The following is a 115,343-nucleotide window of genomic DNA, read 5'->3' as shown; positions in this document are numbered from 1 at the left end:
TTGAATGTCTAGCTTTAGGTATTTTGGGTGCAGCGCTCTTATTATTAGTTTTTAGATGCTAGGGACACCAGTTTTTTAAAAATTTAAATCTACCCATTTCTAAAGGCTTTTCCATCTGATCCCTAAACAAACTCTTCGCCATTCCTCTTATATTTTGTGGTTTTATTCTATCTTTATGCAGGAATACATATATTTCATATAAAAGGTGCCATCTTGAATGATGAATTATTCGGTTGGAACCGGCCGCAATGGGCTCACATAGAATATTAAAAAGAAGCAGGAGGCATCAATTTGACAAAAATATACGTGTTAGATACGAATGTCTTATTGCAAGATCCGAATGCCGTATTCTCATTTGCGGATAATGAAATAGTCATTCCTGCAGTAGTGCTTGAAGAAGTAGATTCAAAAAAACGTTATATGAATGAAATCGGTCGAAATGCAAGGTATGTTTCTAAGCTAATCGATGGTTTTAGATTAACAGGAAAATTGCATGAAAAAATTCAATTAGATAATGGGGGAACACTTAGAATTGAATTAAACCATCGCTCTTTTCATCAGCTGCAAGAGATTTTCGTAGAAAAAACAAACGATAATCGGATATTGGCCGTAGCTAAAAATATTGCATTAGAAGAAGAAACGAAAACAAATGGTCGACCAGTAATTCTTGTTAGTAAAGATGCTTTACTAAGAGTAAAAGCTGATGCAATAGGCCTGTATGCGGAGGATTTTTTAAACGATCGAGTAGTTGAAATGGATCATTTGTATACAGGGCTGCAAGAGCTTTATGTGGATATTGATATGTTAAGAAGGTTTTATGAGAAGGGAGAAATTGAAAGTAAGGAGTATGTCAATCAAACATTGTATCCGAATCAATTTTTGATTATGAAAGATGAGCTTGGAAGTTCCGCGTCTGCCTTAGGAATGGTAGATCAATCAGGAACAATTATTAAAAAACTAGTCAATAAACATGATTCTGTATGGGGAGTAAAGCCTCGAAATGCTCAACAGTCAATGGCTGCAGAGTTACTATTTCGAAAAGATATCCAGCTAGTTACAATGACTGGAAAAGCTGGCACAGGAAAAACCTTATTAGCGCTTGCTGCAGGACTTATGCAAACAGAGGATTTACGTTTATATAAAAAGCTATTAGTTGCTAGACCAATTATTCCAGTTGGAAAAGATATTGGTTATCTACCAGGTGAAAAACAAGAAAAATTAAGGCCGTGGATGCAACCTGTCTATGATAACTTGGAATTTTTATTTAATACGAAAAAACCTGGAGAAATTGATGCGATATTAGCGGGGATGAGTTCTATTGAGGTAGAAGCACTTACTTATATTCGAGGGAGAAGTATACCTGAGCAGTTTATTATTATAGATGAAGCGCAAAATTTAACTAAGCATGAGGCAAAAACTATTCTTACAAGAGTGGGCGAAAGAAGTAAAATTGTTTTCATGGGGGATCCAGAGCAAATAGATCATCCTTATTTAGATGAATATAATAATGGTTTAAGCTATATTTTAGAAAAGTTTAAAGAAGAAGAAGTTGCTGGTCATATAAAACTTCTTAAAGGAGAACGTTCAGAACTTGCGCAATTAGCAGCAGATTTACTTTAGTACGTACAAAAAAGCAGACGGTGCACACCGTCTGCTTAATGGGCGGAAAAGAATATTAAGGCTTCGATAAGTGATTAATCAACCCTGAACGCTTTTACATTTTTAATCGGATTTTCCTGATTTGACCCGTCAGGAAAAAGGATATGTACAGGTCCATCTTCTCTGAGAGGTTTTCCGTCTTTAGAAAAAGCAAGGATCAATTGATAGGCTTCTGCTAAAGGCACCGAGTAGTCACCATCAGCCGTCTCAATAATAAGGGATAAGGCATCTTCAGTAGGTTCCGCATTTTTTAAAAACGGTTCCAATATTATGCCGAATGTTCCTGTTAGTATCTTCACCTTTTCAAACTGTCGTTCAGATTTAAGTGTAGGTGGAGCGGTTGCCCCTTCCTTAATTACACGATCCCAATGCTTGGAAACAACAGTAAATTCTTCTTCTTCAGTTTCTTCCTCTGAAGCATCTGTAAAATATGTATTTAGATCAATTCTGCGATCATCAAAAATCCATACGCCGGCATCAAGCGTGATTGGAAAATTGACTTTTCCTTTAAAAGGAATAATAGAATTCATTTTTAAAACTCCTTTCTCTTACATTAAAAGTATAACGCGAAAGAAAGGAAATTAAAAGTCAAGATACTATGATTCTAATAGAGTGATGTTCCACAAAGTTATTAACAATATTCTTTCAAACATTTCAATTCCGGCTTACCTCTTGCAATTTATACATAATAGCGGTAAAATTTATAGATAGTATTGTCTATTTGTTCGGAGACAGGGGGATTAGTGTGGTGTCTGAAATGATAATAGATCATCGAGAAAAGGCCTTTGCTCTTCTTAAGGCGGACGCTGAAAAAATCTTGCGTTTAATACAGGTACAAATGGACAATTTAACAATGCCTCAATGCCCTTTGTATGAGGAAGTGCTGGACACTCAAATGTTCGGTCTGTCCCGTGAGATAGACTTTGCTGTCCGTCTTGGATTAGTAGATGAAATAAGCGGGAAAGAACTAATGGATTCTTTAGAAAGACAGCTATCTGCATTACATGAAGCCTCTTTGAGAAAATAAGAATTCCTTATGCCAACATTACTTGAAACCATTTGTATCCGCATGATTTTCAGCGGTAATTTTATACTAAAACTCAAACAGTTCAACGAAATTGTTTGGGTTTTTTTATAGGACAAGAATTGGTTATATTCTTATCTGTTTACATAGGCGTTTGATTACTTGTGGAAATAATTCAAATCCAAACTCACAAAGATTGGAAGAGTTCGATGTTAAAAAAAATATTAAAATCATATGATTACTCCATTGTTATTGTATACATACTATTATGTCTGTTTGGGCTTGTAATGATCTATAGTTCTAGTATGGTAATGGCAGTCCAATATTATGGATATCCAGCCGATTTTTTTTATCAAAAACAAAAGATAAATTTAATCGTTGCGTTTCTCATCTTTATATTCTTTGCTGTATTTCCTTATAAAGCATTTCGTAATAAAAAGTTTCTTATGGTTATGACATTCCTTGCTGTATTAGGCCTTTTTGCCGTTTATTTCTTTGGACATGCGACAAATAATGCTCAAAGTTGGATTCAGGTTGGTGCGAGAAAAATTCAACCATCAGAGTTCGTTAAAATAAGTGTTATTATTTATTTATCCGCAGTCTATGCAAATAAACAGCGATATATTGACCAACTTAATAAAGGGGTTCTTCCACCGGTTATATATCTCGTATTTGTATGCTTTCTAATCAAAATAGAACCTGATAATGGGACAGCTTTAATTACCTTCTTAATTGGTATGATGATAATTATTTGCTCAGGCATGCGTTTTAAAACGATTTTTAAACTTGTCATGCTTGGCGTATTATTAATTAGTTTATTAGCCCCGTTTTTCATCCTGAAAATGGATAAAATATTTACATCTGGAAATATGAAAAGGATTGAAGGGTTTTTAGATCCGTTTGGAACAGTTGGAGACCAAGGTTTCCAACTTGTAAATTCCTATTTAGCGATTGGTTCTGGGGGAATAAAAGGATTAGGTTTAGGTCAAAGTGTTCAAAAATTAGGCTATCTTCCTGAAGCACATACAGATTTCATTATGGCAATCATAGCTGAAGAACTCGGTCTATTTGGAGTGGCTTTTGTTATATTAGGAATCGGCTATCTAGTGCTCCGCGGTATTTTTATTGGTATTAGTTGTCGTGATCCTTTTGGTAGTATGTTAGCCATTGGAATTGCGGGTATGCTCGGTCTTCAATCGTTTATCAATTTAGGTGGTGCTTCAGGGTTAATCCCCATCACTGGTGTTACTTTACCGTTTATTAGTTATGGCGGCTCCTCGATACTTGTTTTGTCTATATGCATGGGAATACTAACAAATGTTTCTATGTTTAAAAACTATGATAAAAAATATAAAACTGAAAAGGCTGCTCCTGATCCTCAGCTTGATACTTTACGAACGAAACATCAAGTCGGTAAAGCAATACAGCGTTGATCATTTATATACAAATGTATAGAGATCGCAAGAAGGGGAGAGAAGAATGAAGAAAATAAACAAGGTTTTGGTGGCGAATAGAGGGGAAATCGCGATTAGAGTATTCCGAGCTTGCACGGAGCTAGGAATACGAACAGTTGCCGTTTACTCGCGTGAAGATTCTGGTTCCTATCATCGTTATAAGGCGGATGAAGCCTATATTGTTGGAGTAGGTAAAAAGCCAATTGATGCCTATTTGGATATTGAAGGTATTCTTCAAATAGCAAGGAAATCAGGTGCAGACGCAATTCATCCTGGTTATGGCTTTCTTTCTGAGAATATTGAACTAGCAAGGAGGTGTGAGGAAGAAGGAATTATTTTTATTGGTCCATCCATTGAACAATTAGATATGTTTGGAGATAAAGTAAAAGCGAAAGAACAAGCTCTTCTTGCGGGCATTCCAGTGATTCCAGGTAGTGATGGTCCGGTAGCTAATCTAGAAGAAGCCATTGCCTTCAGTGAAGAAAGCGGCTTTCCACTTATGGTTAAAGCTTCACTTGGCGGTGGAGGACGAGGTATGAGAATTGTTCATAAGCCAGAAGAAATGAAAGAGTCATATGAGCGGGCCCAATCTGAAGCAAAAGCAGCATTTGGTAGTGACGAAATGTATGTGGAGAGATTTATTGAGAATCCGAAACATATTGAGGTTCAAATATTAGGGGATCACCAAGGGAATATTGTCCATTTATTTGAGCGAGATTGTTCTGTTCAAAGACGCCATCAAAAAGTAGTAGAAACAGCACCATCTGTCTCACTTTCAGAAGAATTAAGAATGAAGATCTGCAATGCAGCTGTAGACTTAATGAAAAAGGTTCAATATATTAATGCTGGTACAGTAGAGTTTTTAGTAGCAGGAGATGAGTTTTATTTTATTGAAGTCAACCCTCGTATTCAAGTCGAGCATACGATTACTGAAATGATTACTGGTATCGATATTGTTCATTCGCAAATCTTAATTGCTGAAGGCCATTCATTACATAGTGAAGAGGTACAAATTCCAGAACAAAATGAGCTGGAAATTAATGGTTTTGCTATTCAATCCCGAGTAACTACGGAAGATCCATTGAATCATTTCATGCCTGATACAGGGAGAATTATGGCATATCGTACTGGTGGTGGTTTTGGAGTTCGCCTTGATGCAGGCAATGGATTCCAAGGAGCTGAAATTACACCATATTATGATTCATTGCTCGTTAAGCTTTCAACGCATGCTATGACATTCAAACAAGCTGCAGCTAAAATGGTGAGAAACCTGAAAGAATTTCGGATTAGAGGAATTAAGACAAATATACCATTTCTAGTAAATGTCATCGAACATGAACAATTTATGACTGGTAAATATGATACTTCTTTTATAGATCAAACACCTGAACTATTTACATTCGCTAAAAGCAAGGATCGCGGCACGAAAATGCTTTCTTATATTGGTACTGTTACTGTGAATGGTTTTCCTGGGGTGGAGAAAAGAAAGAAACCGGTATTTCCTGAGCCGAGAATTCCTACACTAGCAGTTGATCACTCTGTAACTCCAGGTACGAAACAAATACTGGAGGAAAAGGGTGCAGCTGGACTTATAAAATGGATTGAGCAGCAAAATAAGGTATTGGTTACCGATACGACATTTAGGGATGCTCATCAATCTTTGTTAGCTACAAGAGTTAGAAGCTATGATTTATTACATATTTCAGCGCAAACGTCCAAAATGCTACCTGATTTATTTTCTTTAGAAATGTGGGGTGGAGCAACATTTGATGTTGCGTATCGCTTTTTAAAGGAAGATCCTTGGGAAAGGCTTACTTCTTTAAGGAGGAATATTCCGAATGTTCTTTTTCAAATGCTATTGAGAGCCTCCAATGCAGTGGGGTATAAAAACTATGCTGATAACGTGATTAGAGAGTTTGTACAGCAGTCAGCTGCAACTGGAGTTGATGTTTTCCGAATCTTCGATAGTCTTAACTGGGTTAAGGGAATGGAAGTTGCCATCGACACGGTCCGTGACTCGGGAAAAGTTGCAGAGGCAGCTATTTGTTATACAGGTGATATTAATGATCCATCTCGTGCGAAATATAATGTAGAGTATTATAAGCATTTAGCAAAAGAATTGGAAAATCTAGGAGCGCATATTCTTGGCATTAAAGATATGGCTGGCTTGTTAAAGCCGCAGGCTGCATATAGACTTATCTCAGAATTAAAAGAGTCAGTAAATATTCCTATTCATTTACATACGCATGATACAAGTGCGAATGGTATCTTCACTTATGCAAAAGCAATTGAAGCGGGGATAGATATCGTCGATACTGCGCTTGGGTCTATGAGGTCAAACATCTCAACCAAGCTTAAATTCACTGTTATATGCTTTAGAAGGAACAGGGAGAAAACCTACATTTGATATAGCAGCAGTCAACCAATTGACCAATTATTGGGAAGATGTACGTAAATACTATGAAGACTTTGAAAGTGGGATGGTAGCGCCTCACGCTGAAGTTTATCAACATGAAATGCCTGGTGGACAATATAGTAATTTACAACAGCAAGCAAAAGCAGTTGGATTAGGTAGCCGCTGGGATGAAGTGAAATCTATGTACAGTCGAGTAAATGACATGTTTGGTGATATCGTAAAAGTAACTCCTTCATCAAAAGTTGTTGGTGATATGGCATTATTCATGGTCCAAAACGATCTTACGGAGGAGGATATCCATAATAATGGGATGAAAATAGATTTCCCAGATTCGGTTATTGAATTGTTCGAAGGATATCTAGGCCAGCCACATGGTGGATTTCCAAAAGAATTACAAAAAGTAATTTTAAAAGATCGTAAGCCGATCACTGTGAGACCTGGTGAATTATTGAAAGAAATAGATTTACTTGGACTACGGGAAGAATTAAAGTCGGAAATGGGAACGGAACCGACAGAACACGATGTGATCACTTATGCATTGTATCCGAAAGTCTTTAAAGATTATGTTCAGATAATAAGTAAATTTGGTGATATATCTGTTCTCGATACACCAACTTTCCTTCACGGGATGAGACTTGGAGAAGAAATAGAAATAGAGATTGAAACGGGAAAAACACTGATCGTAAAATTGATTTCTATCGGACAACCTCAACCTGATGGAACTAGAATTGTTTACTTTGAATTAAATGGTCAGCCGAGGGAAGTAATAATTAAAGACGAAAGTGTGAAATCGACAGTACAATCAAAGCTGAAAGCTGATAGTAAAAATGAGGCCCATATTGGTGCAACAATGCCAGGAACTGTACTGAAAGTACTTGTAGAAAAGGGTAAGTCTGTGAGCAAAGGAGAACATCTGATGATCACAGAAGCAATGAAGATGGAAACAACGGTACAAGCACCATTTACAGGAACAATTAAGAATGTTTATGTGGAAAGTGGTGAAGCAATCCAAACTGGCGATTTATTAATTGAGATGGATAAATAATAAAAGGTAAGCTTGAAATGAGAGATTGAAAATTCACTTTAAGCTCTACCTCTTAAACAACATAAAAAAACATGGGTAGCTTGCTGCCCATGTTTTTTAATTTGATATCTTCTTTGATGCCTCTAATTTAGAGTTGGCCTCCGCTGCAATTTTATTACGAGTCAGCAACATAATGAAATAACTTAAAATAGCAAAAAGACAAGCAATGAAAAATGCATGTGCTAAAGCAACATAAATATTTAAACTCGTAAGAACTACTACCGCTCCAGCAGCTACTTGCATTGTAACGATAATAAAGGAGATGATCCATCCCCAATAGATTACTTTCTGATGTTTATAATGTTTAACTGCGAGAATTGTAATATAGGCAATCCATATAAAGATTAGACCAGCTGCTAATCTATGGCCCATTTGAATCCATTCATAAGGGTTGGAAGGTAATGTTAGTACGTTACTATTCACGCAAAATGGCCAATCTCGACAAACAAGACTCGCATCTGTATGCCTAACGAGCGCTCCAGTATATACAACCCCATAGCAATATATAGTAACACCGATAATATGGAATTTCATTCTTGTATCGATGATAAGTCTCTTTGTATCGAATTTTTGATCTACTTCAAAAATTAGTAAAGTTAATAAAAAGACTGTTGCAAATGAGATTAGAGATATTCCAAAATGTAGAGCTAATACAAAGTCTGATTGGGGCCACATCACTGCAGCAGCTCCAATTAGAGCTTGTAAAAGTAAGAAAGACACGGAAAGAATAGCTAATAATTTCGTTTCTCTCTTATGTCCAATCGCTTTCCATGCCCAGATTGAAAGGCCTAAAACCAATATTCCAGCGCTTCCCGAAACAAGCCGATGTGTCAATTCAATAATAAGTTCAGGCGTAATTTGAGTTGGAATCCACTCGCCATGGCATAGTGGCCAAGTTCTTCCGCATCCTAGCGAAGATCCAGTTTTCGTAACGAGTGCTCCCCCGATCAATACACCTGTCATTACCAATGTTGTCAATACGGCAAACCATTTTAATCCGCGGTGCAAATCTTCACCTTCTAACTATAAATTTATTTCTATTTTTGTCATGTGATATTCCAATATCGATACTACATAAATATATATAAAATAACAACCGACAAAATTGTTACAATGCAGAAAATCTTACTTACCCTTATAAATGTATGTCAACAAATAATATAATATGAAAGAAAAGGGAGATGTAAGTCTAGTATTCCGCTTTTATGTGCTATTGTGGTACAATGGATTGTGCGGTTTCTGGTACATAATATATAGACACTTGAAAAAAGAGGTAAATTAGTGAACAAATACTGAAATCTACAAGAAATGTGAGAAAACTTTTGATTAATGTATTATAGTATCTATATGTATGCAGTTGACTTTTAGAGGAAGGAGGAAATAAAATGGAAAACAGTCGTGTGGTAATGGTAGAAGAAGCTTCAAATCCTCCTGTTACATCTGCTTGGGGTAATTTTGCAGCATTAATAAAAATCGGTATTGTTAATTCAAATGCAATTACAACATTTACTGGTTTGTGGCTAGCATTTATGTTGACGGGTAAACATTTCTTACAGTCACTTGATATTGTTATATTCACGATGATAGGTTCTTCCTTTATTATTGCAGGGGCTTGTGCATTAAATAATTTTATCGATCGGGATATTGATCCAATTATGGAGCGCACAAAAGGAAGACCAACCGTCACAGGGAAAATTAGTGGAACAAAAGTGCTAGCAATCGGTTTAACATTTGTTATAATAGGGTTGCTAATGCTTTTCAAGATGAATATCACAACTGGAATTATAGGTATCATTGGCGTTTTTACATATGTGGTGCTGTATAGTATGTGGTCAAAAAGACTGTATGTGAGCAATACAATAATTGGCAGTATCTCTGGAGCTGTACCTCCATTAATTGGCTGGGCGGCAGTAGATCCTACATTACCTCCTATGGCTTGGATGCTGTTTTTAATTATGTTTATTTGGCAGCCACCTCACTTCTATGCACTTGCAATGAGAAGGGTAGAGGAGTATAGAGCAGCTGGTATCCCGATGTTACCTGTTGTTAAAGGGTTTGCTGTTACAAAATTACATATAGTAGTTTGGATTGCCTTTCTTTTACCAATTCCTTTTTTCATGACCTCCTTAGGCATACCATTTGTAATTCTAGCAACGATATTAAATATCGGTTGGCTTGTAGTAGGAATTATGGGGTATAAGAAGAAAGACGATATTAAATGGGCCACACAAATGTTTGTATATTCTTTAAACTATTTGACGATTCTGTTTACAGCGATGGTAATCTTATCTGTAATTTAAAGAAAAAACATGATGTTTTGGACAATCGGCGTTTTAAATAGGAGAGCGCCGAAGATAATATTAAGGCAAGGGAATTCTTTCTTTCTAAAGAAATCCATATACAGAAACAATCGGTCTTGTTACCGCAATGACAATTCAGAAAGAGGGGTTTGATTTCACTATGAAACAATGGCTGAAAAAGTGGCGGCTACTATCCGTTTTTGCGATGTTAGCGCTTGTACTTTCAGGCTGTGGCAAGCCGTTTTTATCTGCTTTAAAACCAGCAGGTGAAGTTGGCCAGCAGCAATATGATCTGATACTACTTAGTCTCGGCATCATGGCTTTGGTAATCGTAGTAGTGGTAGTAATATTTACTATTATTATGGTTCGTTTTCGCCGAAAAAAAGGTGACGAAAACAAAATTCCTAAACAAGTTGAGGGAAGTCACGTATTAGAAATCGTTTGGACTGTTATACCTATTATTTTGCTTTTAATTTTAGCAGTACCAACTGTAGCCGCGACATTTTATCAAGGAGATGTATCTGCAATGGGTAAAAAAGATGCAGATGGCAATCCAGAATCACTTGTCGTCAAGGTAACAGCTCATCAATATTGGTGGGAGTTTGAATATCCAGATCTTGGATTCGTAACGAGTCAAGACCTTGTTATTCCAACCGACGAAAAAGTTTATTTTGAGTTAGAATCTCCTAAAAATGGTGTAAAACACTCATTTTGGATTCCGCCTTTAGGTGGAAAGCTTGATACAAATCCTGACAATACAAATAAATTTTGGTTGAAAGTTGATCAAGAGAGAGCCAATGAAGCAGGAGATATTTTCTACGGAAAATGCGCAGAGCTTTGTGGTCCTTCACATGCTTATATGGATTTTAAAGTAAAACCATTACCAAAAGCTGACTTTGATCAATGGGTAGCGGATATGCAAAATGCGGAAGCTCCTCAAGCTACGACTGATCTTGCTCAACAAGGGGAAGATATCTTCAATCAAAGCTGTATTACTTGTCACGCTGTATCTACTGACAATGGGGCACCTAGTCTTGCACCAAACTTATCAAACTTTGGTGAGAGAGAGAAAATAGCAGGTATTTTGGATCATACGGAAGAAGATCTAAAAAAATGGCTTAAAGATCCGGAAGCAATTAAACCAGGAAATAAAATGACTGCTACTTATCCGGAATTAGATGATAATGAATTAGATGCTTTAGCGGAATACTTGATGGGACTTAAAGTCCAAGAAAAATAGTTTTTGTCGGAAGAGGAGGTTTAAATGTGAGTAGTGTTGCTCAAAAAAGAAGCATAGGCGCCTCAATATGGGACTATCTGACAACAGTAGACCATAAGAAAATTGCAATATTGTATATTGCAGCAGGTGGCTTCTTCTTTCTATTAGGCGGACTGGAAGCAATGTTTATTAGAATTCAGTTGGCGATTCCAGATAATAGCTTCGTTAGCGCTGGTACCTTTAATGAATTATTGACCATGCATGGTACAACAATGATTTTCTTTGCTGCGATGCCAATATTAATAGGATTTATGAACTTGATTATGCCTTTACAGATTGGTGCTCGTGACGTAGCGTTTCCATTTTTAAACTCACTGGGTTTTTGGTTATTTTTCTTTGGTGGGTTATTGTTAAACTTGTCTTGGTTCCTTGGTGGCGCACCTGATGCTGGGTGGACATCTTATGCTTCACTGGCATTACTTTCTGAGTCACACGGAATTGACTTTTATGCACTAGGAATACAGATATCTGGTTTTGGTACTTTAATGGGTGGAATTAACTTCCTAGTTACTGTCATAAACATGCGTGCGCCTGGAATGACATACATGCGTATGCCAATGTTTTCTTGGACAACATTTATTACATCAGCACTTATTTTATTTGCATTCCCACCACTAACAGTAGCATTATTTATGCTTACATTTGATAGAATGTTCGGTTCAAATTTCTTCAATGTAGTGGCAGGTGGAAATACGATTATCTGGGAGCACTTTTTCTGGATATTCGGACATCCGGAAGTGTATATATTAATTCTTCCAGCATTCGGTATTTTCTCTGAGATATTTTCAACCTTCTCAAGAAAACGACTGTTTGGATACTCTTCCATGGTGTTTGCAACAGTGTTGATTGGTTTTCTAGGTTTCATGGTTTGGGCTCACCATATGTTTACGGTTGGGCTTGGAAATATTGCGAACGCAATATTCGCTGTTGCAACAATGGCAATTGCAGTTCCAACAGGAATCAAAATATTCAACTGGCTGTTTACAATGTGGGGTGGAAGTATTAAATTTACTACTCCAATGCTTTATGCAGCAGCGTTCATCCCATCATTCGTTATGGGGGGAGTAACAGGCATTATGCAGGCTGCGGCGCCTGCTGACTATCAGTACCATGATACGTACTTTATTGTTGCTCACTTTCACTATGTAATTGTTGGGGGAACAGTTTTAGCAATCTTTGCAGCCACTCATTTCTATTGGCCAAAAATGTTTGGAACAATGTTAAATGAAACATTGGGTAAGATTACCTTTGTACTATTCCTTATAGGCTTCCATTTAACATTCTTTATTCAGCATTTCTTAGGTCTAATGGGAATGCCGCGTAGAATTGTAACTTTCTTAGATGGACAAGGCTTATCAACGGGTAACTTAATCAGTTCCATTGGAGCTGGTGTGATGGCCATTGCAGTCTTAATCATGCTTGTTAACATTGTCATCACTTCAGTGAAAAATGTTAAAGTTGGGAATGACCCGTGGGAAGATGGACGTACGCTTGAATGGTCTATACCTTCACCACCTCCATTTTATAACTTTAAGCAACTTCCACTAGTTCGTGGAATAGACGCGTTCTGGTTGGAGAAAATGGAAGGTAAGGATGAGATGACACCTGCAGAACCACTTGGTGATGTTCATATGCCTAATGGTTCGATCATCCCAGTGTTTATATCATTAGGGTTCTTTATTGCTTCATTTGGAGCGATCTACCGCCAAGAGCATGCTTGGGGAGATCCTGTATTGATTATTGGGTTGATTATTTCATTTGGGGCAATGTTAACGAGATCATTAAAAGATGATCATGGTTTCCATATTCCAAAATCTGAATTAGTTGATGATAATAAAGATAAGGGGGTAAAGGCATAATGCATGTTGAAGAGCAATTTACACCAAAAACATGGCCTGAAGCGCCCGAAAGAGCTACCCTTGAAGGAAAGAACAAGTTTTTGGGTTTCTGGTTCTTTCTTGGAGGAGAAACAGTATTGTTCGCTTCCCTCTTTGCTACATACCTTGCATTGAAGGATAGCGTTGCTACTCCTTCAGATGTTGTAGCAAAGGACATATTCGAGTTGCCGTTAGCATTTATTATGACAATGGTTCTTTTAACAAGTTCCATTACGAGTGTGTACGCAATTTACCATATGAAAAACTTGCACTTTAAAAAAATGCAAGCATGGCTTTTAGTAACTGTACTATTAGGTTTAACGTTTTTAGGTTTAGAAATTTATGAGTTTTATCATTACACAACAGAATTTGGTTTCGGATTTACTTCAAGCGCATTTAGTTCTGCATTTTATACGCTTGTTGGATTCCATGGAGCTCACGTTGTTTTCGGTCTTAGTTGGATGATTGCTCTTATGGTCCGAAATGCAAAAAGAGGATTAAGCCTATACAACGCACCAAAGTTTTACATTGCAAGTCTATACTGGCACTTTATTGACGTTGTTTGGGTGTTTATCTTTACTGTTGTATATTTAATGGGAATGGTGGGATAAAAGATGGAAAACCAACATTTGAATTCTGGCAATTCTCAAGTAGAATATGAATATCGTCGCAGAAGAAATGCAGAAGAAATGCGTTATCAGGTAATTTCTTTTGCGATCTCGATCTTCTTGACACTTGTTGCATTTGGAGCAGTATACGCAGGTTTTGATAAGTGGTTTGTCATTCCTGTCATTTTATTGCTAGCGGTAGTTCAAGTAATATTTCAATTATATTATTTCATGCATATGAGTCATAAAGGGCACGAGGCTCCTCAACTCTTTATGTATGGTGGTATGATTATTGGGTTTGTAACAATCGTTTGTTTTATGACAATTGTTTGGTGGTAATAATGAAGGGTCAGTCGGAAAACCGGCTGGCTTTTTTGTTACTCTTAAGTCTGAATGCGGATTTGAGCACTGAAAAGATTCGGCTATTCAATGAAATGGATAATGCATTAGGAATAACTGGGGAAAGAACATCAAATATGAATGTTGAATTCCGTTATAGGTGCTCGTTTTTCGTAGGCGGATTGTTTAACTAGTTACAGCGCTTAGCCCCGACAAGCATAAGTCGGCAGTAGGGGCAAGAGCTCACTACGCCTCGCTGCGCGTGTAACGACGAGGAAGCCCACCGTACGCCCCTGGGAAGCGCCATCCTGAAGTGGGAACCAACAATATTCTATAATAGAACTTTAGAATAAAATGTCTTTATTCAGTGCTTTCCAGATTGGCTTTATGTTTTTATTCCCTTATTACGTGTAAATATATGACGGTGCTTAAATCAATCGAAATAATAAATCTGCATAGTAAGAAGGAAAGTGTTTGATCTTAAACATTTTGTATATCCTTATTGTCATCAACTTGTCAATCGCTAACGTTGAACTAACCTGAATGGAAAAGTATAATGGAGGTAGGATCCAATCTAAAGAAGAGGTGAAGGTGTATGCCTTTAAGTATTTTCGGATTCCGAGCACTATGGAGTCCTTATTTTTTGCTTTTTGTTTTATTGTTAATTGTTGGATATTTTTATTTAACTGTTAAAAAGCGCCATAAATTTGAGAATAGCGAACCGCTAAAGAAAAGCCAAGCGATCCTATTTGTGATTTCAATGCTCTTACTTTATATTACAAAGGGCTCCCCAGTTGATCTAGTTGCACATATTATGTTTACCTTTCATATGGTGCAGATGGCTTTACTTTATTTGGTAATACCGCCAATTCTTATTGCTAGTATTCCGAATTGGGTATGGATAAAAATAATTGATTATCCACCAATTAAGAAAGTATTTGCCTTTTTTACAAAGCCATTAATTTCTTTGATTATATTTAATGGTGTTTTTTCAATTTATCATATTCCTTTAGTTATGGATGCTGTTAAAATGAATATAGTTGTTCACTTTCTTTATACCGTTCTTTTATTTATTTTAGCTATTTTCTTATGGTGGCCACTGTTAAATAAGTTAGAAGGTCAACATCGATTGCACGGATTGAAAAAGGTAGGATATATTATTGGTGATGGTGTTTTACTTACTCCTGCATGTGCTCTCATTATATTTGCTCCAACCGCAATGTATGCTACGTATACAGATGGAGAAATGTGGATGAAGGCAATGGAACTCTGTGTCCCTGGAACTACTCTATCCGGCTTATCTATTAGCGGACCAGAATTGTTTACAAATATGCCAGCACAAGAAGATCAGCAGCTAGGCGGCGTAGTGATGAAGCTTATTCAAGAAATCGTACTTGGGTTTATGCTTGCGAAAGTATTCTTTGAATGGTATCGGAAAGAGCAGGAAGAAGGAGAGCAGATTAACGAGGCTGCAAGGATTCGTCCAGAACCTCGGCATGCTGATTGAGAGGAAGGAATTATAGATTATGATGGTTCCAATAATGCCAACAATAAGCACCGTGTGTATTGTAATTAGTGCAATCCTTGTTGCGATTGGCTGGATAAAAATTAGAAAAGGCGACATACAGGCTCATAGAAAAATGATGACTTCAGCCGGGATTTTTGCGATTATTTTCTTCATTATTTATTCAAGCCGTACCATTTTTATTGGTAATACTTCTTTCGGTGGTCCTGAAAAATATAAAATGATTTATACTATTTTTCTGATTTTTCATATCACGTTAGCTACAATAGGTGCAGTGCTTGGAGTTATTTCTTTATGGACAGGTTATAAAAATAAACTCGTTCGACACCGTAAGTTAGGTCCATATACGAGTATCATTTGGCTGTTCACAGGTATCACAGGTGTCGTAGTATATTTGCTACTTTACATTATCTATCAAGGAGGGCAAACGACATCGCTCATTAAAGCTATTTTAGGATTATAATAAAAGAGGCCTATCCATTGGTAAGAATTGACGTTATTATAGCGGTTTAATTCTTCTATGGATAAGCCTCTTTTTATATTTTAAAGTTTAATTTGATCAGTTCAGCCTCTTTTGCTGATTTAAATAAGATTAATAATATTGGGCCTAATATTAACCCTAATATACCGAGTAATTTAAGTCCAATATACATGGATATTAGTGTCGCCAATGGAGATAGCCCCATATGGGAACCCATAACTTTCGGTTCAACAATACGTCTAATCAAAAGTAAGATCACTGCGAGTATTGCGAGCTTTGTGCCTAATATAATATCTCCAGTAAAATAGTGATATAGAGACCAAGGAGCAAGTATAACAATGGAACCGATGATTGGAATCAAATCTATAATCCAAATGACGAATGCCATAACAATGGCAACCTTTGGCTGGATGATTAATAAACCAATGAAAGCCGCTATAAAAATAATAATACTAACTAAAAATTGGGCTTTGAAAAAGCCTAATACAACGGAAGATAAGCGGGAGGTCATAAAGTTAACTTTAGCAGCAGTATTTTCACTTAAATAGTGGTAAAATCCCTTGCGAATTCGTGGTAAATCAATCATGAACATAAATAATGCAATTAAATAAACTAGAAAACTAACTAGATAATTTGGTATATAAGAAAGTAATGCACTAATGTTTTCAATATTAATATACTGCTTCAAACTAGTCACAGCAGCTTCAAAAAAGGCATTCACTTCTTCAGTCACTGCACTCACCATTTCTTCAGGGAAGTCTTGAGCAGCATTTTGAAAATAGACATCAATATTATTCCACATGACTGTAACATTATTAATATAGGTTGGAGATTCTTCGATCAATTTAATTCCTTCTCCAATAACTTTAGTAGCTAAAAAGAAACCGCTAATAACTAAAATCAGTGTAAATATCGCAAATACAATAATAACCGCAAGTTGGCGTTTGAGTTTAAATTTGCTCATTACCCAGGAAACAATCGTGTCTAACATTAAAGCTGTTATAATTGCTGCAATTAATGGGACTGATACTGGTAGAATATAAAATGCAATCATTGCCAAGATAATTACTGAAAAAAAGATAATTATGTGCTTTTTAGTAAGAAAAGACATCATAATCGGATCACCATCACTCTCCATAAAATATAAATTTATAATAAAATCTCGATTATATTAAAAAAGGGACACGGAAAACCGTGCCCTTTTTTATATCTTCATTCAGCGAATACTTCTACATCTTTCTTTATTTTCTCAAGCATTTGATTGCATTGTTTTACAAGATGTGATGGAAAATATTCGTCTTCACCATATTCAACACCATGCGGGTAGTAGTGTTTACCAAGGATAGGAGTCATCAATTGAAGAACCGCATCATGTGCACCAACGTCTCCTTCGAGTGCATAACTAGGAATCCGTAAATAGTATGTACCTTCTTTAATTTGAAATTTGTGATCGTATGTAGCGCGCTCATAATCCCATTGACCTGCACGAACCATACCGTTTTGTTCCATCACTTCATCAAGCCGGTTTAAATCTACCTTAAATGCTTCAAGACCACTATTATCAAATCTCATTATAAGTTCCCTCCTTATTAATCCAAACAATATCAATTTTAGTAGGTTCACATTAATATTTCTTCAAGTTTAATAATAGTCGAAAGTTCAAGATGTTGCAATGCTCTGGGTCTGAATTTGAGAGGTTATAGACAAGATAGATAATAATTGTGACAAAATGCAAAAAAAATATTTCGATATATGATTTTATCGATATTACAATATTTTAGTGAAGTACATTAATTGATGATATAATAAATAGAATAATTTCATTTGATAAATAATCTTAATTTTTCACATATAGTCAATGCTAATTAAGATGTGAAAGTCCAAGAAAGGAGTGGTATTACTGCGTATTTTATTTAGGGTGTTGTTCATATCTGCAATAATTTTTATTATTAGTATTTACTATTATTCAGAACCAGATAATAGTGAAGTTTTACAGGATTATAATTTTACCAACCCACCTAAAGTTGGAATAGATGACAATATCGACAATATTCATGACAATTCGAAAAGACCTGAAGAAGGGTTATCTATATATATCGGAAAGTCAATTAATTCTCTCGTAAAGGATTATGGGGAACCAGATCGGAAAGATCCCACTGCTTATGGATATGAATGGTGGGTTTTTAACGGCTTAGCAGATACGTATATGCAAGTAGGTGTACAAAATGATTTAGTCGTCACTGTATATGTAATTGGCGGTAGTTTGAATGTAGCACCATATAAAATTGGCCAAACAATTGAAGAAATATATCGTTCTACACTCTTAGATACAGAAATTACGATCGCTCTCGATAATGGAACATATCGTTTTGAATTGTCCGAAGAAGATCTAAATATTCGTCCACTTGTTCAATTAGGAGATATTTATGTGCAATTATCACTTGATAAATATACAGGAACTTTGTCAAGTGTTAGGTTTGTTGATAAAAAAACTCTCATTATTCAAAGCCCATACGAAATGCCTTTTCGAGGTGAGTTAGTAGAAAATTCAACACCGAGTGAAGAAGAATGGACAGAAATTGAACAGGTAACTGCTAGACAAATATTCGATATCACAAATGTCATTCGTAACAGGTTTGAATTAAATCAGTTATCTTGGGACGAGCAAGTGGCTGATGTTGCATATGAACATAGTAAGGATATGTTTGATAACGACTATTTCTCTCACACTTCTCCCGAGCACGGGGATCTATCTGCTAGATTGAATGCTAGTAATGTCGATTTTCAAACGGCAGGTGAGAATATAGCATTCGGTTATGTGGACGGTCCGGCAGTAGTAGAGGGGTGGCTTAATTCTGAAGGGCATAGAACCGCCATGTTAGAAGAAGATTTCACACATCTTGGTGTTGGAGTCTTCGAAAATTATTATACTCAAAATTTTATTACGGTGAAATAGTAAGTTTTTCAGGCTGTCGTGAACTCACGACAGTTTTTTTGCCTCTAAACTAATCCCAATACTTGTCTTATATAATAGAGAAGGCTAGTAAGAAAAGTTCAAGTAGGATAACTCTCTTCCTACGAGTTCAGAACGTCATTAATATTAAATATGCTTATTTGTAAGGCATTTGCACATTAAGAATAAATTTATCATAAACTGTTAAGAGGAAGTAAGTAGATGGTTGAGGTGATTATACGTTGGAGAATAATGAGTTACATCCATCAGTGCAAAAGTTTAAACAATTCGTTAAGAAATATCCTGAGATGGCGAATACAGTGAGGAATAACGAAAATACTTGGCAAGAGTTATATGAAGATTGGTATTTGCTTGGAGAAGAGGATCCTAAATGGAATGTATTCCAAGATGTGGGTGAGGCGAAGAAGGAATCAACTAAGTCAGGAAGTGAAGAAAAAGGTTGGGTCAATCATATCACTGGTATTCTTAAAAATATGGATACTAATCAAGTACAACATCACATCAGTAATCTTAGTGAAGCAATTGGAGCTATACAAGGAGTATTATTACAATTTCAAGGCGATAACGCAAAAAATACAGAAGAGAAGCCAGCTGAAAGACAACACCCATTTGCTTTCAGAAAGGATTGACAATAAAGGAGGGAAGTAAGTGAGACAAGATATTATGCAAAATATATATTCGGATAATGAGTTAAAGCAATTTCTTCGTGAGCAACCGTTTTGGTATCGTAAATTATCAAGGGACCCTGAATTATTTAGTAACTTTGAAATTGCTTCCCTTCATTATTTCCAGAAGACGATTCCACATAAAGTAGAGAAATTTTCAAACGGATTACAAATGGCATCCATGATGATGAATATGTTGCAGACTATGAATACATCATCATAATTTTTTGTATGATCCTCTTTTTTTAGTAAAGGCTAAAGAAGAGGAGTGATGTAAGTGAAAAAGATAGTAATGTGTGCTCTGCTCATTGTTTTATTAGTAGGGTGTGGAAAACAGATCCCAGAGCCTGAAGCAGTTCATGCCGAATCAATAAATAATAATATTGCCGGCTCAGAACTTAAGGTTCGTCACCAGCTACAAGGAAATAAGCTATTTGTAGAGTGTATTATACCGGGAATTTCTTTGAACAGAGAAGAAATGGCACACAATAAAGTGAAAATTAAATTATACGTAAATGATATGATGTACTCGGAGTATGATACAGCGGCATTCGTTGTTAAAAATCTTAAGCCGGGAAAACAAGATATTAAATTAGAGGTAGTTAATCCGAACAACGGGAAAATCAAGCTATATAATAAGTTTTCCATTATAATCAGTTAATTGTAGTCGCAAGAGCAAGTAAAACATGATAAAATAGCGATTGGAGGTGGGCTTTTTGCTTGCTACAATCGAAAGTATAAAATTAGTTGAAAAAGCTGAGATGATTGGTGAATCGATTATTGCATCAGATATCGCCAAGGATTATAGGCATTTTTATCATAAATTACAAAGCGATCCAGAGACGAGAAAGAAGATTGCTGAGTTTGTAAAAATGAAAGACCATTACGAGGACGTGCAAAGGTTTGGCCGATTTCATCCCGATTATAAACAAATTATGACAGATACACGTTTACGTAAAAGAGAGATGGATATGGATGAAAATGTTGCGAATTTCAGAAAGGCTGAAACAGAGTTGCAATCCCTTTTGGATGAGGTTAGTACTTTAATTGGTAGATCAGTATCGGAACATATTAAGGTACCTACTGGCAATCCATTCTTTGATAGTGGGTCGTCATGTAGTGGTGGATGTGGGACAGGCGGAGGGTGTGGATGCTCTGCTTAAAAGCTAGCATGTTGAAAAAGGGGAAATCATATGCTTAATATAAGGCAAGGTTTGATTGTATGGCTATTTAGTTTGAAAAATGCAAAATCTTTAAGACGTTTTGGAAATGTTCATTTTGTTTCTAAACGGATGAAATATGTGGTCTTATATTGTAATCAAGATGAAATAGAAGATTTATCCGAAAAGCTGGCTTCCATGCCATTCGTTAAAAAAGTAGAGGCCTCATATAAACCCTATTTAAAGACTGAATTTGAAAATTCCAAACCGGATAAAGCGAAGGAATATGATTACAGAATTGGAATATAATCGATATCTAGGCAGCCGAATATTCATCGGCTGTCTTTTTTAATGTAAGTTTATTGTCACAAATTTCGATGGAAATTAGCAAAAAGATACCGATAATAGCAGTAAGAATAATAACTTAATCTATAAAATTAGGCCTTATTATAATTAAATGTTGGCTTCTAACAGCTCCATTGTTTGAAGTGCAAATCAACAGTATTTTGTAAAAGAAGTTTTGCCAACGAGGAGAATGTAAACATGAAAAAACCTTTTTTTACTTTCATATTGATGTTGCTTATCTTGACGAGCAGTCTCATATTTTGGCAATGGAAGGGATACTCTTCATCTGAGGATAAAGTAGAGGAAAAACTAGACATTCAACAAACAATTAATATTAATCATCAAAAAGAAGGCTTGTTCGTAGAACAAATAATTTCAAATATAGAGGAAACATCTGTGAAGCTGTCCATTCCGTCACAAGTAATAGATATTACTTGTGGATTTGATCAAGCAAAGTGCGAATGGACAGACCAAAAGGAAATCCAACTTGCTGTTGATGAAGGTAGGTTAATCTTTCATTACTCTTTGCCAATCCCTCAATCAGCAGACAGTTTCTTATTAAATAACTGGACTGTTAAACTACATAATCAGTCAATTGCTTCAACTAAGATACAACTTAGTGAGACACAATGGCGTTCAGGTAGTTGGCAAGCAGACGCAAAACTGAATGGACTAAAAGAAATGAATTTAGTTGACTATTATGTATTTGAAAAGTTCGGTGAGGCACCTTTGTTATACTGGCAAAGAGAAAAGTTAATGAAAAAAAGGAAATTGGACAAATAGCAGTATATGCGGAGCAGGATTTTAATGTACAAATAAATGAAATTCCAGCTATCCATCAACTAAAAGATATCCAGGCTGAACAACCAATAAAGGTTATTATTACAAAACTTCATAAAGAAATAGACACGGAGACGTTGAAAATAATCAATTCAGAAAAGAAGCTTACGTCGATTCAAGAAGAAATGGTGTATCAACAACTTGTACAATTGTTTCAATTTCCAAAAAAAGAAAGATGGTTAGTAGGAGTGATTACATCAAGTGTCCTTAATAAACCTGTTGGAGAAGAGAAGGCACAAAAAATGTACTTGGAGCTAAAGGATACACTTGGGAAAGAACAACTTTCCACTTGGTTAGATAGAGTGTTTGAAGAAAAGGATAACAAAATAAATAGTAAGACATTGGATGATCTAATTGAGGCACCTTTGGGAATGAACGCAAAATTCTTTTCAGTAAATGCAGTAAATAAAGACTCAATCATGCCATTAACATTTATTGACGCACGCGATATATATGTTAATGAAAATAAATCAATAAATACAAATATAGTTACTCATGAGGGTAAAAAATATATTAACTTCCTTCCCATACTTGAGGAAAGTGGCTACCAGGTAACCAATAAAAAGAATGAAGGAATTCTAGTTGAAAAAGAGGCAGTGAAATACCAGTTTTATCCTGATAAGCGAATCTTTCTTTTGGGAGAAAAAAAATATGGGATGAAAGAAAGTCCTGTCGTATTGTTTCATAATACGGCCTATATCGAGCTAGGTTTATTAAACACCTTTTTCAATTGGACGATATTAGAAGAGGATAGCCAAATAAATATTTTCCAGAGTGTAGAATGAATAGATTTTTAATTAAAAAACCCTGCATATATTATGCAGGGTCCTTCTAATTTCTGCATAAAGCAGATAGAAGGCAAAGGGAGAGGAGAAACCGGAGGAAGAACTTATGGGGAAACGTAAGTCTTCTCCGTGTTTAACAACAACATTTTATAGATGCTGTTACTTTCATTGTCTCCAAAAAATAAAAATTTATACAATGTTATTCGTAAAAAAATAGCCTGCTAAATTAAAATATGGTAGGATGAAAAAGAAAATCTAAAGGTAAAATGGTGGAGATAATGAGAGTAATTTCAGGCACGTGTAAAGGAAGACCATTAAAAGCAGTTCCAGGAAACCAAACTAGACCAACGACAGATAAGGTGAAGGAAACGATTTTCAATGTGATCGGCCCCTACTTTACCGGTGGGTTAGGTCTTGATTTATTTGCTGGGAGTGGTGGTTTAGGAATCGAAGCGTTAAGCCGTGGATTAGATAAGGTTATATTTGTAGATCGAGATATGAAAGCAATTCAGACGATTAAAGGAAATCTTGCATTATGTCGCCTGGATGAAAGAAGTGAAGTTTTCCGTAATGACGCGGAACGTGCTTTGAAAGCGATTATTAAAAGAGAATTACAATTTACATATATTTTTCTTGATCCTCCATATAATAAGCAAAAGTTACATTTACTTTTACAAATAATTGAAGAAAATAAGTTGCTTTGCAAGGAAGGAATTATTATATGCGAGCACGGTGTGGATGTTAAGCTTCCAATTGAAATTGGAAGTCTATTACAAAGAAAATCAGATGATTTTGGAAGTATTGGTTTAACTATTTACACAAAATCAGATAGGAACTAAAGGAGAACTAGCAATGAAGAAAATCGCAGTGTGTCCTGGTAGCTTTGATCCAGTGACATTTGGCCATTTAGATATTATTCGCCGTGGTGCAAAAGTGTTTGATGAAATATATGTGGTAGTATTAAGTAATTCCGCTAAAAAGCCGTTATTTTCTGTTGAAGAAAGAACAGAATTGATTGAGGCGGTTACAATGGATATACCAAATGTTAAAGTAGATTCTTATAATGGTCTGCTCGTTGACTATGCCCACAGTGTAAATGCTCATGCCATTATAAGAGGTTTACGTGCTGTATCAGATTTCGAATATGAGATGCAAATAACATCCATGAATAGGGTATTAAACGAAGAAATTGAAACTTTTTTTATCATGACGAATAATCAATACTCTTTTTTAAGTTCCAGTATTGTAAAGGAAGTAGCTAAACATAATGGGGATATATCTGAACTCGTTCCAACGCAAATTGAACAAGCACTAAAGAAAAAGTTCGGTTAAAGTGTAGCCTCTTGGTCCATAGTAAATTGATAAAAGTCATGCTAGGGCGCCTACAATGATGTAGGTGCTCTAGCATTGGTAGCGCTAAAACTAACAAGTAAACCCTGTCCATATGTAAGGAAGGAAGGATATTATTTTTTCCTCATTCTGGACCAATAAATCAAAATATAAATAAGTAAAGAAATAATGGTAATTAAGGGACCAGCTTTTCCAATAAAATGAAAAACATTATCCCACCAAGTATCGTGAAGATGCATAATTGTCGGTACAGCCTGTTGCTCGGGTTTCAAATAAAAAAAATTTGAGAAGAATTTCCAAATGATGAAGGCGAAAAAGCCAGCTAAAAATCCATGTAGAATTCTGGCGAAAAAGAAAGGTTTAAATCTAATATCTGTTTGTGCCAAAATACTTGCGACTTGGGCTTGGACGCTAAAACCACTAAATCCAAGAATAAAACTTACAACAATCACTTGCGTCATCAAACCAGTGGTGTTTACTTGACTTGTCATTTGACTACCAAGTGTAATTTCAAATAGTCCCGCAATTAATGGGATACTTAAACTAGCAGGCAGTTGGAAAACAGCAAGAATAAATTCCATTACCTTTGCAAGAGCAAGTGTTATATTCAGATGAAATAATAATTTATTGATGACAGAAAATAAAATAATAAAGCCACCAATCATAAGTAAAGTATGGATAGAAGAGATGACAGCATCTCCAATCATCTTACCGAATGGTTTATTGTTTTTTAATCTAGTACGATGGAGAGCAGTTAAGGCTTGGATAATAAGTGAGCCTGATGATGGCTTTTTTTTAACTTTCTTTATGTCCCTAGTTCCGTAAAATCTCATTGAAATACCTACGAAAAAATTCCCTAAGTAGTGTGAAAGGGCGAGGAGAAAGCCCAGCCTTGGGTTATTAAAAAAACCAACAGATACTGCTCCGAAAATAAAAAGGGGACTAGAAGAATTGGTAAACGAAGCGAGCCTTTCAGCTTCTATCCTTGTTAATTGGCCTTCAGCACGAAGGCGAGAAGTTAATTTTGCTCCTGCAGGAAAACCAGTCGCCATGCCCATGGCCCAAACAAAACCTCCAACACCAGGTACTTTAAACAATGGCCTCATAAGTGGCTCCAGTAGCACTCCGACGAACCTAACAAGCCCAAATCCAATCAGCAATTCTGAAGTAACAAAAAAAGGAAATAAGGAAGGGAAAACAATTTCCCACCACATATTTAATCCTGAAATGGATGCTTCTAACGACTCTTTAGGTAGAAAGATCATGGAAAAAGCCATTATTGAAATACCAAATGCAAGAAGAAAAGTTTTTACTATAGAAAGATTCAATATGCCTACCCCCTGTCCAACATCCACTATTCAATATACTCATACGTTTTAATATTAGACCATAAAATAGAAGGAGGAGATGAGATGAATGGAGATTCCGAAAATAGGATTAGCATTAGGTTCAGGAGGAGCAAGGGGATTTGCTCATTTAGGTGTTTTAAAGGTGTTAAGAGAAAATGATATCCCAATTAATTTAATTGCTGGAAGTAGCATGGGGGCCCTTGTAGCGTGCTTCTATGCATTTGGCCACGATATTGATAGACTTATACAGTTGTCGATCGCTTTTAGAAAAAAGTATTATCTTGATTTAACTGTACCAAAAATGGGTTTTATAGTAGGGAATAGGGTGAAAAGCCTTATAAATCTTTTTGTACATGGAAAAAACATAGAAGATCTTCAAATTCCAGTTTGTGTAATTGCGACTGATTTACAGACAGGTAAAAAAGTTGAATTTATGAATGGCCCAATAGACAAGTCAGTCAGAGCTAGTATTTCTATTCCGGGTATATTCTCTCCGGAAAAAATAAATGGCAGATTACTAGTGGATGGCGGTGTTGTCGATCGCGTTCCAGTATCTACGGCGAAAAAAATGGGTGCAGATATCATTATTGGATCAGACGTTGCAAGGGTCAATAAAAGTGCAGAAATCTCAAATGTGTATGACGTAATTATGCAAAGTTTAGATATTTTACAGATGGAAATTGGTGCGACAAGAGAAAGCGAATCAGATATAATGATTCATCCTCCTGTGGAAATGTATAGTGGGCGAGCATTTAAAAATATTGCAGAAATTATAAAAGCAGGAGAGGAAGAAACGAAGAAAAAAATCCCAGCTATAAAAGCAGCAATAAAGGAATTTCAAAAGAAAAAACAATAAGGAAAAACAATAAGGAAAAACAATAAGGAAAAACAATAAGGAAAAACAATAAGGAAAAACAATAAGGAAAAACAATAATAATGTTATGTTAACTAAGAGATTTAAGAAAAATAGATAAGCCAAGACTAGTGTCTTATCTATTACTGATATGGTTAGAACGAAAATAAATGGGGGGTTGTTTAAATTCTAGGTTTAGAAATTCGGATTTTTTAGGTTCTGGTAATCCATGCGCATATACACTAGATGCTATTAGATCACGTTGTAGCATCTCACGAGGAAAAGCAGAAACTTTCGAAACAAGCGGTAATGGAAGCTCCTTTTTTACATGATTTAAATATAATCTTCCGAGTTCATTCATACCAAGCAGTCGAATATAGTTCGGATCTTTTCGTGTGTTTTTCATATCCACTTTCTTACAGTTATTTAAAATATGTGTGCATATTCTTTGAAGTCTTGTCCAAGTGTATCTTTTTGTTTTAATTAATTCCATAAAAGCCAAAAAACTATTAGCTTGACGTGCAGCTTTAAGGAGGCGATTTTCTAACCCTTCTTCCACTTCATAAATAGAGTGTAGCTCATCCGATTCCATCGTAAGTAATCGGAATTGTAAATATGGCCAATAATCTTCCCAATGATGAAATTGTCCAAAATTCTCCTTGTAATTGTTTAATTCCATCCATGTTGTATCAGGTATAAATGATTTAACTGCTTCTAAGCTTGAGTTTTGCTGCAATGATTTGCGAATTGCTGTAGCACTTGCAATTGTTGAATCTTTAAAATACTCATCATGATAATCAGCGCTTTTTCTTTTAATCGTCATAAACTTTATTTGTTTATTGATATGGTTGGCTGCATTTAGATAATGGAAACCAAGAATATTATTAGGTTTAGACAAATCAACTGCATCTTCTGTAGGATTTAGTTTTTGAAAAGCATTATTTAATGCTGAAGGGTAACTTAATCCTTTTTTCATGTAGGTGTTTATCCAATCATTATACTGTTCGGTGTATTGATGAAGAAAATGGTGTGTTTGAATGAACGGCAGTAGTTCTCCACGCTCACTCCCAAAACAAATACTACTACATTTGAGTGCATTTAACAGAAACACTGCTCCGTGTGCAAACGTTTCCGCTTTTTGAACTGCAAATGCATAAGGAAGTTCTATAACGATATCAACTCCAGCATGTAGAGCCATCTTTGTACGACTCCATTTCGAAACAAGTGCTGGTTCTCCTCTTTGTAAAAAGTTTCCACTCATAACAGCAATTAATACATCTGCTTGTGATTGCCGTCTTGTTTCTTGTATATGAAATTCATGCCCATTATGAAAAGGATTATATTCTACAATGATTCCTGCACTTTTCATTATTATCCCTCCATTCATATTTCTCATATTGTTTATCTTACTTGAATTCCAGTAAATAGAGCAACTTATAAAGAAAAGTGTTATTTTCTGTTCTATTTAATCATGCTATATATTTCAAGTGGATATTTATCTTTAACTACTCAAAAAATAGCTAATGTAAGTTAACGATTGTCCATATTTGCAAACTTCGTTTATTTGGATAGAATGAAGGCAAGAGTAAGTTTGATTAGAGATGAAATGAATGCTAATATGTAAAGATAATATGTTGACAAACGTTATATCGAAAGCTATAATTATTTTTGTTGCCTAGAGGTGATATCATTGAAATGGACTGTAATTGAACTTCAAAAACTTCGCGATAGTGAATTAAAAATGGACGAGATGATAGATGTGACAAAAGGGCTTCAACAAAAAGATCCTGAGATTAGAGACATGTCACTTGTACACGTAACTGGCAGGGTTGATGTTGACTCACAAAAAGCTACTTTTCACATTCGCTTATCTGGAACAATGACACTTCCGTGTTCTCGAACACTCGTGGATGTAGATTATCCAATTGACGTAAACTCTATTGAAACCTTTTTGTTAAACCCGCAAGTTAATGATCTTGGCGAAGCTGATCATTATTATGAAGCGGAAGCCGGTATAGTTGATTTGGTTCCAGTTATAGAAGAACTTCTTCTTTTAGAAATTCCGTTGCAGGTTCTTTGTGAAGATGCACTAAAAGCTGATTCACTTCCACAAGGGAATGGTTGGGAAGTTATGACTGAGGCTCAACTTAAAAACGAACAGGAGAACAAAGTAGATCCGCGTTTAGCTGGACTCGCTGACTTATTTAAAAGCGATAAAGAGTAATGAAACGTTAGAATGGATTGACAAGCAAATTTTTAAGGAGGTGGGAAGAATGGCAGTACCAAAAAGAAAAACATCTAAAACTGTAAAAAGACAACGTCGTACACACTTTAAACTTCAAGTGCCAGGAATGGTTGCATGCCCAAATTGTGGTGAAATGAAACTTGCACACCGAGTATGTAAAGAATGTGGAACATACAAGGGGAAAGAAGTTGCGGGTGAGTAATAATAATACAGGAAAACGTGAAGAGACCATGGCTCTTCACGTTTTTTTGTTTCCAAAATAGGTAATATCGCTATAGGTTATTCTATCACTCCTATTGATTACATATATATATAATAAAAAAATAGGAGTGAGAAAAATGGCTGCAATACGACAGGATGCTTGGACTTCCGATGAGGATGAACTGCTCGCTGAATTGGTGCTTTCATATATTAAGGCTGGTAGTACTCAATTGAAAGCTTTTGAAGAGGCTGGAGTACAACTGAAAAGAACTCCTGCTGCATGTGGTTTTCGTTGGAATTCCTTTGTCAGAAAACAATTTAGAGAAGGAATTGAAATAGCAAAGAGAGAAAGAAAAAATTTGCATTCTATATATCAGCATTCTCAAAAAAATCATATTATTTCTGATAATGATATGGTGAAAGATGTATTGGGAAATGAGGAGGTTTCAAACTTTTTTCAGAAATTAGATATGACTGTAATAACTTTAGCGAAAACTAAAATGGAAAATCAAAGATTACAAAATGAAATAGAAAATCTTAATAATATTGTTAGGGAGAATGCTAAAAAAATGGAAGCTTTCGATTATCTGCAAAGCGAGTATCAAACATTACTTGATATTCTTAATCATGCTAGAGAAAGAACAACCAGTAAAACTGTAAAGAAATAAAAAAGAGCCGATTATTCCGGCTCTTTCCTTCATTAAAAGTTTGTTGGTTCGATTGTTTCGGGAGGTGCTTTTCTAGCAAAACACATGATACCAGCGATTAAATATAGGAGTGCAGGCAAAAAGGCTGTACCTAAAGAAATAATCCCGACGAGAACAGCACCGACTAAAAACATGCTGCCTGCTAGTTTAGGACTTTTATTACCTTTAATACTGATTACGGCGATTATTCCAAATATAATTCCAATGATTGCTACTATTAATAGAGCCACTCCAATCCCTGTCATGCCAGCAAAAATTGACTCTATATCAAGGCCCTCCACATTAAGCATGCTTTCGATTTCTGGATCTTCAAGCAGCGTATTTTTGATTTCATTTGAATTGGCGGCCCACATGAAGAAAATACCTCCAATAATCGTTAAAGCACTAAGTATAATACCGATAATACCTAACACAAATTCACCTGTACGTTTCAAAAAAACAACATCCCTTCATTCGAAATTTCATCTAGCATATTTATTATTACGAACCAGACTTTGAAAGGTTTCAAAAATAATTAATGTTTTTGTTCAGATACACCTGAAGGATACCAGACGAGCGGATTTTCACCTTTATCGCGCTCCATATCATAAGTGACCGGCTCAAAACCCATTTTCTTGAAAAATAATTCAGAGTTCATCCGAGGATTTGTTTTAATTGGAAGTTCATAGCTTTTCGCATAATCGACAAGTAATTTACCGAAATTTTTATGTTGGTATTCTGGTAATACTTCTAGTTTCCATAATTCGAAATAGTCTTGTGGCGGATCAAAATATTGATCAAATTCCGCTTTTTGGCGGTAAAGGCTCATCCTAGCAACAAGTTTATCTCCGTAGTAAATACCATAAAATGGTGATTGTGAATCATCTTCTATCATATTGCTTTCAAGATCTTCCAACATAGAAAGCTCTTGTGCACCATATTCTTTAAACTTCTTAAATTCTTCCAGTGTTTTATAATTAATTTTTAGCTTAGTAACAGAGAATGGCATAAATAATCCCCCTTAAAATTTTAAAAGTGAATAATTATTATTATATAACAAAGATAAAAATATTTCAGATATAATAAAGAAAACTAAAGCAACTAATTTTCGTTAGGAGGAGAGAACATGAAACAAGTATTATCAACAATGGCCGGAATAGTATTAGATATTAAAGTAAGTAAGGGTGATCAAGTGAATACTGGGTTAACCGTGATAATGCTTGAATCGATGAAAATGGTGATCCCTATCGAATCATTAGACGCTGGAATAGTAGAGAAAATAAATGTAGCAATAGGAGATTTTGTAAATGAAGGCGATACACTTCTTATATTGAGGTAGCGAGATAAGGAGGGAAGTTAAGTGACGAAGAGAGAAAAAGGTCTTATCGACCTTAAAAATAGGCGGAAACTAATTGAGGCTGGTGGCCATTCAAAATATCATGAAAAGTTAAAGAAACAAAATAAACTTTTTGTAAGGGAAAGACTATCCCTTCTTTTTGATGGGGGGAAATATGAAGAAGACGGAATTTTCGCTAATTCATCAGCGGAAGAGCTTCCGGCAGATGGGGTAGTTACAGCAATTGGAAAGATAGATGGAAAAAGTGTGTGTGTGATGGCGAATGACGCCACGGTAAAAGCCGGTTCGTGGGGAGCTAAAACGGTAGAGAAAATAATAAGAATGCAAGAAACTGCAGAAAAGTTAATGATCCCTTTACTTTATTTAGTTGATTCTGCTGGAGCAAGAATTACAGATCAGCTAGATATGTTTCCAAATAGGCGGGGAGCAGGCAGAATATTTCACAATCAAGTGAAGTTGTCGGGAGTTATTCCTCAAATATGTATACTGTTCGGACCATCAGCAGCAGGCGGCGCGTATATTCCAGCTTTTTGCGATATTGTTATTATGGTGGAGAAAAATGCATCTATGTATTTAGGCTCTCCAAGAATGGCTGAAAAGGTAATTGGAGAAAAAGTGACATTAGAAGAAATGGGCGGAGCAAGAATGCATTGTACATTAAGTGGTTGTGGAGACCTACTGACGAATACAGAGGAAAAGGCAATTATAGCTGCTAAAAAGTACCTTTCCTATTTCCCATTGAATTATAAAGAAAAGCCAGAAGTTGCTAAAACCATAGCATCTAAAAACAAAAAGTCACTTGGAGAAGTTATACCGAAAAATCAAAATATCCCATTTGATATGTATGAAGGAATAGATGCGATCATTGATGGAGAGTCATTTTTTGAAATGAAGCAACTTTTTGCACCGGAGCTTATTACTGGGTTTGCAAGGATTGGTGGTAAAGTAATCGGTATTATTGCTAATCAACCAAAAGTAAAAGGTGGGGTTTTGTTTGTAGATTCAGCGGATAAAGGAGCAAAGTTTATTCAGCTTTGTGATGCTTTCCATATACCTTTATTATTTCTTGCAGACGTACCGGGATTCATGATTGGTACTAAAGTGGAACAGGCAGGTATTATTCGACATGGAGCAAAGTTTATTGCCGCGATGAGCTCGGCTACAGTACCAAAAATCTCCGTAATAGTTAGGAAAGCATATGGTGCAGGACTTTATGCTATGGCTGGTCCGGCATTTGAGCCCGATTGTAGCATCGCTTTACCAACGGCACAAATAGCAGTTATGGGTCCTGAGGCAGCAGTAAATGCAGTATATTCAAATAAAATTATGGAAATAGCAAATGTAAAAGAAAGAAGTGCATATATAGAATCGAAACAAGAAGTGTATAAGGAGACTATTGATATATATAAATTGGCATCAGAATTGATTGTCGATGATGTTGTTGAACCTGATGATCTTCGTGAAATTTTAATTACCAGATTTCATTACTATGATACAAAATCAGTCGATATTATAGCAAGGAAACATCCAGTGAATCCAGTTTAAATAATAATAAAAGCTGTCTTGGCTATTTAACTGGACAGCTCTTTTCAAATATTTGTTACAATAGTGAGGAAATGAAATATAAATGTAACAAGAAATTAGGTGAGCCTGTGAATATTGGCATTATTGGTGGGGGTGCGGTAGGGCTTTTATTTGCCGCATATTATGGGGAGCAACACAATGTAGTAGTATATTGTAAAAGAAAAGAACAAGCACAGAAGATTACTACAGAAGGAATTAAGTTGAAATACGAGGATAATTATCTTGTCGTTCCTGTATCTGGAAAAGGTACAATGGAAGATCTCAAATTACAGGAGCTTATCATTATTGCGGTTAAACAACATCAACTAGAATCATTGTTACCTCTTTTGCGAACATTACCTCGACATATACCATTGCTTTTTATCCAAAATGGAATGGGACATGTATCTATATTACAATCAATGCTACAAAAATCTATATTTGTAGGAACAATTGAACACGGTGCAGTTAGAATGGGGGATCGAGCTGTTAGTCATAATGGGATTGGTAAAACAAATATTGCTGTTTTTAAAGGGGGATCTACAGTAATCAACACATTTCCATTATTAGAAAATCCTTTATTTCCAGTTGTATTCAATCATGACTACTTGGAAATGTTAGAAGCAAAGTTAATTGCAAACGCTGTGATTAATCCATTAACAACTTTGTTTCGTGTGAAAAACGGTGAACTAATTACAAATCCAAGTTATTATGAAATATTTAAGCAATTGTACCACGAAATACTTAAATGCTTTCCGAAATGGGATAATCATTACATAGATGACATTATAAAAATTTGTGTGAATACGAGTAAGAATACTTCTTCCATGCTAAAAGATATGACAGAAGGAAGAAAGACAGAAATTGAAGCAATTCTAGGATATATAGTAGATAAAGGGAAAAAGGAAAGCGTGGATATTCCGGTGGCACGATTTGTATACCGTGCGATTATTGGTATGGAGATTGAAAGGGGTATTCGGGCAAAATGAAGATAATTTTTTCGATAGTAGCAGCTACATTTATTACTTTGCCAATTTTATTATATTTGGTTATTTTTATTGGGGTGAAGTATTGGACGAAAAATGGTAAAAGAGCCATGAATACTGCCATAAATTTTACTACGCCGATATTGATATTCTCCGTGCACATTTTATTTATGACGATCTGGTCCTATTCTTTTATAGGTTATATCATTATGTTTATGCTTCTTATAGCTGTTATTTTCACTTACATATATTGGAGAATGCGAGAGGAAATAATTTATCATAAGCTCTTTTTAGGGTATTGGCGCTTAATCTTTTTATTGTTTATGCTCATATATCTCGTTCTAGTGATTTATGGGGTATTATCCCGAGCAATCGAGGCAGTTATTTCTAGATAGTTACTTATCAAAACAAATTGATGTTATTTAAAGAATGAATTTGCTATACTCAACGGAGATAAAAACTGATAAAGGAAGGATGCTTAGCTTATGGAACTGGAAAGCGTCAATATTCCAGCAACAAATGACTTTGCTTCTCTTTATATAAAACAAAAAGAACCAGTAAAAGGTTTTTTTCATTATGATATAACGGAGAATGCTGTTTTCGAAAAAAGATATAAAGATGTTATGAATGCAAAATATAAAAGGCAAGAGTTAGCTAGTTGTATTGAGACATACATGAAAAGATTTCCTCATTCTGAGAAAACGGAAGAGTCTATTAGTAAACTGCGAGATGCATCGTCCACAGTTGTAATTGGCGGTCAACAAGCAGGCTTATTAATGGGTCCACTGTTTACGATTCATAAAATTATTTCGATCATTAAATTAGCTGAACAACAGGAAAATTTACTGGGAAAACCAGTAGTACCAGTGTTTTGGATAGCTGGAGAAGACCATGATTTTCTTGAGATCAATCATTTGTATACGGAATCGAATGATGGAATGAAGAAAACTAGCTTTTCTGGCATGAATGAGGAAAAAAGAATGGTGTCAGACATTCATTATGATCAAAATCAAATGTTAGAGTGGGTTAATCTAATTTTTGAGCAATTTGGAGAACGTAAACATACGAATGAAATGATTACTCTTATACATGAAGCAGTTCAATCATACGATACGTTTACAGACTTTTTTACCTATCTAGTTACATACTTATTTAAAGACTATGGCTTATTAGTCATCGATTCGGCTGACAAGCAATTGAGACAATTAGAAAAGCCTTATTTTTCTCGGTTAATTGAAAACAATACGGAAATTACATCTGCCGTTTTATCACAACAAGATATTATTGAGAATAATGGGTTTAATCTTGCGATGGAAGTGGAGAGTAGTTCGGCAAATTTATTTTACTATATAAATAATGAAAGAATTTTGCTTGAGTTTGATCGAACACGCCAGTTGTTTCTTTCGAAGAAGACCGATTTAGTATTTACAAAAGAAGAATTATTTGATTTGTTGGAGCAATATCCTGAAAGATTCAGCAATAATGTCGTTACAAGACCGATGATGCAAGAGTGGTTATTCCCAACACTTGCTTTTATTGCTGGTCCCGGTGAGATAGCCTATTGGGGAGAATTGAAACAAGCATTTGAATTGGTTAACAGTAAGATGCCCCCTATTATTCCGAGATTGAATATTTCATTTGTTGAATCAGCCATTGAACGGGATGTTGAAGAATTAAATTTATCTCTTCAAAATGTGATTGAAAATGGTATCAGCAATGAAAGGGAAGCGTTTATTCAGTCTGTATCAGATCAAGAGTTAACTGGAATTACGGAAAAAGTAAAAGACTTTTTAGTAGCCGGGTATAGCGGGATATATGAGAGAGTAAACACAATTGATGCTAGTTTATTGCCGTTAGCAGAAAAAAACCTTGCTTTTCATTTAAAACAATTTGATTTTCTACAAAATAAAGTAGACATATCGATACGTAGTCAACATAAAACGATCATCAATAAATACGATCGTATAGAACGTCATCTTTCTCCTGAGAAAAGCTTTCAAGAACGAATATGGAATATATTCTATTACCTAAATATTCGCGGGGAAATGTTTATTCATCATCTCATGGATTTAGAGTTTGAATTTGATGGAAAGCATAAAATAATTAAAATATAGTTTGTTAAGTCCTTCCAATTGGGAAGGGCTTTTTTTGTGTAATGAAATACAAAAAAGTTGTTAAAGCCTGCGATGAAGACTTTTGTGAGATTGTAACAATAAGCATTAAATTTGGATGTTTTTGTTCTCAGGGTTAGCTTTAGAAAAAAATAAGAAAAAATGTGGTGGAAAGTGGGGGGATGTGGTACATTAAATATAGAAAGTGGGGCATGTCTTATGTTCATGGGTGAATATCAACATAACATTGATGCAAAAGGCCGTTTGATCATCCCATCTAAATTCCGGGATCATCTTGGTGAAACCTTCGTGGTTACACGAGGACTCGATCAATGTTTATTTGGATATCCATTAGATGAATGGAGACAGCTAGAGGAAAAGTTAAAAGCCCTCCCACTAACAAAAAAAGACGCACGGGCTTTTACCAGATTTTTCTTCTCTGGTGCAACGGAGTGCGAATTAGACAAACAGGGTAGGATTAACCTGCCTACATCTTTGCTCGGGTATGCAAATCTAACAAAAGAATGTGTTATTTTAGGGGTATCGGGTCGATTTGAGATTTGGAGTAAAGAATTATGGGAAGACTATATGACAGAATCAGAAGAATCTTTTGCGGAAATCGCAGAGAATATGATTGGTTTTGATATTTAAGCTCAGCCTGATTAGGTGATTGGAAAGGTGATAGCCATTGTTTATACACAAAACTGTCTTATTGGACGAAACTGTTGACGGTTTGAATATTCGCCCAGATGGAATTTATGTGGACTGTACATTGGGTGGCGGAGGGCATTCTGAAAAAATCCTTTCGCAATTATCTGGTGAAGGTAAGTTAATTGCATTTGACCATGATGAAACTGCGCTCATGCATGCGAAAGAAAAACTAAAGCAATATAAAGAAAACCTAATATTAGTTAAAAGTAATTTTAAGTATATTCAAGACAAAATCTACGAACTAGATATACATAAGGTTGATGGTATTTTATATGACCTCGGAGTCTCTTCTCCACAGTTAGATACACCTGAACGGGGATTTAGTTATCATCATGATGCACCTCTAGATATGCGTATGGATCAGCAAGGCGAATTAAGCGCCTATGATGTCGTGAATACTTGGCCATATGAAGATCTTGTACGCATTTTTTTCCAATATGGTGAAGAAAAATTTTCTAAACAAATTGCAAGAAAGATTGAAGGGGCAAGACAAAAAGCACCAATACAATCTACGGGAGAACTTGTTGATTTGATAAAAGCGGGTATACCTGCACCAGCAAGAAGAAAAGGCGGTCATCCGGCAAAACGAATTTTTCAAGCGATTAGAATCGCAGTAAATGATGAGCTGGCCGTATTTGAAAGTTCATTGAAACAAGCCATCGAATTATTAAACCCTGGTGGACGAATTAGCGTTATTACATTTCATTCATTAGAAGATCGGATTTGTAAAAGTGTTTTTAAAGAAGCCAGTGAGGGGTTAGCATTACCTCCGGGCATGCCAGCTATACCTGCAGGTTATGAACCAATCATGAAATTAATTAATCGCAAGCCGATTGTCTCATCAGATCAGGAACTTGAAGAAAACAACCGTGCTAGGTCAGCTAAATTAAGGATTGCTGAGAAACTTTAAGAGAAGCTAAGTGTCCTGTTTATTGGAGCTACTATTAGAAATGAGTCGACAGGCGCTAAGGAGAGAGAATAAAGAGTAGAACAGGGGGAATTTAAAGTGAGTAATCTAGCACGAAAGAACAGCCAGCAAATGTATGAATCAACAGAACATGTGAAAATTCAAACTAAAAAAGTACAACGACATGCAAAAATTACTCCAGGTGAAAAAATATTAGCGGTTTTCTTGGTTGCCATGGTTGCTTTTATGGCGGTGAAAATTATTTCTGCTCAAGCGTCTATCTATGAAGTGAATAAAGAAATTGAAGATACAAAAACGGCCATTCATGAACAACAAAAGATCAATAGTGACTTAGAGGACCAAATTAGTGATCTAAGCAAATATGATCGTGTTAGAAAAATAGCACAAGAACAAGGCTTAGATTTAAAAGAGAACAATGTCAAGGTTGTTGAAAAGAAATGACTCATAGTAAAAAAAATAGAAACAAAGGAGCAGCCTTCTTATTTATCATATTTGGAGTGCTCTTTTTTGTCTTGATTGTTAGATTTATCACAATACAATATACAGGAGAGGCAGAGGGGAAAGTTCTAGCAGCGAAAGCGGCGCAAACTTACTTACGTAAGGACGTGATAAAATCAAAGCGTGGGACTATCTATGATCGTAAGGGTGAAGTCATAGCTGAGGATTCTGCCTCCTATACATTGGTTGCTATTTTAGATGAAAAATTGACGACTGATCCTGAACATCCAAATCATGTTGTTGACCTAGAGAAAACGGCAGCGGAACTTGCGAAGAATATTGAAATGGAAGAAAGTGAAATCTATTCCCGTTTAGCAAAGGAAGGTAGAAAACAAGTAGAATTTGGACGAGCAGGTAGAGATTTACCCCATAATATAAAAAAGAAGATAGAAGCATTAAAATTACCGGGAATTTCGTTTATGAAAGATTCTAAACGATTTTATCCAAATGGTATATTTGCTTCCCACTTAATCGGTTATGCCCAAAAAAATCAAGAGGATTCTGCGGTTACAGAAATAACAGGACAGACAGGACTTGAGAAAACCTATGATAAATTATTAAAAGGCAAAGATGGGTCTCTTCAATACGAAGGGGATATATGGAATTACATTTTGCCGAATTCAAAAAAACAAGTAGTTGAACCTGAAAATGGGAGCGATATTTATTTAACAATTGATAAAAAGATACAAACGTTCCTTGAGGAAGCGATGAATAAAGTGGATGAAGAATACAAACCTAAAAGAATTATGGCGATGGTTGCTGATCCGAAAACCGGTAAAATTCTAGCCATGGGGCAACGTCCAACATATCATCCAGCTACAAGAGAAGGAATCGATCAATCTTGGCATAATGAGATTATTGAAACATCATTTGAGCCGGGATCGACGATGAAAATATTCTCATTGGCTGCTGCGGTCGAAGAAAAGAAATTTAATCCGAATGAACAGTTTAAATCTGGTACTTATCAAGTAGATAAGAAAAGCCAGCCTATTAGGGACCATAATAGTGGGCGCGGGTGGGGGACTATTCCCTACTTGGAGGGTGTGCAACGCTCATCAAACGTCGCTTTCGCCTATCTTCTAGAAAAGATAGGTACTGAAAAGTGGCGAGAATATATGGATAACTTTAAATTTGGCACGAAAACTGGAATTGCTTTACCAAATGAAGTAGCGGGGAATATCTTATATGATTGGCCAATCGAGAAAGTGACGAGCGTTTATGGCCAGGGAACCACGGTTACAGCGGTCCAAATGGTACAAGCAATGTCGGCAATTGCAAATGATGGGAAAATGATGAAACCTTATGTAGTAGATAAAATCGTCAATCCTAATGATGGTACGATCAAAGAAAGTAAACCGGAGAAGGCAGGTCAACCCATTAGTAAAGAAACGGCGAAAGAAGTAAGAAAAATATTAGAAACCACACTATTACCTCCAGATGGAACAGCGCAAAACTTTCAACTAGAAGGATATCGTGTTGCAGGGAAAACAGGAACAGCGCAAATTCCGAATCCCAATGGTGGTGGTTATTTAGAAGGACAAAATAATTATATTTTCTCATTCCTTGGAACCGCACCTGCTGATGATCCGAAATTGGTTGTATATGTTGCAGTGGAACAGCCGCAATTAAAAATAAATGAAAATGGTGTCGAAAACGGTAGTGTTCCTGTTTCAAAGATTTTTAATCCTGTAATGAAAAATAGTTTGCAGTATTTAAACATCGAACCTGAGAAGATACCTGAAGCGAAAATCTTTTCTTTACCTGATTTTTCATCAATGAATAAGAAAGAAATGAATAAAGTATTGAAAGATAATGGGCTTGTACCAGTTATAGTTGGTAAAGGTGAAAAAATAATCGGTCAATCCCCTGCTAAAAGTACAGAAGTTTTTGCAGGAGAAAAAGTAATGATTAGATTCAATGGCGATAAGACAATCCCAAATATGGCGGGTTGGTCTAAGCGAGATGTGTTAAAAATAGCACAATTATTGGATGTTAAGGTGAATATGACTGGAGAAGGATTTGTTTTTAAACAAAATTTAAAACCAGGGTCGATAATGAAACAAGACGATCAACTCGTCGTAAGTTTTGAAACACCTACACAAAAACTAGAAAGAGAAAAGAAACAGAAGCTTGAAAATAATGAAAATCCACCTTTAGATTAGAACAAAGGGGCTGTCCGAGAAGTCGAAGTAACTGACTTTTGGATACCCCTCTTTTTTGTTATTAGGTATAACCTCGGCCATTGATTTCCACTGCAGGCGTTCGCTTTACGTTGACTCCTCTAATTCATCTTTCCGCGTTTCCTGTTAAAAAAAAGCTTGAAATGAAGTATTGCTTTTTTACAGAGCATTTAGAGCTCTATCAGACCCATCATATTTAAGTCTATATCAAACCTTCTTTTTGTAGATTTTCAGGATGATTTGCTCTATTGCTAATGCCACATATTGAACTTAGTCGATATCCTAGCCTGTGTATGTATATGACCGAGTCTTTGGGTCTTTTTTATGGTGAGTAAATAATTTCAGCGTCTAAACGATTAGTAAACTTAAAGAGGCATTGATTTCTATCAGTATTGAAATTCGTGAAGAAGTAAGACTCATCACTTCCGTCATCATTTATATTTGCCGTTATTGAAATCGCACTTAGCCGTTGCTCCTTATTTCTGTTCTACAAGAAAGGGACAAGACATATAGTTGAACGAGCCGAAAAAAAGGAGGTTCTTTTTGTGAAGCGAGTATCAACTGTTACAGTTAGAAAAAGGTTGCTTTATATTCTTGTTGCCGGAATTATCATATTTTTGATTATTGACATTCGGCTAGGCTATGTACAGTTTGCAATGGGGGATACCCTCACAGGCAAAGCAAGAGATTCTTGGAGTCGGGAAATTCCCTTTGAACCTGAACGTGGTGAAATAATAGACAGAAATGATGTACCGATTGCTTCAAATGAAAGTGCACCGACTATTTATGTTGTTCCTAGGCAGATTGAAAAACCAGCTGAAGCAGCAGAGCAATTGGCCGCACTTCTTAATGCGCCAAAAGATAAGATATATAAACAATTAGTAGAAAATGCAGTAAATGTAAGGATGAAAGAAGGTAGGAAGATTTCTTTCGAAAAAGCAAGGGAAGTTCAAGCTTTAGATTTAAAAGGTGTCTATATAGCTGAAGATTCAAAACGACACTATCCATTTGGCAAATATTTATCCCATGTTCTAGGTTTTACCGGGATTGATAACCAAGGACTAATGGGGTTGGAGCTTTACTATGACGAAGAGTTAAAAGGTAGTAAAGGTTCTGTTCAATTTTTTTCTGACGCAAAGGGAAAAAGAATGCCTGATATGTCTGATGATTTTACCGCTCCAGTTGATGGATATAAATTAAAACTCACAATTGATACAAAAATTCAATCGATATTAGAAAGAGAAATGGAGAATGCTGAGGCACTATATAATCCAGATGGTATAGTTAGCATAGCAATGAACCCGAATAATGGCGAAATTTTAGGTATGTCCAGTAGGCCATCTTTCAATCCAGCTGATTTCAGAGAAGTACCACAAGAAATTTATAATCGAAACTTGCCGATATGGAGCACGTACGAGCCAGGCTCCACTTTTAAAATAATTACATTAGCTGCTGCTTTAGAAGAAGGGAAAGTGGATTTGGAGGAAGAGCATTTTCACGATCCGGGATACGTGAAAGTGGGGGGTTCCACATTAAAATGTTGGAAAAGAGGGGGGCATGGGGATCAAACATTTTTAGAAGTTGTTGAAAACTCATGTAACCCAGGCTTTGTTGAGCTAGGGCAGAGACTAGGAAAAGAAAAGCTATTTCAATATATAAAAGACTTTGGATTTGGGCAGAAAACTGGGGTAGATTTAGCTGGTGAAGGAACAGGGATCCTATTTAAATTAGATCAGGTTGGACCTGTTGAGTTAGCGACCACCGCTTTTGGTCAAGGCGTTTCAGTAACACCGATACAACAAGTCGCTGCTGTCGCTGCAGCCGTAAATGGTGGTACATTGTATCAACCGTATATAGCGAAGGAATTAATTGATCCAATTACAGGTGAAGTTGTCATGCGCAAAACACCGATCGCAAAAAGAAAAGTCATTTCCGAAGCAACTTCGAAAGAAATACGTCATACATTAGAAAGTGTTGTTGCTCAAGGTACTGGAGGAAATGCTTTCGTTGATTCCTATCGGGTAGGGGGGAAAACGGGTACGGCACAAAAAGCAAAAGATGGCCGCTATCTCGAAAATAATCATGTTGTTTCATTTATTGGGTTTGCTCCTGCAGATGATCCACAAATTGTTGTTTATACAGCGGTCGATAATCCAAAAGGAATTATTCAATTTGGGGGTACCGTAGCGGCACCTATCGTTGGAAAAATTATTGAGGATTCTTTAAGAGCATTGGACGTAAAACCAAGAGAGAAACAAATTGAAAAAAAGAAAAAATGGGATGATCCAATCATGATCACGGTGCCTGATTTAAAGGGAATGACAAAAAAGGAAATACTTCAGCAACAAATATTTGACTTGAAGCTTGAAACGAATGGCGAAGGATCAACAGTTGCACAACAAGTACCAGAAGCAGGGGTGAAACTTGAAGCCGGTTCTGTCGTTCGTATATATATGAAATAAGCTTTGCAGCATGCGGCATGATTATTTCATTGCCGCTTCTTTATGCAATCTTAAAGAAAAAATATTAGCAGCATGATAGCTTCATAAGCTATAATTTTGTAGAATAGATAATACGGTCTAAAATGAAATCATAACATGAAGACTTTGGTTGTGTTTCTGTGTTAAAGAAACGAAAGGAAGGACAAAATGAAACTACATACACTTTTACAGACAATTCCATTTATATCGAAACCTATTGAAAATCCCGAAATTAAAAGTATAGTTAATGATCATAGAGAGGTTGAACCAGGATGTATGTTTGTTTGTGTGAGAGGCCATGTTGTTGACGGTCATCAATTTGCTAAGGAAGCAGAATCAGCAGGTGCAGTTGCCATTTTAGCGGAAGAAAACCTTGATGTGGATATTCCGGTTATTCAAGTGGACAATACTAAACGTATGATGGCGATTATAGCTGATGCATTTTATGACAGACCTACACATAAGTTGCATATGATCGGCATTACTGGGACAAATGGAAAAACAACGACCAGTCATTTGATCGATAAAATCTTCCGTGATGAGGGCAGGAAAACTGGATTAATAGGCACCATCCATATGAAAGTAGCAGATCGCGTAATCGAAACAAAAAATACAACGCCTGACAGTATTATGCTACAATCAGTTTTTGGGCAGATGGTTCAAGAAAAAGTGGATACATCTATCATGGAAGTCTCTTCGCATGCACTTGTTCAAGGAAGGGTCAATGGATGTGATTATGATATTGCAGTATTTACAAATTTAAGCCAAGACCATTTAGATTATCATGGAACAATGGAAGAATATAAACAGGCAAAAGGTTTACTATTCTCGCGGCTTGGCAATACGTATGATGCTAGTAAGCCTAAATTTGCTGTTTTGAATAACGATGATGAAGCGACAGAACAGTTTTTAAATGATACTGCTGCTCATATAATAACTTATGGCATTGACCGCCAGGCTGATTTTCATGCTAAAGATATTGTTTTAGAGGGCAGTGGAACTACATTTACTCTTATCACTCCCGAATCTGAACGAAAAGTCAGTTTGAAATTGATGGGTAAATTTAATGTTTATAATGTATTGGCGGCAATCGCTACTGCCTATGTTTCTAATATTTCTTTAAATGCTATCGTTCAATCTATTGAAACTGTAGCAGGTGTTTCCGGAAGATTTGAAGCGGTGGATGGCGGACAAAATTTCCCAATCATTGTAGATTATGCACACACGCCAGATAGTTTAGAAAATGTATTGAAAACAATTTCTCAATTTGCTAAAAAACGTATATTTGCAATTGTTGGTTGTGGTGGAGACAGGGACAAAACGAAAAGACCGCTTATGGCTAAAATCGCATGCAAATACGCAACAGATCCTATTTTCACTTCTGATAATCCGCGAAGCGAAGATCCGCTTGCTATTTTGAATGATATGGAACAAGGGGTAAAAGGGAGCAATTATCAGATCATCCCTGATAGAAGGGAAGCTATTAAACATGCAATTCATGCGGCTAAAGTGGGGGATGTTGTATTAATTGCCGGTAAAGGGCATGAAACTTATCAAATTATTGGAGAGCGAGTATTTGATTTTGATGATCGTCTTGTTGCTTTAGAAGCATTAAAGGGGCGATAAATAATGTTGAATTACTCTGATCTGGCATGTTTTTTTAATAGAGACGCAGGAATAGAGCTACCACGTGATACGCCAAATCATTTTCCTGTTCTTTTTACAGATGATCCGATGGAAATTTTAACAGCGTTTGGGAAGAAATTTACGAATAAAATAATATTGAATAATAGTGGAGATATGACAAATATGATACTTAAAAACACAGATTTATTAACTGAAGATGTAAATATACAAAATAATATTCAGAATGGGAGAGAGCATATATAATGGAACGCATTATTTTATTTGCCATTATTATGGCTTTTCTCATAACTGTATTATTATCACCATTGTTTATCCCTTTTTTAAGAAGATTAAAGTTTGGGCAAAGTATTCGCGATGAAGGTCCAAAATCTCACCAAAAGAAAAGCGGGACTCCGACGATGGGTGGTATATTAATCGTTATATCGATTATTATTACTACCTTAGTAATGACTGCAAAATATTCAGAGCCAGGGATGGATACATATTTATTATTATTCGTCTTATTGGGATATGGGTTATTAGGATTTCTAGATGATTTTATTAAAATAGCCATGAAGAGAAATCTAGGATTAACATCGAAGCAAAAATTAATTGGGCAGATTATTATTGCTGTTGTTTTTTATGTTGTTTTAAAAATAAACGGTTTTTCTACGATAATATCTATTCCGCTTACTGATTTTTCTATTGACCTAGGTTGGGGATATGCTCTATTCATCATTTTTTGGTTAGTTGGTTTTTCAAATGCTACGAATTTAACTGATGGGCTTGATGGACTTTTATCAGGGACTGCAGCAATTGCTTTTGGTGCCTTTGCCATTTTGGCTTGGAGTCTAGAAATGCTTGATGTTACATTATTTGCAGTAGCTGTTATGGGGGCTGTTTTAGGGTTCCTTGTTTTTAATGCTTATCCGGCGAAGGTCTTTATGGGAGATACCGGCTCTCTAGCCCTAGGAGGGGCTCTTGCAGCAATTGCTATCTTAACGAAAATGGAAATCATTCTATTGCTGATTGGTGGAATGTTTGTATTGGAAACATTATCAGTTATTTTGCAAGTTGCATCTTTCAAAACAACTGGAAAACGTATTTTCAAAATGAGTCCTTTACATCATCACTATGAACTATCTGGATGGTCTGAATGGCGGGTAGTTGTAACGTTTTGGACTGTCGGGGTGCTTTTTGCTGTATTAGGAATTTATATTGAGGTGTGGATGTAAAATGAAAAATATTACGGAATACAACCATAAAAAAATACTTGTTCTTGGTTTAGCAAAAAGTGGGGTTGTCGCAGCTTCATTACTTCATCAATTAGGTGCATTTGTTACAGTAAATGACTATAAACCCTTTGAAGAAAATCCAGATGCTCAAGGACTGTTAGAGCAAGGAATTAAGGTGATTTGTGGAAGTCATCCTGTCGAACTACTTGATGAAGGTTTTGAATTAATTGTCAAAAACCCTGGAATCCCTTATTCTAATCCGCTTGTCCAAGGAGCGGTTGAATTAGGGATCCCGATCATCACAGAGATAGAGTTAGCATATCGCATTTCAGAAGCTGAAATGATTGGCATTACCGGTACAAATGGGAAAACAACTACGACTACACTTATTTTTGAAATGCTTCAAAGTGCGGAAAATCAACCGCTGATTGCGGGGAACATAGGAACGGTTGCTTCAGAGGTGGCTCAAATAGCAACATCCGAAAATAAAATGGTTGTGGAGCTCTCGTCCTTTCAATTAATGGGTATTCAAACATATCGTCCCAAAATAGCCATTATTACCAATTTGTACGAAGCACATCTTGATTATCATGGTACTTGGAAGGAATATGCGCAAGCAAAATCAAATATTACTAAAAATCAAACAGAAGAGGATTTTTTGATTGTAAATGCTGATCAGCAAAAATTAATTGATTTGATTCGTTTTACAAAGGCTAAAATCATCCCTTTTTCAACAAAGCGCTATTTAACAGAAGGCGCCTCGGTGAGAAATGGTCAGCTCGTCTTTCAAGGGGAAGAGATTATGGCCGTAGATGAGATAGCTTTACCAGGCGATCATAATTTGGAAAATATTTTAGCGGCAGTTACGGCAGTGAAAATATTGGGGGTCGGAAATGAATCTATACGATCAGTTCTCAGGACTTTCAGAGGTGTGAAACATAGAACCCAATTTGTGAAAACAATAAACAACAGAACCTTTTATAATGATTCAAAAGCAACAAATATTCTTGCAGCTGCTAGTGCATTAAAAGCCTTTACCGAACCTGTGATTTTATTAGCGGGTGGACTTGATCGGGGGAATGAGTTTGATGAACTTATTCCTTATCTCGACAATGTAAAAGCAATGGTTTTATTCGGTGAAACAGCAGAGAAATTAGAAGAAGCGGGTCGAATGGCCGGTGTTAAAAATATACAACGAGTAGAAAATGTAGAAATGGCAGTTCCGGCGGCCTATAAATTATCTCAGGAAGATGACATTATTTTATTGTCACCCGCATGCGCTAGTTGGGATCAGTATCGAACTTTTGAAGTTCGTGGTGATATTTTTATAGAAGCTGTGCATAAGCTTAAATAGAGCATGTCATTATGATTGAGCGAGCAGTAGAAAGTGTATTTTCACCATGAAAATCAAGCTCTCATAATATGCTTCAATATGGGCGGCAGAGGTGAATGCACAGTGCCAAATAAAAAAACAGCTCCTGATTTAATAATGATTATGGCAACTATTAGTTTATTAGTAGTCGGTCTAATCATGGTTTACAGTGCAAGTGCGATTTGGGCTAATTATAAATTTGGCGATTCCTATTTTTTCTTGAAGCGACAGTTGCTTTTTGCAGGGGTAGGTCTTATCGCGATGTTTGTGATTATGAACTTAGACTATTGGGTATGGAAGCAGTGGGCAAAGCCTATCCTGATTATTTGCTTCGTGCTCTTAATTGCCGTGCTTATTCCTGGCATCGGTATGGAACGCAATGGTTCAAGAAGTTGGATCGGGGTTGGTGCGTTTTCTATACAGCCATCTGAGTTTATGAAGATAGGGATGATTGCTTTTTTAGCAAAGTTTCTATCTACGCAACAAAGGTATATTACGACAGTTAAAAAAGGGTTATTACCATCTTTATCCCTTCTGTTTCTAGCATTTGGTTTAATTATGCTCCAACCAGATCTTGGTACGGGTACAGTTATGGTTGGGACATGCATTATCATGATTTTTGTTGCTGGTGCAAGGGTGGCTCATTTTGCCTTTCTAGGCGTATTGGGGATAGTAGGGTTCGTTGGGCTTGTTATATCTGCTCCCTACCGAATGAAGAGGATTACTTCCTTCTTAGACCCATGGCAAGATCCAATGGATAGCGGTTTTCAAATAATCCAATCTTTATATGCAATTGGACCTGGTGGTTTACTAGGGTTAGGATTAGGCGAAAGTAAACAAAAATATTTCTATTTACCAGAACCGCAAACAGATTTTATTTTCGCCATTCTTGCTGAAGAGCTTGGATTTATTGGCGGCAGTTTTATTTTACTTCTATTTTCCATACTATTATGGCGAGGAATTAAGATTGCTTTGTCAGCACCAGATCTATTTGGTAGTTTTTTAGCGGTAGGAATTATATCAATGGTTGCTATTCAAGTGATGATTAATATTGGTGTTGTGATTGGTTTGATGCCAGTTACGGGAATCACTTTACCGCTTTTAAGCTATGGTGGTTCATCATTAACCTTAATGTTAATGGCAATAGGAGTATTATTAAACATAAGTCGACATGCGAGATAATTGTTTGGAAATGGCTGTGAAATGTTTAAGATAGCACTATATTATTAGCTAAAAAGGAAGCCAGTGGCGCTTCCTTTTTTTATTTCCTATTTTACATTTCGGCAACAATCTAGTGTAAACTCGTTTTTCTTGTATATTATATAGTAAGATAAGATAATTAAGGAGCTTTGAATTCTAATCTAGGTGACTTATATTAAATCCAAATAGAGGTGTCATAATGAAAATTATCGTAAGTGGAGGAGGCACCGGAGGCCATATTTATCCTGCCCTCGCTTTAATCCGAACAATAAAAGAGGAATATCCAGAGACGGAATTTCTATACATAGGAACGGAAAAAGGCTTAGAAGCCGATATTATTCGCAGGGAAAATATTCCGTTTGCGACAATTAATATTACCGGTTTTAAACGATCACTTTCTTTCGAAAATATTAAAACTATTTTTCGGTTTTTAAAAGGGGTAACTGATAGTAAAAAGTTATTAAAGGAATTTAAACCGGATGCGGTGATTGGGACAGGCGGATATGTATGCGGACCAGTTGTTTATGCCGCAGCGAAAAAAAAGATTCCGACGATTATCCATGAACAAAATAGTATACCTGGCCTAACGAATAAATTCTTAAGTAGGTATGTAGACAAAGTAGCCATTTGCTTTGAACAAGTTCGAGAATACTTTCCAGAAAACAAAGTAGTTTTTACAGGGAATCCCCGTGCGTCTGAAGTAATCGGTAAAAAAAATAATGAACTGATTCAATCATTCGGTTTGAAAGATTATTTACCTATAGCTTTGATTTTTGGAGGTAGTAGAGGAGCAAGACCAATTAATGAAGTGGTTATCAAGTCTCTTTCACAATTATCAAAGAAGCCATACCAAATTTTATATGTTACAGGGGAAGCTCATTATGATGAAGTGCAAATAGAAGCAGAATTGTTAGGGCAATTTGATAATGTCGTGATTGTACCATTTATACATAATATGCAAGAGTTACTTGCTTCCATTGATGTTGTAATTGGGCGAGCGGGAGCTACATCTATTGCCGAAATAACAGCGCTCGGTTTACCGTCTATTTTGATACCGAGTCCCTATGTTACGAATAATCATCAAGAAAAAAACGCAGAAGCGCTTGTTGAAAAAGGGGCAGCATACATGCTAACCGAGAAGGAATTAACTAGCCAACGTTTAATTACTGCGCTTGATGCATTATTATTGGATGAAGTTGAAAGAACAAATATGGGGAATGCTTCTAAAAAACTTGGTATCCAAGATGCATCAAACAGATTATTTGACGTAATTAAGGCCTTGCAAAAAAATGACTAAGTGATCTTGCAACCAACACATTATCTTTTGGTTAAATTATAACAACGCTCTTCTTATTTGAAGTAGAAAATATATATAAAGAACTAGGGCGAAAAATGATAGGCCCATGAGCCCTTATCGTGTTATTCTGGTTATATAAAATAGGTTTCGTTTAAAGGGGAAATGACTATGCAAAAAGGGAAAGTATTATCCCTTGAAGAAAGGATACCAAAAATAAAAGAACATCGAAGGCGAAAAGCCAATAGGCGCCTCATTCTTCTACTATCGTTATTCTTCTTACTAATTGTATCTGTCGTATATTTTCAATCCCCACTCAGTCATATAAAAAGAATTGAAATCAAAGGGAATGACAAAATTTCATCTGAAGAGATATTATCAGTTACCAAAATGGCAGAAGGCTTAAATATATGGAAAGTGGATAAGCGTTTTGGGAAAGAACAATTATTATCCCTACCAGAAATAAAAACAGCTGAAATAAAGGTCACATTTCCAAATGTACTGAAAATTAATGTAGTAGAATATGCGACGATAGCTTATATGGAGAAAGACCAGCAATACTATCCTCTATTGGAAACAGGGAAGGTATTAAATCAAAAAAAGGAATATAACACGATAGAAGACGCTCTGATCTTGATAAATTTTAAAACTGGTGATGTATTAAATGACCTAACTGCGGAGCTCAAGCAACTACCAACTGAAATCACCAATGTTATTTCCGAAATTCGTTATGACCCGAAGAAAACAGATAAATATCATATTTATCTGTATACAAATGACGGAAATGAAGTGAGGGCTAGCATCCCGACATTTTCAGAAAAAATGATACATTATCCTTCGTATATTAGTCAGTTAGACTCTGAGATTAAAGGCGTACTTGATTTAGAAGTTGGCTCTTTTTTTAAAGCTTTTGAAATAGAAGGAGAAGGTTTGGATGCAGAAGGGAAAGAAGAGTAAGTATGTAGTTATATCTTTTGTGTGTTTAGTCTTTGGTTTTATCCTCGCCTTTTCATATAGTTATACAAGCAAGGAAAAAGAGTCGGGACAAGGTATAACAGATAAGCAACATATAAAGGAAATGGAGCTGCGACAGCAATTAGTTAGTTATCAAGAAAGAAACCTCGGTTTGCAAAAAAAATTATACGAGAAACAAGATAATGTTCGGCAAATGGAAAAGCAACTTTCACAGGAAGAACAAACTTTTTCTGACTTAGCTGAGGATGCAGAAAAGTATCGTATGTTTCTTGGGAAAATTAAAGTAGAAGGACCAGGGATTGTTGTAAGTCTTGAGGATGGAGATTTTACTACTGAAGGCAATGTCAATGATTATTTAGTCCATGAACACCATGTATTTAAAGTGATCAATGAATTATACATTTCCGGTGCATCAGCAGTTGCGGTTAATGGCCAAAGGTTAAAGCATGATTCCTATATTGTTTGTACTGGTCCGGTTATTACTGTTGATGGTAATCCATTTCCCGCTCCATTTGAGATTACAGCTATAGGTGAAACAGATGTAATGGTCTCAGCTTTAACTTTAAAAGGTGGCGTTCGTGATCAATTAGTAAATGACAATATCACATTTACGCTGGAAAAGAAAAAACTAATTGAATTAGAGCCTGTATTGGGAGAAGCATCATAATGACTAAGCGAACAAAACTTTACTTTACTTTTATTACTTTCATTATTGGATGTATGATTGCGATCCAGTTTCAAACAGTGCAGGAGCCTGTTGTAAGAGATACACGCGACACATGGGAGCTTCGTCAACATCTAACAAAGGAAATGGAGCTCTATTCTAAACTAATTAGAGAAATTCAAAAAAACGAAGACAGAATTCATAATTATGAATCAGAAATTGCTGGTAGTAAAGAAGAGACATTAAGGCAAACATTACAAGAATTAAGAAAAGAAGCAGGCTTAACCGAAGTAACGGGTCCAGGAATTATTTTAACGATCGAGCCTCTCACAGAAGCATTGTTACTCGGTGAGAAATTTAATGCTGTATCACCAGTGATTCTCCAGCGTTTAATCAACGAATTGAATATGTTTGGTGCAGAACATATTTCAATTGATGGAGAGAGAATCATTAATACGACTGTAATACGTGAAATTAATGGAGAGACTAAAGTCGGTAATCATTCTCTCAATGTTCTACCATTCAACATATTGATTATTACGGAAAACAAAGACTCTGCTGATAAAATGTATAATAGAATGCAAGTATCACCATCTATTGAAGACTTTTTCATTGATAATTTACGGGTGAAAATATCAAAGCCTTCGGATTCAATTACTATAACACCATTCGTCGACACACTTCGTATACGTAATATGAAGCCCGCGCAAGAAAAAGGAGAGAACTAAGATGTGGCTTCCGTTACTTGGTCTTCTAATAGGAATTACATTTGGATTGTTAACTGATATTACCATACCAGAAGAATATGCTAACTACCTTTCTATAGCAGTACTAGCATCACTGGACACTTTATTTGGTGGGATCAGGTCTCACTTACAAAATTTATATGACAACCGTGTATTTGTATCTGGTTTTTTCTTTAATATAGTATTAGCTGCAAGTTTAGCTTTTCTAGGTGTTCATCTTGGTGTAGACTTATACTTAGCTGCAATTTTTGCATTTGGCATAAGACTATTCCAAAATATAGCAGTGATTCGCAGAATTCTATTGAATAAATGGGCTAGTGCTAGAGAAAATTCTAAATAAATAGTATTATAAAAAGGAAATACTCAATTAGTGCCGAATGTATTTTATTAAGTAAACTCAAGGATGATTACAAATGAATCTATTAAATAAACGAAGAAAAAAAGTTTTGTAAAAGGAGGTGCCATGGATTGAACAACAGTGAAATATATGTCAGCCTGGACATTGGTACATCCACAGTGAAAGTGATAATTGGAGAAATGACAAATGATTCTTTAAATATCATTGGTGTTGGAAATGCCGATTCTGAAGGGATTAGGAAGGGCTCAATTGTTGATATTGATGAGACAGTTCAGTCTATAAAAAAGGCAGTAGAACAAGCGGAAAGAATGGTCGGAATGCAAATCAATCATGTCATTGTCGGCATAGCGGGCAATCATGTCGGGCTTCAGCCGTGTCATGGTGTAGTTGCGGTTTCAAGTGAAAATAGAGAAATATCCGATGAAGATGTTGGAAGGGTAATGGATGCTGCTGAGGTTGTATCTATCCCACCAGAGAGGGAAATTATTAATATCATTCCTCAACAATTTATTGTAGACGGATTAGATGAAATTACCGATCCAAGAGGTATGATTGGTGTTCGACTAGAGATGGAAGGTACAATCATTACAGGTTCAAAAACAATTTTACATAATACGCTGCGATGTGTTGAAAGAGCTGGCCTTGAAATTGTGGAAATTGTGTTGCAGCCATTAGCTACCGCATCAGCGGCGTTATCTAAAGATGAACAGAATCTCGGAACAGCATTAATTGATATCGGTGGAGGTTCTACAACAGTAGTTGTGTTTGAGCAAGGCTCTATCAAAGGAACAAGCGTCATTCCAGTCGGTGGGGAGCATATCACCAAAGATTTATCTATCGGACTAAGAACAGCTACAGAAGATGCAGAAAAAATTAAAATTAAGCATGGCCACGCTTTTTACGACCTTGCATCAGAAGATGAAGTGTTTAGCGTACCAATTATTGGTAGTGATCAGCATCAACAATTTAATCAGCTAGAATTATCTGATATTATTGAAGCGCGAATGGAAGAAATCTTTGAACTTGTCCAACAAGAAATAAAGCGGATGGGTGGTAATTCAGACCTCCCAGGCGGGTATGTGTTGACAGGTGGAGTAGCAAATATGCCTGGTGTTATGGATTTAGCCCAAGTCATCTTGCAGAATCGCGTTCGCGTTGCTAGTCCTGATTATATTGGTGTTCGGGAGCCGCAATTTACTACAGCAGTAGGATTAATTCGTTATGCTTATAAGAATGCTAGATTGCAAGGCAGAAATATAAGTGCATCACCCATTCATCATTCAAATGATCCGACAGATAAACGACCAACCAAAGAAGTTTCAACCAAACAACAAAAAGAAAAAGATACGGATGAGAAAATAGGCTCAAAAGTAAAAAGATTTTTTGGTTACTTTTTCGAGTAGGCATCCCAGCTGAATAAACCAAATTAGGAGGACTTGCTATGTTAGACTTCGATACAAATTTAGATTCATTAGCAACGATTAAGGTAATCGGTGTAGGTGGCGGTGGAAATAACGCTGTTAACCGGATGATAGAACACGACGTACAAGGAGTAGAATTTATAGCCGTTAATACAGATGCACAGGCATTAAATTTATCAAAAGCTGAAATTAAGATGCAAATCGGAGCTAAACTCACTAGAGGACTTGGAGCAGGAGCCAATCCAGAAGTCGGTAAGAAAGCAGCTGAAGAAAGCAAGGAGCAGATCGAGGAAGCATTACAAGGTGCCGACATGGTATTTGTTACTGCTGGTATGGGCGGTGGAACAGGTACTGGTGCTGCACCTGTTATCGCACAGATCGCTCGTGACCTCGGTGCACTCACTGTAGGTGTTGTTACACGACCATTTACTTTTGAAGGTAGAAAGCGTGCTAACCAAGCCGGCGGTGGAATCGGGGCAATGAAGGACGCGGTAGATACTTTAATTGTCATCCCGAATGATAGACTTTTAGAAATAGTTGATAAGAGCACACCAATGTTAGAAGCATTCCGTGAAGCGGATAATGTTTTAAGGCAAGGTGTACAAGGTATCTCAGATTTAATCGCAACACCTGGATTGATTAACCTTGACTTTGCAGATGTTAAAACAATTATGACAAATAAAGGGTCTGCTTTAATGGGAATAGGTATTGCCACTGGAGAAAATCGAGCATCCGAAGCTGCTAAAAAAGCAATATCATCTCCTTTACTTGAAAAGTCTATTGAGGGTGCACAAGGTGTCTTGATGAATATTACAGGCGGTTCTAATTTAAGTCTATATGAAGTACAAGAAGCGGCTGACATTGTAGCTTCTGCTTCAGACCAAGAAGTGAATATGATCTTTGGTTCAGTTATTAATGATAACTTGAAGGACGAGATTATTGTAACTGTCATAGCAACTGGTTTTGATGAGGCACCTACTGCCCAGCAGCCTAAACAGCAGCGTCCTACATTTGGACAATCTAAACCGATGAATCAAAATACACATGTGACACAACGGGAACCAAAAAGAGAAGAACCTCAAGAACCATCCCGTACAAACCAGCAACCTGTAGAAGATACCTTAGATATACCAACTTTCCTAAGAAATAGAAATCGCAGAAGATAGTTCTATTGTAGAGAGCATATCGAAATTTTAAAATTAGATTGTGGCCAAAACAGACCTGATGAACGTTTATTGGGTCTGTTTTTGTATGAAGAATATTTTCTTTTGAGATGGTTACCTTCCATAAATGATATTTTTTCAGTATCCATAGCCTCAAGTATCAATGAAAACATCAAGATAGCTGCTTTAAAGGTTTTGACTTGTAAGTAGATGGACTCTTTTTTTATACACTACACTCTCCTCTCTTTTTTGACATATGTACCTGTCCGATAATTTTTCTGTTAATTTGACAATCTTCCAAAGAAGATGTGAAAACTTCTGCATTTTCCCACCTACAAACCGACACACTTCAAATTGTGCATACTATATACTTTTTTATAATAGAACAAAGGAAACGAAAACTTGTTGCTTTCGGAAAGGGAGGAGGTTTGCTTGGTCGTATATTTAGATGTAATCTGGCTGTTAAATTTCCTTGTTGATAGCTTGCTTATATGGATGACAGCAATATTTTTAAAGAGAAATATACATCTTGCTAGAATTCTCTTGGGGGGATTAATAGGGTCTTTACTTATTATATTATCTATTACACCATTAGCTACATTAGCAAATCATCCGTTATCAAAAATAGGTATTTCAGTTATTATGATTCTCTTTGCATTTGGTTTTAAGCGATTAAATTATTTTATTAGTGGGTTAATGACATTGTATTTCTCTACATTTTTAATGGGTGGGATACTAATTGGGATTCATTACTTATTAAATTTCGACATTGAGCTACAATCTGCAGTTCTAGTGAATAGCATACAAGGATATGGAGATCCAATTAGTTGGTTATTTGTAATGATCGGTTTTCCTGCTGCATGGCATTTCTCGCAACGCAGCACGAATAGGATTACAGTTTCTAATCTAGTCTATGATGTCTTAGTTGATGTAGATGTTGTTATCAATGATATAGAATTTTCATTAAAAGGATTAATTGACAGCGGGAATAACTTGTATGATCCAATTTCTAAAATGCCTGTAATGATAGTGCAAGCATCAGCCGTGGCCGATCAGCTACCAAAAGAAATTCTTCTTCTGGCTTCTAGTAAAAATGACAATTTGGATGCAGTAGGACAAATACCTCCACAATGGGCAGATATGATGAGACTGATTCCGGCAACAACCCTTGGCCAAAAAAATCAATTACTATGCGCATTTAAAGCTGATAAAATGACACTTTTGGAAAATAACACTGTAAAAGAAGTGAAAAAAGCACTTATTGTATTTACGGATCAAGAACTTTCGGGTGATCAACGTTTTCACTGTATTATCCACCCGTTAATGGCTTCAGATGGCATTATTCAGCCTGCGTCCTAATAATAAAAGAGATTTCTGAAAAATTCATTTACTCTGAGCGAGTTGAAAGATCAATATATAACCACTGAGCATTCAGCATACAGAGGTACTCGCTTTTCCTTGAGAGGAAGCCCGCATTTACTTGGGACAAACGAAGTGTATGTTGAATGGTAGTTTAAATAATAAGTATGAATATGAGTAAGCGTCTGAAAAATGAGCTTGAAAGATTGGAAGGAGGATCATTTTTGAAAAAATTACGATTGCGTCTGTATTATTATTGGTATCGATTACTCAAGAAATTCGGTTTAAAATCTGATGAAGTTTTCTATATCGGTGGTAGTGAAGCATTACCTCCGCCACTGTCTAGAGACGAGGAAGCAATATTATTAAATAAACTTCCTAGTGGAGATAAAACGGCTAGATCGATTTTGATTGAAAGAAATCTGAGACTAGTCGTATATATTGCGCGTAAATTTGAAAATACGGGCATTAATATTGAAGATTTAATTAGTATTGGAACGATTGGTTTAATCAAAGCTGTTAATACATTTAATCCAGAGAAAAAAATAAAATTAGCTACATACGCGTCAAGATGTATCGAAAATGAAATTCTAATGTATTTGCGAAGAAATAATAAAACCCGCTCTGAAGTGTCTTTCGATGAACCATTGAATATTGATTGGGATGGAAATGAATTATTATTATCTGATGTTTTAGGGACAGAAAATGATATTATCACAAAGGAATTGGATGCAAATGTAGATAAGTCATTGCTGTTAAGGGCACTTGAGAAATTATCTGACCGGGAAAAACAAATTATGGAACTGCGTTTTGGTCTTGTGGGAGGAGAAGAAAAAACACAAAAGGACGTAGCTGATATGCTTGGGATATCCCAGTCATATATATCGAGACTTGAAAAAAGAATCATTAAAAGACTGCAAAAGGAGTTTAATAAAATGGTTTAGAAAAAATAATATAAGTAGTTTTCTTCCTTAATAATCAAGGTGTTATCGTATTTTTTTAACATCAAAGAAAAAGTAATTATGCATAGATTTTCCCCCTACGGAGATACTTAATTTTGTATAGCTGCTCCTGCAAGGAGGGAAAAAGTTGAAGCGGAATAAAGTTGAAATATGCGGTGTGGATACTTCTAAGCTCCCCGTGCTAAAAAATGATGAAATGCGGAAACTTTTAAAGGAAATGCAACAAGGGGACTTATCAGCGCGTGAAAAACTAGTGAATGGAAATTTAAGGCTTGTTTTGAGTGTCATTCAGCGCTTTAACAACAGAGGTGAATATGTGGATGACCTTTTCCAAGTTGGCTGTATTGGACTGATGAAATCAATAGATAATTTTGATTTGAACCAAAATGTTCGTTTTTCTACTTATGCAGTACCGATGATTATCGGGGAAATTCGGAGATACTTAAGAGATAATAACCCAATCCGAGTTTCAAGATCTTTAAGAGATATAGCTTATAAAGCATTGCATGTTCGAGAAAAGTTAATGGCAAAGTACTCGAAGGAGCCAACTGCCTTGGAAATCGCCAAAGAGTTGGACATTCCTCGAGAAGAAGTTGTATTCGCTTTAGATGCGATTCAAGATCCAGTATCATTATTTGAGCCGATATATAATGATGGTGGAGATCCGATTTTCGTGATGGATCAGCTAAGCGATGAAAAAAGCCGCGATACATTATGGATTGAAGAAATAGCGCTGCATGATGGTTTGCAAAGATTAAACGACCGAGAAAAAATGATCATCCGCAAACGATTTTTTCAAGGGAAAACACAAATGGAAGTCGCAGAGGAAATAGGAATATCGCAAGCACAAGTTTCTAGACTTGAAAAAGCAGCTATCAAACAAATGAATAAGAATATCCAGTAAAAAAGCATCATACCCCTTCTACACGATGGGGGTATGATGCTTTTTAAGCATGGAAGAAGTATGAAAAAAGATGATTTTTATTGTGCGAGTAAGTTAGTTGAACATAAGTTTTCATATTTCATTCCATACATGAATGTCTATCGCTTATGCATACATATAGTAATGAGCGATCCTGAATATGAGAGGGGAATTGTTATGGTGAGAATATCTGAATTTCAAATTAAAGATGTAGTAAATATTAGTGATGGAAAAAAACTTGGTAACATCGGAGACATAGAAATCAATCTTGAGACCGGTAAGATTGAAACGATTATTATTGGCAATACGGGAAGACTTTTAGGATTTTTCGGTAGAGAGGAGGAAATAGCTATTCCCTGGAATCAAATCGTAAAAATAGGTACAGATGTTATTTTGGTAAGACATCAAGTAACTAAATTTGTTCAAAAGCAGATTAGTGAGCCACAACAATAAGTTTACAATATCCGTTTACACTCATTTATGGTACACTAAAGAAAATATCCTTTCGTCTATTAGGGACAAAGAATTATTAGGAGTTTTAATTCATGACAGTAAAGAGTAAATTAGCAGTTATTAATAATAATATTGCAGTAGCCTGTGAACAATCTGAAAGATCTCCTAATGAAGTGGCTATCATTGCGGTTACAAAATATGTTTCTACAGAAAGAGCGTTAGAAGCTCATGATGCAGGAATTATACATTTTGGTGAGAATCGTGATGATGGTCTTACTTCTAAATGGGAAGCGTTCAAAGGTCAAGCAGTTTGGCATTTTATTGGCACATTACAAACAAGAAAAGTGAAGAATATCATTGATAAAGTTTCCTTTATTCATTCATTGGACAGACTATCTCTCGCTAAAGAAATTAATAAGCGAGCAGATAAGCAGATTAAATGTTTTGTTCAAGTGAATGTTTCAGGTGAAGAATCGAAGCATGGTATCAATCCAGATGAGGTAATTCCTTTTATTGAACAGCTTAGTGAATATCAAAATATTGTTATTGTAGGTTTAATGACAATGGCCCCACATACAGATGACAGCAGTATCCCGCGCGCGTGTTTTCGGAAGTTGAAGCATATTCAAATAGAAATAGCGAAGATGAAATTGGCACATGCTCCATGCACAGAATTATCGATGGGTATGTCGAATGATTATCTTATTGCAATTGAAGAAGGTTCCACATTTGTTCGTATTGGTACAGCGCTTGTTGGGGAAGAATCTAAGGAGGGATAATGATGGGCATGAAAACGAAGTTTAAAAACTTTTTTCAGCTGGAGGATGAATATGAGTACGAGGAAGAAGAAGTTGTAAAGGAAACACGTCCAAGTGTGGAAAGTGAACAACCTATAAATCGAAAACAAAATGTCGTTAGCTTACAAAGTGTCCAAAAGTCTTCAAAAGTGATTTTGATTGAACCAAGAGTATATGCAGAAGCGCAAGAGGTTGCTGATCATTTAGTTAACCGTCGAGCAGTCGTTGTCAACTTACAAAGAATACAGCGTGATCAAGGTGTGCGTATTGTCGATTTCTTAAGTGGTGCCGTATATGCTATTGGTGGCGATATCCAAAAGGTAGGTCAGGATATCTTTCTGTGTACGCCAGATAATGTGGAAGTCTCAGGTAATATATCTGAACTAATGAATGATAGTGAATTTCAAGATACGAGGTGGAGTTGAGTAATATGAACATGATCGTTGGTATATTAGCTACATTAATACAATATTATTCTTTTGCATTAATTATTTATATTTTAATGTCTTGGTTTCCAAATTCTCGAGAAACAGGGATTGGCCAATTTTTAGCGCGAATTTGTGAACCTTATCTAGAACCATTTCGTCGATTTGTTCCGGCGTTAGGAATGATCGATATTTCCCCAATCGTTGCTTTTTTTGTATTAAGGCTGGCTACAGGTGGATTACAACAACTCGCGCTCTGGTTTGGTTAAAAGAGAAATTAGAGTAATTTTGTGATGTATACAACGACTTGTGGCAAAGTCGTTGTGATCTATGTAGTAGGAACTAAATGGAGTGTGAGCAATGTCTGTCGTTTACCAGCATTTCAGACCAGAAGAAAAAGAATTCATCGATCAAGTTGTCGAGTGGAGAGAATACGTAGATCGCACTTATGCAGCTAAATTGACTGATTTTCTTGATCCGCGTCAACAATTTATTTTAAGTGCACTTTTGGGAGAAAACAATGAGGTATGTTACCAGTTCTTTGGGGGAGCGGAAAACAGTGAGCGAAAAAGGGCTTATATCTATCCCGGATATTTTGAACTAAAGGACGAAGACTTTCAAATTGGGCTATATGAGGTTGATTACCCGCGAAAGTTTATTCAACTAGATCATAGAATGGTTCTGGGTTCCATCATGTCACTTGGACTAAAGAGAGATAAATTTGGTGATATTAGAAAGAGCGGTGACAGGATTCAATTCTTCATGGCTGAAGAAGTAGAAAGTTATATTTTTTTGGAATTAAATCAAATTGGTAAAGCCAAAGTGACCATTCAAAAACAAGCTGATGATCCGATTTCATCCGATGAACAATGGCGTGAATCAGAAAAAACAGTCAGTTCTTTGCGCCTCGATGTTATCCTTGCAGCTGCTTATAATATCTCAAGACAAAAGTCACAAAATCTTATTCAACAAGGGCTCATAAAAGTCAATTGGGAAAAGGTAGAACAAACTGCATTCGAGTGTATGGCAAGCGATGTATTGTCTGTACGTGGAATGGGACGATGTAAAATTATTGAGATTCAAGGTAAAACAAAAAAAGATCGATGGCGTATAAAAGTAGGATTATTAAAATAAACGAGATAAATTTCAAGATTATCGACATATTCCGTCGGAATTCTGTATAATATCAATATACGCATAGTCGAAAGATGAGCAGTGGAGGTGGCATTCATGTCGTTAACGCCAGTGGATATACATAATAAAGAATTTGGTAAAAAGATGCGTGGTTATGATGAAGATGAGGTTAATGAATTTTTGGATCAAATTATTAAAGACTATGAACTGATCCTTCGCGAGAAAAAGGAATTGGAAGACAAATTGACTTCCACAAATGAACGATTAGGACATTTCAGCAGTATTGAAGATACTTTGCACAAGTCCATAGTTGTTGCTCAAGAAGCAGCAGAAGAAGTAAGAGGCAATGCGCAAAAAGAAGCAAAACTAATCATCAGAGAAGCAGAAAAAAATGCGGATAGAATCGTAAATGAATCATTGTCTAAAGCGCGTAAAATAGCACTGGAAATTGAAGAACTGAAAAAACAATCAAAAGTTTTTAGAACTAGATTTAAAATGTTAATTGAGGCACAATTAGATTTAATAGGTCATGACGATTGGGATCAATTAATGGAATTTGAAGTAGATGCGACAGAATTGAAAGCTTTAGAGGATGTAGACCAGTAATCTTGACGCATCAGTTGTTTCTCACATATAATGAAATATATTTTAATAATATAAACGATGACAGGGATAGTATATTTCTCAAAAGCCTATTAATAGTAGACAGCGATCTAGGGAGAGTGAAAGCCTAGGATAGGTGGGAAGTAGAAGATCACCCTCGAGTTCTTGACTTGAAAGCTTGATGCGAGTAAATGATAGCGGCCATCCACGATACGGAGTAATGAGCGGACAGTTTACCGTGAAAACGGCATTGTCTATGTGGGTGGTACCGCGGGAAAATAACCTTCTCGTCCCTTTTGGGATGAGAAGGTTATTTTTTATGAAAAGATTAGAAGGAGGAATGGAAAATGGAGTACAAAGATACTTTATTAATGCCAAAAACAGAATTTCCAATGCGCGGAAATTTACCAAAGAAAGAACCTGAAATTCAAGCAAAGTGGAAAGAGCAGGATATATATCAAAAGGTTCAAGAACATACGAAAGGGAAGCCATTATTTGTTTTACATGATGGTCCTCCTTATGCGAATGGTGACCTCCATATGGGACACGCGCTTAACAAAACATTAAAGGATTTTATCGTTCGTTATAAATCAATGAGTGGATTTTGCGCGCCATATGTACCAGGGTGGGATACACATGGTTTACCTATTGAGCAGGCACTTGCGAATAAAGGGATCAAGCGCAAAGAGATGTCTGTAGCCGAGTTCCGTGAATTATGTGCTAAATATGCTTACGAACAAATCGATAATCAGAGAACAGAATTTAAACGACTTGGGGTTAGAGGAGATTGGGATAATCCATATATTACTTTGAAGCCTGAATATGAAGCACAACAAATTCATGTTTTTGGTGAAATGGCGAAAAAAGGCTATATTTATAAAGGTAAAAAGCCGGTATATTGGTCTCCATCCAGTGAATCTGCTTTAGCTGAAGCAGAGATTGAGTATCAAGATAAACGCTCTCCATCTATCTATGTTACATTTGCTGTAACCGATGGTAAGGATGTATTGGAAAAAGGTGCTAAATTTATCATCTGGACAACAACACCATGGACGATCCCTGCAAATCTTGGAATCGCTGTTCATCCAGATTTACAGTATGCTGTCGTTCAGGTTGGTGAGGAGAAATTTGTTGTTGCCGAAGCATTATTGGAACAAGTCGCGACTACATTAGAGTGGGATGATGTATCAACAATTAAAACAATTAAAGGATCTGACCTTGAAAAAGTTGTGACGAAACATCCATTGTATGAACGGGACTCCCTTGTCGTACTTGGTGAACATGTTACAACTGACTCAGGAACAGGCTGTGTCCATACGGCACCAGGCCATGGGGAAGATGACTTTTATGTAGGTCAGAAATATGGACTTGATGTATTATGTCCTGTCGATGATAAAGGACATATGACTGAAGAAGCTCCTGGTTTTGAAGGCTTATTTTATGACGCTGCGAATAAGCCAATTACAGAACAATTAACAGCAGTTGGTGCATTGCTGAAATTAGAATTTATTAAGCATTCGTATCCTCATGACTGGAGAACGAAAAAACCAGTAATTTTCCGTGCGACTGCTCAATGGTTTGCTTCTATAAAAGATTTCCGTACCGACTTATTGGAAGCTATTAAAGAAGTGAAATGGGTGCCTAATTGGGGCGAAACAAGATTGTATAATATGGTGCGTGATAGAGGAGATTGGTGTATTTCCAGACAACGTGTGTGGGGAGTACCTATTCCAGTCTTTTATGCGGAAAATGGTGAATCCATTATTACGGATGAAACAATTGCCAATGTAGCAGAGTTATTCCGTCAACATGGTTCAAATATTTGGTTTGAAAAAGAGGCGAAGGATCTTCTTCCAGAAGGTTTTGAACATCCGGGTAGCCCTAATGGGGTATTCACGAAAGAAACGGATATTATGGATGTTTGGTTTGACTCCGGTTCATCACATCAAGGTGTGTTAGAGGAGCGCGAAGATCTTCAACGACCTGCAGACTTGTATTTAGAAGGTTCAGATCAATATCGTGGTTGGTTTAACTCTTCATTAACAACTGCTGTTGCTGTTACAGGGAAAGCACCATATAAAGGCGTATTAAGCCATGGATTTGTACTTGATGGTAATGGTCGTAAAATGAGTAAATCACTTGGTAATGTCATTTTACCAGGTAAAGTGACAAATCAATTAGGCGCAGAAATTATTCGCTTATGGGTTTCATCAGTGGATTACCAAGCGGATGTTCGTGTTTCAGATGCTATTTTGAAACAAGTAAGCGAAGTATATCGAAAAATCAGAAATACTTTCCGCTTTTTACTTGGAAATCTAGCTGATTTTAATCCGGAAAGAGATGCAATTGAATATGATAAATTACGTGAAGTAGATCAATTTATCCTTGTAAAACTTAATAATTTAGTGAAAGAAGTTCGTACTTCATATGATCATTACGAGTTTGCAAATATATATCATGCAGTAAATAACTTCTGTACGAATGAATTAAGTTCTTTTTATATGGATTTCGCTAAAGATGTATTATATATTGAAGCGGCAGATCAATATGAGCGTAGAGCAATGCAAACAGTAATGTATGAGAGTGTTGTTACACTTGCTAAACTATTATCACCAATTCTTCCTCACACCGCTGATGAAGTATGGTCACATACGCCAGGAGTAGTAGAAGAAAGTGTGCAACTGACGGATATGCCGGAATATGCAGAAATTCCACAGTCTGAGCAATTAGAAGAGAAATGGGGAGCATTTTTACAGCTTCGTGATGACGTTCTAAAAGCATTAGAAATTGCGCGAAATGAAAAAGTTATTGGTAAGTCATTGGCGGCTAAAATTGGTTTATATGTAAATGATGAAACGAAAGAATTACTAAACAGTATTACAGAAAATCTTAAGCAGTTATTTATCGTTTCAGGTTTCGAAGTGGCAGGATCTCTTGAAGATGCATCAGAGCATGCACATACATTTGAGCGTGTAGCAATTGTTGTGGAAAAAGCAGATGGTGAAACATGTGAAAGATGCTGGGTTGTAACACCAGAGATCGGGGAAGATAAAGAGCATCCAACTCTATGTCTTCGTTGTGCTTCTGTCGTGAAAGAATATAATTAAGGAAAAAGAGTGATAAAAGGCCCCTGTTAGAAATTATTCTATCAGGGGTCTTTTATAATGGCTGTTTTCTAGTCTGAAAAATGGAAGGCGTTGTTGGTTTCTCTACAGTATGGCGCTATTCAGGTTTATTTGTCATACAGACTTCCTTGAAGGGATAAAAATCTAACTGAGTTTATGAAGGGAACAAAACATCTTTGAGAAAACTACAATCAAGTTGATTGAAGCGTAAGGTGGCACTCTGCGAAGATCTGCATGACAGGTGAGATGCCGCAGGAGCGCAGCGACGAGGAAGCTCACCGCATGCCCTCCGGAAAGCGCCCACCTAAAGCGGAAATCAACGGTGTTCCCTTTCACTTTCTGTGTAGATTATACAATTAAATCCACTGGACTACTCCACATAAGCTAATTCGTAATCATAAAGGATATCGTATTGAATAAAGTGGAATACGACTTTCAGGAACTTATTCATACATGCGATGGAGGCAATGATACTGAGGTAGCTTTATTTATGAATGGTATGATTCGATTCTTCGTTTTTCACAACATTATTTCTCTTTATTGATGCGAACCTTGTTATCAATGTTTCAATTGAGTCTGCTTCCTATAGTTTCTTGCATGAAAAAAAGTATCACTAAATGGCTGCGTGTAGTGGTAACATCGATGCGTCCACATTCTTGGGGTGATCTGTACGTTACTGACCGGGTGCTTTCACTTTTCTTTAAAAGTTGGCATCATCTGTGTTAAGTGATAAAATTCATAAGAAAGACTTGTAGGGATTCGGAGGTTTTGAATTGATATATTACTTAATCGCAGTTTTCATTGTAGCATTAGATCAGTTAACTAAATGGCTAGTTGTGAAAAACATGGAACTCGGAGAAAGCATCGCTATTATAAATGATTTCTTCTATATTACTTCTCATCGTAATCGTGGAGCAGCTTGGGGTATTTTGGAAGGGCAAATGTGGTTTTTTTATGTTATTACGATCGTTGTAATTGGTGTAATTATTTATTATTTTGAAAAACATGCAAAAGGTAAACCACTTTTTCAAACTAGTTTGGTTTTTATCCTTGGTGGTGCAATTGGAAACTTTATCGATAGGGTATTTAGAAAAGAAGTAGTAGATTTCCTTGACACATATATTTTTACATACGATTTTCCAATCTTCAATATTGCTGATTCTGCCTTAACAGTAGGGGTAGTCCTTATGTTTTTGCAAATGATGAAAGAAGGCCGGGAAGAAAAGGAGAAGAAGAATGGACAAAATTGAGCATCGCATTCTTGAAACAGAGAATGGAGAGCGTTTGGATAAAGTAATAACATCATTAAATAAAGAGTGGTCTCGCTCACAAGTACAGTTATGGATAAGATCAGGGCATGTTGAAGTGAATGGGAATGTGGGAAAGTCGAATTATAAATGTTCGATAGACGATTTAATCGTTATCTCTATTCCAGAGCCTGAACCATTAGATGTAGAGCCAGAACAAATGGATTTAGATATTTATTTTGAAGATCAAGATGTTATCGTTGTAAATAAACCTAAAGGAATGGTCGTTCATCCAGCACCAGGTCATTCTGGGGGAACACTTGTAAATGGATTATTAGCACATTGTACTGATTTATCCGGAATTAATGGGGTAATGCGCCCAGGGATTGTTCATCGAATCGATAAGGACACATCAGGTCTTTTAATGGTCGCTAAAAATGACATCGCCCATGAAAATTTAGTGGATCAATTAGTGAAGAAAACAGTAACCCGAAAATACTTTGCACTCGTTCATGGCGTTATACCACATGATCATGGAACAATTGAAGCTCCCATTGGTAGGGACAAAAGTGATCGCCAAAGCATGACGGTTATAGATAATGGAAAAGATGCAGTTACCCATTTTACGGTGCTGGAAAGATTTGAAGAATTTACATTTGTCGAGTGCACATTGGAAACAGGAAGAACACATCAGATTAGAGTACACATGAAATATATTGGTTATCCTCTAGCTGGGGATCCGAAATATGGGCCACGAAAAACATTAAAGACAGATGGGCAGGTCCTTCATGCGGGGGTCCTAGGATTTGAACATCCGCGTCTTCTTGAATACAAAGAGTTTTCAGCTCCATTACCGGAGTATTTTGAGCAACTTTTAAATGATTTACGTAAAAAGGATTGACAAACTGTCATCCTAGACTTTATAGTAATGGTAGTTAAATAAATGCACCTTTAATTTAGTCCGGAGAGGCTGAGAAGGATACGAAATAGAACTGTCGGCTTTTAACTGCCGTTTCAGTTACCTATGTCTAGATATGTATACCCTCTTGCCGTCTTAGGTGAGAGGGATTTTGTTTTGGTGTAAATTTTTCGTATGGAGTGACATATTATGACCCAAAAAGCAGTAGTTCTTGATGAAAAGGCGATACAGCGGGCATTAACGCGAATTGCTCATGAAATTATTGAACGAAATAAAGGGATAGAAAATTGTATTTTAGTTGGTATCAAGACGAGAGGCATTCATTTAGCCGCGAGATTAGCAAAAAGAATTGAGCAAATCGAAGGAGAGCCGATTGCTGTTGGGGAGCTCGATATCACCCTTTATCGCGACGATTTATCGCTCAAAAATGATGATGCAGAGCCAGAGGTAAAAGGATCAAAAATTCCTGTTGATATTAATAATCAAAAAGTCATTGTTGTGGATGACGTTTTGTTCACAGGGAGAACCGTGCGTGCTGCGATGGATGCATTGGTAGATATTGGTCGCCCTTCACAAATTCAACTTGCAGTTCTGGTTGATAGGGGACATCGTGAATTACCAATTCGAGCAGATTTTATTGGGAAGAATATCCCAACTTCTAATCAAGAACGAATTGTTGTAGAACTAATGGAAACAGATGAACTAGATCAAGTCAGTATATATGAAACGAATTGAATACATTCCCTTTTAAATGCAGTCCCGAGAGGCTGACAAAGGGGGTAAAAGAGGCTTACCATGCCTCTCGTTTACATACCCTCTTTGTCTGAAAATTGACAAAGAGGTTTTTTTATACATAAAAAAATGAATAGAAAAGAAAGTGGCGGAGGGATATGGATGAAACATCTCGTATCGATGAATGATCTATCAAGAGAACAAATACTAGACATATTGGATAATGCAGAAGCTTTTGCGTCCGGGGAAGAATGGCAGCCGAAAAATAAGATGTTTGCTACAAACTTATTTTTTGAACCAAGTACACGTACGAAAACGAGCTTTGAAATGGCTGAAAGAAAACTTGGTATAGAAGTTATTCCGTTTGAAACAGGTAGTTGCAGTCTCTTAAAAGGAGAAACACTTTACGATACGATTAAGACGCTTGAAGCAATTGGTGTCAATACTGCTGTCATCCGCCACGGTGAGGAAGCGTATTATCAAAGTTTTATAGATCAGCTAAATATTCAGCTTATAAATGCGGGAGATGGTTGTGGGCAGCACCCAACACAATCTTTACTTGATTTATTTACAATTAAACAAGAGTTTGGCGGGTTTAACGGATTAAAAGTGGCGATTATAGGGGACTTATCACATAGTAGAGTCGCAAAATCTAATCATAAAGCATTATCCGCCTTAGGAGCAGAGGTACTATATTCAGGCCCACCACAATGGTTTGACAGTAATCAATTAAACTCTAACTTTTGTGAAATGGATAATGCGGTTGAAATAGCTGATGTGGTTATGTTACTAAGGATTCAGCATGAGCGACATGAAAGCACATCGTTTATGACAACAGAGGAGTATCACTCCAAATATGGATTAACAATAGAGAGAGAAAAGAGAATGAAGAAAGATAGTATTATCATGCATCCGGCTCCTGTAAATAGAAATGTAGAGATAGCTGATTGTTTAGTAGAGAGTGAAAAATCAAGGATATTCAAGCAAATGGAAAATGGCGTTTTTACTAGAATGGCAGTACTTAAATCAATTCTCGAACAATAAGAAAGGGGAATAAAAATGAACTGGCTAATAAAAAATGCAAGACCTATTGTAGAAAAAAATAAAGAGGTATCCATTGATTTGCGAATTAAAGATGGAGTAATTGTGGAAGTTGGAGAAAATCTTGCACCACAAGGAGAAAAGGAATTTAATGCGCAAGGTTTGAGCGTTGCTCCAGGTTTTGTAGATTTACATATACATTTACGTGAGCCAGGTGGTGAAAAGAAAGAAACAATCGAAACGGGTACAAAAGCAGCAGCAAAGGGTGGATTTACCTCGGTTGCCGCCATGCCAAATACAAGACCTGTTCCGGACACGGCGGAGCAAATGAATTGGTTTGTCCAACAACTTAATGAAAGAGCCAGCGTAAAAGTGTTACCTTATGCAGCGATAACAACTCGCCAACTTGGAAAAGAGCTTGTTGATTTTGCAGCATTGAAACAAGCTGGAGCTTTTGCTTTTACAGATGATGGAGTTGGTGTGCAAACAGCAGCGACAATGTTCGAAGCAATGAAAAAAGCTGCTAAGTTAGATATGGCTATTGTTGCTCATTGTGAAGATAACTCACTCATATATGGCGGAGCTGTCCATGATGGCCAATTTGCTAAAGAAAATGGATTCGTTGGGATTCCATCCATATGTGAATCTGTACATATCGCTCGGGATGTGTTGTTAGCAGAAGCAGCAGGTTGTCACTACCATGTATGCCATATCAGTACAAAAGAGTCTGTAAGGGCAGTACGAGACGCTAAAAAGGCGGGAATTCGTGTAACTGCGGAAGTAAGTCCTCACCATCTACTTTTATGTGAAGACGATATACCCGGTGATGATGCCAATTATAAAATGAATCCGCCATTGAGAAGTAAGGCTGATCAAGAAGCACTTATTGAAGGACTACTTGATGGCACAATTGATTTTATTGCTACCGATCATGCACCACATACACAAGAAGAAAAAAGTCAGGGCATTAAGCTTGCTCCCTTTGGTATAGTCGGTTTGGAAACGGCATTTCCACTCCTTTATACACATCTAGTTAAAGAGGGTGTCTGTACGATAGACCAATTAATTGATTGGTTAACAATCTTACCAGCAAAAACTTTCCAACTTGAAAGTGGAACGCTTGAAATTGGTAAGCCAGCTGATATTACCTTAATAGATTTAGAAATCGAGAAAGAAATTGATCCAGCCGAATTTGCATCAAAAGGAAAGAATACGCCATTTGGTGGATGGTCATGTGCCGGGTGGCCAGTTGCGACATTTGTAGAAGGCAATTTAGTATGGGCTGAACAGGGGGAAGGACAGTGAAGCGTAAATTAATTCTAGAAGATGGAACAGTCTTAATCGGTACCGCATTTGGCGGTAGCAAAGATAATGTTGGGGAAGTAGTTTTTAATACGAGTATGTCCGGATATCAGGAGGCGATTTCTGATCCTTCTAATTATGGTCAAATATTAACTTTTAGTTACCCGCTAATTGGTAACGCTGGGATTAATCGTGATGACTTTGAAAGTATTCAACCGGTTATTAAAGGTGTGATTGTAAAAGAAGTCGCTGACTTTCCTTCTAACTGGAGAAATAATATGACATTTGCTAACTACCTAGAGCTAAAGAATATTCCAGGAATAGCGGGCATTGATACAAGAATGCTTACAAGAATCATTAGGGAAAAAGGTACGATGAAGGGCGCTATTTGCAATTTTGATGAGGACGATGAAGTTATATTAAGCAAATTGAAGGCTGTATCTTTTCCGGCAAATGAAGTAAAGCAAGTTGCAGCCACAAAACCTTATCCTAGCCCTGGACGGGGGATGAATGTAGTAGTCGTTGATTTTGGATTAAAGCATGGGATTCTTCGAGAACTTACAAAAAGAGGCTGTGATGTAACAGTTGTGCCTTACCATACAGCCGTAGAAGATATTTGTGCTTTAAGTCCAGATGGGGTATTGCTTTCTAACGGACCCGGTAATCCAATGCATGTGGAAGAAGCAACAGAAATGATTCGTGAACTTCAAAAGAAAGTTCCACTCTTTGGAATCGGACTTGGACATCAACTTTTTGCCATTGCAAATGGATGTAAAACAGAAAAAATGAAGTTCGGTCATAGAGGTTCAAGTTATCCAGTGAAAGATTTAAAATCTGGTAAAATATTATTTACTTCGCAAAATCACGGTTATGAAGTAGAGGAATCGTCCATCGATGACACGAGACTTAAGGTCACATATAGGACATTGAACGGTGGCTCCATTGAGGGATTGGAACATCAAAAACATCAAGCTTTTTCTGTTCAATTTCAACCAGAAGCTTCCCCAGGTTCAGAAGATGGGAAAGTAGCCTTTGATCGTTTTATACAATTGATAAATGAAGGAAAGGTGGAAAACCATGCCTAAACGTACCGATATAGAAAGTATTTTAGTAATTGGATCAGGACCAATCGTAATCGGGCAAGCCGCAGAATTTGATTATGCTGGAACACAAGCTTGCTTGGCTTTGAAAGAGGAAGGCTACCGGGTTATTTTGATCAATTCCAATCCAGCTACAATTATGACAGACACTGAAATTGCAGATGCAGTATATATCGAGCCACTTACTGTTGAATTTGTGAGCCGCATTATACGTAAGGAACGACCAGATGCTATTTTACCTACACTAGGCGGACAAACAGGTCTTAATATGGCGATGGATTTATCAAAAGCTGGTGTCTTGGAAGAATGTGGCGTGGAAGTACTTGGGACGAAATTATCTGCTATTGAACAGGCCGAAGATCGTGACCAATTTAGAGAGTTGATGAACAGATTAAATGAACCTGTTCCAGACAGCGAGATTGTTCATACGGTAGAAGAAGCTGTCACTTTCACTGAAAGCGTAGGATTTCCAGTAATTGTACGACCGGCATATACACTCGGTGGAACCGGCGGTGGAATTTGCCATAATATAGATGAACTACATGAGATTGTTGCGAGCGGCTTAAAAAATAGTCCAGTAACTCAATGCTTACTTGAGAAAAGTATCGCAGGATTTAAAGAAATTGAATATGAAGTTATGCGAGATTCAAATGATAATGCAATCGTCGTTTGTCATATGGAAAATGTGGACCCAGTTGGTGTTCACACGGGAGACTCGATTGTTGTCGCTCCGTGCCAAACATTAGCCGACCGTGAAATTCAAATGTTGCGCAATGTTTCCTTAAAATTAATACGTGAACTCGGAATTGAGGGGGGCTGTAATGTTCAGCTTGCTTTAGATCCTCATAGTTTTCAATACTATATCATTGAAGTGAACCCAAGAGTCAGTAGATCATCTGCATTAGCGTCAAAAGCAACTGGATTTCCAATTGCTAAGCTTGCGGCGAAAATTGCGATCGGTTATTCCTTAGATGAAATGATGAACCCAGTAACGGGTAAAACATATGCTTGTTTTGAACCAGTCATTGACTATATCGTAACGAAAATACCGAGATGGCCATTTGATAAATTTGAGTCCGCAAATCGTTTGCTCGGTACACAAATGAAGGCAACTGGAGAAGTTATGTCGATCGGACGTACCTTTGAAGAATCTTTATTAAAGGCAGTTCGTTCCTTAGAAAGTGATGTATATCATTTAGAACTTAATGGTGTTGAGCCAATTGAAATAAACGCGCTAGAAAAAGAAATGCGTAACCCGACTGATGAACGACTATTTTATCTTGGCCAAGCATTGAGACAAGGAATTTCTATTGAACAATTACATGAGTGGAGCAAAATAGATCTATTCTTCCTTTATAAAATGGAGAAAATAATCAAAATGGAATCCGAATTAAAAGATAATCAGTATGATGTTTTTGTCGCACGAAAAGCGAAAGAATTCGGCTTTGCTGATATTACGATTGCGAAGTTATGGGGAACTGTCGAAAAAGAAGTATATGGATGGAGAAAAGAAAATGGCATCATTCCCGTCTATAAAAAAGTAGATACTTGCGCAGGAGAATTTGAATCAGATACACCATATTTTTACGGGACATATGAATTAGAAAATGAATCAATCAGAACAGACAAAAAAAGTGTAGTAGTACTTGGTTCAGGACCGATCCGAATTGGTCAAGGGATTGAATTTGATTACGCAACAGTACACAGTGTCTGGGCAATTCAAGAGGCAGGATACGAAGCGATAATAATTAATAACAACCCTGAAACAGTTTCTACTGACTTTAGTATCTCAGATAAGCTTTATTTCGAGCCGCTGACGATTGAAGATGTAATGCACATTATCGATTTAGAAAAGCCAGAAGGTGTAGTTGTCCAATTTGGTGGCCAGACAGCAATCAACCTTGCTGCTGATTTAACAGAAAGAGGAGTTACAATTCTTGGTACATCGTTAGAAAGCCTTGACCGAGCAGAAAATCGCGATAAATTTGAACAAGCACTTACTCAATTGGACATTCCGATGCCTAAAGGGAAAACGGCGACATCTGTTGAAGAAGCTGTTGTGATAGCCAATACGATTGGCTATCCAGTACTTGTTAGACCTTCATATGTTCTTGGTGGAAGAGCAATGGAAATTGTGTATGAAGAAAATGAATTGCTTCACTATATGAAAAATGCGGTAAAAATAAATCCTGAACATCCAGTGCTCGTCGATCGCTATTTAATCGGAAAGGAAATCGAAGTAGATGCTATTTCTGACGGCGAAAATGTACTCATTCCTGGCATAATGGAACATATCGAGCGTGCGGGCGTTCACTCAGGTGACTCAATTGCTGTATATCCACCACAAAATGTGAGCGAAGCAATGAAAGAAAAAATTGTGGATTATACAATAAGATTGGCAAAAGGATTAGACATTATTGGACTATTAAATATCCAATACGTTATTTCGAATGATGAGCTGTATGTGATTGAAGTAAATCCTCGCTCCAGCAGAACAGTACCATTTTTAAGTAAAATTACTGGAATTCCGATGGCCAATGTAGCGACTAAAGTAATACTTGGTGAGTCTCTAACATCACTTGGTTATGAAACAGGCATTGCTCCAGAAATGAATGGTGTATATGTAAAAGTTCCTGTGTTCTCTTTTGCTAAATTAAGAAGGGTAGATATTACATTGGGGCCTGAAATGAAATCAACTGGAGAAGTAATGGGGAAAGATACAACAATGGAAAAAGCCCTATATAAAGGCCTTGTCGCATCTGGAATGGAAATTAAAAGCTATGGGACGGTATTAATTACGGTTGCTGATAAGGATAAACAAGAAGCAACTGAAATCGCCAAACGTTTTTCGGATATTGGTTATCGAATCCTTGCTACGAGTGGTACTGCGGATATGATCGCTAGTACTGGTGTAAAAGCGGAGGTCGTCGGTAAAATTGGATCTGAAGGACCCACGTTAATTGATGTGATTAGACAAGGAAAAGCACAATTGATCATTAATACTTTAACAAAAGGAAAACAACCTCAACGTGATGGATTTAAGATCCGCAGGGAGTCTGTAGAAAATGGCGTGCCATGTTTAACATCACTTGACACAGCTATAGCAATCCTTGGTGTATTAGAATCAATGGTCTTTTCAGCAGAAGCAATGTCAAATGGTGGAGCTGGACAGAAAGAGGCGATTAACATATGATTCAGCAAGAAAATATGAAGATCATCTCGCAACAACAGCTAGCTAAAGATATTTATGAGCTGACTTTAGAAGGTGAAATGGTGAATACAATGAAAGAACCCGGTCAGTTTGTCCATATACGGACAAACCCCGGTCTCGATCCACTGTTACGCAGACCAATTAGTATTGCTTCGATAGATAAAGAGTATAATCGTTTTACCGTTATTTATCGTGCGGAAGGAAAAGGGACGAAATTGCTAGCAATGAAAAGTGCAGATGGGGTAGCTGATGTATTAGGGCCACTTGGTAATGGTTTTCCACTTAACGAAGCGAAAGAGAATCAGACGGCACTTTTAGTTGGTGGGGGCATTGGTGTACCACCTCTTTATGAGCTATCTAAGCAACTTAATGCACAAGGTGTGCGAACAATTCATGTGCTCGGTTTTGAAACAGCGGATAAAGTATTTTATGCAGAGCAATTTGCATTATTGGGAGATACTTTTATCACAACGGTTGATGGAACTAGTGGAACAAAAGGCTTTGTGACTAATGTCATTGATGAGCATCAATTTAGCTTTGATATCTTATATTCCTGCGGGCCAACACTGATGTTAAAAGCATTGGAGGATCGATTTAGCGACAGAAAAGCATATTTGTCTCTCGAACAACGGATGGGGTGCGGAATCGGAGCTTGCTTCGCTTGTGTTTGTCATGTAGAGGATAACCCGAATGGCTATATTAAGGTATGTAGCGATGGTCCTGTATTCCCAATTGGAAAGGTGGCTTTATAATGGATCGCTTACGAGTAGAATTACCTGGGATATCGTTGAAAAACCCAGTGATGCCTGCGTCCGGTTGTTTCGGATTCGGAAAAGAATTTAGCCAGTTGTATGATCTTAGTTTACTGGGTGCTATTATGATTAAAGCAACCACTTTCGAACAGCGCTTTGGGAATCCGACTCCGCGTGTTGCGGAAACAGCTGCCGGTATGCTGAATGCAATTGGGTTACAGAATCCGGGCCTATCAGGTGTTATGACGAATGAGTTACCATGGCTTGAACAATTTGATGTGCCAATTATTGCTAATGTCGCTGGCTCAGAAGCAGAAGATTATGTTGAAGTAGCGAAACAAATTTCAACAGCACCAAACGTTCATGCCTTAGAGTTAAACATATCTTGTCCAAATGTAAAAAAAGGTGGAATAGCTTTTGGAACGGTTCCTGAAGTAGCTTATGAATTAACCAAAAGAGTAAAGGAAGTATCGACCGTTCCCGTTTATGTGAAGTTATCACCAAATGTAGCGGATATTGTAAGCATGGCACAGGCAATAGAAGAAGCGGGTGCGGATGGGCTAACAATGATCAATACATTGCTTGGGATGCGTATCGATTTGAAAACGGGCAAACCAATTTTAGCTAATAAAAGCGGAGGCTTATCGGGACCAGCAATTAAACCAGTGGCAATCCGGATGATTTATGAAGTGAGCCAAAAAGTGAATATCCCGATTATTGGGATGGGAGGAATAGAGTCGGTCGATGATATTATTGAATTTATCTATGCAGGAGCAAGTGCAGTTGCTGTTGGTACATTAAATTTTACAGATCCATTTATTTGTCCCAAATTAATTGAACAACTTCCAGCTAAGCTTGATGAATTAGGTGTCAATCATATATCTGAATTAGTAGGAAGGAGCTGGAAATAATATGTTGCACAAACCAATCATTGCTCTTGATTTTCACAATCGAGCTGCTACTGAGCAGTTTCTCAACCAATTTGGTGAAGAAAAATTATTTGTAAAAGTAGGGATGGAGCTTTACTATCAAGAAGGACCATCTTTATTAAAATGGCTAAAAGAGCAAGGTCATGATATTTTTCTTGATTTAAAATTACACGATATCCCTAATACTGTTTATCGGGCAATGAAAGTATTAGCTGGTTTTCAAGTAGATATCGTAAATGTGCATGCTGCTGGTGGATTAGCAATGATGCAGGCAGCGTTAAAAGGACTAAAGGAAGGCACACGAGCTGGGTATGCGCGTCCCAAACTGATTGCAGTGACGCAATTGACTAGTACAGGTGAAGCGGAAATGCAAGAGCAGCAATTAATCACTGTTCCATTGAAGGATTCCGTCATTCATTATGCGAAACTTGCGAATGAGGCTGGATTAGATGGAGTTGTATGTTCCGCATTAGAAGCTAGTGACATTGCGGAAGCGACACATCCAACATTTTTACGAGTAACGCCTGGTATTCGTATGCATGGTGATACGGCCGATGACCAAAAACGAATCGTATCTCCAAGTCAAGCACGTACATATGCATCATCCATGATTGTCATTGGTAGATCCGTCACACAAGCTGAGAATCCGGTATCTGCCTATCGAAAATTACTAGTAGAGTGGAGTGGAAATAATGAATAATGAACATGCAGAACAACTTGCGCTTCAGCTATTAGAAATTGAAGCAGTTTTTTTACGCCCAAATGAGCCGTTTACATGGTCCTCAGGTTTAAAGTCTCCTATTTATTGTGATAATCGTCTAACACTTTCCTATCCGGATTTAAGAAAAGATATTGCAACTGGGCTTGTAAAAATAATTAAACAAAACTTCCCTGACGTTGAGGTAATTGCAGGCACTGCCACTGCCGGAATCCCGCATGCAGCTTGGGTTAGTGATCAGCTAAACTTGCCAATGTGCTATGTACGTTCTTCAGCGAAAAGCCATGGCAAAGGGAATCAAATCGAAGGAAAAGCATTAACTGGCCAAAAAGTAGTGATCATTGAAGATTTAATTTCAACAGGTGGCAGTGTCATCAACGCAGCAGAAGCACTTCGCTCGGCAGGATGTGAAGTTTTAGGTGTCGCGGCGATTTTCTCTTATGAGTTAGACAAAGGGAAAGAATTATTAGAAGCAGCAAATATTCAAGCAAAAACATTAATCGGTTATTCCAATCTAATCAATGTGGCGCTTGAAAAAAAGCTGATAGAAGAGAAATACGCGGACACACTGAAGGATTGGCGAGTAAACCCGGAACAATGGGGTAATCAGAGAAAAAACTAAAAAAGGAAGTATATGGAAATTGGAAATAAAAGATCTGATTGCGTCAAGAAAGACATAGTGAAAATATCCTAATGGTTGAAAAACTTCTTTATTTTGATAATAGATAAAGCGATGCGGAACTTCAACCATATATGTAAGACTCTCAGCCAGTATGTAGGCTGAGAGTCTTAAGTTATATTCTTTTCAAACAAATTTAATTTTGGTTTACAGTAAGATTGAAAAGAACTATTAACTACCAAGTATTCGTGGTAGAAACATACTAACTATAGTAGGAGCGAAGGGTAGTCGTACAGACATTAAAATCTTAGAATTCGTATATAGAAAACGATTCACATTTTCCATCCTTATTTGAATTGTTTTGGTATGCAGAGTCTTCGCGGGCAAAAGAGTATCTTAATACATCAGTACCAGATGGCGACTCCAAGAGGATCAGCATGACAGGTGAGATTCCGCAGGAGGGCAACGGCGACGAGGAAGCTCACCGTATGCCCTTCGGAAAGCGTCCACCTGAAGTGGAGATCAACGGTCAATCATTTCACAAGATATGTAGAAAATTTGCTTAGCAGTCAATGCTGTTATGACCTAAAAAAAAGAGCATCCAAAAAGTCAGCTACTACGACTTCTTGGAAAGCTCTCTAATCTTTCTTCATTGCGGTTATTTGATCCTCATTAGGCGTGACAAAGACTGTTTGTTGCTGATCATAAATAACGAATCCGGGTTTGGAACCATTTGGCTTTTTAACATACCTTATTTTCGTGAAATCCACCGGCACTGCAGACGAACTTTTTGCTTTGCTGAAATAGGCAGCGAGATTTGCTGCTTCCAGTATCGTTTCATCACTTGGCTCAGAACGATTAATTACAACATGTGAACCTGGAATATCTTTCGTATGAAGCCAAATATCATCGCGACGTGCTAATTTATTCGTTAAATAATCATTTTGTTTGTTATTTTTGCCGACAAAAATGTCCGTACCATCGCTTGCAGTATATCTTTCGATAATAGGTTTAGTGGACGTGTTCTTCTTTGGACCTCTTTTTTGCCGCAATCGGATATAGCCTTCTTCAGCTAACTCTTCACGAATCTCTTCTATATCTTTTGTTGATGCGGAAGATATTTGTTGTAATAATCCTTCAAAGTAATTAACTTCATCTAATGCTTTTTCAATCTGCACTTTGACGATCTGTAAGGCATTTTTTGCCTTCTGATATTTTGAAAAATATTGTTGAGTATTTTCAGCAGGATTTTTTCTTGGATTAAGTGGAATGGTTATTTCCTTTCCTGCTTCATCATAGTAATTAATCACACTTATTTCTTCCATCCCTCTTTTTATGAGATGCATATTCGCTGTTAGTAATTCGCCAAGAAGCTGGTAATGGGATGCATTTTCGGCTTTCTTTAAAGTAGTTTCTAGTTTCTTGATTTTTGTTTCATTTTTCTCTTTTTCATTTTTCATGAATCTTTCCAAATCATAGGCCTGTTGTTTAACACGATCACGTACCGCTTTTCCGAAATAAAAACGGTCTAGCATATCACTTAATGAAGCAAAGGATTTAAATTCCCCATGAAGATGAGTGAGCGGTATTAAATAAAAGAATTCTTTACTGTCAGCCGTCGTGATAGTTGGTTGATAATCATGTGAACCTAACCTTTTCATGTAAGCAATGAATGCAGGTGGAAGTGTCTCTCTATTTGCAAGACCTGTATGGTGGATGATTTCCTTCGATAAAAGTGGTGACATTCCTGCAAATTTTGCTACCAATTGTTTATCTAGTTTCCCACTATTAAAGTCTAATGCCTTTAGAATGTCGTCCTCTGTCGCTACAAAAGGATCTATCTTCTCTTGTGGCGGTGGTAAAATATAAGAGGAACCAGGCAAAATTGTTCGATAACTATTAATAGAAGCAGGAATATGCTTAATGCTATCGAGGATCATGCCTTTTTCTTGGTCGACAAGAATAATATTGCTATACCTTCCCATAATTTCCACAATTAATTGTTTATAGGATACATCTCCTAGTTCATTTCTTCCTTTTAAATCGAAAATAATGATTCGATCCATTCCAATCTGCCGAATGTTTTCAATCATTGCTCCTTCTAAATGTTTTCTTAATAACATACAAAACATAGGCGGTTCGTTAGGGTTATCTAATACGTCGTTCGTTAATTGAATCCGCGCATATGTTGGGTGGGCAGAAATAAGTAATTTGTGATTTTTTCTGTTCATCCTAATGGTAAGAAGAAGTTCATTTTTATATGGTTGGTGAATTTTATTGATTTTTCCTCCACCAATTGTCTGGGTAAGTTCTCTAGTCATAGCTCTTGTGAAAAATCCATCAAATGACATGAATAACATCCTTTACTCTGCGTAATATCTACCGTTACTTTCCGATATTAAAAATTATATCATGAATCACTCCTACACTGAATAAGCTTCCTATTAAAGAGGACAACTTGTCGAGAGGAAAGAGAGTGATTGGTGCATGAAATACCATGAAATGGAAAAGTCTGAAATAGAACAGTCGCTGAATACCAATGTTTCAAATGGTTTATCAAGTAAAATTGTAGAAAATAGAAGAAAGAAATTTGGATGGAACGAACTATCAGAAGGTGAGAAACAATCAGCTATTCTTCTATTCTTTAGTCAGTTCAAAGATTTTATGGTGTTAGTTCTGCTTGGAGCAACACTCGTTTCAGGATTGCTCGGAGAATATATCGATGCGATTGCAATCATGGCAATTGTATTTCTAAACGGCATTTTAGGTTTTTTCCAAGAAAGAAAAGCGGAGAAGTCATTACAAGCGTTAAAAAGCTTATCGGCCCCACAAATATTAGTAATGCGAAACGGTGTATGGGAAAAAACGGACTCACGAGTGGCTGTGCCCGGAGATATTATTAAATTTGCTAGCGGGGATAAAATTGGGGCTGATGTAAGGATTTTATCAGCGAATAACTTAGAAATTGAAGAGTCGGCTTTGACGGGCGAATCTATTCCAAGCGTGAAAACGACCCATCCTATAGTGGGATCAAATCCTACATTGGGGGATTTAAGCAATATGGCGTTTATGGGGACAATGGTTACGCGCGGCAATGGGCTCGGGGTTGTAACAGCAACTGGTATGTCCACTGCGATGGGAAAAATAGCTGATATGATTCAATCAGTTAACACACTTATTACTCCCTTGCAAAGAAAGTTGGAACAGTTAGGAAAAATATTAATCACTGTAGCATTAGTCCTTACTTTATTAGTTGTCGTTGCTGGAATCTATCATGGGCATGACGCATATACGATGTTCCTTGCTGGTGTATCGTTAGCAGTAGCGGCCATACCAGAGGGCCTTCCCGCTATTGTGACAGTAGCGTTATCATTAGGTGTCCAACGGATGATCAGGAAAAATGCAATTGTCCGTAAGTTGCCAGCAGTGGAAACATTAGGTTGTGCATCCGTCATTTGTTCAGACAAGACAGGGACAATGACGCAAAATAAAATGACTGTCACTCATTTATGGAGCAGCGGAAAAACAAGAGATATGACTTTAGTTGAGGACCCGACTGATAAATGGACAACAGATAATGAAATGAAGCAATTACTTACTTTTGGCGTACTTTGTAATAACTCAAATATAAAAGTGCGGGGAGAAGAGGTAGTTGTGGATGGTGATCCAACGGAGGCTGCTTTGCTCATGGCAGCCTATCAAGCCGGTATTCAGCAAAATATATTGAGGCAACAATTTTTAATTGAAAAAGAGTATCCGTTTGATTCGTCACGAAAAATGATGAGTGTCATCGTTAAAGATAATCACGGGAAACGATTTGTCGTGACAAAGGGCGCACCGGATGTCCTTATTGAGAAAAGTGAATCTATTTTATGGAATGGAAAGCAACGACTATTGGACAGTCAACTTATCAAGGAAGTGGAAAGTGCTGTTGACGGGTTGGCCGGAGAAGCATTAAGGACAATAGCGGTTGCTTATAAGCCATTACAAGTTAATGCCCTCCCGCAACGAGAACATGAAGTGGAAAAAGGATTAACATTTATCGGTTTACAAGGAATGATCGACCCACCGCGCCCAGAAGTGAAGAAGGCGGTGGAAGAATGTAAGCAAGCAGGTATTAAAACTGTAATGATTACCGGAGATCACGTTGCTACCGCCTGTGCTATTGCAAAGCAATTAGGCATTCTCAAAGAAGATGATCTTGTGATGGATGGTCAAAGTTTAAACGAATTAACTGTGGAACAACTTGAAGAGAAGGTAGAGCATATATCTGTATTTGCTAGGGTAACGCCAGAGCATAAATTAAAGATCGTTACAGCATTACAGAACCAAGGACATATAGTAGCTATGACTGGGGACGGTGTCAATGATGCGCCTGCTATAAAAGCTGCTGATATTGGTATCGCTATGGGGATTACTGGTACAGATGTCGCGAAAGAAGCTTCCTCTCTTATATTATTAGATGATAATTTTGCAACGATAAAAGCAGCGATTAAAGAAGGTCGAAATATTTATGAAAACATACGCAAATTTATTCGATATTTGCTTGCGTCAAATGTAGGTGAAATTCTTGTGATGTTATTTGCGATGCTTATGTCATTGCCACTCCCACTCGTACCTATTCAAATATTATGGGTTAATCTAGTAACAGATGGATTACCTGCCATGGCATTAGGTCTTGATCAACCAGAAGAGAATGTGATGAAGCGTAAGCCGCGTCATCCAAAAGAAGGTGTTTTCTCGCGAGGATTAGGGTGGAAAATAATTTCTAGAGGGTTTTTAATAGGAATAGTGACATTAATTGCCTTTATTCTAGTTTATTATCGAGATATGAGTAATCTTCCATATGCTCAAACAATTGCTTTTGCAACACTTGTGCTCGCCCAGCTAATTCATGTTTTCGATTGTAGAAGTGAGATTTCCGTTTTTTCAAGAAATCCTTTTGGTAATAAATACCTTGTGGCAGCTGTTGTATCTTCCCTTGCTCTGTTGTTAGTAGTTATTTATGTGCCTGCATTACAACCGATCTTCCATACGGTACCAATCATATTAAGTGACTGGTTGCTAGTTATCGGAATGAGTGCTATACCTACATTCCTACTTGCAGGGACGTTTATATTTAGAAAGAAGAGTAATATGTAGGAAAAGAGCGATTTCTACAGAAATTACTTAGATACTTTGAACTGCTTTAATAAATATGATATAATTTTAAGGTGATAGAGATTCCTCTATTGCCTTTTTTATTTATAAGTATTTGTATAATTATTAACATAGGAACAAAAATAACTATTAATGCACTAAAGGCAAAAAACTGATAATTTACTGGGGGAGCAATATGCCAATTAAGCTTTTGAATATCGGATTTGGGAATATCGTTTCCGCTAATCGAATCATATCAATTGTTAGTCCAGAATCAGCGCCGATCAAACGAATTATTCAGGACGCACGAGATCGTGCAACCTTAATAGATGCTACATATGGAAGAAGGACTAGAGCTGTAATCATAATGGATAGTGAGCATGTGATCCTCTCTGCGGTCCAACCTGAAACTGTTGCCCAGCGTTTGTTCGGGAAGGATGATCAAGAGGAAGGGTAGGAACGAATAATTATGAAAGAAAAAGGATTACTAATCGTACTTTCCGGGCCTTCCGGGGTAGGGAAAGGTACAGTAAGGCAAGCAGTTTTTTCTCGTCCAGATGCCAAATTTGAATATTCTATTTCAATGACGACTAGAAAGCCTCGTCAAGGTGAAATCGACGGTATAGATTATTTCTTTAAAAGTCGAGAAGAATTTGAACGATTGATCGCTGCTGGAAAACTTTTAGAACATGCGGAGTATGTTGGAAATTACTACGGAACACCAGTAGATTATGTAAAACAAACATTGGATTCAGGTAAAGATGTATTTCTGGAAATTGAAGTCCAAGGAGCGAAGCAAGTACGCGAGAAAATTCCTGAAGGATTATTTATCTTCCTTATGCCACCTAGTTTGGATGAGCTAGAGAGTCGAATTGTCGGAAGGGGAACAGAGTCGGTAGAATTAATACATAACCGGATGGATGCTGCCAGAAGAGAAATCGAATTGATGAGTTTATATGACTATATCGTTGAAAATGATAATGTAGACTTAGCAGTAGATCGAATTAACGCGATTGTGCAGGCTGAGCATTTGAGAAGTGAACGCATCGCTGGAAAATATATAAAAATGCTGGAGGTTAAATGACCATGTTATATCCATCTATTGATGAATTATTAAAAGTAATTGACTCTAAATATTCACTCGTGACTATCTCGGCAAGAAGAGCACGCCAATTTCAAGAAGATGAAGATCCATTATTAGAAAAATATTTATCTGATAAATATGTCGGCAAATCTCTTGAAGAAATTTATGACGGCGTATTGAAAATTAAAAAGTCGAGCGACCAAGATTAAAACGTTAAACTTCGATTAGGCTATAACATAAAAATGTACTTAAATAAAAAGTCTATAGTTCCCTAATACAAAGAAAAGGCAACCTACGTATAGGTTGCCTTTTCTTATCAGATGAAAAAGCATAAAATATTATTTAAAGCTTAAGCGTCAATTTACAACACATATCATGTATACATAATTAACTGAAATGATGACCTGCTGAAAATTTTGAAGGATAAAGTGAGGGATTAATATGTCGGAAGGAAAGAATATATTATTATGTGTATCTGGAGGCATTGCTGTTTATAAAGCTGCAGCATTAACGAGTAAACTTGTACAAGCTGGATGTGCAGTTAAAGTAATTATGACTGAATCTGCGTGTGAATTTGTTACTCCACTCACTTTTCAAGCATTATCAAGAAATGAAGTATATACAGATACATTTGACGAAAAAGAACCATCCTCGATCGCACATATTGATGTAGCTGACTGGGCTGATTTAATCGTAATCGCTCCGGCAACAGCAAATATTATTGGCAAACTGGCAAATGGCATTGCTGATGATATGCTCCTTACTACACTACTTGCAACTACTGCACCTGTCTGGATTGCACCTGCGATGAACGTCCATATGTATGACCATCCCGCAGTGAAAAAGAATATTAGCACACTTTATAATAATGGATACAGATTTATTGAGCCAGGAGAAGGTTATCTTGCCTGTGGATATGTTGGAAAGGGTAGATTGGAAGAACCGGAAGTAATCGTACAAACTATTCAATCATTTTTCAACCAGAAACAGTTATTAAAAGGAAAAAAAATATTAATTACAGCAGGAGCCACAAAGGAAAAGCTAGATCCCGTCCGTTATTTTACAAATCGTTCAAGTGGGAAAATGGGTTATGCTTTAGCTGAGGAAGCAAACAAAATGGGGGCAGAAGTAACGTTAATATCTGGATCTGATCATTTGCCAAAACCATTTGGGGTGAATTTAATAAACATAAGTACAGCCGAAGAAATGTTCCAAGAAACGATGAAGTATTTTAATCATGCAGATATCGTGATAAAAAGTGCTGCTGTTGCGGATTATCGACCTAAAATTATCTCTCCAGAGAAAATGAAAAAGAAGTCAGGTAATTTAGTTGTTGAAATGGAAAGGACGAAAGATATACTACTGGAAATGGGACAGAGAAAGGATCAACAATTTCTCGTAGGCTTTGCGGCAGAAACAAATAATATCGAGCAATATGCTAGAGAAAAACTAAAGAAGAAAAATGCAGATATGATTATCGCTAATGATGTGACTGCGCAAGGTGCTGGTTTTGCAGGTGATACAAATATCGTAACGATGTTTCATAAAGACAATTCAGTGAAGGAATTGCCGCTTTTAACTAAACATGAAACAGCGAAGCAAATATTGACGGAGATCGTTCTTAAGTTAGGAGATGACTAAGCAACATGAATATCGCTACTGTGATTGTTGATGTTCCTGCGCTTGGGACTGATAGAGAATTTGATTATCTTATTCCAGAAAAGTGGTTGGGTATCATCGAGCCCGGTATGCGAGTTGCGGTTCCATTTGGACCGCGCACCATCCAAGGCTATGTTACAGGTCTTAAAAATAATACGGATATTTCGAAGTTAAAAGGAATTACAGAACCACTAGATTTAACACCGGTTTTAAATAATGAACTGCTTGCATTAGGAAAATGGCTTGCGAAAGAGTCTTTATCTTTTCAAATTGCCGCTTATCAAGCAATGCTCCCAGCTGCAATGAAAGCAAAGTATGAGAAAAAAATCCGAAGAATAGACAACAATGCAAACCCTGTGCTCGACCATATTTTTAAGGATCGTACTGAGATTGCATGGGATGAGGCGGAAAACAAGGAGCAACTTCCAGCTTTGCATAAAGAAATAAAAAACGGCAATGTAGAAGTAATTTACTCTGTTAAAAGTCGCGGCAGTAAAAAAATGATAAGAGTATTAAAGTTAATGATTGATAAGGTAGCGATAGAAAATTTAATGAACTCCCTTCGCCCAAGTGCATCTATGCAAAAGAAGGCACTTAAGTACCTTTTAGATTATCCGGCTGAAAAATATGTTGCGAAAGAACTAATGGAACGTTCGGGCGTGTCACAGTCAACGATTAAAACTTTAGTAAACAAAAATGTCTTTGAAGAAATGCAAGAAGAAATATATCGTGATCCTTATGAACATAAAAACTTTGTTCCTACTAAGCCTCTTCCGCTGACAAATGAACAGCAAACTGCAATTAAACCAGTGCTTCATACTATCCAGGAGGAAAAACACGACACATTTTTATTATTTGGGGTTACTGGTAGTGGGAAAACGGAAATTTATTTACAATCCATTCAAGCGGTTTTGACAAAGGGGAAAGACGCGATTGTACTCGTACCGGAAATTGCTTTAACTCCTCAAATGGTTGACCGCTTTAAAAGTAGATTCGGTAATGATGTAGCTGTTTTGCACAGTGGTCTATCGATAGGAGAAAAATATGATGAATGGCGTAAAATTCAACGTAAAGAAGCGAAGGTTGTTGTTGGAGCACGATCAGCCATTTTTGCACCATTCGAAAATCTAGGCATTATTATCATTGATGAAGAGCATGAAACAAGCTATAAACAGGAGGAGACTCCACGCTACCATGCGAGAGATGTAGCGATACAAAGAGCAGCATTTCATCAATGTCCTGTCATACTTGGGAGTGCTACCCCTTCGTTGGAATCATTTGCAAGGGCTAAAAAGGATGTTTATCAATTACTAACTTTATCAAAACGAATGAATGATCGAGGCCTTCCTCCGGTGTCGATCGTAGACATGCGTGAAGAAATGAGAAACGGCAATCGCTCGATGTTCTCGAAAGAATTATTTGAAAAAATGGAAGATCGTATCGCCAAAAAAGAGCAGATTATTTTATTCTTGAATCGGCGAGGACATTCATCGTTTATGATGTGCCGTGATTGTGGTTATGTCATGCAATGTCCGCATTGTGATATTTCTTTGACATATCACCGCTATTCTAATGAAATGAAATGTCATTATTGCGGATTCGATACTGGGGTTCCTCAAACATGTCCAGAATGTACCAGTACCCATATTCGCTACTTTGGTACTGGTACGCAAAAAGTGGAAGAAGAGTTACTTAAACTATTACCTGAAGCTAGAATTGTGCGCATGGATGTAGATACGACAAGTAGAAAAGGGGCACATGAAAAACTCTTAGATCATTTCCAATCAGGAAAAGCCGATATATTACTTGGGACACAGATGATTGCAAAAGGTCTCGATTTTCCAAACGTAACGCTCGTCGGAGTATTAAGTGCTGATACGATGCTACATCTACCAGACTTTAGAGCAGGAGAAAAAACATTTCAATTGCTTACGCAAGTAAGTGGTAGAGCTGGTAGGCATGAATTAGTGGGTGAAGTAATTATTCAAACATATACACCTGAGCACTATAGTATTCAACTCGCAGGGTTGCAAGATTATGAGCGATTTTATCAGCAAGAAATGGTCATGAGGAAGGTAGGTTCATATCCACCTTTTTACTATTTAGTAATGATCACTGTTAGTCATGAAGATTTGATGAAAGCATTTGGAACAACTGATAAAATCGCAAAATATATGGGCACAAAAATATCTAGTGAAGCAATGATGCTCGGTCCAGTCGCATCCTCCATCCCACGGATAAATGATAGATATCGATACCAATGTTTGATAAAATACAAACATGAACCAGAATTAAACACAGCCTTAAAAAAAGTATTAGAGCACTATCAAAAACAATATATCAAAGAAGGTTTGACCATTTCAATAGATGTCAACCCTTATATGATGATGTAATAAAGAATAGCGGAAGCGCCTTGATCATCGACGTACAGACTGCGCCCGGGTGCGTCGACGTTGCCACAGGGCGTGGCGGATTTAGTCGAGGATCCTTAAAGTATGAGATAAATGAAACAACATAAGTCTACAAGGCGAATCGATGTTGACTTATCGCAGGGAGAAGTCGTGAAGTCTGCTAGTTGAGAGGCGGATATAAGAACAACGGCTAAGTATAAGCCATGTCGTGTGGCATCGCAGTTGTTACCTACATTGTGTTGTCTAAATGAAATTGGAAAGTAGTGATTAGAAATGACAAAAGTCATCTTTATGGGGACACCAGATTTTTCTGTACTAGTATTACGCAGGTTGATCACTGAGGGGTTTGATGTAATTGCAGTAGTTACACAGCCAGACAGACCAGTTGGTCGCAAAAGAATATTGACCCCGCCACCGGTAAAAGTGGAAGCTGAACAGCATAATATTCCTGTTTTTCAGCCTGAAAAAATCCGTTTGCCTGAGGAGACAGAGAAAATATTAGCATTGGAACCCGATTTGATTGTCACGGCAGCTTACGGACAAATATTACCTGCGGCTATTTTAGAGGTGCCTAAGTTAGGGTGTATCAATGTTCATGCCTCACTCCTACCGGAATTACGGGGTGGCGCACCAATCCATTATGCTATTTTAGAAGGGAAAAAGAAAACTGGCATAACGATAATGTATATGGTAGAAAAACTAGACGCGGGGGACATCATCAGTCAAAAGGAAATTCCGATTACAGAAGAAGATGATGTTGGCACACTGTTTGCTAAACTTAGTGAAACCGGAGCTGATTTATTAGCGGCTACACTACCAGAACTTATAGCGGGGAAAATTATAGCGCAACCACAAAATCATGATGAAGCAACATATGCTTATAATATTAAACGTGAACAAGAAAAGATCAATTGGAATGATAGTGGAGAAGTTATCTTTAACCAAATAAGAGGACTCCGACCATGGCCAATTGCATATACAACTCTAAATGGACAAGTACTTAAAATATGGAAAGCAGAAAAAGTTGCTCTTTCATCGACAATGGAGCCTGGTAGAATAGCTGAAGTGCTAGAAGATGGTATTATTATTTCCACAGGTAATCAAATTGGTATTAAAGTGTTAGAATTACAGCCGGCAGGTAAAAAGAAAATGTCGGTGGAGCAATATCTAAGGGGAGCTGGAGCAGAAATAAGTGCAGGCCTCAGAATAGGACAAACAGATGAATAAACAAAGAAAAAATGTAAGAGAAGCTGCTTTAGAAGTACTTGAAGCAATCGATAAACATCAATCATATAGTAATCTTCTATTAAACCAAGTAATAAAAAAGCAAAAAATTATTGGACCGGATACGGGGCTATTAACAGAAATAGTATATGGGACGATTCAAAGGAAAATGACCCTTGATTTTTACCTTCAACCTTTTCTAAAAAAGAAACTAGATGATTGGGTTCGTATTCTACTAAGAATGTCAGTATACCAAATGGTTTATTTAGATAAAATACCAGATCGAGCAATTATCTTTGAATCTGTGGAAATTGCAAAAAAACGTGGGCATAAAGGCATTACTGGACTTGTAAATGGAATATTAAGGTCTATTCAAAGGCAGGGCTTGCCTAGTTTAGAGACAATTAACGATCCTTTAGAACGACTTGCTATCGAAACAAGTCACCCACATTGGCTTATTCAGAGGTGGGTGGAGCAGTTTGGTTTTGATACGACGAAGGCGATGTGTGAGGAAAATTTAATAGCTCCTATGCAATCAGCTAGGGTAAACAGAATGAAAACAACAAGAGAAGAAGTTGTTAAAACGCTAGAAGAGGAAGGGTATTCTGTTCAACTAAGCCAGATTATACCTGAAGCAATTAAAGTGATAAAAGGCAATCTAGTGAATTCGGATGTATATCAAAAAGGATATATATCGATTCAGGATGAAAGCTCGATGGCTGTTGCGCATGCTCTTGAAATCGCACCAAATATGAAGGTACTTGATGCTTGTGCCGCTCCAGGTGGTAAGACTGGCCATATAGCCGAATTATTAAATGGAACAGGTGAAGTGGAAGCACTTGACCTCCACCAACATAAAGTAAAGCTAATTTCAGAAAATGCTGAACGGCTTAGTCTTCCCAATATTAATGTAAAAGCAATGGACAGCCGTCAAGCGGGAGAAATTTATGAACAGGAGTACTTCGATCGAATACTTATAGACGCTCCATGTTCAGGATTAGGTGTGCTCCGTCGAAAGCCTGATATTAAATACACAAAGACAATGAATGATGTTCTTTCTTTGGCAACGGTACAACAAACAATTCTAGATGCTGCTGCTCCATTAGTGAAGAAAAATGGACTATTAGTGTATAGTACTTGTACAGTTGATAAAGATGAGAATAATCAAACTGTAGAAAATTTCTTGAATAGACATCCCGAGTTTGAGCCATATCCGTTGCAACTTCCAAATAGCTTATTAGCATTACAAGGTATAAATAAACATATACTTCAAATTTTCCCCCAGGATTTCGGTGGAGATGGTTTTTTTATCTCATGCTTTCAAAAAAAATAGAAAAATTTAATGATTCGTCAGTAGTACTGTGAGTATTTGCTGACGAAACATATTGAAGAAACGAGGTAATACTTGTGACAGCTATTTATAAAACTGATAAGGGTAAAGTCCGAAAGCAAAATGAAGACAGCGGTGGTATTTTTACTAATAAATTAGGCGAAACCTTGGCTGTAATTGCAGATGGTATGGGAGGTCATAATGCTGGTGAAGTAGCTAGCCAAATTGCTGTTAACAGTCTTGAGGAACAATGGGCTGCTGTAGATAATGCAATGACTCCTGAACAAGCGGGAAACTGGTTTTTAAAAAATGTAGAAGCTGTGAATCAGAAAATTTTAACACGTGCTCAAGAAAATATGGAATACGATGGTATGGGTACAACACTTGTTGCAGCTATTTGTACAGATTTGTTTGCTACTGTTGTTAATATAGGTGATAGTCGATGCTATGTGATGAATGAAGCTGGGTTTAAGCAGCTAACAGAGGATCACTCTCTCATTAATGAACTGATCAAAACGGGGCAAATCTCCCGAGAAGAAGCGGAATTGCATCCGCGAAAAAATGTATTGATGAAGGCATTAGGTACCGAACAAGCCATTGATATGGATATAACAACGATTACTTTTGAACAAGGAGATAAAATATTCTTATGTTCAGATGGCTTAACGAATAAAGTGTCGGAATCCGAAATCGAGACAGTATTAAAGAATGCACATCCATTGAATGAAAAAGTCGAGATATTAATTAACCTTGCTAATCAAAATGGTGGAGAAGATAATATTTCTGTAGCGGTAGTTGAACATGGGTCCTGCATAGAAAGCAGGTGTGAGGAATGTTGATTGGCCGCAGAATAAGCGGACGCTATAAAATTCTTAGAATGATTGGCGGCGGAGGCATGGCAAATGTCTACTTAGCCCATGATATTATCCTAGAACGAGAAGTAGCTGTAAAAGTATTAAGATTAGATTTTGCTACTGAAGATGAATTTATACGTCGATTTCAAAGAGAAGCACAAGCTGCTACAAGCTTAAATCATGAAAATATAGTTAATATTTTTGATGTTGGAGAAGAAAGTGATATTTATTACATAGTTATGGAATATGTTGATGGGATGACTTTAAAGCAATTCATTCAACAAAATCATCCTGTCTCTATTGAGAAAACAATTGATATTATGAAACAGTTGACCTCTGCTGTGGATCACGCTCATCAAAATCATATTGTGCATCGAGATATTAAACCACAAAATATTTTAATCGATCACGATGGCCATGTTATGATTACGGACTTCGGTATTGCAATGGCATTAAGTTCAACTTCCATCACTAAAACAAATGCGGTTTTAGGATCGGTACATTATTTATCTCCTGAACAAGCTCGCGGTGGGATGGCTACTAAAAAATCAGATATATACTCAATCGGTATCGTCATGTTTGAATTATTAACGGGGAGACTTCCTTTTTCAGGAGAATCTGCTGTTTCTATAGCATTAAAGCATTTGCAATCAGATACACCTTCTCCATCACGGTGGAATCCGGACATTCCGCAAAGTGTTGAAAATATTGTCTTAAAAGCTACTGCTAAAGATCCATTTCTTCGATATGAGACCACGGAGGAAATGGGAAGTGATCTTGAATCAGCATTAAACCCTGAAAGAATAAATGAACCAAAATTTGTGATTCCAGAAGATATGGATGCAACTAAGGCGATTCCTGTAATAGTGGATCATCAGCCATATAATCATAATGGCAACACGGTACCACATGAAAAAGATCAATCAACAGTGAAAAGCTCCAAAGATAAGGTTAAACAAAAACCAAAGAAAAAGACGAAAAACAAAAAAGGTGATAAAACAAAGCGTAAGAAAAAATGGCCATGGATTATAGGATCCATCATTATGTTACTTTTATTATCGCTACTCATTTATGTAATTGCATTGCCTGCTATATTTAATTCGCAAAATGTTCCTGTTCCTGATGTAAGCGGAGAAGATTACGATGATGCTGTATTAAAATTAGTAGATGCTGGCTTAGTTGTAGATCAAAGCATTGATACATCGAGTGAGGAATTTCCTGAAGGTGTAGTAATAAAAACAGACCCCAAGGCAAATAACAAGGTGAAAAAAGGGAGCACTGTTAATGTGTATATTAGCAGTGGGAAAGAAAAGTTTCGGCTTTCAGATTATAGGGGTAAACAATTTGAAGCGATCACTCAATTACTTGATGACGAGGGATTTCAGGATATTACTAGTGAACCTAGACATGATGATTCACCGGCAGGGACTATTTTAGAACAGGAGCCTGGAGTAGATGTGGAAGTAGTGCCAGAGGAAACAACATTGAACTTTATTGTTAGTGCTGGTGAAGAGAAAATAACGTTAAAAGATTTACAGGGAAACAACATAAAAGGTTTAGAAAGCTATGAGGAATCAAGCGGCTTGCAAATTGATATGTCTAGTGAAGAATTTAATGATAATGTAGATGCGGGCCTTGTTATCTCACAAGATCCAGCACCTGGTACAGAACTAACAAAAGGTAGCAAAGTGAAGGTAGTTATATCAAAAGGTCAAGAAGCAATCCCGCCAAAAACAGTTACGAAAGAAATCAATATTACTTATGAACCTAAAGAGCCTGAAGCTCCTGTGAAACCCGGAGAAGAAGGGGAAACTGGAGGAGAGGTTAAGGCAGAGCCGCAAGAAATAAAAATTTTCATTGAAGATATGAACAATAGTATGACTGTACCTGCAAAAACAATTATGATCGAAGGTCCTGTTACGGAACAAATTGAGTTAACAGTTGAGAAGGGTAAAAAGGCTGGTTATAAAGTGGTTAGAGACAATGAAGTGATAATAGAAGAAGAAGTGGAGTATCCAGAGGACTAATTATTAATAACAAAGGAAGTGTGCTATGCCAGAAGGTAAAATAATTAAAGCGTTAAGTGGATTCTACTATGTACTTTCGGATGACGGAATCGTTCAATGTAGAGGGCGCGGTGTATTTAGAATTAACAATATTTCCCCTTTAGTAGGTGATATCGTCTCTTTTCAAGCCGAGAATGATAAAGAAGGCTATATTATGGACGTTAAAGAAAGAAAAAATGAATTAGTAAGACCGCCGATTGCTAACATTGATCAAGCGATCCTTGTTTTCTCAGCATCCGAGCCGGCATTTAGCCCGGCACTTCTTGACCGGTTCTTAGTAATCGTAGAAGCGGCAAATGTAATGCCGATTATATGTATTACAAAAAAGGACCTCTTAGAGGATGAACAAGAGATTAATCAGTATATGGAAGATTATCGTAGTTTCGGGTATGATGTGATGATGCTTTCTTCGACAACAAGGGAAGGGATAGAACAACTTAAACCTTTTATAAACGGAAAAACCAGTGTATTTGCTGGGCAATCTGGAGTCGGTAAATCATCACTCTTAAACGTATTGAATCCTGAATTAAACTTGAAAACGGATGAGATTTCTACACATCTAGGTCGCGGGAAACATACTACGCGTCATGTGGAGTTAATTGAAATTGCGGGCGGTCTTGTCGCTGATACGCCCGGTTTTAGTTCATTGGAGTTTACAGGAATAGAAGAGGAAGACTTAGCGCATTATTTTCCAGAGATGTCACGAATTAGTGGTAAATGTAAGTTCAGAGGATGTATCCATATAAATGAACCGAAATGTGCAGTGAAATCAAGTGTAGAAAGTGAGGAAATACCTCTATATCGCTATGATCACTATAAACAGTTCATGGAAGAAATAAAAGGTAGAAAGCCGAGGTATTAATTAAGATGCAAATGAAAATAGCACCTTCTATATTAGCTGCTGATTTCTCGAAGCTTGCTGAAGAAGTGAAAGAAGCAGAAGCAGCAGGAGCAGATATGATTCATATTGATGTGATGGACGGACATTTTGTGCCGAATATTTCAATGGGACCATTCATTGTAGAGGCAGTAAGAAAAGTTACTAGTCTCCCGCTGGATGTCCATCTAATGATAGAGAACCCCGATCGCTATATTGAGCAATTTATAGATGCCGGAGCAGATTATATTACGATTCATGTGGAAGCTTCGCCTCATATTCACCGAACGGTACAAGAAATTAGAAGGCTCGGGGCGAAGCCAGGGGTAGTTATAAACCCGGGTACACCTGCTTCATCTATCAGTAGTATTATCGATTATGTCGACATGGTACTAGTAATGACAGTAAATCCAGGCTTTGGTGGTCAATCTTTCATACAGGGAGTCTTACCAAAGATCCGCGAAATTAAGCAAATGATTATTGGTAAAGAACTGGATATTGATATTGAAGTAGACGGAGGAATAAATAGCGAGACGTTAAAATTATGCAAAGATGCCGGAGCGAATATATTTGTTGCTGGTTCGGCTATATTTAGCCAGACGGATAGGCAAAAAGCTATGAACGAACTCCGTTTACAGTTAACTAACTAAATGAATACAGAAAAAATTATTTATATTGTTGCCGGCGGACCTAAAGAATTCATACCATCTGTCATTTTTAATAATAAAAAAGATGTAAAATGGATGGGTGTAGATCGAGGTGTAACCTACTTATTGGAGTCAGGAATCATACCTGACTTTGCAGTAGGTGATTTTGATTCCGTATCAAAAGAAGATTGGAAAAGTATTGTTAGTAAAATAGATGAAGTGAGTCGCTTTAAACCAGAAAAAGATGAAACAGATATGCAGTTAGCAATGGAGTGGGCCCTTAAACAAAATCCTACACATATTAAAATATTTGGTGCTACTGGAGGTAGACTGGATCATTTTATGGCAAATGCACTGATGCTCTCTATATATCAGAAAAAATATTCAACTGTAAAGATAGAAGTAATTGATGTTCAGAATACACTCTCGGTTCATTATCCAGGAAAACATCTACTCCAAGCCAATGGCAAGAAAAAGTATATCTCATTTATCCCTCTTGATAATAATGTCACAGGATTGACACTGCTTGGTTTTAAATATCCACTATATAATCATCGTGTGCCATTCGGTTCATCTTTATGTATTAGTAATGAACTTCTCCAAGAAACGGGTACTTTTTTATTCGAAAATGGCATATTAATGATGATAAGAAGTACAGATTAATAAGAGCCTTATTTTAAAAGGGCGCGTACTTATTCATTTATGACGAATATAATAGGATTGACTGAAACCCGTTTTCAGACTAGGAGGGAATTTTTATGAGATTTTATACATTCAAACTGCCAAGATTATTGGGAGGGATAGTTAGAGCGATGTTGGGCACGTTTAAAAAAGAGTAAGTATAGAGAGTTAACAAAATCAATATTTCTATAGAAATGGAAAAAGGCACCTAAGCAGGCGCCTTTTTTTGTTTGCAATACCTCACATAATGTGAAGCTCGTCAACGTTTCAATAAGTGAACTTGACTTGCAAATAAATTCAAGTTTATACTCTTTCGACTTTACCGGATTTAAGGGCTCTTGCAGAGACCCATACACGTTTCGGTTTTCCGTCAACAAGAATGCGTACTTTTTGAAGGTTTGCTCCCCAAGTACGTTTATTAGCATTCATAGCATGTGAACGGTTATTACCTGTTCCTGTTTTACGACCAGTGATAACACATTGCTTTGGCATATATAATTCCCTCCCGTTGCTGAAGTAATACTATTTCATCGTTCATCACTTCAATTTACTCATTAAAGATACTTTAATAATTTATCATACATGCTTTCAGAATGCAATACTTCAATCATGATCTTTAAAGAACATTTGCTTGACATCAAAAAGGTATCAAGCAATAATCATTCAGGTGAAGCTTTTAAAAAATAGCCTTATATAGTAAACTAATGATAGTTATTATGTGTACGTATTATCATGCGGAAAATGAGCCGCATATTCGATAATTCGACAATGAGGAGGAAGTTGCATGTCAATTGAGATGACAACAAAATATGGGCAAATTGAAATTTCTAATGATGTGATTGCTACAATTGCAGGAGGTGCTGCAATCGACTGTTATGGTATTGTCGGAATGGCTTCTAAAAATCAAATAAAAGATGGGTTCACCGATATTTTAGGAAAAGAAAATTTCACTCGCGGAATAATTATTCGTCAAGCTGATACCTCCCTTCACATAGATATGTATATTATCGTCAGTTATGGAACGAAAATTTCTGAAATAGCTCATAATGTTCAATCCAAAGTCAAATACACATTAGAGCAAACGATCGGAATTTCAGCAGATACAGTAAATATTTTTGTACAGGGAGTTCGTGTAACGAATCCTTAATGAGGAGGAAAAAGTAAGTGTCTATTACATCATTGGATGGAAATCGATTTACCGATATGATTATTCAAGGAGCGAATCATTTATCGGCAAATGCTCAAATGGTTGATGCGCTAAATGTATTCCCAGTTCCAGACGGAGATACGGGAACAAATATGAATTTATCCATGTCATCAGGCGCTAAAGAAGCACAAAAAAACAAGCAAGAGCATATTGGGAAAGTAGCAACTGCACTATCGAAAGGACTATTGATGGGAGCAAGAGGTAACTCTGGAGTTATTTTATCCCAATTATTCCGTGGTTTTTCGAAATCGATTGAACAGAAGCCATTCCTATCTAGCTTGGAATTTGCAGAAGCTCTTGATACGGGAGTGAAAACGGCTTATAAAGCTGTAATGAAACCTGTTGAAGGGACTATTTTAACAGTTGCGAAAGATGCTGCAAAAAAGGCAGTTGACATAGCTGTTACCGAAACAGATTTGATCATTGTTATGGAAGAAACATTGAAAGAAGCCAAAGCTTCCCTTCAGCGTACACCAGATTTGTTACCTGTTTTAAAAGAGGTAGGAGTTGTTGATAGCGGTGGACAAGGTCTTGTTTGTGTGTATGAAGGATTTTTAGCGGTATTAAAGGGAGAAGAATTACCTAACATGGCTCCTTTGACACCATCAATGGATGAGCTTGTGAGCGCACAACATCATCAAAGTGTTCAAGGCTTTATGAATACAGAAGATATTGAATATGGTTATTGCACAGAATTTATGGTTCGTCTTGAAGCAAATAAACAGACTTTTAATGAAGAAAGCTTTAGAAATGAACTAAGTGAATATGGTGATTCACTCCTTGTAATCTCAGATGACGAGGTAGCTAAAGTGCATATTCACTCAGAGCAGCCTGGAGATGTTTTATCATACGGCCAAAAGTATGGCAGCCTTATTCATATGAAGATTGAAAATATGAGGGAACAGCATAGTGCCATTGTCGGTGAGCCTCAACCACATGCTAATCATGTTACGAGTACGGCTCCACAAGCAAAAGAACGTCAGGAATACGCAATCATTGCTGTATCTATGGGGACTGGAATTGCTGATCTATTTAAAAGTATAGGTGTTGCTGAGGTCATTGAAGGTGGCCAAACGATGAATCCAAGCACTGAAGACATTATGGCGTCTATTCTGAAAGCAAATGCAGATAAAATAATTTTATTACCAAATAATAAAAATATCATTATGGCTGCAGAGCAAGCTGCTTCTATTGCGGATGAAAATGTCATTGTAGTTCCGACGAAAACTGTTCCTCAGGGATTAGCAGCTGCATTAGCTTTTAATCCATCTTTATCATTAAAGAAAAATGGTGAAGGAATGAATGAAGCGCTAGCTGAGGTGAAAACTGGTTTAATTACTTTTGCTGTACGTGATACGAATATTGATGGCCTTACTATTTCAAAAGATGATTATATGGGCATTAATGAAGGGAAAATAGTTGAAACAAACACAAATCTTTTCGTTACAGCAACTAATTTGTTGGCGAAAATGATTGATGATGAAACAGAAATCTTAACTATTCTCTACGGTGAAGATACGGAACGATCGCAAATGGATCAATTAGTTGAGTATTTACAAGAACATTATCCAAATATTGAAATTGAGATCCATGATGGCAAACAACCGCTATATAATTATATATTCTCAGTAGAATAACTAGGGCTGACAAAGAAATAGAAGGGGTATACCCTTCTATTTCCTTGTATATATAGAAAAGCACGAGCATACGAGTAAATATATAATTCAATTAATGCCGAGTATATTAAACGAATTAGAAGAGGGAGGGTTGGTTGCAACTCGTATCGGTTGGATGGAGGCCGAAAATGTCGGGATTGCACTAGCAAATTGTGAATAAAAAAATATATGATCCTGTTTCTGTTTTAAAAGGTGTTGGAGTCGAAACTGCTACTACTTTAGCTGAAATGGGTATTTGTTCAGTTGAGGATTTGTTGAATCATCTTCCATTCAGATATGATGACTTAAGGTTAAGGGATTTAGCGGAGGTTGCACACGACGAAAAAATTACAATTGAAGGTAAAGTGCATAGTGAACCTTCCATGATGTACTTTGGAAGGAAAAAAAGTAGACTTACTATTCATCTTCTTGTGGATCCATACTTAATAAAGGTTACTTTTTTTAATCGTCCTTATTTAAAGGGTAAATTGAACCCTCAAGATATTGTCACTGTTTCTGGTAAATGGGATAAGCATCGACAAACCATTACGGGACATGATCTGAAAATGGGCCCGCATTCAGAAATAACAGAGTTCGAGCCAATCTATCCGACAAAAGGAAATGTTGGTGTCAAAGCTTTACGTCGATTTATTTCGCAAGCCTTTCACGAATATGGTGAATATATTGAAGAAACATTGCCAGATACGTTAAGGGTTAAATATAAACTACCTAATCGAAAAACAGCATTGCATACGATGCACTTCCCACAAACACCTGATGAATTGAAACAAGCAAGAAGGCGCTTTGTATATGAAGAATTTCTCTATTTTCAGCTAAAGATGCAAGCCTTCCGAAAAATAGAGCGAGAACAATCACCTGGGATGGAGCAACATTATAATTTGGAGAAATTGAAGCATTTTATCTCATCCCTACCATTTACATTAACAAACGCACAAAAAAAAGTGGTTAATGAAATTTGCGCTGATTTAAAAGCACCTTATAAAATGAATCGCCTTCTCCAAGGTGATGTAGGTTCTGGTAAGACAGCTGTAGCTGCCATTGCACTTTTCGCTAGTGTAACAGCAGGTTATCAAGGAGCTTTAATGGTTCCGACAGAAATACTTGCTGAGCAACATGCGACATCATTACATGAGCTCCTAACACCTGCAGGCATGAAAATAGCCTTGCTAACTAGTTCTGTAAAAGGGAAAAAACGTCGTGCTATTTTAGAAGAGTTAGAGAATGGTGAAATTGATATTATGATTGGTACGCATGCATTGATCCAAGAAGAAGTGAATTTTAGTCGTCTAGGTCTTGTAATTACAGATGAACAGCATCGCTTTGGAGTAGGACAGCGTCGAATACTTCGGGAAAAAGGAGAGAGCCCTGACGTTTTGTTTATGACAGCAACACCAATTCCGCGGACACTAGCTATTACAGTGTTTGGAGAGATGGATGTTTCGGTAATAGATGAAATGCCTTTAGGTAGGAAAGAAATTGAAACGTATTGGGCAAAGCATAATATGCTTGATAGAATCTTGAATTTTGTAGAAGCAGAATTAGTGAAAGGACGCCAAGCGTATGTCATTTGTCCCCTTATAGAAGAGTCTGAGAAACTTGACGTTCAAAATGCTATTGATGTTTTTGATATGCTTTCTAATCACTTTCAAGGTAAATTTAATGTAGGACTTATGCATGGGCGACTATCTTCAGCTGAGAAAGAAGAAGTAATGAAAGCCTATAGTGACAATCAAATTCAATTGCTTGTGTCCACGACAGTAGTCGAAGTAGGTGTGAATGTTCCCAATGCTACTGTTATGGTTATTTACGATGCCGAGAGATTTGGTTTATCCCAGCTCCACCAATTGAGAGGACGCGTAGGAAGAGGTCAAGAGCAATCCTATTGTATTTTACTAGCTGACCCTAAATCTGAGGTAGGCAAGGAACGGATGAAGATCATGACAGAGACAAATGATGGTTTTGTCTTAAGTGAACGAGATTTAGAGCTGCGCGGTCCAGGTGACTTTTTTGGAAAAAAACAAAGTGGGCTTCCTGAATTTAAAGTAGCAGATATGGTTCATGATTACAGAGCTTTAGAAACAGCTCGAAATGATGCAGCTCATTTACTTGAACAAAAGGAATTCTGGGAAGCAGCTGATTATTTACCATTAAGGACATACTTGGAAAATTCAGGTGTTCTAGCAGGTGAAAAACTGGATTAGTATAAACAAGAGTGAAGCGTATTTTGGTTGCGTTTTTCTCTTGTTTTTTATATACTACTATTAATACCTAGTCATAATATCTTGAATGGTGATGAATATGAGGCCTTCAAAAAAAGAAAGACAAAAATTATTGCGTAGTACAATAGAAGATAATCCATTTATTACAGATGAGGAATTGGCAGAGCACTTTTCAGTTAGTGTGCAAACTATTCGTCTTGATAGGATGGAACTTGCAATCCCGGAATTGAGAGAACGAATCAAAACAGTAGCAGTGAAGCATGTGGAGGACGAAGTAAAGTCTCTTCCAATTGATGAAGTAATAGGAGAAATTATTGATATTCAACTTGATCAAACTGCTATCTCTATTTTCGATGTAAAGGAAGAACATGTATTTATTAGAAATTCTATAACACGAGGACATCATTTGTTTGCACAAGCAAATTCCCTTGCAGTTGCTGTGATTAATGATGATCTTGCACTTACTGTAAAGGTGAATATTCACTTTATGCGCCCTGTTAAAAATGGGGAAAGAGTAGTAGCAAAAGCGAAAGTGAGAAAACAGCATGATGTTCATGGTCGGACGATTGTTGACGTTCTTAGTTATGTAGATCAAGAACTTGCTTTTAAAGGCGAATTTGAAATGTATCGATCTAGTCAAACAGTAGAAGGTGAAAAGGAATGAAAATTGCAGTTGATGCAATGGGTGGAGATCATGCTCCGAAAGAAATCGTACACGGTATTATGCAAGCAGCGGAAAATTTTACAGATACCGAATTTATTTTGTATGGTAATGAAGCAGAGATAAATAAGTATTTAACTAAAACAGACCGAATTTCGGTAATCCATACAAATGAAAAAATTGAAGCAGAAGATGAGCCGGTTAGGGCAGTGCGACGTAAAAAAACAGCATCAATGGTCATGATGGCTCAATCGGTAAAAGATGGAGATACACATGCGTGTATTTCTGCAGGTAATACTGGAGCGCTTATGGCTGCAGGTTTATTTGTCGTAGGAAGAATCAAGGGTATTGAGAGACCAGCTTTGGCACCGACTTTGCCAACTCTTGATGGTGAAGGCTTTATTATGCTTGACCTAGGAGCGAATGCAGATGCTAAGCCAGAGCACATACTTCAAAACGCAATTATGGGAAGTATTTATGCTGAGAAGGTTAGAGTAATTGCCAAACCGAAAGTAGCGCTATTAAATATTGGTACAGAAGCAAATAAAGGAAATGAATTAACGAAGAAAGCTTATGATTTACTAGATAAAGCTGATATTCATTTTATTGGGAATATTGAAGCGCGTGATTTATTAGAGGGACAGGCTGATGTTGTTGTGACTGATGGATTTACCGGGAATGTTGTCTTAAAAGCAATTGAAGGAACTGCTTCTGCGATTTTCTCTATGCTAAAAGGGACATTAACAAGTAGCCTGAAAAACAAAATTGCTGCCGGTCTTATTAAATCGGATCTCATGCAATTAAAAGATAAACTGGATTATACAGAATATGGCGGCGCATGTTTGTTTGGCCTTGATGCCCCAGTCATTAAGGCACATGGCTCATCAAATGCCAATGCTATTTATCATGCGGTTCGACAAGCCCGTGAAATGGTAATTCATGATGTGTCTGGAAAAATTAAGACTGCCGTAGAAAATAAATAGGTGAAATAGAGGTGGGGGAAATGGGGAAAATAGCTTTTGTTTTTCCGGGACAAGGTTCTCAAAAAGTGGGAATGGGACAAGCGATTGCAGAAACGAATGAAAGTGCAAAGGCCATTTTTGATGAGGCAGATAAACGATTGGAACAATCACTTTCTGCTCTGATTTTTGAAGGTTCACAGGAGGAATTAACAAAAACTACTAATGCGCAACCTGCATTATTAACAACAGCTGTAGCACTTTTACAAGGTTTACAAGAAGCTGGGATTAAACCTGACTATACAGCAGGTCATAGTCTTGGTGAATACACTGCACTTGTAGCAAGTGGTGTGATGACGTTCTCTGATGCAGTATACGCAGTAAGAAAGCGCGGAGAATTTATGGAAGAGGCCGTCCCGAACGGTGAAGGAACAATGGCGGCCATACTAGGTTTTGACCGAGAGCAGCTAATGGAAGTAACGGAGAGCGTTACGCAAGCTGGTAATTCAGTTCAATTAGCTAATTTAAACTGTCCAGGGCAGATTGTTATTTCAGGAACAGTACAAGGTGTTGAAAATGCAAGTGCGCTGGCGAAGGAGCAAGGGGCTAAACGTGTATTGCCGTTACAAGTAAGTGGTCCATTTCATTCTGAACTAATGAAGCCGGCAGCAGAGAAATTTGCAACAGTTTTAAAAGATATCGAAATAAAAAATGCGCAAATACCTGTGATTGCAAATGTCACAGCCGCTCCTATTGAAGCAAGGGAAGATATTGAACAGAAACTAATTGAACAATTATATTCTCCGGTACTATGGGAAGACTCAATTGAAAAGATGATTGAATTAGGTGTTGATACATTTATTGAAATTGGCCCAGGAAAAGTATTGTCTGGCCTTATCAGAAAAATAAATCGAGACGTCAAAACATTTTCAGTTCAAGATCCTGAAAGTTGTCAACAGACGATTGATGCGTTAAAGGAGAATTATTCATGAAATTAGAAGGAAAGTCGGCACTTGTAACAGGTGCATCAAGAGGCATCGGTAGGGAAATTGCGCTTGCACTTGCGAAAGAAGGAGCGAACGTGCTCGTTAATTATTCGGGCAGTGAAGCAAAAGCTAATGAAGTTGTTCAAGAAATTACTGCGATGGGTCGTCAAGCAATAGCATTTCAATGTAATGTGGCAGACAGTGAAAATGTAAAAGAAATGGTAAAAGAAACAATTAATCAATTTGGAAGTTTGGATATACTAGTAAATAATGCAGGAATTACAAGGGATAATTTGCTGATGAGGATGAAAGAAGACGAGTGGGACGATGTCATTAATACTAACCTCAAAGGTGTATTCTTGTGTACAAAAGCTGTATCCAGACAAATGATGAAACAAAGGGCAGGTAGGATTATTAATATTGCTTCGATTGTAGGGGTAATTGGAAATCCCGGTCAATCTAATTATGTGGCAGCAAAAGCCGGAGTCATCGGTTTGACTAAAACAGCTGCAAAAGAACTAGCTACTCGCGGAATTACAGTGAATGCAGTCGCTCCCGGTTTTATCACAACAGATATGACAGATAATCTAGATGAAGAAGTGAAAACAACAATGTTAAAGCAAATTCCCCTAGGGAAATTTGGTGATCCAAAAGACATAGCGAGAGTAGTATCATTTCTTGCTTCTGAAGATGGAAACTATATTACGGGACAAACCATTCATGTAGATGGTGGAATGTTTATGTAAGGCTCTCTTTTATGCCCGACCTCAAGTAGAAAAAAAGTCATAAAACAATGTAACTTTGGTCACTTTTATCCTGTACGGAAATAAGATTCCTTGACTAGAGTCGCATGTCTAGCGGGTGCAGTTAGTACGGCTAGCAAACTTTATAATAACGGCTCCTCTTACAAGTCCGGCTATAGACATTAGGTCATAAGTCCATTTGCCAAGAAGGTAAACACTGACCTTCCAGACTCTTGTAATATGCTTCTCATGTTTCCTTTATTTAGTCAGAATACCTTAAAGAAGTACATTGCTAAACAGGTGTTCTTTGCTTTTCTATTTAAATGTTTCACTTTTTGTTTATTTCATTTATAATACTTGAAGGGAGGTGAATCGGATGGCAGATACAATTGAACGTGTAACACAAATTATTGTTGACCGACTAGGTGTTGAGGAGTCTAAAGTTACGTTGGAAGCTTCTTTTAAAGATGATTTAGGAGCGGATTCTTTAGATGTAGTTGAACTTGTTATGGAATTAGAAGATGAGTTTGATATGGAAATTTCCGATGATGACGCTGAGAAAATTGCTACAGTTGGCGACGTTGTAAATTACATAAAAGAGAAAAACTAGTCGTTGGAGTAAGAAACAGGTCCCGTTGGTAATCGACGGGGCTTTTCTATGTCAAATAACCATTTCAAGGGTGGATAACACATGAGGAAAAATAATCGGGATCGAAAAGTAAATAATAAAGTTGCTAACCAATTAAAACAATTTCAAACAAAAATCGGCATTCAATTTAAAGATGAAAATTTATTAATGAAGGCTTTTACACATTCATCCTATGTGAATGAGCATCGGAAAAAACCACATGAAGACAATGAACGGCTTGAATTCTTAGGTGATGCAGTACTAGAGTTGACCGTGTCACAATATTTATTCATGAAATATCCGTTGATGAGTGAAGGCGAATTAACCAAACTTAGAGCAGCTATTGTTTGTGAACCTTCCCTCGTTAAATTTGCTAATGAACTAGAATTTGGTGAAACAGTTTTACTTGGAAAAGGCGAAGAGATGACTGGTGGACGTACTCGACCAGCGTTGTTAGCAGATGCATTCGAAGCATTTATCGGAGCGTTATATCTAGATCAAGGATTAGAGACAACGATCGCTTTTCTTGAAAAAACAGTTTATCCAAAGGTAGATACAGGTGCTTTTTCTCATGTGATGGATTTTAAAAGCCAATTGCAAGAAAATATTCAAAGAGATGGTGTTGGCGTTTTAGAATATAAAATTTTAAAAGAAGAAGGACCAGCTCATAGTCGCATCTTCGTATCACAAGTAATATTAAATGACGAAGTGCTAGGAGAAGGCTCAGGTAAGTCAAAAAAAGAAGCAGAACAACATGCCGCACAAATGGCGTTAGGAAAGAAAAGCGGAATCGCCCGTTAAGTGACGTACAAACTGGAGGAATTCTGACGAGATAAAGGAAACACGATTAGCCTAAAAGGCGAATCGATGTTGACTTATCGTAGGAAGAATACTGAAGTTTGCTAGTCGTTGGGCGTTGGAGCTAGACACAAAGAAAAGCGGAATCGCCCGTTAAGCGACGTACAAACTGGAGGAATTCTGACGAGATAAAGGAAACACGATAAGCCTAAAAGGCGAATCGATGTTGACTTATAGTAGGAAGAATACTGAAGTTTGCTAGTCGTTGGGCGTTGGAGCTAGACACTAAGAAAAGCGGAATCGCCCGTTAAGTGACGTACAAACTGCGCCCACAGGATGTGGGTGCGTCGGCATTGCCAGAGGATGTAGCGGTTTTCGTCATCGGACTTTATTAATGATAAAGGAAACACGTTAAGCATGACTAAGTGAGTGTGTAACATTTAATAATCAAATTTTATACTTAATTTATCTTTAAGAAAGGAGGAATCCTTTTGTACCTAAAACAATTAGATATAATCGGTTTTAAGTCCTTCGCAGAAAAAGTAAATCTGGAATTTGTTCCAGGAGTAACTGCAGTTGTTGGACCGAATGGTAGCGGGAAGAGTAATATAACAGATGCGATTCGTTGGGTATTAGGTGAACAATCGGCAAAATCACTTCGGGGCGGGAAAATGGAAGATGTCATATTTGCTGGTAGTGACTCAAGAAAACCATTAAACTTCGCTGAGGTTACTCTGACACTAAATAATGAAGATAGTACATTGCCATTAGAATATAATGAGGTAAGTATTACTAGAAGGGTGTACAGAACTGGCGATAGTGAGTATCTCCTCAATAAACAAAATTGCAGGTTGAAAGATATTGTAGATTTATTTATGGATTCAGGACTTGGTAAAGAAGCTTTTTCAATTATTAGCCAGGGGAAAGTAGAAGAAATCCTAAATAGTAAATCAGAAGAGCGGAGAACCATATTCGAAGAAGCAGCGGGCGTATTAAAGTATAAATCTAGGAAGAAGAAAGCCGAAGTCAAATTACTGGAAACGACAGATAATTTGGATCGCGTCAATGATATCCTTAGTGAGTTGGAAGGACAAATTGAACCTCTCAAAATCCAAGCCTCCATTGCGAAAGATTATTTGGAAAAGAAAAAAGAGCTCGAAACCCATGAAGTTGCCCTCACAGTGCATGAGATAGATTCACTGCATAAAAATTGGGAACAAGCGAAAGAAGAGGCAGAGAATCTTAAAAAGTCTGAGCGAAAACTAGCTGAACATATTCAAACGACAGAAAATCAGCTTGAAAAAGATCGAAGTGAACTTGTGGGAATTGATGAAATGTTGGCTAGCCTGCAAACCACGCTGCTAACGGCAACAAAAGATTTGGAACAGCTTGAAGGTCGTCGGGAAGTATTAAAAGAGAGGAAGAAAAATGCTACTCAAAATACTGCACAGCTAAAAAAGAATATAGAAGATGCAGATTCTAAATTGAACGACTTTAAGCAAAAACGAATTCGAACGGAAAAAGAAGTAGCGGTTAAACAAAATGCCCTTCAAGAATTAAAGGAAATATTACAAACAAAAAGGCAACAGTTAAAACTGCTAGATGGCACGATTGAAGAGACGATTGAAGGGTTGAAAAGCGACTATATTGATGTACTTAATGAACAAGCCTCATCCAATAATGAATTGCAATATTTAGAGCAACAATTAAAGCAACTCCAAGTGAAAAATAATCGGTTAGATACCGAAAATGAGAAACATATTGCAAGTCGTAATGAAGTAACAGAAAAGTTAAAAGAAAAACAATTAGAATTTGAACAATTAGATAGTAAATTAGCTGAGTTACTTGATCGTTTTAAAATAATAGAGCAAAAGATAGCAACTTTGAAAAAGCGATATACAGAACAAGAATCAATGCTTAATCAAGCACAGCAATATAAGCAAAAAGCTGAATCACGAAAAGAAACATTAGAAGAAATGGAAGAAGAATATATAGGTTTTTTCCAAGGGGTAAGGGAACTACTCAAAGTGAGAGAAAATGTCTTAACTGGAATCGAAGGGGCAGTAGCTGAACTCATCCATGTGCCAAAAAAGTATGAGTTAGCGATTGAAACGGCGTTAGGTAGTGCAATGCAGCATGTTGTTGTAAACACGGAAGAAAATGCTCGAAATGCAATAGCATTTTTGAAAAAAAACCGACATGGACGGGCAACGTTTTTACCACTTAATATTATCAAAGAGAAAAAAATGTATGCAGGGCAAGAAGAAATGCTTCGAACACAAGAGGCATTCATTGGTATAGCGGCTGATCTCGTGACATATCAGGCTGAACATGCACCAGCAATCAAAAGTTTATTAGGGACGATTGTCGTTGCAAATAATTTAGCTGGCGCAAATACTTTAGCAAAGCTACTTCAATACCGTTATCGAATTGTGACTCTCGAAGGTGATGTAGTTAATCCAGGTGGCTCTATGACTGGTGGTGCGACAAAGCAAAAATCTAGTTCTTTATTAAGTAGAAAAAGTGAATTGGAAGAACTGTCTGAAAAAATCGAAATGATGACAGAGAAAATAGAAAGATTAGCGGAGCAATTTTCAGAAACGAAAACGATATTAGTTACGGAAGAAATGCTTTTAGATGAGACTAGGAGAAATGGCGAGCTTTTACGTATGCAACGTAATGAGATAGAGTCGCAAATCGTACAAATTACGTTAAATAAAAGAAATGTCGATGATCGTTTAACGTTATATGATTTAGAGAAAAAAGAAATGAATACCGAACAAAATGATATACTATCACGTGTTCAAACTTTAAAACAACTTGTGCATAATTGTGATGAACAAATTGAAGTATTGAACCAAAAAATAGAAGACTTAACGAATCAGCGAAATCATGAAAGATTATCAAAAGAGTCTTTAACTTCGGAAATCAGTGAACTGACTGCTAGCTATGCAGTAACTAAAGAGCAACTCTCCGTTAGCAAAGCTTCGCTAGAGACCTTAATCCAGGAAAAAGCCGAAATAGCTGAAAGAAAAAAATCATTGGAAGATGATCTGGATTGGCTAGAAAATGAAATGTCAGGTGATTATACTAGCGAAGAAGTATTGGCAGAGGATGCTCTTAAGAAAAAGAACGAAAAAGAAGAAACGGCTAGAATGATTGCTTTGCGGCACGAGGATAGAACGAATATACAATCCATAATTGCTGAGAAAGAACATGAGTTAAAGGGATTAAAAGAAAAATATCAAGCAATTAACAGCTTGCTGAAAGATGCGGAAGTGAAAATCAATCGTCTAGATGTTGAATTGGAAAATCGGCTTCAGAAATTGAGTGAGGAATATAGTTTATCTTATGAAGGGGCCAAAAGCATGTTTCATATGCTTCTTGCAGAGGAAGAGACAAGGCAAAAGGTAAAGTGGATTAAACTCGAAATAGCTGAGCTCGGAACCGTGAATATAGGGGCGATCGAAGAGTATGAACGTGTGTCTGAAAGATATCAATTTTTGGCTAACCAACAAGCTGACTTGTCTGAAGCGAAAAAAACCCTTTTTCAAATTATGAATGAAATGGATAATGAAATGAAAAATAGGTTTAGCACTACATTTCAGGCTATTCAAGCCCAATTTGAAGACGTATTTAAAGCTTTATTTGGTGGTGGGAAAGCTAAACTCTCCTTAACGAATCCTGATGATTTATTACACACAGGGGTTGATATTATTGCCCAACCACCCGGGAAAAAACTACAAAATTTAAGTTTACTATCTGGTGGGGAACGTTCGCTAACGGCTATAGCTTTGCTTTTCTCTATATTGAAAATCAGACCGGTCCCTTTTTGTGTGCTGGATGAAGTAGAGGCGGCATTAGATGAAGCAAATGTTCATCGTTTCAGTCAATACTTACAAAGATTTAGCGATGAAACCCAATTTATAGTAATTACGCATAGGCAAGGTACGATGCAAGGAGCAGATGTTTTATATGGAGTAACGATGCAAGAATCAGGAGTATCGAAACTTGTCTCTGTTAAGTTAGAAAGTAGTAAAGAGGCACAAACAGTATATTAAAGAGGGGGAATCGTAATTGAGTTTTTTTAAAAAGTTGAAAGAGAAATTTACAACTTCGACTGATTCAGTTTCAGAAAAATTTAAAGATGGACTAGAAAAGACAAGAAGTAATTTCTCGGGAAAAATGAATGAATTGGTAGCGCGCTACCGTAAAGTAGATGAAGATTTTTTCGAGGAACTAGAGGAAATCCTCATTCAGGCAGACGTTGGATTTGAAACGGTTATGCAGCTTGTAGAGGAGTTAAAATTAGAAGTTAAAAAGCAGAATATCAAGAATCCCGCAGATGTACAGACAGTTATTTCAGAAAAGCTTGTAGAGATATATGAAGCTGGGGATCAGAGTACTGCTAATTTAAATATTCAAAATGATGGACTTACAGTTATATTATTCGTTGGTGTAAATGGGGTAGGTAAAACAACAACGATTGGTAAACTCGCTCATAAGTTAAAGCAAGAGGATAAAAAAATCATTTTAGCTGCAGGGGATACATTTCGTGCGGGTGCAATTGAGCAATTAGAAGTATGGGGCGACAGAGTAGGAGTAGATGTAATTAAACAGGCTGAGGGCTCTGATCCAGCTGCTGTGATGTATGATGCGATTCAGGCTGCTAAAGCAAGACAAGCAGATGTATTATTATGTGATACAGCAGGACGATTGCAAAATAAAGTGAATTTGATGAAAGAGCTTGAGAAGGTAAAAAGAGTAATTGAACGTGAAGTTCCAGGTGCACCCCATGAAGTTTTGCTTGTTCTTGATGCTACTACTGGCCAAAATGCATTAATTCAAGCGAAAACTTTTAAAGAAGCAACAAACGTCAGTGGGATTGTTCTTTCTAAATTAGATGGTACAGCAAAAGGGGGAATTGTCTTAGCAATTCGAAATGAATTGCATATACCTGTTAAATTTGTTGGTCTCGGAGAAAAAATGGATGATCTTCAAGAATTTGATGCGGAAAAATATGTGTACGGGTTATTTTCGGATTCTATTGAAATGATGAGCGAATAAGTTTGTCGGGTGTGGATTAAGACCCTTCCGCAAACTTAGCTGGCATTCCATCTAAGGAAGCTTGACAACTTGTTTTGAGAAGTGTATTATCTGATTGTAAAGGATTTTAACTTAACAAGGTGGGGATTTAATGACTATGCTTGAAAAGACAACACGTATGAATTATTTATACGACTTTTACCATGCGTTGTTAACCCAGAAGCAACAAAGTTATATGTCCCTCTATTACTTAGATGATCACTCTCTTGGGGAGATTGCGGAACAATATAATATAAGCCGCCAAGCGGTTTATGATAATATTAAACGCACAGAAGCTATGCTCGAAGAGTATGAAAAAAAATTGCTGTTATTTCAAAAATTTCAAGAGCGAAACGATGTTTTATCTCAAATCAAATCCAGTTTAGCTGAAGGTAAATTAGAAGAAGCTATACTAAGTCAATATTTGAGTGCACTTGAGAAATTGGATTAGGGGGCGGCATTATGGCATTTGAAGGATTGGCCGACCGATTACAGGCAACGATGCAAAAAATTCGCGGCAAAGGTAAGGTTTCTGAAGCTGACGTAAAAGCGATGATGCGTGAAGTACGTCTTGCGTTACTTGAAGCAGACGTAAACTTTAAGGTAGTCAAACAATTTGTTAATAAGGTCAGTGAAAGAGCAGTCGGACAAGATGTAATGAAAAGTCTTACACCAGGGCAGCAAGTAATTAAAGTGGTGAAAGAGGAACTTACAGAGCTCATGGGTGGGGAACAAAGTCAAATAGCGACGGCGAAACGTCCACCAACTGTCATTATGATGGCTGGGCTGCAAGGTGCAGGTAAAACGACGACAACTGGAAAGCTCGCAAACTTACTTCGGAAGAAGTATAATAAGAAACCTTTGTTAGTTGCTGCCGATATATATCGACCTGCGGCTATTAAACAGCTAGAAACACTTGGCAAACAGCTTGATTTGCCGGTGTTTTCCATGGGGGATAAAGTCAGCCCTGTAGAGATAGCGCGTCAGGCAATTGACAAGGCTAAGGAAGAACATCATGATTATGTCTTGATTGATACAGCTGGGCGTCTCCATATTGATAATGAATTAATGGGAGAGCTAAAAGAAATCAAGGAAATAGCAACACCTGATGAAATTTTCCTTGTTGTTGATGCTATGACTGGTCAGGATGCTGTCAATGTAGCCCAGAACTTTAATGATCAGCTTGAAATCAGTGGCGTCATCTTGACAAAGCTTGATGGTGATACAAGGGGCGGTGCTGCATTATCTATCCGCTCTGTAACAGAAAAACCAATCAAGTTTGTCGGTATGGGCGAAAAGATGGATGCATTGGAGGCATTTCACCCTGAACGAATGGCATCGAGAATACTTGGCATGGGGGATATGCTGACGCTAATAGAGAAAGCTCAAACCTCTGTCGATGAAGAAAAAGCGAAAGAGTTGGAACAGAAATTCCGTACAGCGTCATTTACGCTTGATGACTTTCTTGATCAACTTGGGCAAGTGAAAAATATGGGTCCTCTTGACGAACTGCTTAAAATGATGCCCGGTGCCAATAAAATCAAAGGCATGGATAATTTACAGGTAGATGAAAAGCAAATTGGCCATGTTGAGGCAATAATTCGTTCAATGACGATGAAAGAAAAAGAGCAACCTGAGATCATTAACGCTGGTAGGCGTCGTAGAATTGCTAAAGGAAGCGGCACATCTGTACAAGAGGTGAATCGCCTATTGAAGCAGTTTGAAGAAATGAAAAAAATGATGAAGCAAATGACAGGGATGCAGCAAAAAGGCAAGAAAAAAGGTGGATTTAAGCTACCTTTCATGTAAGAAATACCACTTTTCAGTGGTGAAATCGATGTGATTCAGATCATACGAGTTTAATTTTTTTAACATGTTAAGAGAAAACACTTTACAAACAAAACACATATTTGGTATCATAATATCTTGTGTGAAACTATTCGGAGGTGCTATTAAAAATGGCAGTTAAAATTCGCTTAAAGCGTATTGGAGCAAAGAAAGCTCCATTCTATCGTATTGTGGTTGCAGATTCACGTTCACCTCGTGACGGAAGAATTATTGAAGAGATCGGAACATATAATCCGGTTGCACAACCTGCATTAGTAAAAATCAATGAGGAAACAGCTATTAAATGGATGCAAGATGGAGCTAAACCATCTGATACAGTACGTAACTTGTTCTCAAAACAAGGTATCATGGAAAAATTCCATAATGCTAAGAATAGCAAGTAATTGTGAAACGCATGCAAAATTTAATTTTGTCGATTGTTGAGCCAATTGTTGATTATCCCGATGATGTTCGGGTGCATGTGAAAGAGGAAGAACAACGCATCACTTATCACCTTTCTGTAAATCCAAAGGATGTCGGTAAGGTGATAGGAAGACATGGACGTGTTGCAAAAGCAATTAGAACAGTTGTTTATGCAGCAGCCGGATCACAACAACATAAGAAGGTCTACATGGAAATCGACGAATAGGGAGGCGGAAACACCTCCCTTTTTTGCTATAAAAAATTAATAAGCACTAAGTTCGAGGGAACATTCAATACGGAGTTCTACGTCTAACTTTACGTACAGCATCCACATCTGTTGCCGTCTGCTTTATTTAATACATAATGACTGCCTGCTAAAAAGTTTATTATTTTTGAAATGAAACTAACTACCGAGCAGTAGAATACGTGTAGCTCCTGGACGAACAGTGGATAACGTGAGCCATGTAGCGAGGTTCGGAAGGGCCGTAGAAAAAGCGATCTACGTCACAGGAGTGAAGAAACGAAGATTGACGCCAAATTCTGTTGGGTGGGCTGAGAGGTTCATGGATCAGCTAAGACACGCAAATTGTATTCTGGCTGTGTTGTTAAATAACAAAGATGTATACGAATAGGGCCTATATAATAAAACTGAGACGGAGGATGAAAAGATGCAAATTCTCCAAAATGTAACAGTAAAAAGAGTGTTAACAGAAAAGAGTAAGGAACTTTTAGTTAATAAATATCATAATAACAAAGCGCAATTGCAGAAAGAGTGCGATCAGCTATTGTTTGAACTGAAAAAATTAGAAAAAACTCGAAAATACTCTGCAGCAAGTTTGAAAGCTCAATTTGATAAAGAAATTGATACAAGAAAAGAAAAAATAAAGTTAATTGATTTTCAAATTGAACAGTTAGAAATACTGCCTTTTGGTAGTGAACTAAAAGATGACGATCTACAATCTATTGTTGATATAAATATCGGTGACAATTGGGATGATATTACTAAAGGAAAAACGATCATCATTAAAGATGGAGTCATCGTAGAAATAAGAGAGAGGTGAATGAGATGCCAGAATGGTTTAATGTTGGAAAGATTGTAAATACCCATGGGATAAATGGAGAGGTAAGAGTGATATCGAATACTGATTTTGCGGAAGAAAGATATGCTCCTAAAAGTTCACTCCATCTCTTTATGCCTGGGAAAAAAGAGGCGATCCCTTTAACGGTTAAGAGTCATCGTGTGCATAAAAACTTCGATTTACTTAAATTTGAGGGGTACGAGAATATAAATGATGTTGTTCATTGGAAGAATAGTATCCTTAAGGTAACTGAAGAGCAATTAAGTGACTTACCAAAAGGGGAATATTATTTTCACGAAATCATTGGATGTGAAGTTGTGACAATGGATAACGAAGTCATTGGAAGCGTAAAAGAAATACTCACACCAGGGGCAAATGACGTATGGGTGGTTACGCGTGAAAATGGAAAAGATGTATTGATTCCCTATATAGATGAAATTGTGATGGACATATCAATAGAAAATAAAAAAATCACGATCAAGCTAATGGAGGGTCTGATCGAATGATGAGAATAGATATATTGACGCTCTTTCCTGAAATGTTTACAGGTGTCTTCGGTTCTTCAATTTTAAAAAATGCAGCTGAAAAAGAAGCAGCATCTTACCATATAACAAACTTCCGCGATTACTCAGATAACAAGCATAAAACGGTTGATGATTATCCATATGGCGGAGGAGCAGGAATGGTTTTAAAGCCCCAGCCGATTTTTGATGCTGTCGAACAATTGAAAACAGAAAATGAAACAACTCCTCGTATCATTCTTTTATGTCCTCAAGGCGAACGGTATAATCAGCAAAAGGCAGAAGAACTTGCTAAAGAGTCTCACCTCGTATTTATTTGTGGGCATTACGAGGGATATGATGAACGAATACGAGAACATATTGTGACAGATGAAATATCGATAGGTGATTACGTTATGACAGGCGGCGAACTTGGCGCCATGGTGGTCATTGATTCTGTCGTTCGGTTATTGCCTGGTGTTTTAGGTAATGAGAACTCACCGATACTAGATTCTTTTTCTTCTGGTTTATTAGAACATCCACATTATACACGTCCTTCAGATTTTCGCGGAATGAAAGTCCCTGATGTATTATTATCTGGTAATCATAGTAAAATCGCGGAGTGGCGGGAAAAAGAATCGCTCATTCGAACAAAAAATAGAAGGCCCGACCTACTAAGTAGCTATCCAATAACAGAACAACAAAAGAAATGGCTTAATGAATGATTTTCTCTTAAATTACAATTGCAATCAACTCGTCTATATGCTATTATTACCTTTGTGACTGAGGCCAGTTTGGCTATTTTCAGTCTGAAACAACGGTGTTCCGCTGCATTAGGTTGATTGTTTGCAAGAGCGTCGGTTGGAAGGAGATGAATACGATGCACAAACTTATTGAAGAAGTTACTAAAGAACAGCTTCGCACAGATCTACCATCTTTTCGCGCTGGTGATACAGTTCGCGTTCATGTTAAAGTTGTTGAGGGAACACGTGAGCGGATCCAGTTATTTGAAGGTGTAGTAATCAAACGTCGCGGAGGCGGAATCAGTGAAACTTTCACTGTCCGTAAAATCTCTTATGGTGTTGGGGTTGAGCGTACATTCCCTGTACACACTCCAAGAATTGCAGACCTAGATGTGGTGCGTCGCGGTAAAGTTCGCCGTGCGAAACTTTACTACTTGCGTAAATTACGCGGTAAAGCAGCTCGTATCAAAGAAATCCGATAATAATTATTTAATGCATACAATTGTATTTGCATAAATGTTGATTGGATTATAAAAGGCATTATTTAAAAGGAGCTTGTTGACCAAGCTCCTTTTATGTATTTTAAATACCAGATTTTTTATTCTTTATTTAAAATTTTGGCTTTCTTTAACTCACTAGGCTGCTAAGGCGCAAGAACATGGGTCAACCTTCTCGAACAGACGCCTTCCGCTGTTCTTTATAAAATAACCTCTACAAAGTTTTTTTTATAACGTATTTCCGGTACAATAGTTTATACATAGATGAAATAAATATGGTTGTTGTTTTTTTAGTATGGGATTGGATGGTGGAGAGATGGCAAAGGAAAAAAATGAAATTTGGGAGTGGACGAAAGCCCTTCTTATAGCAATTAGTTTAGCTGTAATTATACGGTATTTTCTATTTGCACCAATAGTGGTAGATGGATTATCAATGATGCCTACGTTACATAATGGTGATCGGATGATTGTAAACAAAATAGGTAAGCCGGACCGCTTCGATATTATTGTTTTTCATGCCCCTGAACAAAAGGATTATATTAAACGAGTAATCGGACTTCCAGGTGATAAGATAGAATATAAGGATGACATCCTATATGTGAATGGTGAGCCATATGAAGAGC

The 115,343-nt window shown here is 37.0% G+C and carries 111 protein-coding genes and 1 pseudogene (1 of these 112 only partly in view); 102 read left to right on the top strand and 10 right to left on the bottom strand.

Translation table 11 applies throughout. The features are described 5' to 3' along the window. The first annotated feature begins 291 nt into the window (after positions 1-291). Positions 292-1,620 (top strand): PhoH family protein, encoded by a 1,329-nt coding sequence (locus BLE01S_RS09040; protein WP_066140055.1) that lies wholly within the window; start codon positions 292-294, stop codon positions 1,618-1,620. A 74-nt stretch (positions 1,621-1,694) separates the two neighbouring features. Here the strand turns inward: BLE01S_RS09040 and BLE01S_RS09035 are convergent, their stop codons facing one another. Beyond that, positions 1,695-2,189: a molybdopterin-binding protein gene (locus BLE01S_RS09035; RefSeq protein WP_066140053.1), complete on the bottom strand. Its 495-nt coding sequence runs from the start codon at positions 2,187-2,189 to the stop codon at positions 1,695-1,697. Positions 2,190-2,404: 215 nt separating this feature from the next. Between BLE01S_RS09035 and BLE01S_RS09030 the strand changes: the two genes are divergently transcribed. From BLE01S_RS09030 to pyc, 3 genes and pseudogenes are all read left to right on the top strand, one after another. Continuing rightward, complete coding sequence (locus BLE01S_RS09030) at positions 2,405-2,686, top strand: Fpa/YlaN family protein (protein ID WP_066140051.1); 282 nt, start codon at positions 2,405-2,407, stop codon at positions 2,684-2,686. A gap of 206 nt (positions 2,687-2,892) precedes the next feature. Then, on the top strand, positions 2,893-4,116 hold the full coding sequence (locus tag BLE01S_RS09025) for an FtsW/RodA/SpoVE family cell cycle protein (protein ID WP_066140049.1): 1,224 nt from the start codon (positions 2,893-2,895) through the stop codon (positions 4,114-4,116). 46 nt (positions 4,117-4,162) lie between these two features. Beyond that, a pseudogene (gene pyc, locus BLE01S_RS09020) lies at positions 4,163-7,598 on the top strand (pyruvate carboxylase). Positions 7,599-7,694: 96 nt separating this feature from the next. Here the strand turns inward: pyc and BLE01S_RS09015 are convergent. Beyond that, on the bottom strand, positions 7,695-8,645 hold the full coding sequence (locus BLE01S_RS09015) for a COX15/CtaA family protein (protein ID WP_066140045.1): 951 nt from the start codon (positions 8,643-8,645) through the stop codon (positions 7,695-7,697). 377 nt (positions 8,646-9,022) lie between these two features. On the opposite strand from BLE01S_RS09015, the gene cyoE reads away from it, so the two are divergent. The 7 genes from cyoE (at position 9,023) to BLE01S_RS08975 (ending at position 16,028) form a co-directional block, all read left to right on the top strand. Continuing rightward, positions 9,023-9,937, top strand: coding sequence for a heme o synthase (cyoE, locus tag BLE01S_RS09010; RefSeq protein ID WP_066140040.1), 915 nt, complete (start codon positions 9,023-9,025; stop codon positions 9,935-9,937). A 160-nt stretch (positions 9,938-10,097) separates the two neighbouring features. Continuing rightward, complete coding sequence (coxB, locus tag BLE01S_RS09005; protein WP_066140038.1) at positions 10,098-11,177, top strand: cytochrome c oxidase subunit II; 1,080 nt, start codon at positions 10,098-10,100, stop codon at positions 11,175-11,177. Between the two features lie 26 nt (positions 11,178-11,203). Then, the gene (ctaD, locus tag BLE01S_RS09000) at positions 11,204-13,075 is read left to right on the top strand and encodes a cytochrome c oxidase subunit I (RefSeq protein ID WP_066140034.1); all 1,872 of its coding nucleotides are present in this window, start codon (positions 11,204-11,206) and stop codon (positions 13,073-13,075) included. Next, the gene (locus tag BLE01S_RS08995; protein WP_066140030.1) at positions 13,075-13,704 is read left to right on the top strand and encodes a cytochrome c oxidase subunit 3; all 630 of its coding nucleotides are present in this window, start codon (positions 13,075-13,077) and stop codon (positions 13,702-13,704) included. Before ctaD ends, BLE01S_RS08995 begins: the two co-directional genes overlap by 1 nt. Before the next feature lie 3 nt (positions 13,705-13,707). Next, positions 13,708-14,040: a cytochrome c oxidase subunit IVB gene (gene ctaF, locus BLE01S_RS08990; protein ID WP_066140024.1), complete on the top strand. Its 333-nt coding sequence runs from the start codon at positions 13,708-13,710 to the stop codon at positions 14,038-14,040. Between the two features lie 595 nt (positions 14,041-14,635). Further along, positions 14,636-15,547, top strand: coding sequence for a cytochrome c oxidase assembly factor CtaG (gene ctaG, locus BLE01S_RS08980; RefSeq protein ID WP_066140016.1), 912 nt, complete (start codon positions 14,636-14,638; stop codon positions 15,545-15,547). A gap of 19 nt (positions 15,548-15,566) precedes the next feature. Then, the gene (locus tag BLE01S_RS08975) at positions 15,567-16,028 is read left to right on the top strand and encodes a DUF420 domain-containing protein (protein ID WP_066140013.1); all 462 of its coding nucleotides are present in this window, start codon (positions 15,567-15,569) and stop codon (positions 16,026-16,028) included. Between the two features lie 73 nt (positions 16,029-16,101). Here the strand turns inward: BLE01S_RS08975 and ytvI are convergent, their stop codons facing one another. Then, positions 16,102-17,160, bottom strand: a complete 1,059-nt coding sequence (gene ytvI, locus BLE01S_RS08970) for a sporulation integral membrane protein YtvI (RefSeq protein ID WP_066140010.1) — start codon at positions 17,158-17,160, stop codon at positions 16,102-16,104. Positions 17,161-17,258: 98 nt separating this feature from the next. Continuing rightward, the gene (locus tag BLE01S_RS08965) at positions 17,259-17,618 is read right to left on the bottom strand and encodes a YugN family protein (protein ID WP_066140008.1); all 360 of its coding nucleotides are present in this window, start codon (positions 17,616-17,618) and stop codon (positions 17,259-17,261) included. Positions 17,619-17,964: 346 nt separating this feature from the next. Between BLE01S_RS08965 and BLE01S_RS08960 the strand changes: the two genes are divergently transcribed. From BLE01S_RS08960 to coaD, 10 genes are all read left to right on the top strand, one after another. Beyond that, positions 17,965-19,002 (top strand): CAP domain-containing protein, encoded by a 1,038-nt coding sequence (locus BLE01S_RS08960; protein ID WP_326255773.1) that lies wholly within the window; start codon positions 17,965-17,967, stop codon positions 19,000-19,002. Positions 19,003-19,241: 239 nt separating this feature from the next. Then, positions 19,242-19,649 (top strand): YlbD family protein, encoded by a 408-nt coding sequence (gene ylbD / locus BLE01S_RS08955; protein ID WP_066140006.1) that lies wholly within the window; start codon positions 19,242-19,244, stop codon positions 19,647-19,649. A 19-nt stretch (positions 19,650-19,668) separates the two neighbouring features. After that, positions 19,669-19,908: a YlbE-like family protein gene (locus BLE01S_RS08950; protein ID WP_066140003.1), complete on the top strand. Its 240-nt coding sequence runs from the start codon at positions 19,669-19,671 to the stop codon at positions 19,906-19,908. 54 nt (positions 19,909-19,962) lie between these two features. Then, a complete protein-coding gene (locus BLE01S_RS08945) occupies positions 19,963-20,346 on the top strand; it encodes a hypothetical protein (protein ID WP_066140000.1) in 384 nt (127 codons plus the stop codon). Between the two features lie 55 nt (positions 20,347-20,401). Beyond that, entirely contained in the window at positions 20,402-20,848 is a 447-nt protein-coding gene (locus tag BLE01S_RS08940) for a YlbF/YmcA family competence regulator (protein ID WP_066139997.1), read from the top strand. Between the two features lie 30 nt (positions 20,849-20,878). After that, positions 20,879-21,154: a YlbG family protein gene (locus BLE01S_RS08935; protein ID WP_066139994.1), complete on the top strand. Its 276-nt coding sequence runs from the start codon at positions 20,879-20,881 to the stop codon at positions 21,152-21,154. Positions 21,155-21,388: 234 nt separating this feature from the next. After that, entirely contained in the window at positions 21,389-21,973 is a 585-nt protein-coding gene (locus tag BLE01S_RS08930) for a hypothetical protein (protein ID WP_066139991.1), read from the top strand. A 134-nt stretch (positions 21,974-22,107) separates the two neighbouring features. Continuing rightward, positions 22,108-22,815 (top strand): hypothetical protein, encoded by a 708-nt coding sequence (locus BLE01S_RS08925; RefSeq protein WP_066139987.1) that lies wholly within the window; start codon positions 22,108-22,110, stop codon positions 22,813-22,815. Positions 22,816-23,093: 278 nt separating this feature from the next. Further along, entirely contained in the window at positions 23,094-23,654 is a 561-nt protein-coding gene (gene rsmD, locus BLE01S_RS08920) for a 16S rRNA (guanine(966)-N(2))-methyltransferase RsmD (protein ID WP_066139981.1), read from the top strand. A 13-nt stretch (positions 23,655-23,667) separates the two neighbouring features. Next, positions 23,668-24,147 (top strand): pantetheine-phosphate adenylyltransferase, encoded by a 480-nt coding sequence (gene coaD / locus BLE01S_RS08915; RefSeq protein ID WP_066139978.1) that lies wholly within the window; start codon positions 23,668-23,670, stop codon positions 24,145-24,147. A gap of 131 nt (positions 24,148-24,278) precedes the next feature. Here the strand turns inward: coaD and spoVV are convergent, their stop codons facing one another. Then, positions 24,279-25,493, bottom strand: coding sequence for a dipicolinic acid transporter SpoVV (gene spoVV / locus BLE01S_RS08910; protein WP_082788629.1), 1,215 nt, complete (start codon positions 25,491-25,493; stop codon positions 24,279-24,281). Positions 25,494-25,581: 88 nt separating this feature from the next. Between spoVV and BLE01S_RS08905 the strand changes: the two genes are divergently transcribed. Next, on the top strand, positions 25,582-26,370 hold the full coding sequence (locus BLE01S_RS08905; protein WP_066139975.1) for a patatin-like phospholipase family protein: 789 nt from the start codon (positions 25,582-25,584) through the stop codon (positions 26,368-26,370). Between the two features lie 133 nt (positions 26,371-26,503). Here BLE01S_RS08905 and BLE01S_RS08900 read toward each other — a convergent pair whose 3' ends face one another. Next, entirely contained in the window at positions 26,504-27,736 is a 1,233-nt protein-coding gene (locus BLE01S_RS08900) for a nucleotidyltransferase (RefSeq protein WP_066139972.1), read from the bottom strand. A gap of 312 nt (positions 27,737-28,048) precedes the next feature. Between BLE01S_RS08900 and BLE01S_RS08895 the strand changes: the two genes are divergently transcribed. The 3 genes from BLE01S_RS08895 to BLE01S_RS08885 all read left to right on the top strand — a co-directional run bounded on the left by BLE01S_RS08895 (position 28,049) and on the right by BLE01S_RS08885 (position 29,481). Next, a complete protein-coding gene (locus BLE01S_RS08895; protein ID WP_231955824.1) occupies positions 28,049-28,591 on the top strand; it encodes a YceD family protein in 543 nt (180 codons plus the stop codon). 49 nt (positions 28,592-28,640) lie between these two features. Next, on the top strand, positions 28,641-28,814 hold the full coding sequence (rpmF, locus tag BLE01S_RS08890; protein WP_066139963.1) for a 50S ribosomal protein L32: 174 nt from the start codon (positions 28,641-28,643) through the stop codon (positions 28,812-28,814). A 136-nt stretch (positions 28,815-28,950) separates the two neighbouring features. Then, positions 28,951-29,481 carry an RsfA family transcriptional regulator gene (locus BLE01S_RS08885; RefSeq protein WP_066139960.1) on the top strand — a complete coding sequence of 177 codons (531 nt, stop codon included), beginning with the start codon at positions 28,951-28,953 and terminating at the stop codon, positions 29,479-29,481. Between the two features lie 32 nt (positions 29,482-29,513). Here BLE01S_RS08885 and BLE01S_RS08880 read toward each other — a convergent pair whose 3' ends face one another. Both BLE01S_RS08880 and BLE01S_RS08875 read right to left on the bottom strand, forming a co-directional pair. Next, positions 29,514-29,954, bottom strand: a complete 441-nt coding sequence (locus BLE01S_RS08880; RefSeq protein WP_066139956.1) for a DUF4064 domain-containing protein — start codon at positions 29,952-29,954, stop codon at positions 29,514-29,516. Between the two features lie 80 nt (positions 29,955-30,034). Then, positions 30,035-30,508 (bottom strand): N-acetyltransferase, encoded by a 474-nt coding sequence (locus BLE01S_RS08875; RefSeq protein ID WP_066139953.1) that lies wholly within the window; start codon positions 30,506-30,508, stop codon positions 30,035-30,037. 117 nt (positions 30,509-30,625) lie between these two features. Here BLE01S_RS08875 and BLE01S_RS08870 point away from each other — a divergent pair, with 117 nt between their 5' ends. From BLE01S_RS08870 to pyrE, 43 genes are all read left to right on the top strand, one after another. Next, on the top strand, positions 30,626-30,838 hold the full coding sequence (locus BLE01S_RS08870) for a biotin/lipoyl-containing protein (RefSeq protein WP_066139950.1): 213 nt from the start codon (positions 30,626-30,628) through the stop codon (positions 30,836-30,838). Between the two features lie 21 nt (positions 30,839-30,859). After that, a complete protein-coding gene (locus tag BLE01S_RS08865; protein ID WP_066139948.1) occupies positions 30,860-32,401 on the top strand; it encodes an acyl-CoA carboxylase subunit beta in 1,542 nt (513 codons plus the stop codon). Positions 32,402-32,472: 71 nt separating this feature from the next. Next, entirely contained in the window at positions 32,473-33,408 is a 936-nt protein-coding gene (locus BLE01S_RS08860; protein WP_082788628.1) for a 2-dehydropantoate 2-reductase, read from the top strand. Then, a complete protein-coding gene (locus BLE01S_RS08855) occupies positions 33,405-33,800 on the top strand; it encodes a DUF3397 domain-containing protein (protein WP_066139941.1) in 396 nt (131 codons plus the stop codon). The genes BLE01S_RS08860 and BLE01S_RS08855 overlap by 4 nt, the downstream gene beginning before the upstream one ends. 90 nt (positions 33,801-33,890) lie before the next feature. Next, complete coding sequence (bshC, locus tag BLE01S_RS08850) at positions 33,891-35,519, top strand: bacillithiol biosynthesis cysteine-adding enzyme BshC (RefSeq protein WP_066139938.1); 1,629 nt, start codon at positions 33,891-33,893, stop codon at positions 35,517-35,519. A 216-nt stretch (positions 35,520-35,735) separates the two neighbouring features. Then, the gene (mraZ, locus tag BLE01S_RS08845) at positions 35,736-36,167 is read left to right on the top strand and encodes a division/cell wall cluster transcriptional repressor MraZ (RefSeq protein WP_066139935.1); all 432 of its coding nucleotides are present in this window, start codon (positions 35,736-35,738) and stop codon (positions 36,165-36,167) included. Between the two features lie 37 nt (positions 36,168-36,204). Further along, on the top strand, positions 36,205-37,137 hold the full coding sequence (gene rsmH / locus BLE01S_RS08840; protein WP_066139931.1) for a 16S rRNA (cytosine(1402)-N(4))-methyltransferase RsmH: 933 nt from the start codon (positions 36,205-36,207) through the stop codon (positions 37,135-37,137). 96 nt (positions 37,138-37,233) lie between these two features. After that, positions 37,234-37,596 carry a cell division protein FtsL gene (gene ftsL / locus BLE01S_RS08835; RefSeq protein ID WP_066139927.1) on the top strand — a complete coding sequence of 121 codons (363 nt, stop codon included), beginning with the start codon at positions 37,234-37,236 and terminating at the stop codon, positions 37,594-37,596. Then, positions 37,593-39,815, top strand: coding sequence for a penicillin-binding transpeptidase domain-containing protein (locus BLE01S_RS08830; RefSeq protein WP_066139924.1), 2,223 nt, complete (start codon positions 37,593-37,595; stop codon positions 39,813-39,815). Before ftsL ends, BLE01S_RS08830 begins: the two co-directional genes overlap by 4 nt. A 563-nt stretch (positions 39,816-40,378) precedes the next feature. Then, positions 40,379-42,295: a stage V sporulation protein D gene (locus BLE01S_RS08825; protein ID WP_066139922.1), complete on the top strand. Its 1,917-nt coding sequence runs from the start codon at positions 40,379-40,381 to the stop codon at positions 42,293-42,295. A gap of 186 nt (positions 42,296-42,481) precedes the next feature. Beyond that, entirely contained in the window at positions 42,482-43,939 is a 1,458-nt protein-coding gene (locus BLE01S_RS08820) for a UDP-N-acetylmuramoyl-L-alanyl-D-glutamate--2,6-diaminopimelate ligase (protein ID WP_066139920.1), read from the top strand. Between the two features lie 3 nt (positions 43,940-43,942). Next, positions 43,943-44,203, top strand: coding sequence for a hypothetical protein (locus tag BLE01S_RS08815; RefSeq protein ID WP_066139917.1), 261 nt, complete (start codon positions 43,943-43,945; stop codon positions 44,201-44,203). Then, positions 44,200-45,174, top strand: coding sequence for a phospho-N-acetylmuramoyl-pentapeptide-transferase (gene mraY / locus BLE01S_RS08810; RefSeq protein WP_066139914.1), 975 nt, complete (start codon positions 44,200-44,202; stop codon positions 45,172-45,174). The genes BLE01S_RS08815 and mraY overlap by 4 nt, the downstream gene beginning before the upstream one ends. Position 45,175: 1 nt before the next feature. Then, positions 45,176-46,528 carry a UDP-N-acetylmuramoyl-L-alanine--D-glutamate ligase gene (gene murD, locus BLE01S_RS08805; protein WP_066139911.1) on the top strand — a complete coding sequence of 451 codons (1,353 nt, stop codon included), beginning with the start codon at positions 45,176-45,178 and terminating at the stop codon, positions 46,526-46,528. Between the two features lie 102 nt (positions 46,529-46,630). Beyond that, positions 46,631-47,728 carry a stage V sporulation protein E gene (gene spoVE / locus BLE01S_RS08800; RefSeq protein ID WP_066139908.1) on the top strand — a complete coding sequence of 366 codons (1,098 nt, stop codon included), beginning with the start codon at positions 46,631-46,633 and terminating at the stop codon, positions 47,726-47,728. A gap of 217 nt (positions 47,729-47,945) precedes the next feature. Continuing rightward, positions 47,946-49,043 (top strand): undecaprenyldiphospho-muramoylpentapeptide beta-N-acetylglucosaminyltransferase, encoded by a 1,098-nt coding sequence (murG, locus tag BLE01S_RS08795; RefSeq protein ID WP_066139904.1) that lies wholly within the window; start codon positions 47,946-47,948, stop codon positions 49,041-49,043. A gap of 168 nt (positions 49,044-49,211) precedes the next feature. Next, on the top strand, positions 49,212-49,997 hold the full coding sequence (locus BLE01S_RS08790; RefSeq protein WP_066139899.1) for a cell division protein FtsQ/DivIB: 786 nt from the start codon (positions 49,212-49,214) through the stop codon (positions 49,995-49,997). Further along, positions 49,975-50,682 carry a DUF881 domain-containing protein gene (locus tag BLE01S_RS08785; protein WP_066139896.1) on the top strand — a complete coding sequence of 236 codons (708 nt, stop codon included), beginning with the start codon at positions 49,975-49,977 and terminating at the stop codon, positions 50,680-50,682. The genes BLE01S_RS08790 and BLE01S_RS08785 overlap by 23 nt, the downstream gene beginning before the upstream one ends. Beyond that, positions 50,682-51,407, top strand: a complete 726-nt coding sequence (locus BLE01S_RS08780; protein WP_066139893.1) for a DUF881 domain-containing protein — start codon at positions 50,682-50,684, stop codon at positions 51,405-51,407. The genes BLE01S_RS08785 and BLE01S_RS08780 overlap by 1 nt, the downstream gene beginning before the upstream one ends. Before the next feature lies 1 nt (position 51,408). Continuing rightward, a complete protein-coding gene (locus tag BLE01S_RS08775) occupies positions 51,409-51,765 on the top strand; it encodes a small basic family protein (RefSeq protein WP_066139890.1) in 357 nt (118 codons plus the stop codon). A 128-nt stretch (positions 51,766-51,893) separates the two neighbouring features. Beyond that, positions 51,894-53,186 carry a cell division protein FtsA gene (gene ftsA / locus BLE01S_RS08770; RefSeq protein ID WP_066139888.1) on the top strand — a complete coding sequence of 431 codons (1,293 nt, stop codon included), beginning with the start codon at positions 51,894-51,896 and terminating at the stop codon, positions 53,184-53,186. A gap of 38 nt (positions 53,187-53,224) precedes the next feature. Next, positions 53,225-54,370 carry a cell division protein FtsZ gene (gene ftsZ, locus BLE01S_RS08765; RefSeq protein ID WP_066139885.1) on the top strand — a complete coding sequence of 382 codons (1,146 nt, stop codon included), beginning with the start codon at positions 53,225-53,227 and terminating at the stop codon, positions 54,368-54,370. A gap of 429 nt (positions 54,371-54,799) precedes the next feature. Next, a complete protein-coding gene (gene spoIIGA, locus BLE01S_RS08760; protein WP_066139882.1) occupies positions 54,800-55,726 on the top strand; it encodes a sigma-E processing peptidase SpoIIGA in 927 nt (308 codons plus the stop codon). A gap of 224 nt (positions 55,727-55,950) precedes the next feature. Next, positions 55,951-56,670, top strand: a complete 720-nt coding sequence (gene sigE / locus BLE01S_RS08755; RefSeq protein WP_066139880.1) for an RNA polymerase sporulation sigma factor SigE — start codon at positions 55,951-55,953, stop codon at positions 56,668-56,670. 145 nt (positions 56,671-56,815) lie between these two features. Further along, positions 56,816-57,592 (top strand): RNA polymerase sporulation sigma factor SigG, encoded by a 777-nt coding sequence (gene sigG, locus BLE01S_RS08750; protein WP_066139877.1) that lies wholly within the window; start codon positions 56,816-56,818, stop codon positions 57,590-57,592. 195 nt (positions 57,593-57,787) lie between these two features. After that, positions 57,788-58,063: a YlmC/YmxH family sporulation protein gene (locus BLE01S_RS08745; protein WP_066141066.1), complete on the top strand. Its 276-nt coding sequence runs from the start codon at positions 57,788-57,790 to the stop codon at positions 58,061-58,063. 92 nt (positions 58,064-58,155) lie between these two features. After that, the gene (locus BLE01S_RS08740) at positions 58,156-58,842 is read left to right on the top strand and encodes a YggS family pyridoxal phosphate-dependent enzyme (RefSeq protein ID WP_066139874.1); all 687 of its coding nucleotides are present in this window, start codon (positions 58,156-58,158) and stop codon (positions 58,840-58,842) included. Between the two features lie 2 nt (positions 58,843-58,844). After that, positions 58,845-59,285 (top strand): cell division protein SepF, encoded by a 441-nt coding sequence (locus BLE01S_RS08735; protein ID WP_066139871.1) that lies wholly within the window; start codon positions 58,845-58,847, stop codon positions 59,283-59,285. Between the two features lie 5 nt (positions 59,286-59,290). Then, positions 59,291-59,554, top strand: coding sequence for a YggT family protein (locus BLE01S_RS08730; RefSeq protein WP_066139868.1), 264 nt, complete (start codon positions 59,291-59,293; stop codon positions 59,552-59,554). A gap of 91 nt (positions 59,555-59,645) precedes the next feature. Then, entirely contained in the window at positions 59,646-60,419 is a 774-nt protein-coding gene (locus tag BLE01S_RS08725) for a YlmH family RNA-binding protein (RefSeq protein ID WP_066139865.1), read from the top strand. Positions 60,420-60,515: 96 nt separating this feature from the next. Further along, positions 60,516-61,025 (top strand): DivIVA domain-containing protein, encoded by a 510-nt coding sequence (locus BLE01S_RS08720; RefSeq protein ID WP_066139862.1) that lies wholly within the window; start codon positions 60,516-60,518, stop codon positions 61,023-61,025. A gap of 344 nt (positions 61,026-61,369) precedes the next feature. Continuing rightward, complete coding sequence (gene ileS / locus BLE01S_RS08715; RefSeq protein ID WP_066139859.1) at positions 61,370-64,129, top strand: isoleucine--tRNA ligase; 2,760 nt, start codon at positions 61,370-61,372, stop codon at positions 64,127-64,129. Positions 64,130-64,920: 791 nt separating this feature from the next. After that, entirely contained in the window at positions 64,921-65,397 is a 477-nt protein-coding gene (lspA, locus tag BLE01S_RS08710) for a signal peptidase II (RefSeq protein WP_066139856.1), read from the top strand. Beyond that, the gene (locus tag BLE01S_RS08705) at positions 65,384-66,295 is read left to right on the top strand and encodes an RluA family pseudouridine synthase (protein ID WP_066139851.1); all 912 of its coding nucleotides are present in this window, start codon (positions 65,384-65,386) and stop codon (positions 66,293-66,295) included. The genes lspA and BLE01S_RS08705 overlap by 14 nt, the downstream gene beginning before the upstream one ends. A 207-nt stretch (positions 66,296-66,502) precedes the next feature. Beyond that, on the top strand, positions 66,503-67,048 hold the full coding sequence (pyrR, locus tag BLE01S_RS08700; RefSeq protein WP_066139848.1) for a bifunctional pyr operon transcriptional regulator/uracil phosphoribosyltransferase PyrR: 546 nt from the start codon (positions 66,503-66,505) through the stop codon (positions 67,046-67,048). Positions 67,049-67,207: 159 nt separating this feature from the next. Next, positions 67,208-68,089, top strand: coding sequence for an aspartate carbamoyltransferase catalytic subunit (locus tag BLE01S_RS08695; RefSeq protein WP_066139845.1), 882 nt, complete (start codon positions 67,208-67,210; stop codon positions 68,087-68,089). Positions 68,090-68,104: 15 nt separating this feature from the next. Then, entirely contained in the window at positions 68,105-69,391 is a 1,287-nt protein-coding gene (gene pyrC / locus BLE01S_RS08690; RefSeq protein WP_066139842.1) for a dihydroorotase, read from the top strand. After that, the gene (locus tag BLE01S_RS08685) at positions 69,388-70,473 is read left to right on the top strand and encodes a carbamoyl phosphate synthase small subunit (RefSeq protein ID WP_066139840.1); all 1,086 of its coding nucleotides are present in this window, start codon (positions 69,388-69,390) and stop codon (positions 70,471-70,473) included. The genes pyrC and BLE01S_RS08685 overlap by 4 nt, the downstream gene beginning before the upstream one ends. Beyond that, complete coding sequence (carB, locus tag BLE01S_RS08680; RefSeq protein WP_066139837.1) at positions 70,466-73,681, top strand: carbamoyl-phosphate synthase large subunit; 3,216 nt, start codon at positions 70,466-70,468, stop codon at positions 73,679-73,681. The genes BLE01S_RS08685 and carB overlap by 8 nt, the downstream gene beginning before the upstream one ends. Next, positions 73,678-74,451, top strand: coding sequence for a dihydroorotate dehydrogenase electron transfer subunit (locus BLE01S_RS08675; protein ID WP_066139834.1), 774 nt, complete (start codon positions 73,678-73,680; stop codon positions 74,449-74,451). Before carB ends, BLE01S_RS08675 begins: the two co-directional genes overlap by 4 nt. Next, positions 74,451-75,362, top strand: a complete 912-nt coding sequence (locus BLE01S_RS08670) for a dihydroorotate dehydrogenase (RefSeq protein WP_066139831.1) — start codon at positions 74,451-74,453, stop codon at positions 75,360-75,362. Before BLE01S_RS08675 ends, BLE01S_RS08670 begins: the two co-directional genes overlap by 1 nt. A gap of 1 nt (position 75,363) precedes the next feature. Next, positions 75,364-76,080 (top strand): orotidine-5'-phosphate decarboxylase, encoded by a 717-nt coding sequence (gene pyrF, locus BLE01S_RS08665; protein WP_066139827.1) that lies wholly within the window; start codon positions 75,364-75,366, stop codon positions 76,078-76,080. Beyond that, the gene (gene pyrE / locus BLE01S_RS08660) at positions 76,073-76,720 is read left to right on the top strand and encodes an orotate phosphoribosyltransferase (RefSeq protein WP_066139824.1); all 648 of its coding nucleotides are present in this window, start codon (positions 76,073-76,075) and stop codon (positions 76,718-76,720) included. Before pyrF ends, pyrE begins: the two co-directional genes overlap by 8 nt. A gap of 635 nt (positions 76,721-77,355) precedes the next feature. Here pyrE and BLE01S_RS08655 read toward each other — a convergent pair. Beyond that, entirely contained in the window at positions 77,356-79,068 is a 1,713-nt protein-coding gene (locus BLE01S_RS08655; protein ID WP_066139821.1) for an Rqc2 family fibronectin-binding protein, read from the bottom strand. 136 nt (positions 79,069-79,204) lie between these two features. Here BLE01S_RS08655 and BLE01S_RS08650 point away from each other — a divergent pair, with 136 nt between their 5' ends. The 14 genes from BLE01S_RS08650 to spoVM all read left to right on the top strand — a co-directional run bounded on the left by BLE01S_RS08650 (position 79,205) and on the right by spoVM (position 94,847). Then, the gene (locus BLE01S_RS08650) at positions 79,205-81,859 is read left to right on the top strand and encodes a calcium-translocating P-type ATPase, SERCA-type (protein ID WP_066139818.1); all 2,655 of its coding nucleotides are present in this window, start codon (positions 79,205-79,207) and stop codon (positions 81,857-81,859) included. A gap of 193 nt (positions 81,860-82,052) precedes the next feature. Beyond that, a complete protein-coding gene (gene remA, locus BLE01S_RS08645) occupies positions 82,053-82,313 on the top strand; it encodes an extracellular matrix/biofilm regulator RemA (RefSeq protein ID WP_066139815.1) in 261 nt (86 codons plus the stop codon). A gap of 12 nt (positions 82,314-82,325) precedes the next feature. Then, complete coding sequence (gene gmk, locus BLE01S_RS08640) at positions 82,326-82,940, top strand: guanylate kinase (RefSeq protein ID WP_066139812.1); 615 nt, start codon at positions 82,326-82,328, stop codon at positions 82,938-82,940. Between the two features lie 2 nt (positions 82,941-82,942). Beyond that, a complete protein-coding gene (gene rpoZ / locus BLE01S_RS08635; RefSeq protein ID WP_066139810.1) occupies positions 82,943-83,149 on the top strand; it encodes a DNA-directed RNA polymerase subunit omega in 207 nt (68 codons plus the stop codon). 232 nt (positions 83,150-83,381) lie between these two features. Then, complete coding sequence (gene coaBC, locus BLE01S_RS08630; protein ID WP_066139807.1) at positions 83,382-84,581, top strand: bifunctional phosphopantothenoylcysteine decarboxylase/phosphopantothenate--cysteine ligase CoaBC; 1,200 nt, start codon at positions 83,382-83,384, stop codon at positions 84,579-84,581. A 5-nt stretch (positions 84,582-84,586) separates the two neighbouring features. Continuing rightward, positions 84,587-86,992 carry a primosomal protein N' gene (gene priA / locus BLE01S_RS08625; protein ID WP_066139804.1) on the top strand — a complete coding sequence of 802 codons (2,406 nt, stop codon included), beginning with the start codon at positions 84,587-84,589 and terminating at the stop codon, positions 86,990-86,992. Positions 86,993-87,283: 291 nt separating this feature from the next. Next, positions 87,284-88,237: a methionyl-tRNA formyltransferase gene (gene fmt, locus BLE01S_RS08620; RefSeq protein WP_066139801.1), complete on the top strand. Its 954-nt coding sequence runs from the start codon at positions 87,284-87,286 to the stop codon at positions 88,235-88,237. Further along, entirely contained in the window at positions 88,230-89,567 is a 1,338-nt protein-coding gene (gene rsmB, locus BLE01S_RS08615; protein ID WP_066139798.1) for a 16S rRNA (cytosine(967)-C(5))-methyltransferase RsmB, read from the top strand. The genes fmt and rsmB overlap by 8 nt, the downstream gene beginning before the upstream one ends. A gap of 74 nt (positions 89,568-89,641) precedes the next feature. Continuing rightward, positions 89,642-90,403, top strand: a complete 762-nt coding sequence (locus BLE01S_RS08610; protein WP_066139795.1) for a Stp1/IreP family PP2C-type Ser/Thr phosphatase — start codon at positions 89,642-89,644, stop codon at positions 90,401-90,403. Then, entirely contained in the window at positions 90,397-92,445 is a 2,049-nt protein-coding gene (gene pknB, locus BLE01S_RS08605) for a Stk1 family PASTA domain-containing Ser/Thr kinase (protein ID WP_066139792.1), read from the top strand. Before BLE01S_RS08610 ends, pknB begins: the two co-directional genes overlap by 7 nt. 25 nt (positions 92,446-92,470) lie before the next feature. Then, positions 92,471-93,346, top strand: a complete 876-nt coding sequence (rsgA, locus tag BLE01S_RS08600; RefSeq protein WP_066139789.1) for a ribosome small subunit-dependent GTPase A — start codon at positions 92,471-92,473, stop codon at positions 93,344-93,346. A gap of 11 nt (positions 93,347-93,357) precedes the next feature. Beyond that, entirely contained in the window at positions 93,358-94,011 is a 654-nt protein-coding gene (rpe, locus tag BLE01S_RS08595) for a ribulose-phosphate 3-epimerase (RefSeq protein ID WP_066141064.1), read from the top strand. Next, on the top strand, positions 94,012-94,671 hold the full coding sequence (locus BLE01S_RS08590) for a thiamine diphosphokinase (RefSeq protein ID WP_066139786.1): 660 nt from the start codon (positions 94,012-94,014) through the stop codon (positions 94,669-94,671). Between the two features lie 95 nt (positions 94,672-94,766). Further along, on the top strand, positions 94,767-94,847 hold the full coding sequence (gene spoVM, locus BLE01S_RS08585) for a stage V sporulation protein SpoVM (RefSeq protein ID WP_066139783.1): 81 nt from the start codon (positions 94,767-94,769) through the stop codon (positions 94,845-94,847). Between the two features lie 145 nt (positions 94,848-94,992). On the opposite strand, the gene rpmB is transcribed toward spoVM, so the two are convergent. Beyond that, a complete protein-coding gene (gene rpmB / locus BLE01S_RS08580; RefSeq protein WP_066139780.1) occupies positions 94,993-95,181 on the bottom strand; it encodes a 50S ribosomal protein L28 in 189 nt (62 codons plus the stop codon). A 292-nt stretch (positions 95,182-95,473) separates the two neighbouring features. Here rpmB and BLE01S_RS08575 point away from each other — a divergent pair, with 292 nt between their 5' ends. The 20 genes from BLE01S_RS08575 to lepB all read left to right on the top strand — a co-directional run. Next, positions 95,474-95,836, top strand: coding sequence for an Asp23/Gls24 family envelope stress response protein (locus BLE01S_RS08575; protein ID WP_066139777.1), 363 nt, complete (start codon positions 95,474-95,476; stop codon positions 95,834-95,836). 17 nt (positions 95,837-95,853) lie between these two features. Continuing rightward, entirely contained in the window at positions 95,854-97,533 is a 1,680-nt protein-coding gene (locus tag BLE01S_RS08570) for a DAK2 domain-containing protein (protein WP_066139774.1), read from the top strand. 191 nt (positions 97,534-97,724) lie between these two features. Beyond that, positions 97,725-99,773 (top strand): ATP-dependent DNA helicase RecG, encoded by a 2,049-nt coding sequence (gene recG, locus BLE01S_RS08565; protein WP_066139769.1) that lies wholly within the window; start codon positions 97,725-97,727, stop codon positions 99,771-99,773. A gap of 97 nt (positions 99,774-99,870) precedes the next feature. Further along, complete coding sequence (gene fapR, locus BLE01S_RS08560; protein ID WP_066139766.1) at positions 99,871-100,455, top strand: transcription factor FapR; 585 nt, start codon at positions 99,871-99,873, stop codon at positions 100,453-100,455. Beyond that, complete coding sequence (gene plsX / locus BLE01S_RS08555) at positions 100,452-101,435, top strand: phosphate acyltransferase PlsX (protein WP_066139763.1); 984 nt, start codon at positions 100,452-100,454, stop codon at positions 101,433-101,435. Before fapR ends, plsX begins: the two co-directional genes overlap by 4 nt. Positions 101,436-101,455: 20 nt before the next feature. Beyond that, the gene (gene fabD / locus BLE01S_RS08550) at positions 101,456-102,403 is read left to right on the top strand and encodes an ACP S-malonyltransferase (protein WP_066139760.1); all 948 of its coding nucleotides are present in this window, start codon (positions 101,456-101,458) and stop codon (positions 102,401-102,403) included. After that, on the top strand, positions 102,400-103,143 hold the full coding sequence (gene fabG / locus BLE01S_RS08545; RefSeq protein WP_066139757.1) for a 3-oxoacyl-[acyl-carrier-protein] reductase: 744 nt from the start codon (positions 102,400-102,402) through the stop codon (positions 103,141-103,143). The genes fabD and fabG overlap by 4 nt, the downstream gene beginning before the upstream one ends. Positions 103,144-103,516: 373 nt before the next feature. Further along, positions 103,517-103,750, top strand: a complete 234-nt coding sequence (locus tag BLE01S_RS08540) for an acyl carrier protein (RefSeq protein ID WP_066139755.1) — start codon at positions 103,517-103,519, stop codon at positions 103,748-103,750. An 81-nt stretch (positions 103,751-103,831) separates the two neighbouring features. Continuing rightward, positions 103,832-104,569 (top strand): ribonuclease III, encoded by a 738-nt coding sequence (gene rnc / locus BLE01S_RS08535; RefSeq protein ID WP_066139753.1) that lies wholly within the window; start codon positions 103,832-103,834, stop codon positions 104,567-104,569. A 488-nt stretch (positions 104,570-105,057) separates the two neighbouring features. After that, complete coding sequence (gene smc / locus BLE01S_RS08530) at positions 105,058-108,627, top strand: chromosome segregation protein SMC (RefSeq protein WP_066139750.1); 3,570 nt, start codon at positions 105,058-105,060, stop codon at positions 108,625-108,627. 16 nt (positions 108,628-108,643) lie between these two features. Further along, complete coding sequence (gene ftsY / locus BLE01S_RS08525) at positions 108,644-109,633, top strand: signal recognition particle-docking protein FtsY (protein WP_066139747.1); 990 nt, start codon at positions 108,644-108,646, stop codon at positions 109,631-109,633. Positions 109,634-109,769: 136 nt separating this feature from the next. Then, complete coding sequence (locus BLE01S_RS08520) at positions 109,770-110,102, top strand: putative DNA-binding protein (RefSeq protein ID WP_066141061.1); 333 nt, start codon at positions 109,770-109,772, stop codon at positions 110,100-110,102. Positions 110,103-110,113: 11 nt separating this feature from the next. After that, positions 110,114-111,460: a signal recognition particle protein gene (gene ffh, locus BLE01S_RS08515; RefSeq protein WP_066139745.1), complete on the top strand. Its 1,347-nt coding sequence runs from the start codon at positions 110,114-110,116 to the stop codon at positions 111,458-111,460. 149 nt (positions 111,461-111,609) lie between these two features. Then, on the top strand, positions 111,610-111,882 hold the full coding sequence (gene rpsP / locus BLE01S_RS08510; protein WP_066139742.1) for a 30S ribosomal protein S16: 273 nt from the start codon (positions 111,610-111,612) through the stop codon (positions 111,880-111,882). A gap of 11 nt (positions 111,883-111,893) precedes the next feature. Beyond that, the gene (locus BLE01S_RS08505; protein WP_066141058.1) at positions 111,894-112,127 is read left to right on the top strand and encodes a KH domain-containing protein; all 234 of its coding nucleotides are present in this window, start codon (positions 111,894-111,896) and stop codon (positions 112,125-112,127) included. 442 nt (positions 112,128-112,569) lie between these two features. After that, positions 112,570-112,962, top strand: a complete 393-nt coding sequence (locus BLE01S_RS08500; protein ID WP_066139739.1) for a YlqD family protein — start codon at positions 112,570-112,572, stop codon at positions 112,960-112,962. Positions 112,963-112,967: 5 nt separating this feature from the next. Next, complete coding sequence (rimM, locus tag BLE01S_RS08495) at positions 112,968-113,486, top strand: ribosome maturation factor RimM (protein WP_066139737.1); 519 nt, start codon at positions 112,968-112,970, stop codon at positions 113,484-113,486. Continuing rightward, positions 113,486-114,205 carry a tRNA (guanosine(37)-N1)-methyltransferase TrmD gene (gene trmD, locus BLE01S_RS08490; RefSeq protein WP_145981948.1) on the top strand — a complete coding sequence of 240 codons (720 nt, stop codon included), beginning with the start codon at positions 113,486-113,488 and terminating at the stop codon, positions 114,203-114,205. The genes rimM and trmD overlap by 1 nt, the downstream gene beginning before the upstream one ends. A 155-nt stretch (positions 114,206-114,360) precedes the next feature. Beyond that, positions 114,361-114,705 (top strand): 50S ribosomal protein L19, encoded by a 345-nt coding sequence (rplS, locus tag BLE01S_RS08485; RefSeq protein WP_066139730.1) that lies wholly within the window; start codon positions 114,361-114,363, stop codon positions 114,703-114,705. A 331-nt stretch (positions 114,706-115,036) separates the two neighbouring features. After that, positions 115,037-115,343, top strand: the 5' portion of a protein-coding gene (lepB, locus tag BLE01S_RS08480; RefSeq protein WP_066139727.1) for a signal peptidase I. 236 nt of this gene lie beyond the right edge of the window; the window shows 307 of its 543 coding nt (coding positions 1-307); it begins with the start codon at positions 115,037-115,039; its stop codon lies off the right edge, out of view.

The organism is Lederbergia lenta NBRC 16444 (genome assembly GCF_001591545.1).
Taxonomy (GTDB): Bacteria; Bacillota; Bacilli; order Bacillales; family Bacillaceae_C; genus Lederbergia; species Lederbergia lenta.
Note: the sequence above shows the minus strand (reverse complement) of the source record. Positions and strands in the feature narration are given on the sequence as shown.

Coding starts and splice junctions, on each gene's coding strand:
- BLE01S_RS08670 (WP_066139831.1), top strand. CDS start 74,451: ATGGATCGCTTACGAGTAGAATTACCTGGGATATCGTTGAAAAACCCA.
- fapR (WP_066139766.1), top strand. CDS start 99,871: ATGAGGCCTTCAAAAAAAGAAAGACAAAAATTATTGCGTAGTACAATA.
- BLE01S_RS08590 (WP_066139786.1), top strand. CDS start 94,012: ATGAATACAGAAAAAATTATTTATATTGTTGCCGGCGGACCTAAAGAA.
- BLE01S_RS08965 (WP_066140008.1), bottom strand. CDS start 17,618: ATGAGATTTGATAATAGTGGTCTTGAAGCATTTAAGGTAGATTTAAAC.
- ffh (WP_066139745.1), top strand. CDS start 110,114: ATGGCATTTGAAGGATTGGCCGACCGATTACAGGCAACGATGCAAAAA.
- BLE01S_RS08900 (WP_066139972.1), bottom strand. CDS start 27,736: ATGAAAAGTGCAGGAATCATTGTAGAATATAATCCTTTTCATAATGGG.
- BLE01S_RS08725 (WP_066139865.1), top strand. CDS start 59,646: ATGTCTGTCGTTTACCAGCATTTCAGACCAGAAGAAAAAGAATTCATC.
- rpe (WP_066141064.1), top strand. CDS start 93,358: ATGAAAATAGCACCTTCTATATTAGCTGCTGATTTCTCGAAGCTTGCT.
- ftsZ (WP_066139885.1), top strand. CDS start 53,225: ATGTTAGACTTCGATACAAATTTAGATTCATTAGCAACGATTAAGGTA.
- BLE01S_RS08500 (WP_066139739.1), top strand. CDS start 112,570: ATGCAAATTCTCCAAAATGTAACAGTAAAAAGAGTGTTAACAGAAAAG.
- coaBC (WP_066139807.1), top strand. CDS start 83,382: ATGTCGGAAGGAAAGAATATATTATTATGTGTATCTGGAGGCATTGCT.
- mraZ (WP_066139935.1), top strand. CDS start 35,736: ATGTTCATGGGTGAATATCAACATAACATTGATGCAAAAGGCCGTTTG.
- rsgA (WP_066139789.1), top strand. CDS start 92,471: ATGCCAGAAGGTAAAATAATTAAAGCGTTAAGTGGATTCTACTATGTA.
- gmk (WP_066139812.1), top strand. CDS start 82,326: ATGAAAGAAAAAGGATTACTAATCGTACTTTCCGGGCCTTCCGGGGTA.
- BLE01S_RS08775 (WP_066139890.1), top strand. CDS start 51,409: ATGTGGCTTCCGTTACTTGGTCTTCTAATAGGAATTACATTTGGATTG.
- carB (WP_066139837.1), top strand. CDS start 70,466: ATGCCTAAACGTACCGATATAGAAAGTATTTTAGTAATTGGATCAGGA.
- rpmB (WP_066139780.1), bottom strand. CDS start 95,181: ATGCCAAAGCAATGTGTTATCACTGGTCGTAAAACAGGAACAGGTAAT.
- BLE01S_RS08975 (WP_066140013.1), top strand. CDS start 15,567: ATGATGGTTCCAATAATGCCAACAATAAGCACCGTGTGTATTGTAATT.
- BLE01S_RS08505 (WP_066141058.1), top strand. CDS start 111,894: ATGCAAAATTTAATTTTGTCGATTGTTGAGCCAATTGTTGATTATCCC.
- BLE01S_RS08745 (WP_066141066.1), top strand. CDS start 57,788: ATGGTGAGAATATCTGAATTTCAAATTAAAGATGTAGTAAATATTAGT.
- BLE01S_RS08830 (WP_066139924.1), top strand. CDS start 37,593: ATGACTCATAGTAAAAAAAATAGAAACAAAGGAGCAGCCTTCTTATTT.
- BLE01S_RS08870 (WP_066139950.1), top strand. CDS start 30,626: ATGAAACAAGTATTATCAACAATGGCCGGAATAGTATTAGATATTAAA.
- priA (WP_066139804.1), top strand. CDS start 84,587: ATGAATATCGCTACTGTGATTGTTGATGTTCCTGCGCTTGGGACTGAT.
- ytvI (WP_066140010.1), bottom strand. CDS start 17,160: ATGATGTCTTTTCTTACTAAAAAGCACATAATTATCTTTTTTTCAGTA.
- BLE01S_RS08780 (WP_066139893.1), top strand. CDS start 50,682: ATGACTAAGCGAACAAAACTTTACTTTACTTTTATTACTTTCATTATT.
- fmt (WP_066139801.1), top strand. CDS start 87,284: ATGACAAAAGTCATCTTTATGGGGACACCAGATTTTTCTGTACTAGTA.
- pyrE (WP_066139824.1), top strand. CDS start 76,073: ATGAATAATGAACATGCAGAACAACTTGCGCTTCAGCTATTAGAAATT.
- BLE01S_RS08860 (WP_082788628.1), top strand. CDS start 32,473: ATGAAATATAAATGTAACAAGAAATTAGGTGAGCCTGTGAATATTGGC.
- BLE01S_RS08540 (WP_066139755.1), top strand. CDS start 103,517: ATGGCAGATACAATTGAACGTGTAACACAAATTATTGTTGACCGACTA.
- trmD (WP_145981948.1), top strand. CDS start 113,486: ATGAGAATAGATATATTGACGCTCTTTCCTGAAATGTTTACAGGTGTC.
- BLE01S_RS08935 (WP_066139994.1), top strand. CDS start 20,879: ATGCTTAATATAAGGCAAGGTTTGATTGTATGGCTATTTAGTTTGAAA.
- coaD (WP_066139978.1), top strand. CDS start 23,668: ATGAAGAAAATCGCAGTGTGTCCTGGTAGCTTTGATCCAGTGACATTT.
- BLE01S_RS08655 (WP_066139821.1), bottom strand. CDS start 79,068: ATGTCATTTGATGGATTTTTCACAAGAGCTATGACTAGAGAACTTACC.
- ileS (WP_066139859.1), top strand. CDS start 61,370: ATGGAGTACAAAGATACTTTATTAATGCCAAAAACAGAATTTCCAATG.
- BLE01S_RS08875 (WP_066139953.1), bottom strand. CDS start 30,508: ATGCCATTCTCTGTTACTAAGCTAAAAATTAATTATAAAACACTGGAA.
- coxB (WP_066140038.1), top strand. CDS start 10,098: ATGAAACAATGGCTGAAAAAGTGGCGGCTACTATCCGTTTTTGCGATG.
- BLE01S_RS08930 (WP_066139991.1), top strand. CDS start 21,389: ATGAAAAAACCTTTTTTTACTTTCATATTGATGTTGCTTATCTTGACG.
- BLE01S_RS09035 (WP_066140053.1), bottom strand. CDS start 2,189: ATGAATTCTATTATTCCTTTTAAAGGAAAAGTCAATTTTCCAATCACG.
- BLE01S_RS08740 (WP_066139874.1), top strand. CDS start 58,156: ATGACAGTAAAGAGTAAATTAGCAGTTATTAATAATAATATTGCAGTA.
- ctaG (WP_066140016.1), top strand. CDS start 14,636: ATGCCTTTAAGTATTTTCGGATTCCGAGCACTATGGAGTCCTTATTTT.
- BLE01S_RS09025 (WP_066140049.1), top strand. CDS start 2,893: ATGTTAAAAAAAATATTAAAATCATATGATTACTCCATTGTTATTGTA.
- pknB (WP_066139792.1), top strand. CDS start 90,397: ATGTTGATTGGCCGCAGAATAAGCGGACGCTATAAAATTCTTAGAATG.
- BLE01S_RS08675 (WP_066139834.1), top strand. CDS start 73,678: ATGATTCAGCAAGAAAATATGAAGATCATCTCGCAACAACAGCTAGCT.
- BLE01S_RS08995 (WP_066140030.1), top strand. CDS start 13,075: ATGCATGTTGAAGAGCAATTTACACCAAAAACATGGCCTGAAGCGCCC.
- rimM (WP_066139737.1), top strand. CDS start 112,968: ATGCCAGAATGGTTTAATGTTGGAAAGATTGTAAATACCCATGGGATA.
- BLE01S_RS08520 (WP_066141061.1), top strand. CDS start 109,770: ATGCTTGAAAAGACAACACGTATGAATTATTTATACGACTTTTACCAT.
- murD (WP_066139911.1), top strand. CDS start 45,176: ATGAAAAATATTACGGAATACAACCATAAAAAAATACTTGTTCTTGGT.
- cyoE (WP_066140040.1), top strand. CDS start 9,023: ATGGAAAACAGTCGTGTGGTAATGGTAGAAGAAGCTTCAAATCCTCCT.
- BLE01S_RS08820 (WP_066139920.1), top strand. CDS start 42,482: ATGAAACTACATACACTTTTACAGACAATTCCATTTATATCGAAACCT.
- BLE01S_RS08855 (WP_066139941.1), top strand. CDS start 33,405: ATGAAGATAATTTTTTCGATAGTAGCAGCTACATTTATTACTTTGCCA.
- ctaF (WP_066140024.1), top strand. CDS start 13,708: ATGGAAAACCAACATTTGAATTCTGGCAATTCTCAAGTAGAATATGAA.
- BLE01S_RS08720 (WP_066139862.1), top strand. CDS start 60,516: ATGTCGTTAACGCCAGTGGATATACATAATAAAGAATTTGGTAAAAAG.
- rplS (WP_066139730.1), top strand. CDS start 114,361: ATGCACAAACTTATTGAAGAAGTTACTAAAGAACAGCTTCGCACAGAT.
- pyrF (WP_066139827.1), top strand. CDS start 75,364: ATGTTGCACAAACCAATCATTGCTCTTGATTTTCACAATCGAGCTGCT.
- BLE01S_RS08815 (WP_066139917.1), top strand. CDS start 43,943: ATGTTGAATTACTCTGATCTGGCATGTTTTTTTAATAGAGACGCAGGA.
- bshC (WP_066139938.1), top strand. CDS start 33,891: ATGGAACTGGAAAGCGTCAATATTCCAGCAACAAATGACTTTGCTTCT.
- rpmF (WP_066139963.1), top strand. CDS start 28,641: ATGGCAGTACCAAAAAGAAAAACATCTAAAACTGTAAAAAGACAACGT.
- BLE01S_RS08905 (WP_066139975.1), top strand. CDS start 25,582: ATGGAGATTCCGAAAATAGGATTAGCATTAGGTTCAGGAGGAGCAAGG.
- rpsP (WP_066139742.1), top strand. CDS start 111,610: ATGGCAGTTAAAATTCGCTTAAAGCGTATTGGAGCAAAGAAAGCTCCA.
- rsmB (WP_066139798.1), top strand. CDS start 88,230: ATGAATAAACAAAGAAAAAATGTAAGAGAAGCTGCTTTAGAAGTACTT.
- rnc (WP_066139753.1), top strand. CDS start 103,832: ATGAGGAAAAATAATCGGGATCGAAAAGTAAATAATAAAGTTGCTAAC.
- fabG (WP_066139757.1), top strand. CDS start 102,400: ATGAAATTAGAAGGAAAGTCGGCACTTGTAACAGGTGCATCAAGAGGC.
- rsmD (WP_066139981.1), top strand. CDS start 23,094: ATGAGAGTAATTTCAGGCACGTGTAAAGGAAGACCATTAAAAGCAGTT.
- BLE01S_RS08735 (WP_066139871.1), top strand. CDS start 58,845: ATGGGCATGAAAACGAAGTTTAAAAACTTTTTTCAGCTGGAGGATGAA.
- BLE01S_RS08575 (WP_066139777.1), top strand. CDS start 95,474: ATGTCAATTGAGATGACAACAAAATATGGGCAAATTGAAATTTCTAAT.
- BLE01S_RS08705 (WP_066139851.1), top strand. CDS start 65,384: ATGGACAAAATTGAGCATCGCATTCTTGAAACAGAGAATGGAGAGCGT.
- pyrC (WP_066139842.1), top strand. CDS start 68,105: ATGAACTGGCTAATAAAAAATGCAAGACCTATTGTAGAAAAAAATAAA.
- BLE01S_RS08790 (WP_066139899.1), top strand. CDS start 49,212: ATGCAAAAAGGGAAAGTATTATCCCTTGAAGAAAGGATACCAAAAATA.
- spoVM (WP_066139783.1), top strand. CDS start 94,767: ATGAGATTTTATACATTCAAACTGCCAAGATTATTGGGAGGGATAGTT.
- remA (WP_066139815.1), top strand. CDS start 82,053: ATGCCAATTAAGCTTTTGAATATCGGATTTGGGAATATCGTTTCCGCT.
- BLE01S_RS08785 (WP_066139896.1), top strand. CDS start 49,975: ATGCAGAAGGGAAAGAAGAGTAAGTATGTAGTTATATCTTTTGTGTGT.
- BLE01S_RS08730 (WP_066139868.1), top strand. CDS start 59,291: ATGAACATGATCGTTGGTATATTAGCTACATTAATACAATATTATTCT.
- BLE01S_RS08885 (WP_066139960.1), top strand. CDS start 28,951: ATGGCTGCAATACGACAGGATGCTTGGACTTCCGATGAGGATGAACTG.
- fabD (WP_066139760.1), top strand. CDS start 101,456: ATGGGGAAAATAGCTTTTGTTTTTCCGGGACAAGGTTCTCAAAAAGTG.
- rpoZ (WP_066139810.1), top strand. CDS start 82,943: ATGTTATATCCATCTATTGATGAATTATTAAAAGTAATTGACTCTAAA.
- murG (WP_066139904.1), top strand. CDS start 47,946: ATGAAAATTATCGTAAGTGGAGGAGGCACCGGAGGCCATATTTATCCT.
- pyrR (WP_066139848.1), top strand. CDS start 66,503: ATGACCCAAAAAGCAGTAGTTCTTGATGAAAAGGCGATACAGCGGGCA.
- BLE01S_RS08695 (WP_066139845.1), top strand. CDS start 67,208: ATGAAACATCTCGTATCGATGAATGATCTATCAAGAGAACAAATACTA.
- BLE01S_RS08650 (WP_066139818.1), top strand. CDS start 79,205: ATGAAATACCATGAAATGGAAAAGTCTGAAATAGAACAGTCGCTGAAT.
- plsX (WP_066139763.1), top strand. CDS start 100,452: ATGAAAATTGCAGTTGATGCAATGGGTGGAGATCATGCTCCGAAAGAA.